The sequence below is a fragment of the Pseudomonas sp. DW-iso3 genome (assembly GCF_058725305.1).
On the sequence record NZ_JBZXDZ010000006.1, the window covers coordinates 1 to 115,343 of the forward strand.

At 60.0% G+C, this 115,343-nt stretch carries 91 protein-coding genes, 1 tRNA gene, 1 rRNA gene and 2 pseudogenes (1 of these 95 running past the window's edge); 65 read left to right on the forward strand and 30 right to left on the reverse strand.

Features of this window, described 5'->3' with window-relative positions:
• The first annotated feature begins 117 nt into the window (after positions 1-117).
• Both rrf and AC4PS7_RS18030 read left to right on the forward strand, forming a co-directional pair.
• A 5S ribosomal RNA gene (gene rrf, locus AC4PS7_RS18025) occupies positions 118-233 on the forward strand.
• Positions 234-517: 284 nt separating this feature from the next.
• Positions 518-2,398, forward strand: coding sequence for a methyl-accepting chemotaxis protein (locus AC4PS7_RS18030; protein ID WP_010214278.1), 1,881 nt, complete (start codon positions 518-520; stop codon positions 2,396-2,398).
• 45 nt (positions 2,399-2,443) lie between these two features.
• Here AC4PS7_RS18030 and AC4PS7_RS18035 read toward each other — a convergent pair whose 3' ends face one another.
• The 5 genes from AC4PS7_RS18035 to AC4PS7_RS18055 all read right to left on the reverse strand — a co-directional run bounded on the left by AC4PS7_RS18035 (position 2,444) and on the right by AC4PS7_RS18055 (position 9,038).
• A complete protein-coding gene (locus tag AC4PS7_RS18035; protein WP_010214276.1) occupies positions 2,444-2,902 on the reverse strand; it encodes an SRPBCC family protein in 459 nt (152 codons plus the stop codon).
• Positions 2,903-2,920: 18 nt separating this feature from the next.
• Positions 2,921-6,298: an amino acid adenylation domain-containing protein gene (locus AC4PS7_RS18040; RefSeq protein ID WP_154847803.1), complete on the reverse strand. Its 3,378-nt coding sequence runs from the start codon at positions 6,296-6,298 to the stop codon at positions 2,921-2,923.
• The gene (locus AC4PS7_RS18045; protein WP_010214273.1) at positions 6,295-7,242 is read right to left on the reverse strand and encodes a diiron oxygenase; all 948 of its coding nucleotides are present in this window, start codon (positions 7,240-7,242) and stop codon (positions 6,295-6,297) included. The genes AC4PS7_RS18040 and AC4PS7_RS18045 overlap by 4 nt, the downstream gene beginning before the upstream one ends.
• Entirely contained in the window at positions 7,239-7,997 is a 759-nt protein-coding gene (locus AC4PS7_RS18050) for a DUF3050 domain-containing protein (protein ID WP_029529282.1), read from the reverse strand. Before AC4PS7_RS18050 ends, AC4PS7_RS18045 begins: the two co-directional genes overlap by 4 nt.
• Before the next feature lie 330 nt (positions 7,998-8,327).
• Entirely contained in the window at positions 8,328-9,038 is a 711-nt protein-coding gene (locus AC4PS7_RS18055; RefSeq protein WP_010214271.1) for a GntR family transcriptional regulator, read from the reverse strand.
• A 366-nt stretch (positions 9,039-9,404) separates the two neighbouring features.
• On the opposite strand from AC4PS7_RS18055, the gene AC4PS7_RS18060 reads away from it, so the two are divergent.
• The 12 genes from AC4PS7_RS18060 to AC4PS7_RS18115 all read left to right on the forward strand — a co-directional run bounded on the left by AC4PS7_RS18060 (position 9,405) and on the right by AC4PS7_RS18115 (position 22,981).
• A complete protein-coding gene (locus AC4PS7_RS18060; RefSeq protein ID WP_010214270.1) occupies positions 9,405-10,298 on the forward strand; it encodes a TauD/TfdA dioxygenase family protein in 894 nt (297 codons plus the stop codon).
• A gap of 14 nt (positions 10,299-10,312) precedes the next feature.
• Positions 10,313-11,338 carry an ABC transporter substrate-binding protein gene (locus tag AC4PS7_RS18065; protein ID WP_010214269.1) on the forward strand — a complete coding sequence of 342 codons (1,026 nt, stop codon included), beginning with the start codon at positions 10,313-10,315 and terminating at the stop codon, positions 11,336-11,338.
• Position 11,339: 1 nt separating this feature from the next.
• A complete protein-coding gene (locus tag AC4PS7_RS18070) occupies positions 11,340-12,191 on the forward strand; it encodes an ABC transporter ATP-binding protein (protein ID WP_010214268.1) in 852 nt (283 codons plus the stop codon).
• 11 nt (positions 12,192-12,202) lie between these two features.
• Entirely contained in the window at positions 12,203-13,051 is an 849-nt protein-coding gene (locus AC4PS7_RS18075; RefSeq protein ID WP_010214267.1) for an ABC transporter permease, read from the forward strand.
• Between the two features lie 99 nt (positions 13,052-13,150).
• Positions 13,151-13,777 carry an energy transducer TonB gene (locus tag AC4PS7_RS18080; RefSeq protein ID WP_010214265.1) on the forward strand — a complete coding sequence of 209 codons (627 nt, stop codon included), beginning with the start codon at positions 13,151-13,153 and terminating at the stop codon, positions 13,775-13,777.
• A gap of 52 nt (positions 13,778-13,829) precedes the next feature.
• On the forward strand, positions 13,830-14,750 hold the full coding sequence (locus AC4PS7_RS18085) for a LysR family transcriptional regulator (RefSeq protein WP_010214263.1): 921 nt from the start codon (positions 13,830-13,832) through the stop codon (positions 14,748-14,750).
• Positions 14,751-14,852: 102 nt separating this feature from the next.
• Positions 14,853-16,388, forward strand: a complete 1,536-nt coding sequence (locus AC4PS7_RS18090; protein ID WP_010214262.1) for an MFS transporter — start codon at positions 14,853-14,855, stop codon at positions 16,386-16,388.
• 15 nt (positions 16,389-16,403) lie between these two features.
• Positions 16,404-17,462 (forward strand): HlyD family secretion protein, encoded by a 1,059-nt coding sequence (locus AC4PS7_RS18095; RefSeq protein WP_010214261.1) that lies wholly within the window; start codon positions 16,404-16,406, stop codon positions 17,460-17,462.
• The gene (locus tag AC4PS7_RS18100; protein ID WP_010214260.1) at positions 17,459-18,904 is read left to right on the forward strand and encodes an efflux transporter outer membrane subunit; all 1,446 of its coding nucleotides are present in this window, start codon (positions 17,459-17,461) and stop codon (positions 18,902-18,904) included. Before AC4PS7_RS18095 ends, AC4PS7_RS18100 begins: the two co-directional genes overlap by 4 nt.
• Positions 18,905-18,978: 74 nt before the next feature.
• Entirely contained in the window at positions 18,979-19,488 is a 510-nt protein-coding gene (locus tag AC4PS7_RS18105; RefSeq protein ID WP_010214259.1) for a sigma-70 family RNA polymerase sigma factor, read from the forward strand.
• On the forward strand, positions 19,485-20,435 hold the full coding sequence (locus AC4PS7_RS18110) for a FecR domain-containing protein (RefSeq protein WP_021491672.1): 951 nt from the start codon (positions 19,485-19,487) through the stop codon (positions 20,433-20,435). Before AC4PS7_RS18105 ends, AC4PS7_RS18110 begins: the two co-directional genes overlap by 4 nt.
• A 92-nt stretch (positions 20,436-20,527) precedes the next feature.
• The gene (locus AC4PS7_RS18115) at positions 20,528-22,981 is read left to right on the forward strand and encodes a TonB-dependent siderophore receptor (RefSeq protein ID WP_010214256.1); all 2,454 of its coding nucleotides are present in this window, start codon (positions 20,528-20,530) and stop codon (positions 22,979-22,981) included.
• A 130-nt stretch (positions 22,982-23,111) separates the two neighbouring features.
• Here the strand turns inward: AC4PS7_RS18115 and AC4PS7_RS18120 are convergent, their stop codons facing one another.
• Both AC4PS7_RS18120 and AC4PS7_RS18125 read right to left on the reverse strand, forming a co-directional pair.
• Positions 23,112-23,816 (reverse strand): DUF3142 domain-containing protein, encoded by a 705-nt coding sequence (locus tag AC4PS7_RS18120; RefSeq protein WP_021491671.1) that lies wholly within the window; start codon positions 23,814-23,816, stop codon positions 23,112-23,114.
• Positions 23,813-25,981: a PA5441 family protein gene (locus AC4PS7_RS18125; RefSeq protein WP_010214253.1), complete on the reverse strand. Its 2,169-nt coding sequence runs from the start codon at positions 25,979-25,981 to the stop codon at positions 23,813-23,815. Before AC4PS7_RS18125 ends, AC4PS7_RS18120 begins: the two co-directional genes overlap by 4 nt.
• 168 nt (positions 25,982-26,149) lie before the next feature.
• Between AC4PS7_RS18125 and AC4PS7_RS18130 the strand changes: the two genes are divergently transcribed.
• The 16 genes from AC4PS7_RS18130 to AC4PS7_RS18205 all read left to right on the forward strand — a co-directional run bounded on the left by AC4PS7_RS18130 (position 26,150) and on the right by AC4PS7_RS18205 (position 55,159).
• The gene (locus AC4PS7_RS18130) at positions 26,150-27,754 is read left to right on the forward strand and encodes a glycosyltransferase family 39 protein (RefSeq protein WP_021491670.1); all 1,605 of its coding nucleotides are present in this window, start codon (positions 26,150-26,152) and stop codon (positions 27,752-27,754) included.
• 33 nt (positions 27,755-27,787) lie between these two features.
• Positions 27,788-28,033, forward strand: a complete 246-nt coding sequence (locus AC4PS7_RS18135; protein ID WP_010214250.1) for a DUF2789 domain-containing protein — start codon at positions 27,788-27,790, stop codon at positions 28,031-28,033.
• A 237-nt stretch (positions 28,034-28,270) separates the two neighbouring features.
• Positions 28,271-28,681: a MarR family winged helix-turn-helix transcriptional regulator gene (locus tag AC4PS7_RS18140; protein ID WP_010214249.1), complete on the forward strand. Its 411-nt coding sequence runs from the start codon at positions 28,271-28,273 to the stop codon at positions 28,679-28,681.
• Entirely contained in the window at positions 28,678-30,756 is a 2,079-nt protein-coding gene (locus AC4PS7_RS18145; RefSeq protein WP_010214248.1) for an FUSC family protein, read from the forward strand. Before AC4PS7_RS18140 ends, AC4PS7_RS18145 begins: the two co-directional genes overlap by 4 nt.
• Positions 30,753-30,962 (forward strand): DUF1656 domain-containing protein, encoded by a 210-nt coding sequence (locus AC4PS7_RS18150; protein WP_010214247.1) that lies wholly within the window; start codon positions 30,753-30,755, stop codon positions 30,960-30,962. The genes AC4PS7_RS18145 and AC4PS7_RS18150 overlap by 4 nt, the downstream gene beginning before the upstream one ends.
• A complete protein-coding gene (locus AC4PS7_RS18155) occupies positions 30,959-31,849 on the forward strand; it encodes an efflux RND transporter periplasmic adaptor subunit (RefSeq protein ID WP_010214245.1) in 891 nt (296 codons plus the stop codon). The genes AC4PS7_RS18150 and AC4PS7_RS18155 overlap by 4 nt, the downstream gene beginning before the upstream one ends.
• Positions 31,846-33,288, forward strand: a complete 1,443-nt coding sequence (locus AC4PS7_RS18160; RefSeq protein WP_010214243.1) for an efflux transporter outer membrane subunit — start codon at positions 31,846-31,848, stop codon at positions 33,286-33,288. Before AC4PS7_RS18155 ends, AC4PS7_RS18160 begins: the two co-directional genes overlap by 4 nt.
• Positions 33,289-33,369: 81 nt before the next feature.
• The gene (locus AC4PS7_RS18165) at positions 33,370-34,002 is read left to right on the forward strand and encodes a hypothetical protein (RefSeq protein ID WP_010214242.1); all 633 of its coding nucleotides are present in this window, start codon (positions 33,370-33,372) and stop codon (positions 34,000-34,002) included.
• 148 nt (positions 34,003-34,150) lie between these two features.
• Complete coding sequence (locus AC4PS7_RS18170; RefSeq protein WP_010214241.1) at positions 34,151-35,647, forward strand: YdgA family protein; 1,497 nt, start codon at positions 34,151-34,153, stop codon at positions 35,645-35,647.
• A gap of 300 nt (positions 35,648-35,947) precedes the next feature.
• Positions 35,948-38,428 (forward strand): poly-beta-1,6 N-acetyl-D-glucosamine export porin PgaA, encoded by a 2,481-nt coding sequence (gene pgaA / locus AC4PS7_RS18175; RefSeq protein WP_010214240.1) that lies wholly within the window; start codon positions 35,948-35,950, stop codon positions 38,426-38,428.
• 12 nt (positions 38,429-38,440) lie between these two features.
• Complete coding sequence (gene pgaB, locus AC4PS7_RS18180) at positions 38,441-40,438, forward strand: poly-beta-1,6-N-acetyl-D-glucosamine N-deacetylase PgaB (protein WP_042571281.1); 1,998 nt, start codon at positions 38,441-38,443, stop codon at positions 40,436-40,438.
• 2 nt (positions 40,439-40,440) lie between these two features.
• The gene (gene pgaC / locus AC4PS7_RS18185; protein ID WP_010214237.1) at positions 40,441-41,781 is read left to right on the forward strand and encodes a poly-beta-1,6-N-acetyl-D-glucosamine synthase; all 1,341 of its coding nucleotides are present in this window, start codon (positions 40,441-40,443) and stop codon (positions 41,779-41,781) included.
• A 2-nt stretch (positions 41,782-41,783) separates the two neighbouring features.
• Positions 41,784-42,266, forward strand: coding sequence for a poly-beta-1,6-N-acetyl-D-glucosamine biosynthesis protein PgaD (gene pgaD / locus AC4PS7_RS18190; RefSeq protein WP_010214236.1), 483 nt, complete (start codon positions 41,784-41,786; stop codon positions 42,264-42,266).
• Positions 42,267-42,632: 366 nt separating this feature from the next.
• Positions 42,633-44,354, forward strand: a complete 1,722-nt coding sequence (locus AC4PS7_RS18195; protein ID WP_492179662.1) for a ShlB/FhaC/HecB family hemolysin secretion/activation protein — start codon at positions 42,633-42,635, stop codon at positions 44,352-44,354.
• Positions 44,355-44,385: 31 nt separating this feature from the next.
• Positions 44,386-51,654, forward strand: a complete 7,269-nt coding sequence (locus AC4PS7_RS18200) for a two-partner secretion domain-containing protein (RefSeq protein WP_492179663.1) — start codon at positions 44,386-44,388, stop codon at positions 51,652-51,654.
• Between the two features lie 916 nt (positions 51,655-52,570).
• Complete coding sequence (locus tag AC4PS7_RS18205; RefSeq protein WP_492179664.1) at positions 52,571-55,159, forward strand: autotransporter family protein; 2,589 nt, start codon at positions 52,571-52,573, stop codon at positions 55,157-55,159.
• A gap of 63 nt (positions 55,160-55,222) precedes the next feature.
• Here the strand turns inward: AC4PS7_RS18205 and AC4PS7_RS18210 are convergent, their stop codons facing one another.
• Complete coding sequence (locus AC4PS7_RS18210) at positions 55,223-55,810, reverse strand: hypothetical protein (RefSeq protein WP_010214232.1); 588 nt, start codon at positions 55,808-55,810, stop codon at positions 55,223-55,225.
• A gap of 15 nt (positions 55,811-55,825) precedes the next feature.
• Positions 55,826-56,437: a hypothetical protein gene (locus AC4PS7_RS18215; RefSeq protein WP_183703057.1), complete on the reverse strand. Its 612-nt coding sequence runs from the start codon at positions 56,435-56,437 to the stop codon at positions 55,826-55,828.
• Positions 56,438-56,709: 272 nt separating this feature from the next.
• On the opposite strand from AC4PS7_RS18215, the gene AC4PS7_RS18220 reads away from it, so the two are divergent.
• From AC4PS7_RS18220 to AC4PS7_RS18265, 10 genes are all read left to right on the forward strand, one after another.
• Positions 56,710-57,291: a hypothetical protein gene (locus tag AC4PS7_RS18220; RefSeq protein ID WP_183703054.1), complete on the forward strand. Its 582-nt coding sequence runs from the start codon at positions 56,710-56,712 to the stop codon at positions 57,289-57,291.
• Positions 57,292-57,331: 40 nt separating this feature from the next.
• Positions 57,332-58,012, forward strand: coding sequence for a CsgG/HfaB family protein (locus AC4PS7_RS18225; RefSeq protein WP_010214228.1), 681 nt, complete (start codon positions 57,332-57,334; stop codon positions 58,010-58,012).
• A 41-nt stretch (positions 58,013-58,053) separates the two neighbouring features.
• Positions 58,054-58,416, forward strand: a complete 363-nt coding sequence (locus AC4PS7_RS18230; protein WP_010214227.1) for a DUF4810 domain-containing protein — start codon at positions 58,054-58,056, stop codon at positions 58,414-58,416.
• Positions 58,413-59,063: a DUF799 domain-containing protein gene (locus AC4PS7_RS18235; RefSeq protein WP_010214226.1), complete on the forward strand. Its 651-nt coding sequence runs from the start codon at positions 58,413-58,415 to the stop codon at positions 59,061-59,063. The genes AC4PS7_RS18230 and AC4PS7_RS18235 overlap by 4 nt, the downstream gene beginning before the upstream one ends.
• Positions 59,064-59,175: 112 nt before the next feature.
• A complete protein-coding gene (locus AC4PS7_RS18240) occupies positions 59,176-60,816 on the forward strand; it encodes a VWA domain-containing protein (RefSeq protein WP_183703051.1) in 1,641 nt (546 codons plus the stop codon).
• A gap of 152 nt (positions 60,817-60,968) precedes the next feature.
• The gene (locus tag AC4PS7_RS18245) at positions 60,969-61,541 is read left to right on the forward strand and encodes an RNA polymerase sigma factor (protein WP_010214223.1); all 573 of its coding nucleotides are present in this window, start codon (positions 60,969-60,971) and stop codon (positions 61,539-61,541) included.
• The gene (locus AC4PS7_RS18250; protein WP_492179665.1) at positions 61,538-62,131 is read left to right on the forward strand and encodes a hypothetical protein; all 594 of its coding nucleotides are present in this window, start codon (positions 61,538-61,540) and stop codon (positions 62,129-62,131) included. Before AC4PS7_RS18245 ends, AC4PS7_RS18250 begins: the two co-directional genes overlap by 4 nt.
• A gap of 317 nt (positions 62,132-62,448) precedes the next feature.
• Positions 62,449-62,766 carry a hypothetical protein gene (locus AC4PS7_RS18255; RefSeq protein ID WP_457242612.1) on the forward strand — a complete coding sequence of 106 codons (318 nt, stop codon included), beginning with the start codon at positions 62,449-62,451 and terminating at the stop codon, positions 62,764-62,766.
• A gap of 1,269 nt (positions 62,767-64,035) precedes the next feature.
• Complete coding sequence (locus tag AC4PS7_RS18260) at positions 64,036-65,004, forward strand: DNA-processing protein DprA (RefSeq protein ID WP_492179666.1); 969 nt, start codon at positions 64,036-64,038, stop codon at positions 65,002-65,004.
• 15 nt (positions 65,005-65,019) lie between these two features.
• Complete coding sequence (locus AC4PS7_RS18265; RefSeq protein WP_492179667.1) at positions 65,020-66,249, forward strand: hypothetical protein; 1,230 nt, start codon at positions 65,020-65,022, stop codon at positions 66,247-66,249.
• Between the two features lie 45 nt (positions 66,250-66,294).
• Here AC4PS7_RS18265 and AC4PS7_RS18270 read toward each other — a convergent pair whose 3' ends face one another.
• A complete protein-coding gene (locus AC4PS7_RS18270) occupies positions 66,295-67,059 on the reverse strand; it encodes a hypothetical protein (protein ID WP_492179668.1) in 765 nt (254 codons plus the stop codon).
• A 343-nt stretch (positions 67,060-67,402) separates the two neighbouring features.
• Between AC4PS7_RS18270 and AC4PS7_RS18275 the strand changes: the two genes are divergently transcribed.
• Positions 67,403-70,039: an AAA family ATPase gene (locus AC4PS7_RS18275; RefSeq protein WP_492179669.1), complete on the forward strand. Its 2,637-nt coding sequence runs from the start codon at positions 67,403-67,405 to the stop codon at positions 70,037-70,039.
• A gap of 28 nt (positions 70,040-70,067) precedes the next feature.
• Positions 70,068-70,592 carry a gamma-glutamylcyclotransferase gene (locus tag AC4PS7_RS18280; RefSeq protein WP_492179670.1) on the forward strand — a complete coding sequence of 175 codons (525 nt, stop codon included), beginning with the start codon at positions 70,068-70,070 and terminating at the stop codon, positions 70,590-70,592.
• Between the two features lie 280 nt (positions 70,593-70,872).
• Here AC4PS7_RS18280 and AC4PS7_RS18285 read toward each other — a convergent pair whose 3' ends face one another.
• The 3 genes and pseudogenes from AC4PS7_RS18285 to AC4PS7_RS18295 all read right to left on the reverse strand — a co-directional run bounded on the left by AC4PS7_RS18285 (position 70,873) and on the right by AC4PS7_RS18295 (position 73,267).
• The gene (locus AC4PS7_RS18285) at positions 70,873-71,730 is read right to left on the reverse strand and encodes a hypothetical protein (protein WP_492179671.1); all 858 of its coding nucleotides are present in this window, start codon (positions 71,728-71,730) and stop codon (positions 70,873-70,875) included.
• A gap of 90 nt (positions 71,731-71,820) precedes the next feature.
• Positions 71,821-72,930, reverse strand: a pseudogene (locus AC4PS7_RS18290) (DUF927 domain-containing protein); the annotation flags it as partial.
• Positions 72,931-73,190: 260 nt separating this feature from the next.
• A tRNA-Arg gene (locus AC4PS7_RS18295) sits at positions 73,191-73,267 on the reverse strand.
• 371 nt (positions 73,268-73,638) lie between these two features.
• Here AC4PS7_RS18295 and gabD point away from each other — a divergent pair.
• The 3 genes from gabD to AC4PS7_RS18310 all read left to right on the forward strand — a co-directional run bounded on the left by gabD (position 73,639) and on the right by AC4PS7_RS18310 (position 77,887).
• Positions 73,639-75,081, forward strand: coding sequence for an NADP-dependent succinate-semialdehyde dehydrogenase (gabD, locus tag AC4PS7_RS18300; RefSeq protein WP_010214182.1), 1,443 nt, complete (start codon positions 73,639-73,641; stop codon positions 75,079-75,081).
• A gap of 180 nt (positions 75,082-75,261) precedes the next feature.
• Complete coding sequence (gabT, locus tag AC4PS7_RS18305) at positions 75,262-76,539, forward strand: 4-aminobutyrate--2-oxoglutarate transaminase (protein WP_021491636.1); 1,278 nt, start codon at positions 75,262-75,264, stop codon at positions 76,537-76,539.
• A 139-nt stretch (positions 76,540-76,678) separates the two neighbouring features.
• Positions 76,679-77,887, forward strand: coding sequence for an HDOD domain-containing protein (locus AC4PS7_RS18310; protein ID WP_305378092.1), 1,209 nt, complete (start codon positions 76,679-76,681; stop codon positions 77,885-77,887).
• 2 nt (positions 77,888-77,889) lie between these two features.
• On the opposite strand, the gene AC4PS7_RS18315 is transcribed toward AC4PS7_RS18310, so the two are convergent.
• Both AC4PS7_RS18315 and desA read right to left on the reverse strand, forming a co-directional pair.
• Entirely contained in the window at positions 77,890-78,891 is a 1,002-nt protein-coding gene (locus AC4PS7_RS18315; protein ID WP_010214174.1) for a GGDEF domain-containing protein, read from the reverse strand.
• Between the two features lie 188 nt (positions 78,892-79,079).
• The gene (gene desA / locus AC4PS7_RS18320) at positions 79,080-80,264 is read right to left on the reverse strand and encodes a delta-9 fatty acid desaturase DesA (RefSeq protein WP_010214171.1); all 1,185 of its coding nucleotides are present in this window, start codon (positions 80,262-80,264) and stop codon (positions 79,080-79,082) included.
• A gap of 166 nt (positions 80,265-80,430) precedes the next feature.
• Here desA and dibA point away from each other — a divergent pair, with 166 nt between their 5' ends.
• From dibA to AC4PS7_RS18350, 6 genes are all read left to right on the forward strand, one after another.
• Positions 80,431-82,344, forward strand: a complete 1,914-nt coding sequence (gene dibA, locus AC4PS7_RS18325) for a phosphodiesterase DibA (protein WP_047544226.1) — start codon at positions 80,431-80,433, stop codon at positions 82,342-82,344.
• Between the two features lie 211 nt (positions 82,345-82,555).
• Complete coding sequence (gene oscA, locus AC4PS7_RS18330) at positions 82,556-82,738, forward strand: sulfur starvation response protein OscA (protein ID WP_003170956.1); 183 nt, start codon at positions 82,556-82,558, stop codon at positions 82,736-82,738.
• A gap of 73 nt (positions 82,739-82,811) precedes the next feature.
• Positions 82,812-83,822, forward strand: coding sequence for a sulfate ABC transporter substrate-binding protein (locus AC4PS7_RS18335; RefSeq protein WP_021491633.1), 1,011 nt, complete (start codon positions 82,812-82,814; stop codon positions 83,820-83,822).
• 158 nt (positions 83,823-83,980) lie between these two features.
• Positions 83,981-84,799 carry a sulfate ABC transporter permease subunit CysT gene (cysT, locus tag AC4PS7_RS18340; RefSeq protein ID WP_010214167.1) on the forward strand — a complete coding sequence of 273 codons (819 nt, stop codon included), beginning with the start codon at positions 83,981-83,983 and terminating at the stop codon, positions 84,797-84,799.
• A gap of 13 nt (positions 84,800-84,812) precedes the next feature.
• On the forward strand, positions 84,813-85,685 hold the full coding sequence (gene cysW / locus AC4PS7_RS18345) for a sulfate ABC transporter permease subunit CysW (RefSeq protein ID WP_010214166.1): 873 nt from the start codon (positions 84,813-84,815) through the stop codon (positions 85,683-85,685).
• Between the two features lie 3 nt (positions 85,686-85,688).
• Positions 85,689-86,669, forward strand: a complete 981-nt coding sequence (locus AC4PS7_RS18350) for a sulfate/molybdate ABC transporter ATP-binding protein (RefSeq protein WP_010214165.1) — start codon at positions 85,689-85,691, stop codon at positions 86,667-86,669.
• A 70-nt stretch (positions 86,670-86,739) separates the two neighbouring features.
• Here AC4PS7_RS18350 and AC4PS7_RS18355 read toward each other — a convergent pair whose 3' ends face one another.
• Positions 86,740-87,264, reverse strand: a complete 525-nt coding sequence (locus AC4PS7_RS18355; protein ID WP_106119010.1) for an Mpo1 family 2-hydroxy fatty acid dioxygenase — start codon at positions 87,262-87,264, stop codon at positions 86,740-86,742.
• A gap of 83 nt (positions 87,265-87,347) precedes the next feature.
• Here AC4PS7_RS18355 and AC4PS7_RS18360 point away from each other — a divergent pair, with 83 nt between their 5' ends.
• Together AC4PS7_RS18360 and AC4PS7_RS18365 are read left to right on the forward strand one after the other, a co-directional pair.
• Positions 87,348-88,034 (forward strand): Crp/Fnr family transcriptional regulator, encoded by a 687-nt coding sequence (locus AC4PS7_RS18360; protein WP_010214163.1) that lies wholly within the window; start codon positions 87,348-87,350, stop codon positions 88,032-88,034.
• A gap of 37 nt (positions 88,035-88,071) precedes the next feature.
• Positions 88,072-88,437: a response regulator gene (locus tag AC4PS7_RS18365; RefSeq protein WP_492179672.1), complete on the forward strand. Its 366-nt coding sequence runs from the start codon at positions 88,072-88,074 to the stop codon at positions 88,435-88,437.
• A 127-nt stretch (positions 88,438-88,564) separates the two neighbouring features.
• Here AC4PS7_RS18365 and AC4PS7_RS18370 read toward each other — a convergent pair whose 3' ends face one another.
• Positions 88,565-89,569, reverse strand: a complete 1,005-nt coding sequence (locus AC4PS7_RS18370) for an AraC family transcriptional regulator (protein WP_198832201.1) — start codon at positions 89,567-89,569, stop codon at positions 88,565-88,567.
• Between the two features lie 100 nt (positions 89,570-89,669).
• On the opposite strand from AC4PS7_RS18370, the gene AC4PS7_RS18375 reads away from it, so the two are divergent.
• Entirely contained in the window at positions 89,670-90,764 is a 1,095-nt protein-coding gene (locus AC4PS7_RS18375; RefSeq protein ID WP_492179673.1) for a fatty acid desaturase, read from the forward strand.
• Positions 90,765-90,913: 149 nt separating this feature from the next.
• Here the strand turns inward: AC4PS7_RS18375 and AC4PS7_RS18380 are convergent, their stop codons facing one another.
• Positions 90,914-92,083, reverse strand: a complete 1,170-nt coding sequence (locus tag AC4PS7_RS18380) for a CynX/NimT family MFS transporter (protein WP_492179674.1) — start codon at positions 92,081-92,083, stop codon at positions 90,914-90,916.
• 176 nt (positions 92,084-92,259) lie between these two features.
• Here AC4PS7_RS18380 and AC4PS7_RS18385 point away from each other — a divergent pair, with 176 nt between their 5' ends.
• From AC4PS7_RS18385 to AC4PS7_RS18420, 8 genes are all read left to right on the forward strand, one after another.
• Entirely contained in the window at positions 92,260-93,111 is an 852-nt protein-coding gene (locus AC4PS7_RS18385) for a LysR family transcriptional regulator (RefSeq protein WP_431480244.1), read from the forward strand.
• 226 nt (positions 93,112-93,337) lie between these two features.
• Complete coding sequence (locus AC4PS7_RS18390) at positions 93,338-93,919, forward strand: alpha/beta hydrolase (RefSeq protein ID WP_010214150.1); 582 nt, start codon at positions 93,338-93,340, stop codon at positions 93,917-93,919.
• A gap of 50 nt (positions 93,920-93,969) precedes the next feature.
• Positions 93,970-94,896 carry a sigma 54-interacting transcriptional regulator gene (locus AC4PS7_RS18395; protein ID WP_492179675.1) on the forward strand — a complete coding sequence of 309 codons (927 nt, stop codon included), beginning with the start codon at positions 93,970-93,972 and terminating at the stop codon, positions 94,894-94,896.
• 126 nt (positions 94,897-95,022) lie between these two features.
• Positions 95,023-95,805 (forward strand): MetQ/NlpA family ABC transporter substrate-binding protein, encoded by a 783-nt coding sequence (locus tag AC4PS7_RS18400; RefSeq protein ID WP_010214145.1) that lies wholly within the window; start codon positions 95,023-95,025, stop codon positions 95,803-95,805.
• A 484-nt stretch (positions 95,806-96,289) separates the two neighbouring features.
• Entirely contained in the window at positions 96,290-96,955 is a 666-nt protein-coding gene (locus tag AC4PS7_RS18405; protein ID WP_492179676.1) for an amino acid ABC transporter permease, read from the forward strand.
• Positions 96,936-97,595 carry an amino acid ABC transporter permease gene (locus AC4PS7_RS18410; RefSeq protein WP_010214141.1) on the forward strand — a complete coding sequence of 220 codons (660 nt, stop codon included), beginning with the start codon at positions 96,936-96,938 and terminating at the stop codon, positions 97,593-97,595. Before AC4PS7_RS18405 ends, AC4PS7_RS18410 begins: the two co-directional genes overlap by 20 nt.
• Entirely contained in the window at positions 97,592-98,368 is a 777-nt protein-coding gene (locus tag AC4PS7_RS18415) for an amino acid ABC transporter ATP-binding protein (RefSeq protein ID WP_010214139.1), read from the forward strand. Before AC4PS7_RS18410 ends, AC4PS7_RS18415 begins: the two co-directional genes overlap by 4 nt.
• Positions 98,365-99,219, forward strand: a complete 855-nt coding sequence (locus AC4PS7_RS18420) for a transporter substrate-binding domain-containing protein (protein ID WP_010214137.1) — start codon at positions 98,365-98,367, stop codon at positions 99,217-99,219. Before AC4PS7_RS18415 ends, AC4PS7_RS18420 begins: the two co-directional genes overlap by 4 nt.
• A gap of 99 nt (positions 99,220-99,318) precedes the next feature.
• Here AC4PS7_RS18420 and AC4PS7_RS18425 read toward each other — a convergent pair.
• Positions 99,319-99,519, reverse strand: a pseudogene (locus tag AC4PS7_RS18425) (AAA family ATPase); the annotation flags it as partial.
• Positions 99,520-99,727: 208 nt separating this feature from the next.
• Here AC4PS7_RS18425 and AC4PS7_RS18430 point away from each other — a divergent pair.
• From AC4PS7_RS18430 to AC4PS7_RS18440, 3 genes are read left to right on the forward strand one after another with little or no spacing between them, the layout of a single operon-like run.
• The gene (locus AC4PS7_RS18430) at positions 99,728-100,810 is read left to right on the forward strand and encodes an efflux RND transporter periplasmic adaptor subunit (RefSeq protein ID WP_492179677.1); all 1,083 of its coding nucleotides are present in this window, start codon (positions 99,728-99,730) and stop codon (positions 100,808-100,810) included.
• The gene (locus AC4PS7_RS18435) at positions 100,807-101,877 is read left to right on the forward strand and encodes an efflux RND transporter periplasmic adaptor subunit (protein ID WP_010214131.1); all 1,071 of its coding nucleotides are present in this window, start codon (positions 100,807-100,809) and stop codon (positions 101,875-101,877) included. Before AC4PS7_RS18430 ends, AC4PS7_RS18435 begins: the two co-directional genes overlap by 4 nt.
• Positions 101,874-104,939: an efflux RND transporter permease subunit gene (locus AC4PS7_RS18440; protein ID WP_106119014.1), complete on the forward strand. Its 3,066-nt coding sequence runs from the start codon at positions 101,874-101,876 to the stop codon at positions 104,937-104,939. Before AC4PS7_RS18435 ends, AC4PS7_RS18440 begins: the two co-directional genes overlap by 4 nt.
• A gap of 117 nt (positions 104,940-105,056) precedes the next feature.
• Here AC4PS7_RS18440 and AC4PS7_RS18445 read toward each other — a convergent pair whose 3' ends face one another.
• From AC4PS7_RS18445 to tcyJ, 11 genes are all read right to left on the reverse strand, one after another.
• Positions 105,057-105,683: a class I SAM-dependent methyltransferase gene (locus AC4PS7_RS18445; protein ID WP_198729553.1), complete on the reverse strand. Its 627-nt coding sequence runs from the start codon at positions 105,681-105,683 to the stop codon at positions 105,057-105,059.
• 423 nt (positions 105,684-106,106) lie between these two features.
• Positions 106,107-106,751, reverse strand: a complete 645-nt coding sequence (locus AC4PS7_RS18450; protein ID WP_010214125.1) for a methionine ABC transporter permease — start codon at positions 106,749-106,751, stop codon at positions 106,107-106,109.
• Entirely contained in the window at positions 106,741-107,856 is a 1,116-nt protein-coding gene (locus tag AC4PS7_RS18455) for a methionine ABC transporter ATP-binding protein (RefSeq protein WP_010214124.1), read from the reverse strand. Before AC4PS7_RS18455 ends, AC4PS7_RS18450 begins: the two co-directional genes overlap by 11 nt.
• Complete coding sequence (locus AC4PS7_RS18460; RefSeq protein WP_010214122.1) at positions 107,853-108,668, reverse strand: MetQ/NlpA family ABC transporter substrate-binding protein; 816 nt, start codon at positions 108,666-108,668, stop codon at positions 107,853-107,855. The genes AC4PS7_RS18455 and AC4PS7_RS18460 overlap by 4 nt, the downstream gene beginning before the upstream one ends.
• 53 nt (positions 108,669-108,721) lie before the next feature.
• Positions 108,722-110,074, reverse strand: coding sequence for an LLM class flavin-dependent oxidoreductase (locus tag AC4PS7_RS18465; RefSeq protein ID WP_010214121.1), 1,353 nt, complete (start codon positions 110,072-110,074; stop codon positions 108,722-108,724).
• Positions 110,074-111,267: an SfnB family sulfur acquisition oxidoreductase gene (locus AC4PS7_RS18470; RefSeq protein ID WP_047544209.1), complete on the reverse strand. Its 1,194-nt coding sequence runs from the start codon at positions 111,265-111,267 to the stop codon at positions 110,074-110,076. Before AC4PS7_RS18470 ends, AC4PS7_RS18465 begins: the two co-directional genes overlap by 1 nt.
• 24 nt (positions 111,268-111,291) lie before the next feature.
• The gene (locus AC4PS7_RS18475; protein ID WP_010214117.1) at positions 111,292-112,533 is read right to left on the reverse strand and encodes an SfnB family sulfur acquisition oxidoreductase; all 1,242 of its coding nucleotides are present in this window, start codon (positions 112,531-112,533) and stop codon (positions 111,292-111,294) included.
• A gap of 186 nt (positions 112,534-112,719) precedes the next feature.
• Complete coding sequence (locus AC4PS7_RS18480) at positions 112,720-113,484, reverse strand: hypothetical protein (RefSeq protein WP_010214115.1); 765 nt, start codon at positions 113,482-113,484, stop codon at positions 112,720-112,722.
• A gap of 371 nt (positions 113,485-113,855) precedes the next feature.
• Entirely contained in the window at positions 113,856-114,602 is a 747-nt protein-coding gene (gene tcyN, locus AC4PS7_RS18485) for an L-cystine ABC transporter ATP-binding protein TcyN (RefSeq protein ID WP_010214113.1), read from the reverse strand.
• A gap of 3 nt (positions 114,603-114,605) precedes the next feature.
• Complete coding sequence (gene tcyL / locus AC4PS7_RS18490) at positions 114,606-115,271, reverse strand: cystine ABC transporter permease (protein ID WP_010214112.1); 666 nt, start codon at positions 115,269-115,271, stop codon at positions 114,606-114,608.
• Positions 115,271-115,343, reverse strand: partial view of a cystine ABC transporter substrate-binding protein gene (gene tcyJ, locus AC4PS7_RS18495; protein ID WP_010214111.1) — the 3' end only. The gene runs 722 nt beyond the window's last position; only the last 73 of its 795 coding nucleotides appear in the window; the start codon falls outside the window, past its right edge; the stop codon is at positions 115,271-115,273. Before tcyJ ends, tcyL begins: the two co-directional genes overlap by 1 nt.

A 115,343-nucleotide genomic window follows, 5' to 3' on the forward strand; every position in this document is an offset into this window, starting at 1 on the left:
CGTCAAGATTAAATTCCAGAACCCCTGTTTGCTAACGCAGACAGGGGTTTTGTTTATGTAGAAGTCCATGAATTTCATCGGCACGTTGCTAGCGCAACGGTCCGATACACAGAATTTCTTGACGACCATAGAGCATTGGAACCACCTGATCCCATCCCGAACTCAGCAGTGAAACGATGCATCGCCGATGGTAGTGTGGGGTTTCCCCATGTGAGAGTAGGTCATCGTCAAGATTGAATTCCGAAACCCCTGTCTGCTAACGCAGACAGGGGTTTTGTCGTTTAGGGCCTTAAATCACCACGTTTCGTAACCCCCATCGCCTAGGTGTACCGCTGGTCTGTTTCCCACATAAAAACAGGAAATACCTCACAAATTCCTAAGATTTGCCAAGCGTTGGCCGAAAGCCTGACGAGCCATGCGTGCACCGAAATAGAGCGGCCGGAGAAGCTGCCTATACCGCTACATGGAATGTTCCACTCGGCACGCTCACCCCCCTTTGGCAAAAGAAGTCGATGAAATGAATCTTAAGTTCAGTCATAAAATTCTGTTGGCCGCGTCAGGCGTCGTGGTTTTGGCCTTCGCGTTGTTCACCCTCTATAACGACTACCTGCAACGCAGCACCATCAAGCAGAACCTGGAATCGTCCATCCAGCAATCCGGTGAGCTCACCGCCAGCAGTGTGCAGAACTGGCTCAGTGGGCGAATACTGGTACTCGAAAGCCTCACGCAAAACGTAGCCCACCAGGGCAGTGGTGCTGACCTTCCAGGTCTGGTCGATCAACCGGCATTCACCTCGAACTTCCAGTTCACCTACGTTGGCCAAACCAACGGCGTTTTCACTCAGCGTCCGGACGCAAAAATGCCCGATGGTTATGACCCTCGTCAGCGTCCCTGGTACAAGCAGGCAGTAGCCGCGGACAAACCCATGCTTACCCCGCCCTACATGGCCGCAGTAGGCGGGCAGATCGTGACCATCGCCATGCCGGTGAAGAAGAATGGTGAATTGCTCGGTGTAGTCGGTGGCGACCTGAGCCTGCAGACCCTGGTGAAGATTATCAATTCGGTGGACTTCGGCGGTATCGGCCATGCGTTCCTGGTCAGTAGCGACGGGCAAGTCATCGTCAGTCCTGAACAGGACCAGGTGATGAAGAACCTCAAGGACATCTACCCTGGCACCCAGGTGCGTATCGAGAAGGTCAGCCAGGATGTCGTCCTCAACGGTCAGGACCGCATCCTGTCCTTTACCCCTATCAGTGGCTTACCCGGCGCAGATTGGTATATCGGTCTGTCGATTGATAAAGACAAAGCCTACGCACCGCTGGGCAAGTTCCGTACTTCCGCCTTGATTGCCATGTTGATCGCCGTAGTCGCGATTGCGGTGCTCCTGAGCCTGTTGATTCAGGTCTTGCTGCGACCCCTCACCACCATGGGCGTGGCGATGCAGGACATTGCCCAAGGCGAAGGTGACCTAACCCGCCGCCTCGTTGTGACCAGCAAGGACGAGTTCGGCGAAGTCGGTAGCGCGTTCAATCAGTTTGTAGAACGTATCCACGCCTCGATTTCGGAGGTGTCTTCGGCAACCCGACAGGTGCACGATCTCTCCCAGCGTGTAATGGCCTCGTCCAATGCCTCTATCATCGGTTCCGATGAGCAAAGCGCGCGTACCAACAGCGTGGCAGCAGCGATCAACGAACTGGGCGCTGCTACCCAGGAAATCGCACGTAACGCCGCCGATGCTTCACAGCACGCCAGCGGCGCCAGTGAACAAGCCGACGATGGGCGCAAGGTGGTGGAGCAAACCATCCTTGCAATGTCGGAACTGTCGCAGAAGATCAGCCTGTCCTGCACTCAGATCGAGACCCTCAACGCCAGCACCGACAACATCGGCCACATTCTCGATGTGATCAAAGGCATCTCCCAGCAAACCAATCTGCTGGCACTCAACGCCGCCATCGAAGCGGCACGTGCTGGTGAGGCCGGTCGAGGCTTTGCAGTGGTCGCCGATGAGGTGCGTAACCTGGCTCACCGCACTCAGGAGTCGGCCGAAGAGATCCACAAAATGATCACGTCTCTGCAAGTGGGCTCGCGTGAAGCGGTGACCACCATGAACGCCAGCCAAACCTCCAGCGAAGAAAGTGTTGAGGTCGCGAACCAGGCTGGTGAGCGCTTGGTCAGCGTAACGCAGCGGATTGTCGAGATCGACGGCATGAACCAGTCCGTCGCCGCAGCCACGGAAGAACAGACGGCGGTGGTGGAAACGCTCAACGTCGACATCAATCAGATCAACCTGCTGAACCAGCAAGGCGTGGCCAATCTCAACGAAACCCTGAAGGATTGCGACGCGCTGTCGCAGCAGGCCAATCGATTGAAACAACTGGTCGATAGTTTCAAGATCTGACCCGCTGATTGATCGGGCAGGAGCGAGTCCTCTCGCCCCTGCCGCTTAGCCGACTAGCCGACGAACATTTTCCAAGGCGCTATCGGCGAAGCTCTGCACAAATTGTTCAAATCCTGTGTTTGCACGGTCGATGGGCTCGGCAATGATCGTCCATGTTGCTTTGGAACAGTCTGCGCCAAGGGCCTCCACACGGATCGCCGCCCACAGCCTGGCTACACCGAGGGTGTTGTAGATTGTGGTCCAGGTCATGTGCATGGCCTGTTCGTCGCGGCTATTGAGTTGCTCCACCACACAATTACCATCGCGGAAGAATTTTGTTCGCAAGGCGCCCACGCCTGTGCCCGTCATTTCGATATGTGTCAGGTCAGGAATGAACGCATCGAAGCCTGCGAATTGCCCCACTATGTCCCACAGGCGAGTGGCATGGCAGTCGACCAAAACAGACGCAACTATCGGCCGGCCATTCGGGTTGCAAATCAATGTATCGGGTTGCAGCGGTTTCATAAGGTTATCCTGAGGCATTCAAAGAAAGCCGGTGGCCTTGAGGTAGTCGCAGCCTTTACTCAACAGCGCCGGGTCCTTTTCGGGGTACTGTGCGCCCATTTGCTGGACAGCCTGTCGCGCGTTGTCGTAGCGAATCATCGAGGTGTCGCCGATGTCTTCGTCGAGACGGCCGAGATAAAAACCCAGTACGCCAAACAGTGCATTGTCATGGCTGATCGTGTGTAGCGACTGTTGCCACTGCTCAACGCTGACCCGCTTGAAACGGTGACCCGCCTGGCTGAAGCCATCCAAGTAGTGGGCCCAGCTCAACGGCTGCGGATTGTGCAGGTTGAACACACTGCTACCGGCTTGAAAGCGGGTGCAGTGGAACGCGATGAAGCGCGCCAGGAAGTCCACCGGCATCAGGTCGAAGTTCAACGCCAACTTCGGGAGCAGGCCCATTTGCAGTGACCCCTTGAGCATCAGCATCAGACGATTCTTTTGCGGCTGGCAAACGCCCGTGAGGCTGTTGAAACTGATGTTGCCGGGTCGATGGATATTCACCCAGGCCCCACGTTCCACCGCACGCGCCAGTTGCCGTTCGGCGACCCACTTGGACAAGTTGTAGCCATTCTTGATGTACAGCGGCAGCGTGGCCGCGGCGGGCGCTTCTAGGACATAGCCTTGAGTATCGACACTGCTCGACGCGGAGAGCGTCGAGACAAAATTGAGGACCTTCTTGCAGTGCGTCTCACACAGGCGTAGGCATTCGAGTACGGGGTCAACGTTGTCCCTGGTCAGCGACGCATAGTCCAATACATGGTTGACCCTGGCAGCGTTATGTACCAGCACACCGAACTCTTTGGCGAGGGTCTCATAGGCATTGCTGGTCAAACCCAGTCGAGGCAGGCTGACATCTGCGGCGAATACCTGCACCCGGCTCAGGTCCAGATGCTCCAGGCGATACTCGCGCAGCGCTTGGGTAAATCGCGCCATCGCCGACTGCCCCGGCTTCTCGCGCACCAGGCATGCTACTGCTGTAGCACCCTTGGCCAGCAGTGCCTCGACAATATGGACCCCTACAAAGCTGTTGGCCCCTGTAACGATCACTTTGTGCGGATCGCCCACGCAGTTTTCGGGCAGCGTGTTATATATCCGCTCCCGATGCGCATCACGAACCGCTTGGCTGGCGGATGTATCGGGTCGTTCTCCTTGTTCCACCAATGTTGCGAGCGTACGAATCGTCGGCGCCTCGATGAAGTGGTTCAGCGAAAAACTACGGCCGAATTGTTCGCGAAAACGCAGCAAGAGGGTCGACAGCAAAATCGAATGGCCGCCGAGGTCGAAGAAGCTTTCATCGATAGACAACTCACCCGTGGGCAACGCTAGCAGTTCGATCCACAAGTGGGTCAATTGAGTCTGAAGCGGGGTTTGTGCCGCGCTGCAGGCTGTCGGCAACGTGGGCTGGATCGGCACTGCCAGCAACGCCGCACGGTCGATTTTGCCGTTGCTGGAACACGGTATGCGTGGCAGCTCATCCCAGACGCCGGGCTGCATGTAGTCCGGTAGCCACTGCCGTGCATGGTGTTGCAGCGCCGTCATGCTTGCTCCCGGTTCGGGTTGCGCGACAAAGCCACGGATCCTGCGATCACGGTCGATCACCACTGCCACCTGTCGATACAGCCGACTGCTGCGCAGGCACTGCTCAATCTCCAGGGGCTCTACCCGAAAACCACGGATCTTCACCTGATCATCTCGCCGTCCTCCCAGCACGATCCCGTCGGCAGTCCACTGCGCCAGGTCGCCAGTGCGATAGGCCCGCAACGGCAGTTCGCCTGGCACTGCCAGCTCCACGAAAGAACTGGAAGCCTGTGATAGTGCGTTCACGTACCCCAGGCTCACTCCGGGGCCGACGATATACACCTCACCCATCACCCCTTCATCCACCGGTTGCAGGTGTTCATCGAGGATCAGCACCTGGCTGTTGGCGATGGGGCGGCCGACGTTGCGATTGCTGTCATTGGGGCGCAGCATCCGATGGGTGACCAACACCGTGGCCTCCGTCGGCCCATAGAGGTTATGGAACTGGCACTGCGCTGAAAGGCGTTCGATCACATGGGGTTCGCACACATCTCCACCGGTCAGCAGATGCGTGAGGCCCAGCGGTTGATCGAGCGGCAGGATACTCAGCAGCGCAGGCGGAAGAAAGGCATGGGTGATGCGCTGCCGGTGAAGCAGGTCCAGCAGCTGTTGAGGGTCTTGTCGTTGCTCTGTGCTGGGGACGATCAACTGAGCACCCGCTACCAAGGCGGGGAAAATATCGATCAGCGATGAATCGAAGCTCAATGGCGAGAACTGCAAGACGCGGCTCTGTTCATCCAGGTTCACACAGGACCTGAACCAGGCCGTGAAATGCGCCAGGTTGGCTTGGCTGAGCAACACGCCTTTGGGTTGCCCGGTGGTGCCCGAGGTAAAGAGCATCAGGCAGGGCGCATCGGCATGACGGTGGAGGCGCGCCAACGGCTGTGTGAGGTCGACGTCGTGTAGAGCGTGGCCGCTGACATCCAGTGAGCTGAAACACGCTCTTAATGGATGCTGACCGGCGTCCAGCAATACCTGGGCTCCTGCGCTTTCGAGCATGGCCCGATGGCAGTGAGGCGGCTGGTCCGGATTCAACGGCAGGTACACCGCTCCACTGCCCAGCACGGCAAGGATACTGGCGTACAAGCCGATTGTTTTTTCCAGGCAGATCCCGACGACTGCGGGCGTTTGCCCCGTTACCAACAAGGGGTGCAAGCGCTGCTGGATTGCCAATGCTTGAGCATGCAGCTGACGATAGGTCACTTCGCTGGCACCGATATGCAATGCGGGCCGGTCGGCAAATGTATGAAAGCTTGCCTGCAACCGATTGATCAGTGGCACTCGGGCTGCCTCTATCACGTCAGGGTCGGCGGAGCGGTTGAACCGGTGGGTGAATGCCAGCGCCTCAAGCGCATCCAGGCAGTGTTCGGGCCAGCCATTGGCGACCGCCTTCAATTCGAAGTATCCAGGGTCTCGCGAGAAGCCGCTGATGTGCAGCGCGGTCCATTCCACCAATTCGCGGATGACTCGCCGGCGCAGTCGTTGACCGTTACCGCTGAGCTCGTCGGCGATGTCCAGTACGGCCAACAGCTTTCGGTCTGGCCTATAGGCGCGCAGTTGCAGCGCGGGCAACCCGTAGTCGGTGATGGGGCCGACGCCCAGGCGCAGGCTCAATTTTGGAATCGGGCGTGCGTTGCCCTGCACCGACTGATCGCCGTCATCGATGCACAGGTCGACGCCCTCGTTGCCTGTGATATGCCCATACTGTTCCAGCTCTTGCCTGACCGCCTCCAAGGCGCTGCTGGCGCCGGAAAATCCAATGCTCAGCCGCCTCATGTCACCCTCCCGGACACTGGCAGGTAATCGTTCAACGCATGCGCCACGCTCGGCGTTTGCAGCAAACCGCTGTGTTGCAGAAAGCCAAGGATATTGCCCATCAATGGATGTTGGCGGGTGATAGGGAAGGCCTGTGCCGCCACTTCAGCGCGTAACGCACCGCGTAGGCTGGCGCTGATGTCGAGGTGTTGGATCAAGTTCAAGTCGAAGTTTTTTTGCAGGTCGTTCGTCAGGTACTGAGCCAGGAAAACCGGCAGCACCTTGGCGATTTCATTGCGGTCCCCCTCGCTCGCGGTTTGCCAATACAGGCGTACGAGCCGTATCCAGAACTGGGCGTGGCGGCCCTCATCAAACAGGTGGTCGGCCATCAAGCCACGGATGGAAGCTTTCACGCTGGTGTCCTTGGAGAATGCCGCCACATCCTGGGTCACGGTGTTTTCAGCGATTGCCACGCCAATCAGTGCGACAGCATCGCGTAGATGAGCGGGCGCCAACGCCTGTGCCGTGGGCAGCGCACGGCTCAGCTCTATTTCTGTGGGCAGTTCCAGCGGTTGTATGCCGGTCATGGCCACGGTTTGCTGCAGGAAATCCAGCGCAACCAGTGCGTGGTAATCCTCGTCCACGACGACGGTCATCGCATCCACGCGGCAGGTCAGCGGGAAGGGCACAGCGAAGCGATTTTTGGCGATGCTGCGTGCAGTCTTGTCGACGATCTCGGTCTCGAATATCACCACGTCGTTGATGAACTTGTAAAAGCTCTGCACCAGTACAAAATCGCGCCACTGAGGGCAGTGCTCAAGAAATGCCGCGCAGAGCACCAGGGGCTGACGGCACAGCGGGTAGATCAGTTTGTCATCGCTCTCCAGCAAGCGCCGAGGCCGTGTGCGGATGGTTGCGCGGCGCTCCCAGTCATCGGCGATGGCTTGGTAGTCGCCGGCGTTCATGGGTGCACCTCTTGCAGCGAGGCCCGAAGCTCATCCCAGAACGCGACACGGCTGTGCATGGCCGCGAGTGCGGCGTCGTGGGCCTGTTGCGGATACGTAGGGTCTGCGCTGACCAGGCGATTGAGTAACTGCTCCGCCGCTGGCCCGTGTTCCTTGGCGTCCAATTCGATGTGGCGCTTGAGGTAAGCGCACAAGGTAGGCGCTTGACGATGAATGAACTCATCAGATTGCAGGATGCGTTCGAACATCCCCGGGATGACATGCTCGCGACCGTACAGGAATGTGGCCGCCACACAATGGGTAGGCGCATTCAATGCAAGGTGCAAGGTGGCGTTGACGAAGCGGCTCACGCCGGGAGGAGCCTCGACCTGGTGCAAGGCTGCCGTGGCTCCCAGGCCTTGGCGTAGCAGCGCAACAAAGTGGCTGATGGCCGAGGTGCTGGCGCCCACTTCCGCCATGGCTTCCAAATACAGTTCGAAATGGCTGCAATAGCCTTGCACGGGGTGTTCGTCTGACTCCTCACCCAGAATGATCTCATTGATCAGCCGCGCTGCCTGCGGGTCTTCAGCGGGTAGCCAGGGCAAGCGAGTGCAGGTCAGGTCCTGTTGCAGGCGCTTGGCGAGGGTCATGAAGTCCCAGACTGCAAACACATGACTTTCCATAAAAAGTTGTAACTTGCGCAGGGAAGTTATTTCTAAAAATAACGAATGGCTGCATAACTGCAGTTTTGCTGTTTCAAGTAAAGGTTGATGCATGGTTGATGCCTATAAGTTGTTGCGGCTGCTGTTGGGAAACAGCGATGAGTTTGTAATGGTCAGGGCGCGCGCAGGCATAAGCCGACTACCGGCGCGCAGAAATGCTCGACGATAGGCGCTGCAACGCCGAGCGGAGTGGTTTAGTAATAAAAGATGATAAGCGTATTAAATAGGTTGGCGCGCATACAAATATAATAGAAGTTTTTCTAAATAATATATGTTGTAAGTTGGTTGCTTGGGGCGTAGTGGGAAGTTTCTTTAGCGGGAGGCACTACACTGAGTGAGTGGCCCCCGTAATATTGGAAGGACGGGACAGGAGAACGCAATACTTTATGGCGTAACTTTCTTGCCGTGGGCATCCAAGCCATTCAGGTACGCCGTGATCACCTCCATGCCTCGCATCAAGTGATTGCGCAGCGTCAAGATGCTTTCCTGGGTTTTCTTCTGCGCTACCAAGTTCAACAGTTCGCGGTGGTCCTCCTGGGACGTTTCGCCCAGCCCCATGGCCTCAAGGTTGTAACGCAGGAATCGCTCTTCCTCGTTCAAACCGTGCTCCACCAGTTTAAGCAGCCGCTGGTTGGGGGCCTTGCCATAAAGCGCCATGTGGAACAGGCGATTGAGGCGTCCAATCTCGGTGTAGTCTTTTTCCTGTTCGAGGGCACAAATAAACGCCTCGGCTTCCTCGATATCGGCTTCGGTGAGCAAGGGAATCGACAGGCGCAGCGCTTCAGACTCCAGCAACATCCGCAGTTCATAGGTCTCGGCTGAATTGTCTTCGATCAACGGTGCAACCACGGCGCCCTTGTGGGTCACCACATGCAGCAGTGACTGGGCCTCCAGTTGGCGCAAGGCTTCACGCACCGGCATGCGACTGACCCCGAACAGGCTGGCCAACTCCTGTTGGCGCATGGCAGTACCGCAGGGCAACCGACCATCCAGGATGGCGTTGCGCAAGGTTTCTTCAATCACGGAGCGAGCGAGATGGGCGGGAATAGGTCCGCTGATCTTGATGCTGTTCAAAGGGGTCGGCTTCTGCGTCACGGTTACGCTATCCTCCTTATTAGAATGGGCGTGGCTAATTGGATCCAATGCACACTAGAGACTGCCCGTAAGCTTGTCAAACGGGCACAGTTTCGGCTTGTAAGCGTTTCAACATAGGGCTCCCAGCGCCCACAGCCAGCATTTATGGCGCCTTACACAGGCAGGTTCATCAAACCTGCTTCAAGCGCCGACAATGCAGCATCAGGTGTTATGGACTGAACACTTTACCGCTGTGGTTTATTGCCCTGGGCCAAGTGGCTTGGGGTTGAGCCGAAACATTCCCGCATATCGTTATTCATTAACGGTATTTAAATAGCCGTTCTTATATCTATAAAGTCAATCTCCTGTCTGACCGGGAGTGACCTCATGTCCGCCACCTCTACTGTTCCAACAGCGACCGCTACCGTCCAATCCTTCGAGATTCGTCCACTGCCCGGCAGCGTCGGCGCCGAGATCATTGGCCTGGACTTGTCGCGACCGGTCAACGACGAGGATTTTTCGCGCATTCACCGCGCGCACTTGGACCATCATGTCGTGGTGTTCCGTGACCAGCGCATCACCCCCGAGCAGCAGATCGCCTTCAGCCGTCGTTTCGGCGTGCTGCAGATCCATGTGCTCAAACAGTTCCTGCTGGCCAACCACCCGGAAATTCTGATCGTCTCCAACATCATTGAAAACGGCCAGTCCATCGGTCTGGGAGACGCGGGCAAATTCTGGCATTCGGACCTGTCCTATAAGGAACTGCCGAGCCTGGGTTCGATGCTGCACGCCCAGGAACTGCCCTCCGAAGGTGGCGACACCTTGTTCGCCGACATGCACAAAGCCTGGGACCAATTGCCCGAACACCTGCGCACGGCCGTTGACGGCCGCAGTGCCGCGCATTCCTACACCGCGCGCTACAGCGAGACCAAATTCGAAGGCAACTGGCGCCCCACACTGACCCCAGAGCAGCTTGCCCAGGTTGCGGAAGTCGTGCACCCCATCGTGCGTACCCATCCGGAAAACGGCCGCAAAGCGCTGTTCGTGAGCGAAGGCTTCACCACTCGAATCGTCGGGCTGCCCGAAGACGAAAGCCGCGACGTGCTGGCCCAACTCTACGCCCACAGCGTGTTGCCGCAAAACATCTACCGCCATCAATGGCAGCCCCACGACTTGGTGTTCTGGGACAACCGCTCGCTGATTCACCTGGCTGCCGGTTGCCCAAGCCATCTACGCCGCAAGCTGTTTCGTACCACCATTCAGGGCGACGCGCCTTTCTGATTCGGAGCACAAGCATGTCCAGCAAAACTCCATTCGCACGGCTGGCCGCGACTGTCGGCCTGGGTGTCAGCCTGCTGGCTGGCAGCCTTGTTGCGCCGACAGCCGCGCAGGCCGAAGGCGAGATCCGCATCGCCGAACAGTTCGGCATCGTGTACCTGTTGCTCAACGTGGTGCGCGAGCAGAACCTGATTGAAAAATACGGCAAGCAGCAAGGCATCGACATCAAGGTCGACTGGACACAATTGTCCGGCGGCGCCGCCGTCAACGACGCGCTGCTCTCCGGTTCCATCGACATCGCCGGCGCCGGTGTCGGCCCGCTGCTGACCATCTGGGACCGCACCCGCGGCAAGCAGAACGTCAAGGCCGTCGCGTCCCTGGGTAACTTCCCTTACTACCTGGTGAGCAACAATCCCAAGGTCAAGACCATCGCCGATTTCACCGAGCAGGACCGCATTGCCGTGCCGGCGGTGGGCGTGTCGGTGCAGTCGCGCTTCCTGCAATACGCCGCGGCCAAGCAATGGGGCGACAAGGAATTCAATCGCCTCGACAAGTACACCGTCGCCGTCCCGCACCCGGATGCCACTGCAGCACTGATCGCTGGCGGTACCGAGCTGACCGGGCATTTTTCCAACCCGCCGTTCCAGGACCAGGCCCTGGCCAATCCGAACGTGCATGTGGTGCTGAACACCTACGACCTGCTTGGCCCGAACTCGCCGACCGTGCTGTTTGCCACCGAAAAATTCCGCAACGACAATCCAAAAACCTACACGGCGTTCGTGGAAGCGTTGACCGAAGCCGCGCAGTTCGCCCAGCACGATAAAGGTGCTGCGGCTGACACCTACATCCGCGTGACCAAGGCCAAGATCGACCGTGCCGAGCTGCTGAAAATCATCGACAACCCGCAATTCGAATTCAGCGTTACGCCAAAAAACACCTACCCGCTGGCGGAATTCCTCTACCGCGTCGGCGCCATCAAGAACAAGCCTGAATCGTGGAAGGACTACTTCTTCCAGGACGCCAAGCCCCTGCAAGGAAGTTGAGATGAACGCGCCCTTGCAAGGCCACACGGCCAGCAACCTGCACACCACCGCGCCGTTGCTGGCGGTGGATCACGTCAGCCTGGAATACCGCACCCCGGAGCGCGTAGTGCGGGCAACCCATCAAGTCAGTTTCGAGATCGATCCTGCCGACCGCTACGTGTTGCTCGGCCCTTCCGGTTGCGGCAAATCAACGTTGCTCAAGTCTATCGCCGGGTTTATCAAACCGTGCGAAGGCGAGATCCGTCTGTTGGGGCAAAAGGTCGACCAACCGGGCCCGGACCGCATCGTGGTGTTCCAGGAATTCGACCAACTGCCACCGTGGAAAACCGTAAAACAGAACGTGATGTTCCCATTGCTGGCCTCTAAAACCTTGAAGCGCGCCGAAGCCGAAGAACGCGCGCTGCACTACCTCGACAAAGTCGGCCTCACGGCGTTTGCCGATGCCTATCCCCACACGCTTTCCGGCGGTATGAAAGCCCGTGTCGCCATCGCCCGCGCCTTGGCCATGCAGCCGAAAATCCTGCTGATGGACGAGCCCTTCGCTGCCCTCGATGCCCTGACCCGGCGCAAGATGCAGGAAGAATTGCTGCTGCTCTGGGAAGAGGTGCGTTTCACCCTGTTGTTCGTCACCCACTCCATCGAAGAAGCGCTGGTGGTGGGCAATCGCATTCTGTTGCTGTCGCCTCATCCGGGGCGCGTGCGCGCGGAAATCCACAGCCATCAATATGACCTGCACAGTCTCGGTGGCGTGGAGTTCCAGGCATCGGCGCGGCGTATCCATCGCTTGCTGTTCGATGAAGCGCCCGAGGCCGAACGTGAATTGGGTTTCGCTGATATCCGCATCGCGTATTAAGGGGAGCATCCATGCGCCAGGAATATGAAATCACCCTAGAACCGCTGATCAGCGTCCCCGTGGAGCGCGAACTGCCCCTGCGCCAACGCCTGTGGCAACAAGGTTGGCTGCGCAAGGGCCTGATCCTGGTGGTACTCGCGATCCTTTGGGAAGTCGTTGCGCGCTACCAGAATAATGACCTGTTGTTGCCGAGCTTCTTGCAGACCTTTCATGCGCTGTACGACGGCTTGCTCAGCGGCGAGTTGCTCAGCAAGGTCAGCATCTCGCTGGTGGTGCTGATCAAGGGTTACTTGATCGGCATCGTACTGGCGTTTGCCCTGACCACCTTGGCGGTATCGACCCAACTGGGCCGCGATCTGCTGAGCACCCTGACCTCGATGTTCAACCCGCTGCCGGCCATTGCATTGCTGCCGCTGGCGCTGCTGTGGTTTGGCTTGGGGCAGAACAGCCTGATCTTCGTGCTGGTGCATTCGGTGCTGTGGGCGCTGGCGCTCAACACGTATTCCGGGTTCCTCGGCGTGTCCGAAACCCTGCGTATGGCTGGGCGCAACTATGGCCTCAAGGGCATGCGTTTTGTGCTGTTCATCCTGATCCCGGCGGCGCTGCCGTCGATCCTCGCGGGCCTCAAGATCGGCTGGGCATTTGCCTGGCGCACCCTGATCGCCGCCGAGTTGGTGTTCGGTGCCACCAGCGGCAAGGGTGGCCTGGGGTGGTACATCTTCCAGAATCGTAACGAGCTGTACACCGACAAGGTGTTTGCCGGTCTGGCAGTCGTGATCCTGATCGGCCTGCTCGTGGAAAACCTGGTGTTTGACACCTTTGAGCGCCTGACCGTGAAGCGTTGGGGTATGCAGCGCTAAACACGAATGATTGCTCTTTGTCCGCCGTGAAGCCGATAATGCCGGCGGAATCTGGCGCCGCCCTGGCGTCAGGTGTGCCTCGTAAAAGGATTTACAACGATGCGGTTTTTTGTCTTGGCAGCGGCCTTGCTATTGTCGACCTCGGTTTTCGCGGAGTTCGTGCCCGAGCCGGTCAGCATGCCCAAGCCGCTTTACCCCAGCAACCTGACCTTCACCCAAGGGCATGCGCGTATCGGCCTGAATATTCACAACGACGGTACGGTCAGCGATGTCAAAGCGCTCAGCGCCACCAAGCCGGCGTTTGGTGCAGCCGCCGTCGCTGCGGCCACACTCTGGCGCTTCAAGCCTTGGACGGTAACTGCCGATCGGCCTGCGGTACTCGACGCGCAGAACGATATGATTTTCACGCCCGAAGCGCCAAGGAAGGAAACGACTCAACTGACCTTCACGCAAACCACTTACCAATCCTGCAGCGCACTGACCGAAGAAGTCAGCCAGTTCCGTCGCGACCATCCCACCCGCCCGTTGATCGCGATGAAGAGCTTTGCCATTACCCGGGTAGCGGTGATGTTCCCGGCGCTAAGCGGTAAAAGCGATTACAACGAAGGCCTGACCCGTGCCGACGAACTGGAAAACGCCCTGCCGGAAATCGTGCGTAAGTGCCAGGCTCATCCCAAAGCCACCTACGCGGACTACCTGCCCCGTAACCTGAAGCGCTACCTGTAAAGCCTGCTACGATTGCGCCCAGTTCACTCCCCATTGGTCACGAGTGCTTGGCATGCAATTACCGGACATGAACCTGCTGGTCGCCCTCGACGCCTTGCTCGACGAGGGCAGTGTGGTTGGCGCCGCGCGCCGCATGAACCTCAGCCCGGCGGCCATGAGCCGCACCCTCACGCGTATCCGCGAAGCCGTCGGCGACCCGATCCTGGTGCGCGCCGGTCGCGGCCTGGTGCCAACGCCCAAGGCTCTGCAGTTGCAAGGCCAGGTGCGCAACGTGGTGGAACAAGCGGCGCTGTTGTTCCGTTCCGCGGACCAAGTGGATTTGAGCACGTTGCGCCGTCGTTTCAGCGTGCGCGCCAACGACTTTTTCATCGGCGTGTACGGCGGTCGCCTGTTCGACACCATGGAACGCATGGCGCCGCTGTGCGAGCTGTGCTTCGTGCCCGAAGGCGATACCGACGACGAGGCCCTGCGTGAAGGTCGCCTGGATTTGCGCGTGAGCAACACCATGCCGGTCACTCCCGAAGTGAAGGTGCAGAACCTGTTCTCCACCACCTTCGTCGGCCTGGCACGGGAAGACCATCCGTTGTTCGACGAAGACATCACCGCCGCACGCTTTGCCAGTTACTCCCATATCAGCATCTCGCGGCGCGGCATTGCCCGTGGGCCGATCGACACCGCGCTGAGTGCTCAGGGCTTGGAACGTCGTGTGGCAATGATCGCCCCAGGCTTTCACGGCGCGATGTTCATGCTGCCCGATTCCGACTTGCTGCTGCCGGTGCCCAAGGAAGCGCTGTTGAGCGCCAATCGCCTGAAACTGCCCCTGCGCTCGTTCGCCCTGCCGATCTCGTTGCCGACGCTGGTGCTTGCCCAATCCTGGCACCCGCGATTCGATAAAGACCCTGCTCACAAATGGCTGCGTGAAACCATGCGCGAGAGTTGTCACGCCACTTGGCTTGAAGCACAGCCTGTTTGATCGTTGCGTTTGGTGCACTTATACCCTTCCAACAAGTAACTTTTTGTCATGTTTGTGCCTGATTAAACTGCTCAGGTATTCAACATCCCGAGTTACCTGTTCATGACCTCCCTCGCTGCCCCCACCCTTGCGGCCGCAGCCAAACCCACCGCGATGACCCCACCTGTATTCGGCCCGCGCATCATCATCGGGCTGGTCGGCGTGTTGCTGGCGGTGCTGGTCTCTGGCCTCAACGAGATGGTCACCAAAGTGGCCCTCGCGGACATTCGCGGTGCGCTGTACATAGGCTTTGACGAAGGCACCTGGCTGGTCGCGGCGTACACCGCGACTTCCGTGGCGGCCATGGCGTTTGCGCCCTGGTGTTCGGTGACCTTTTCCCTGCGCCGTTTCACCTTGTGCGCCATCGGCCTGTTCACTGCGCTGGGCATCCTGTGTCCGTTCGCGCCGAACTACGAAAGCCTGTTGGTGCTGCGCACTGTGCAAGGCCTGGCCGGTGGTGCGTTGCCGCCGATGCTGATGACCGTGGCTCTGCGGTTCTTGCCGGCCAACGTCAAGCTGTACGGCTTGGCCGGCTACGCACTCACCGCCACCTTCGGCCCGAGCCTGGGCACGCCGCTGGCGGCGCTATGGACCGAGTATGTTGGCTGGCAGTGGGCGTTCTGGCAGATCGTCGCGCCGTGCCTGCTGGCCATGATCGCCGTGGCCTACGGATTGCCGCAGGATCCGATTCGGTTGGAGCGTTTCAAGCAGTTCAACTGGCGCGGCTTGCTGCTGGGTTTCCCGGCGATCTGCATGCTGGTCATCGGCATTCTGCAAGGCAACCGCCTGGACTGGTTCGAGTCGGGTCTGATCACCTTCCTGTTAGGGGGCGGTGGCGTGTTGCTGGTGCTGTTCATGGTGAATGAATGGTCGCAGCCCATCCCCTTCTTCAAGCTGCAGATGCTCGGTCTGCGCAACCTGTCGTTCGCCCTGATTGTGCTGGCGGGCGTACTGATGGTGCTGACCTCGGTGATCATCATCCCGTCGAGTTTTCTCGCTCAGGTCCAGGGCTACCGTCCGCTGCAAACCGCGCCCGTGATGCTGCTGATGGCGATACCGCAGTTGATTGCGCTGCCGCTGGTGGCGGCGCTGTGCAACCTGCGTTGGGTCGATTGCCGATGGGTGCTGGGGATCGGCCTGGGCATGCTGGTGCTGTGCTGCGTGGGCAGCGCGCACCTGACTTCGGAATGGATTCGTGACGATTTCTACGGCCTCTACCTGCTGCAGATCTTCGGGCAACCGATGGCTGTGTTGCCGTTGCTGATGCTTTCCACCGGCAGTATCCAGCCAATGGATGGTCCGTTCGCCTCAGCCTGGTTCAACACCATCAAGGGGCTGGCCGCCGTGATCGCCACTGGCGTGCTCGATACCTTGACCACCCAGCGCCTGCATTTTCACTCGACCATGTTGGTCGACCGCCTGGGCAATTCCCCCCTGGCCGACGGCGATGCGCCGGGCCTGGCGCACCGCCTGCACGAGCAGGCCGTGGTGCTGACCTCTTCGGATCTCTATTACGTCATGGCCGCGGTCGCGGTGGCGTTGATCCTGCTGATTTTCTGGATGCCCACGCGGATCTTTCCGCCTCGCGCACCAACTTGATAGAAAGGACTGTTCATGAAACGCAAAGACAAAATTGCCGTCTCCGTCATCGCCGTGTTTGCCGTCGGCGTGCTGGTGTACCTGGTCGCGCCGGGTGTGCTGGGCAGCAAGCGCCAGACCACCAACGACGCGTTCGTCGCCGCTGACTTCACCCTGGTGGCGCCGCGCGTGGCCGGCTTTATCAAGGAAGTGCTGGTGGAAGACAACCAGCGTGTCAAAGCCGGGCAACTGCTGGCATTGATCGACGACCGCGACTTCCGCGCTGCCGCCCAGGCGGCTGATGCCGATACGTTGGTGGCGCAGGCCCAGCTGAAAAATGCCACCGCCACCTTGGAACGCCAAAGCTCGGTCATCGCCCAGGCCCAGGCCACCGTCGCGGCGGATCGCGCCGAAATGGCCTTCGCCGAACACGAACTCAATCGCTACAACCACCTTGCCGGTGTCGGCGCGGGCACTGTGCAGAACGCCCAGCAAGCCAAGACCCGTATCGACCAGGCCACCGCGCGGCTGGCGAATGCCACGGCGGTGCTGGCGGCCGAACGCAAGCAAGTGGAAATCCTCACCGCCCAGCGCGATGCCGCCGAGGGCGGGCTCAAACGCGCCCAAGCCGCGCTGGAACTGGCCAGCTTTCAACTCTCGTACACGCGCATCGTCGCGCCGGTGGATGGCATGGTCGGCGAGCGTGCGGTGCGCGTGGGCGCGTATGTCACGCCGGGCAGCAAGATCCTCGCGGTCGTGCCGCTGGAAGAGGCGTACGTGGTGGCCAACTTCCAGGAAACCCAACTCTCCCATATGCGTGCCGGCCAAGCCGTGCAGGTGCGTGTTGACAGCCTCGACGGCGAATTGCTCAACGGTCATCTGGAGAGCCTTGCACCCGCGACGGGCGTGACGTTTGCCTCGGTCAAACCGGATAACGCCACCGGCAACTTCACCAAGGTGGTGCAGCGCATTCCGGTGAAAATCGTCCTCGAACCCAACCAGGCACACACCGAGCGCCTGCGGGTCGGCATGTCGGTGGAAGCCAGCGTCGACACCCAGTCGGTCGCGCAGACGCGTGAGGTAGCCCAGCAATGAAGCGAGTTGCCTGGCTCACGTTGAGCCTTATCAGCCTGAGTGCCTGCACGGTCGGTCCAGACTTCCAGAGGCCGCAGGGCCCGCAAGTGACGCAATGGAGCGAGCCCCAGGGCCGCCAGGCGGCCAGCCGTGCGGTCAACGATCCGTTGCAGGAACGTTGGTGGGATGTGTTCCACGACGAGCAACTCTCGGCCCTTACACGCCGTGCGCTCACCGATAACCTCGACCTGAAGTTGGCCAGCAGTCGCCTGCAACAAAGCCGGGCCGTACGCCAGGTGACCACGGCCGAGCGTTATCCCAACGTCAACGCCAACGGTGATTACCAGCGCAAACGCAACAGTGGCAAAGGCTTGAGCGACCCGTCCGGCAACAACGGCCGTTCGGCATTCAACCAGTGGGACATGGGTTTCTCCGCGTCCTGGGAGCTGGACTTCTGGGGCCGCGTCAAACGCGAAACCGAAGCCGCCGACGCCACCTTGCAAGTCGCCGAAAACGACCGCCGTGCCGTGCTGTTGTCAGTGTTGGCCGAGACCGCTCAGAACTACATCCAACTGCGCGGTGTACAAAACACCCGCGCGGTCACCGAGCAGAACCTCGACGTCGCCCGTCACAGCCTCAAGCTCTCGCAGTTGCGCCTGGCTGACGGTGTGGCGACCGATCTGGACGTCGCCGAAGCCGCCGCCCAGGTCGCCGCCATTGAAGCGCGACTGCCGGATCTGCAACAGCGTCAGGACCAACTCATCAACGCCCTCAGCCTGTTGATGGGCGAACCGCCGCAGGCGCTGCATGCGCAACTGTCCAAGGACGCCGCCGTGCCCCAAACCCAGCGCCAGGTCGCGATTGGCCTGCCGTCGGAGCTGGCTGAGCGCCGCCCGGATATCCGCCAGGCCGAGGCGCGTTTGCATGCCGCCACCGCGAGCATCGGCGTGGCCAAGGGCGATTTCTACCCGCGCATCACCTTATCCGGCAGCCTCGGTTCCCAGGCCATGCAACTCTCGGATTTCGGTTCCTGGGGCTCCCGTGCCTTTGCCTTCGGCCCGCAGTTCAGCCTGCCGCTGTTCAATGGCGGGCGTTTGCAAGGCATGTTGAACCTGCGCGAAGCCCAGCAACAGGAAGCGGCGCTCGCGTACCAGCAAACCGTGCTGCGTGCCTGGCATGAGATCGACGACCAATTGACCCGCTACAACGCCAGCCAACTGCGCCGCGACAGCCTCGCCGAAGCCGTGCGTCAGAACCAGATTGCCCTGCGCACCGCGCAGCAGCAATACGTGGAAGGCGTGGTGGATTTCGTCAACGTGCTCACCGTGCAAAGCGCGCTGCTGGCCACGCAGGAGCAGTGGGTGGACAGTTCGACCGGGGTGTCGCTGGCGATGGTTGGCCTGTACAAAGCGTTGGGCGGGGGCTGGGAATCGGTCTACCCGCTGCAAACCGTTGGGCGCTGATCGACAAAGAGTTTTTGTCAGTCGAGAAATAAGGTGTAATGATAATTGCTCTCAATAGTACGCCTGAGCTTTTCATGGACACCGCGACTGACGGCCAGCAACAGCTTCATCTCCTGTACCGCGACCATCACGGCTGGCTGCAAGGCTGGCTGCGCAGGCGCCTGGGCGACCGCGAGCACGCGGCTGACGTGGCGCAGGACACCTTCCTGCGCCTACTGGTGTCCGGACGATTCCCGGGTGACAAGGAAAGCCGCAGCTACCTGGCGCAGATCGCACGCAACCTGGTGATCGACCAGTGGCGGCGTCTACGCATCGAGCGTGCCTATCTGGAAAGCATCGCGCACCTGCCCGAGCCGGAATCGCCGTCCCTGGAAACCCGCGCGCTGATCCTCGAAACCCTGATGCAGATCGACGCCATGCTCGACCGCATGCCCGACAACGTGCGCCAGGCGTTTTTGCTGTCGCAGTTCGAAGGCCTGAGTTACGCACAGATCGCCGAACGCTTGGGGGTGACTGTCAGCTCGGTACAGAAGTACATGACCCGCGCGATTGTTGCCTGCTACCAGGTGGCCTACGAAGAATGAGACACGACGCCCCCATCGCCCCGGCGGTTGTCGAGCAGGCCAGCGAATGGCTGATGCTGCAATGGGGCGGCGCCCTGCAAGGCGAACAACGCCAGGCCTTTGCCCGCTGGCAGGCCGCCGACCCTGAGCATCGCCGTGCCTGGCAGCGTTTGCAGCAGCTGCAGCAAACCCTCGGCAGCGTGCCCGCCGACAGCGCCCGCGCCGTGTTGCGCGACACACCCGACACCCAACGCCGCGCTGCACTCAAGCTGCTCGGCCTGCTGTTGATGGCCGGGGGTAGTGGCTACCTGGTGCAACGCAGCGAGCCCTGGCAAGCGGCCTTCGCCGAATACCGCACCCGCACCGGCGAGATTCGCCACGTCACCCTCAGTGACGGCACGCGGCTTGACCTCAACAGCGACAGCGCAGTCGACCTGCGTTTCAGCCCCCGCGAGCGGCGTATCCGCTTGATCCGCGGCGAGATCCTGCTGACCAGCGGCCACGACCCCATCCGCCCGTTGATCGTCGAGACCCCAGCCGGCGTCGTGCAGGCCCTGGGCACCCGTTTTGCCGTGCGCGAACTGGCCGATGGCAGCCGTGTCGACCTGTACGAAGGCCGCCTCCGCGTAACGCCGACCCATGGCGCAGCCGTGCAGATGAAGGCCGGTGACAGCCTGTGGTTCGACGCGCGTCACAGCGCGTCGCTGGCGGCGGTGAGCGCCAACGCCAGCGGTTGGACCGAACACCGCCTGATCGCCGAGCGCCAGCCGCTGGGCGAGTTTGTTGCGCAACTGAGTCGCTATCGTCCGGGGCTGTTGCGGTGTGACCAGGCGGTGGCGGGTTTGCTGCTCACTGGCGTGTTTCCGCTGAACGATACCGATGCAATCCTAGCGGCACTGGAACGCTCGCTACCGGTGCACGTACACGCGGTCACGCGCTACTGGGTGACGATCAAGGCACGGGTCTGAACATTTTTTCATCCGTGCTTGTCGGTTTTTGCTTCCCGCTCGGGATACCTCTTGAAAGCCAATCAAGAAGCGTTCTCACGGGGAGTCCTGCAATGCCGCACCACCCAATCCAACCCTTGGCCCGCGCCCTGCGCCGTGGCTTGTTTGTCAGCCTGTTGGCGACGGTGCCGATGGTGCCGACGCTGGGCTATGCCGAAGAAAGTGCCGAGGCGCAGCGCAGCTACAACATCCCGGCCGGCAACCTTGACCAGGCACTGAACCGCTTTGCCAGCGCCTCTGGCATTTTGCTGTCGGTCGATGCCACGCTCACCGAAGGCAAGCGTAGCGCGGGCTTGCAGGGGCGCTATGGGGTCGAGTCGGGCCTGGAGCGGCTGCTGATGGGCAGCGGCCTGATGGCGATGCAATCCCAGGGCGGGTGGTCGTTGCAGGCGGTGTCCAATGGCGGGCCTTTGCAACTGGGCGCCACCCAGATCAGCGGCCAGCAAACCCAGGAAAGTGCCTGGGGCCCGGTGGACGGCATTGTGGCGACGCGCAGTGCCTCCGGCAGCAAGACGGACTCATCGCTGGTGGAAATCCCCCAGACCATCAACGTGATCACCGCCGCCGAGATCAAGGCGCGCGGCGCGCAAAGCGTCACTCAGGCGTTGCTTTACACCCCCGGTATGACGGCGGGTGGTTTCGCCGACCGGGTCAAGTTGTTCGATGAGCCGACGTCCCGGGGCTTCTCGCCTACGCCCCTGTACCTCGACGGTCTGCACTTGCCTTACGGCGGCGGCAGCACTGGCGGTGCGTTGCAGATCGAGCCCTACTCCCTGGAGCGTATCGAAGTGCTCAAAGGCCCGGCCTCGGTGCTGTACGGGCAGAATCAGCCCGGCGGCATCGTCAACATGGTCAGCAAGCGCCCCAGCGAAACAGCGATCCACCAAGTGGTACTGGAAGCGGGCACCTACGAGCACAAAGGCGCGGCCATCGACCTGAGCGGCCCGCTGGATGAGCAAGGGCAATTTCTGTATCGCCTCACCGGCCTGGCCAATGACGGCCAGGACGAAATCAATTACGTCGAAAACAAACGCCAGTTCATCGCCCCCAGCCTGACCTGGCGGCCTAGCGATGAAACCAGCGTGACGGTATTTGCCCAATACCAGAAAGACAAAGGTGTACCCGAAGCCCAAGGCCTGCCGGCGTCCGGCACGCTGTGGGACAACCCGAACGGCAAGATCAAGCGTGACGTGTTTATCGGCGAACCGGGCGTCAACCAGTACAACCGCGAGCAATACGCACTGGGCTACGAGATTTCCCATCGCCTGAACGACACCTGGACCCTCAAGCAAAACGCGCGTTACGCCGAGGTCGACGACCGCTACACCGCGCCGCTGCACGGCTACCGTTTTGTCGCCAACCCGGTCTCCGGCGTGCAGGACCAACGCTACCTGCAACGCTTCGGCGTGGACTGGGCGCAGAACAACAAAGTGTTTGGCGTGGACAGCATCGCCCAGGCTGAATTCGACACGGGCGCGCTGTCTCACACGATGATCTTCGGCCTGGATTACTACCATTCCAACTCGCTGTTCCATGGCCTGTATGACCGCAACCCACCGATCATCGACCTGTTCAAGCCGGTCTACGGCCAGCGCCTGAACTTTGGCCAGCCGTACCGCTGGGACCGCACCATCACCCAGACCGGCCTGTACATGCAGGACCAGATCAAGCTGGATAAATGGGCGTTGGTACTGGGCGGCCGCTATGACTGGGCCAATGTGGTGAACAAAGAGCCCTTGACCGACACCCGCTTCGCCAGCAAAGACCAGGCATTCACGGGGCGTGCGGGCCTGGTGTATCTGTTCGACAATGGCGTGGCCCCCTTCGTCAGCTACACCGAATCCTTCCTGCCGCTGGCTGGCACTGACGCCAACCAAAAGCCATTCAAGCCGTCGACGGGCAATCAATATGAAGTCGGCGTGAAGTACCAGCCGCCTGGCCAGAAGAGTTTCGTGCAGGTCTCGGTCTACCAGCTGGACCAGGAAAATGTGCTCACCACCAACCCGGTGGACACCACCTTCAGTACTCAAAGCGGCGCCATGCGCTCACGCGGTGTGGAGCTGGAAGCCAAGGCCGTTCTCAGCGATGCCTGGGACATCGTCGCTTCGGCCTCGCGCAATGACATCAAATACACCAAGGACAACGATGGCCGCGAAGGCCGTCACCCTGCCGGCATCTCACCGCTCACCGCGTCAATGTGGGTCAACTACAGCGTGCTCGGCGACACCCCGCTGGCCGGCCTCGGCGCAGGCCTGGGCGTGCGCTATGCGCGCCAAAGCCTGGGCGACTACTACGAGGGCGCCTTCAGTGTGCCGTCCTACAGTGTCTACGACGCCAGCCTGAGCTACGACCTGAGCCGTTCGCCACTCAAACTCAAGGGCGTGAAACTGGCGATGAACGTGCAGAACCTCACCAACAAGACCTACGTCTCGCAGTGCACCAGTAACCTGGATTGCTATTACGGCGAAGGGCGCACGGTGGTGTCGAGCCTGACCTACGACTGGTAACTGCCCGCATACGGTAGGAGCGAGCGTGCTCGCGAAAAACGCATGGAGCACGCGCCGCTACCTGATAGCGCTGCGTTATCGTTGACGTCTTTCGCGAGCAAGCTCGCTCCTGCAGGTCGTGGTTGAAGCCTTAAGGGTTCTGCAAGAACACCACATAACCCCGAAACCAATCACTCCCCTGTAAATACCCCGGTTCCTCCCACGTCCCACCCTGGATCAAGCCAATCTTGAACGGCAGCCCCAGCCGGTTCATCCGCGGCAAGTACGCCGCGTAATCCGGGATGCTGTGCCGTCCCTGATAGGTCTGCACCACGACTTCATCCACCACGCCCTTGAGTTGGGCGATGGCGGCTGGGTCGGCGTTGCTGCTCCAGTCCATCAGGCCGGTGATGCTCAGGCGCAGGTCGGCGGGCAGCCGTTGACGCAGGTCGCGCAGGAAGCTGGCGTATTCATGCAGGTACTGGGTGCGGGCGTCGAAGTCGATCTGGATGCCGACCACCGGGTTGCCCGCGTCGCGCCAGCGTTGCACCTGACCGAACAGTTGGCGGTAGACCTGCTCGGGCCAGTGCAGGGTGTGGGCGCGGTAGACGATCCAGATGTCGCCCTGGGTAAGGCGCGGCACACTGACGCCTTGGGCGATCATCTGCACGCCGCGCTGGGGCGCGCGGCGCGTGGAGTTGATCTGGCCCTGGAGGACGTACAGGGTTTTCGCCTGCTTGAGCACCGGCTGTGGCGTGACGCCGCTCCACAGCCAGAAGGCGTCATAGTCGCGGGCGTCGACGGCGCCGAAGGCCGGGCTTGCCAACAACAGCAAGCCTAACCACAGCTGCTTCACCAGTAGTACTGCAGCGATTTGCCCCATTGGGTGTCGGCGAAGCTGCTTTTCAGCTGGCGGAACCAGGCTTTGCGCACGGCAGGTTCAACGTCTTGCCCGCCGCAGCTGTTGTAGCCCGACGGTGCGTAACAGTTGACCGCACGGAACAGTGCGTAGGCCTTGTCATTTTTCGGCGCCTTGGCGTTGCCGATCACCTGTTTGTAGCCATCCAGCCGCGAGAAGGTTTCCCCCTTGAAGTCCGATGCGGTGCTGCCCAGGCTGCCGGCGGCGCGGGCCTGCTCCAACGGCATGCCGTCCAGGCCGTTGCGCAGGATGAACTCACCCAGGCAGTTCAGGCCCTGCGGGTTTTTCGCATCGGCCTGCAAGGTCGCGGCGGTTTGCGCGATGCTCGGGCAGGCGTAGCCGGACTCGGCTTTGTCGCCGTTCCACTGGAACAGCTTCAAGGTCTGGCTGGCGCTGTAGACGTAGCCCAGGCTGGTGCCCAGTTTGTCGTCCGGGGCGGTGGTCGGCAGTTGCTTGAGGTCGTCGGCGAACGTTGCGTACTGGCCGCGCAGCAGGTCTTTGTAGAGCAGCACGAATTGCGCAGTCTGGCGCTCCAGCGGGTCGCTGGCCTGGTCGATCTGCTGGCGCAGCAACTCGGGACCGGCGACGTTGCGCAGCAGGATGTAGCGCACCTGTTTGGCGCTGATCGGCGAATCGGCGGCAAACACCTTGGCCAATTGGCCGCTGCGCTCGTAGTTCATGGCCAGGGCCAATTCCAACTGATCGCGTTGCAGCGGTAACTTCGCCAGCGGCAGCAATTGCAGCCAGAGCGCTTCGGCGCCTTTCCAGTCCTGCTTGGCTTCCAGGGCCAGGGCGCGCAGGGTCTGTTGGCTGAAGGCGAAGTAATTGAGGCTCGACGGCACACTCTGGGGCAATTGCTTCAACGCGGCGTCCGGTTGCTGCTCGATGTACAGCGCGCACACCGCCAGCAGGTAGTCGTACAGTTCCGGCGCGCTGGCGAACGCTGCTTTTTGCTTCTCCAGGTCCGCGCGGGAAAGGGCGGGTTGGTTGCCGCCGCGCATCACCATCAGGTCGCTGACGAGCTGGATCATCGGCGTGGTGACGGTCTCGCTATTGACCATCAACAGCTTGAGGTCGGCTTCCTCCACCAGTTCATCCACCGACACATTGCGCTGCGCGTCTGTCGCTTCGGTCATCGACCAGGCGTAGGCCTCGGCGAGTTTGGTGTTATCTCCTGCCAACCAATAAACACGGCGCAACAGGCCACGGGCGGAGGCCAGGTATTCGCCTTGTGGATAAGTTTTCAGGTAGCCGAGAAAGCCTTCTTCGGCATCCCCCAGGGCGGACTTATCCACATGCTTGAGTTGCGGGATGCCGTATTCGTCAAAGGCTTCAGCCTGGGCCTGGTTCAAGGATGTACGCGCGGTCATGTACAGCGCGGTTTCCTTCAGCCAAGGCACCTGGCTGGAGCTGGCAGCGGCAAAACCGCGCTCAGCGTCACCGAAGCGACCGCTGTAGAAGTCGGCGGCGGCTTGCAGGTATGTACGGAACAGTTGGCCGTCGCTGGACTGGATCTGCTGGGCGTCCACCACCTGGCCGTCCCACGAACAGGCCGTGAGCAGTTGCAAGCGCGCCTTTATCAGCAGCTCACGCTCGGTCGCTGGCATGTCGGCCTTGATCACCTGGCTGATGAACGCAGTGGCGCTGTCATCATCGTTGCTGCGGCAACGGCTGCCCTCGCCATTCAGAAACGCTTCGCCTGCGGTCTTGTACTCGTCACGTTTGATGCCCAGCGGCTGTAGCAGCGTGTCGAGTTCGGCGGTGCGCGAGTCGTCCGGTTTGGTGTCGGGCTCGTCGCTGGTGGCGGGGACAGGCACCAGGCGATAGACCGGGAAGGGCACTGGGCCGAAGCCTTGGGCCAAATCGTCTTCACTCAAGGCATTGGGCGTAAGCGGTGCGGCCTTTTTGTCCGCCAGCAGCAGGCGCAGGTTCACGCGACTGTCGTTACCGGGGCTCAGGAAGGGCAGGTTGCTGCATGAATCGAGGCTGTCATGCGAGACGCGCCAATCGGGATAACACGAGTCGTCAGAGCTTGCCTGAGCGTGCTGGGTCATAGCCGCCAGCAATGTTAGTGCGAGGGGTGACAAAAAACCGATGCGCATGACGTGTCCTTGATCCTGAGTCCTTGGAGGAGGGCAATAATAGCGTGTTCCTGCATTTACTTCGGAGAGGCCCTGCACAAATTGCTGATTTGTCCGATTCCAGCAGCCAGCCTGGATCTTTTGTCCTAGAGTGGCGGTGTTTGCGCTTGGGCAATCAGGGGAATCGAGGTGCGTCGGTCTGTGGTAGAGCAAAACGAAAAGGTCGGGACGTTACCCGCACTTAACCGCCTCAGTTGGGAAGGTGCCGGTTGGATCAACCGTCTCTGGTGGGTGCCGATCCTGGCGCTGGCCATGGCCCTGCGCTTTTACCACCTGACGTCGGCGGCGATTTGGGGCGACGAGGGCTCAAGCCTGTTGCTCAGCGAATATGCTCTGGGCGACCTGTGGTTCCACGCCGCGCACGACGTGCACCCCCCGCTGTATTTTTTCCTGTTGCGCGGTTGGATCGAATTGTTCGGCGACAGCATCTGGTCGATTCGCGCCATGAGCGCCATTCCCGGCGTGATCGTCGTGGGCCTGGGCATCTGGCTCACGCGGCAATTGTCCACTCGTCGTGCGGCATTGCTGGCGGGGATCCTGCTGGCATTGTTGCCGACAGCGGTGCGCTACAGCCAGGAAGTGCGCATGTATTCGCTGCTGGGCGTGTGGTTGCTGGGCGCCACGCTGGCGCTGGTGTACTGGGTGCGTCACCCCGAGCGCTCGCGGTATCTGGCGGCGTACGGGGTGTTGATGAGTGCCGGCTTCTACACCCATTACTTCACCGCGCTGTGCGTGCTGGTGCATTGGGCCTACCTGGGCGTGCTGAGTGGCGCGATGCCGCGAGACCAACGGCTGATCACGCGCCCGGCCTGGTGGGTGGCCAACGCTGCGATTGTGTTGATGTACCTGCCGTGGTTGCCGAATCTGCTGGACCTGGTGCAGCACGTCGACCAGCTCAAGGTGGGCGGCGACATTGGTTGGGAAGAACCGGTCAACCTGTTCTCCCTGCCGTCGATGATCTGGCAGTTCGTGCTGCAGGATGAAGGCGTCGGCTTCTGGGCGCCGCTGTTCTGGTTGTTCCCGTTGCTGCTGGTAGCGGTCGTGGTCATCACGGCCTGGCGTGACCGCGAGCGCCATCGACCCGCCAGCCTGTTGGCGCTGCTTTTCCTGTTGCCACTGCTGCTGGTCTACGGCGTGTCGTTTATTTCCCCGGTGTTTATCGAACGTTACCTGACCGTATACGCCTTGAGCTTGCCGATCCTGCTGGCGATGGCCATCGACCGCTTGCCGTCGCGGTTTTCGCTGTTGGGGGCGGCGTTGTTCGTGCTGTTTGTCGGCGTGGAACTGGTGGGCTTGAAGAACAACTTCACCGTGGACGAACACGACCAGTTCAACGTGCCGGTGGAGTTCGTCAACCGCAATTACCAGGAAGACGACCGCATCGTCCTCAGCGACATGATGTGGTACCTCAGCTACGTGTATTACGACCAGACCGACGCCCAACTGCAGCTCTACACCCCGCCCAAACCTGATGGCACGCCCACCCGGCCGAATGCCTATGGCTTCGGCACCCTGGTGGACCAGGACGGCGGGCGTATTTACCTGGACCATCTGTCTGCACTGCCCGCCGACACCCGCCGCGTTTGGCTGATCAGCAGCAACGAAGCACCGGACGATTTCGCCCCGCTGCCTGAAGGCTGGCGCGAACTCAGTCGCCAGGATGGCGGCGGCGCGAGGGCGCGATTGTTTGTGGTCTGCAACGCACCGTCGGCGCAACCCGAGGGCTGCCGCTAGACTGGGTTAATTCATTTCTTTCAGGAGCCCGCCATGGAATCGCCCGTGCATAGCTTGCCGTCACTGTTCAAACAGCTGGGCCTGCCGGATGACCCGGTGAGTATCGAGAAATTTGTGGCGGTGCATTCGCCGCTCAAGCCGGAGTTGAAACTGGCGGATGCGTTTTTCTGGACGGACAGCCAGAAGGCGTTTTTGCGCGAGGAGATTCTGGAGGATGCGGATTGGGCTGAGGTGGTGGATGAGCTGAATTTGATGTTGCGGGGTGGGCGAGGGGCGTAAAAAATTTGGCAGAAAGGGCAAAAGCACCGCTTGGACGGATCGGTCCATGATCGACCTGTGGGGGTGTTGGAATTCTGCAGCCGTTCCTAGACCCACTTTTACTCAGCCATACCGCCTCCCACCCATCCGCTAAATTGTTTCAAAACTTGACGCATTTCGATCCATCCACCATATTGATAGTTAGCAAACTAACTGTATGCGAACTATCCAGTGCCTCATTCTCCCGAACAACTCCAGATGAACCTCAGCAGCAGCATGGTGGTGGGCGCCCGTAACTGGCGCAAAATCTGCCAGACCACGCTGGTGAGCTATGGCATCTCCGAAGCCTGCGCCGTGCCGTTGTTGATGATCGGCCGCTTGGGCGATGGTGTGCACCAGGTCAAAGTTGCCCAGGCTTCAGGGATGGAAAGCCCGTCGCTGGTGCGCTTGCTCGACCGCCTGTGCACCGATGGTTACGTGTGCCGCACCGAAGACATCCATGACCGTCGCGCCAAGGCCCTGAGCCTGACCGAGCGCGGCCGCGAACTGGTGCAAGCGGTGGAAGGGCAGTTGGTGCGCCTGCGCAAGGAAGTGCTGGCAGACATTCCCCGGAGCGACATGGAAGCCGCGCTGCGTGTGCTGCGCGCCTTCGAGGCGGCTTCGCTTTGAACGGATTTTTTACCGGTTTCCCGCCCGCCCGTGATTGGTTCTACGGGGTGCGCACCTTTGCGGCCTCGATGATTGCCTTGTACATCGCCATGCTCATGCAAATGCCGCGTCCGTACTGGGCGATGGCCACGGTGTATATCGTTTCCAGCCCGTTTGTCGGCCCCACCAGTTCCAAGGCGTTGTACCGCGCCATCGGCACCTTCATGGGCGCGGCGGCGGCGGTGATTTTTGTGCCGATGTTCGTGCAATCGCCCTACATGCTGGTGGTGGTGATTGCCTTGTGGACGGGCACGTTGTTGTTTCTGTCCATGCACCTGCGCACCGCCAACAACTACGCGCTGATGCTGGCCGGCTATACCTTGCCGCTGATCGCGCTGCCGGTGGTGGATAACCCGTTGGCAGTGTGGGACGTGGCCGAGGCGCGTACCGAGGAAATCTTCCTTGGCATCGCGGTGGCAGCCGTGGTGGGCGCGATGTTCTGGCCGCGCCGGCTGATGCCGGTGTTTGATGGCTCGGTGGCCAAGTGGTTTGCCGATGCCCAGGTCTACAGCCAGCGCTTTCTGACGCGCAACGTTGAGCCTGACGAAATCAGCACGCTGCGCGGTGGCATGGTCGCCACCTTCAATACCCTTGAACTGATGATCGGCCAACTGCCCCACGAAGGCGCGCGCCCCCAGACGGTACGTAATACCAAGGAACTGCGCGGGCGTATGATTCACCTGTTGCCGGTGGTGGATGCGCTCGATGATGCGTTGTATGCCATCGAGCATCGCGCGCCGGAATTCCTCGATAAGATCACGCCGCTGCTGCAGGCGACCCGCCAATGGTTGGAAGGCACCCAAGACGCTGCGCCGATGGAAAGCTGGCGCGCCTTGCGCGATCAGGTCGATGCCTTGCAACCTCAAGGTGAAGCGCTGGACGATCGTCACACATTGCTGTTCTCCAACGCGCTGTACCGCCTGGGCGAATGGATCGACCTGTGGCAAGACTGCCGCAGCCTGCAAGCCGCCATCCAGTGCGAAAGCCAGGACACCTGGCGCGCCGTGTACCGCCATTGGCGCCTGGGCCGGCTCACGCCGTTCCTCGACCGTGGCCTGATGTTCTACTCGGCGTTTTCCACCGTCACCGCGATCATCGTTGCCTCGGTGCTGTGGATCCTGCTCGGTTGGACCGACGGCGGCAGCGCGGTGATCCTGGCCGCCGTCGCCTGCAGCTTTTTTGCCTCGATGGACGACCCGGCGCCACAGATCTACCGGTTCTTTTTCTGGACCGCCATGTCGGTGCTGTTCGCCAGTCTTTACCTGTTTTTGGTGCTGCCCAACCTGCATGACTTTCCGATGCTGGTGCTGGCGTTCGCCGTGCCGTTTATCTGCATCGGCACGCTCACGGTGCAGCCGCGTTTTTACCTGGGCATGCTGCTGACGCTGGTCAACACCTCGTCGTTTATCAGCATCCAGGGCGCCTATGACGCCGACTTCCTCAATTTCGCCAACGTCAACCTGGCGGGGCCGGTGGGCTTGCTGTTTGCCTTTGTGTGGACACTGATCGCGCGGCCCTTCGGTGCTGAACTGGCGGCCAAGCGCCTGACCCGTTTCAGTTGGCGCGACATCGTCAGCCTCACCGAGCCCGCGACCCTGGCCGAACACCGGCACATGGCCGCGCAGATGCTCGACCGCCTGATGCAGCACCTGCCGCGCCTGGCCCTGATCAACCAAGACACCGGCACCGCCCTGCGCGATTTGCGCGTGGCGCTGAATCTGCTCGATCTGCTGGCCTACTCGCCGCGCATCCTCGGTGTGCCACGGGTGTTGCTCAACCAAGTCGTCGAAGGCGTAGGCGGTTACTTCAAGGCGTGCCTCAAGGCCGGTGAACGCTTGCCTGCGCCGAGCGGTCTGCTGATGACCCTGGACCGCACCCGCCGCGCCCTCAACGGCCAGGGCCTGCAAGACGAAGACGACACTCGCCTGCACCTTTTGCACGCGCTGGCTGGCTTGCGCCTGTCACTGCTACCGGGCGTGGAATTTATTGGCGGCACCGAGATGGAAGCGCCGCTGCCTGATGGAGCGCCTTTATGATCGGTGATCTGGATATCAGCGGGGTCTTCCTGCCCACGCTGCTGGTGCTGATGGGCATTACGTACGTGTTGTTCCTGGTGGTGCACGGGTTGTTGACCCGGCTCCACTTCTATCGCCTGGTCTGGCACCGGGCATTGTTCAATGTGGGGCTCTACGCGCTGTTGCTGGGCGCGGTGGACTCACTCAGTCGATACCTGATGACATGAAAAAACCTTTTTTGACCATCGGCCGTGTCGTCCTGACCCTGTTGATCGTGACGTTTGCGGTCGTCGTGGTGTGGCGCATGGTCATGTACTACATGTTTGCCCCCTGGACCCGTGACGGCCACATCCGTGCCGACATCGTGCAGATCGCCCCGGACGTGTCCGGGCTGATCCAGCGCGTGGACGTGCGCGATAACCAGTTGGTGACCAAGGGCCAGGTGCTCTTTGCCGTCGACCAGGACCGCTTCAAACTGGCGTTGCGCCAAGCCCAGGCCGCCGTGGCCGACCGCCAGGAAACCCTGGCCCAGGCCCAGCGCGAGTACAAGCGTAACCGCGGCCTTGGCAACCTGGTGCCCAGCGAACAACTGGAAGAAAGTCAGTCCCGCGTGGCCCGTGCCCAGTCGGCCCTGGCCGAGGCTCAGGTGACGGTGGATTCTGCCCAGCTCAACCTCGATCGCTCGGTAATCCGCAGCCCCGTGGACGGTTACGTCAACGACCGTGCGCCGCGTACCCAGGAGTTTGTCACCGCCGGGCGCCCGGTGTTGTCGGTGGTGGACAGCAACTCTTTCCATATCGATGGTTATTTCGAAGAGACCAAACTCGACGGCATCCACGTCGGCATGGGTGTGGACATCCGTGTGATTGGTGACAACGCCCGTCTGCACGGCCATGTGCAGAGCATCGTCGCCGGTATCGAAGACCGCGACCGCAGCAGCGGCTCCAACCTGTTGCCCAACGTCAACCCGGCATTCAGCTGGGTGCGCCTGGCCCAGCGGATTCCGGTGCGCATCGCTTTTGATGATGTGCCGGCCGACTTCCGCATGATCGCCGGCCGTACAGCCACCGTCTCGATCATCGGCGATAAGGTTAAAGACGGAGACAAACCATGAAGCAGCTGTTGGCCACCGCTGCGTTGGGGTTGTTGCTGTCGGCCTGCCAAGTGGTGGGGCCGGATTACTCGCTGCCAGATAAAGCCGCCATCAACCGTGGCGACCTGCAAGGGCACATTGCGGGCGAGGGCAATAACGTAGTGTCGGCGCCGGTGCCGGCCGATTGGTGGAAGTTGTACAAAGACCCGCGCCTGGATGAGCTGGTGCGCCAGGCCATGGCCTCGAACACTGACTTGCGCGTGGCCGCCGCGAACTTGCAGCGTGCGCGCTATCAGACCCAGCAAGCTGAATCCGCAGGCGGCTGGAGCCTCGGCGCGAAGGCGGAGGCCCAGCGCCTGCAAGAGTCCGGCGAAGCGTTTTTGCTGGCCGACAAAGTCCCGGTGGGCAACATCGGCAGTGTGGGGATCACCACCTCGTATCAATTCGATCTGTTCGGCACCTTGCAGCGCGGCATCGAGAGCGCCCAGGCCAGCGCCGATGCGGCCCAGGCCGCTGCCGATATCGCCCGCATCACGCTGGTGGCCGATGTCGTGCGCTCCTACACCCAAGTGTGTGCGGCAAACGAAGAACTGGCGATTGCCAACGAGTCCCTCGACTTGCAAGCCCAGAGCACCCAACTGACCCAACGCCTGCGTGACGCCGGGCGTGGTGATGAAACCCAGGTGACCCGTTCGCAAACCCAATACAAATCCTTGCGCGCCGACATGCCGCGCTACGAAGCGCTGCGCCAAGCTGGTTTGTTCCGCTTGTCGATGCTGCTGGCCAAGCCGGTGGACCAACTGCCGGCGGGCACCGGCACCTGCGCTGAATTACCCCATATCGCCCAACTGTTGCCGGTCGGCGATGGTGCGACACTGCTCAAACGCCGTCCTGATGTTCGCCAGGCCGAACGTCAACTGGCCGCAGCCACCGCACGTATCGGTGTGGCCACTGGCGCGCTTTACCCGGATATCAGCATCGGCGCCACCGTGGGCACCGTTGGCCTGCTCGACAACCTTGGTCAGCCTGCAACCAACCGTTGGGGCTTTGGCCCGATGATCAGTTGGACTGTACCGACCAACGGCGCCCGCGCGCGCGTCCACGAGGCCGAAGCCGCAACCCAGGGCGCCCTGGCGCACTTTGACGGGGTGGTGCTCAATGCCATCCGCGAAACCCAGACCGGCCTTGCGCAATACACCGCGCAACTGCAACGCCGCGATGCCTTGGCCGAAGCCGGCGAGTCGGCCAAGGAAGCAGCAGGGCAGACTCACCGTTTCTTCCAGGCGGGACGCGCCTCATTCCTGGCCGACCTGCAAGCCACCCGCACGTACACCGATGTGCGCGCGCAACTGGCCGCGGCCAACACTCAGGTTGCCATGAGCCAGATCGATCTGTTCCTGGCCCTGGGCGGTGGTTGGGAAAGCGGACGAACGCAAGCGTCTCAGCCCAGCAAACCCTGAGCGAATGACTATGCTTTGACAGGTGGAGAGCCGTGACGCTCTGCCTGTCACTGTTCGCGTTTGCTCATGGGGATTCCAATAATGAAAAACCCTTATGCTCCCGCTTTTTGGTGCGTGTGTTTCGCACTGGTATTGTTGTCGGCTACCTACTTCTACGGCGTCATGCTGGCTCACCAACTCGACAAGGCGATGGTGTTTCTCGACAGCGCCTGCCTGGTGATCGGCACCCTGTCCATCGGCGTAGTGGCTTGGGCCTCTTACCAGAATCAACGGGTGAAGAAAAAACTCCTCGAACAAGGCAAGACCCGCGTGGCGATCTGGGACACCAAGGTCGCGCTGCGTCGGGTCGAGACCGTGTTCGACCGCTATTTCTGGGGCAGCTATTGGCAGCCGGGGCGGACCTTCCAGGAGGTCATGGGTGACCTCACTGGCACACCCCTGGAAAAAAGCCTCGAAGTCCTGAAGAAACAGTGCGTAGCCCTCGACCGGCAAGTGGCCGACGGAAGGCACTGGCTGAACAACGCGCGGGAATTGTCCGACGTGGCCACGCAAATGGCCCGCGAACGCTACCAACTGGACTTCTGCGACCCCAAGGCCGACACCCCCGGCAATGCCGTGATACACCGCGAGTTTGAGGTGCTGGTGTACACCTGGACGGCGCGCCTGAAGAGTTTCGACCACCAGTTGGATGAAATAGAGCTGGAGTATTCCTGAACCAGTCCTGAACTGAGGCCTCTGAAAAGCTGGGCCGTTCGCGGCCGCCAGTGCTAATCTTCCCCCGTTTTCGGCGGGCTTGAGCCAATCCCCCCTTGGGGTTCAAGGAAGACAGCCCACTTCTCACAGGATTTGATCAGGTCACTTCATGAATAAGCCAGCCGTAGTTCTCTTGGGTTTCGTTGTCGCCGTGGGCGTCGTCAGTGCAGGCGGTGCCTGGTACACCGGCAAGCAGTTGGAGCCGGTGCTGCAAACGGCCGTGCAGGATGCCAACAAGGAACTGCAACGTTCCATGGCCGGCGTCGACGGCACCGTTAACCTGGAGCTGGTGTCCCTGGAACGTGGCCTGTTCAGCAGCACCGCGCACTATCGCCTCAAGGGGCAAGGCTCGTTCTTCGGCGAGCAGAACCCGAACCCTGAGCTGCTGTTTGTCGACCATATCGAACACGGCCCGCTGCCGTTCTCGCGCCTGGTGTCGTTGAAATGGCTGCCGGTCATGGCCACCAGTCACTATGCGCTGGAAAAAAACCCCACCACTGAAAAATGGTTCGCCGCCGCCAAAGACGTGCCGCCGCTCAAAGGCGTGGCCAATATCGGCTACAGCCGTTCGGTCACCGGCAACCTCGAATTGCTGCCGCTGGAATTCAAGGACGAGACATCCTCGGTGAGCTTCTCCGGTGTGAACCTGGATTTCGACAGCACCGCGGAGGGCAAGAAGGTCAAGGTTGAAGGCTATATGAACAGCCTCAAGCTGGACGTAGTCGACGCCAATGGCGCGCCGTTCAACGTCGAACTCGCCGGTCTGACCGTGGCCAGCAACCTGGAGAAGTCCACCTTCGGCTTCTACACCGGGCAGAACACCGTAGAGCTGAGCGACACCAAGCTCACCTTCGGCCCGCAGAAAGCCGTGATGACCCTCAAGGGCTTCGAGCAGAAAGACACCAGCGAAATCAAGGACAACAACATGTCCGGCCGCGTCGACTACAAGATCGACGAGATTGGCTACCAGGGCAAGCCGGTCGGCTCTGCCGCCATGGCCCTGAGCTTGAAGAACATCGATGTGCCGTCCGGTCTGGTGCTGACCAAGCTGTATCAGGACAAGATGCAGCCGGTACAAGCCGCTGCCGCTGCCGGCCAACCAGTGCCTGAGCTGCAACTGACCGAAGCCGAGCAAACCCTTGCTGAAGCCAACGTCAACCAATTGCTGGCTGCCAAGCCGCACCTGGCGCTGGAAAACCTGTCCCTGAAAACCACCCACGGCGAAAGCAAGTTCAATCTGGTAGTGGACCTGGCCAAGCCGACCTCCATGGAGCTGCCTCCGGTTGAATTGGGCAAGCAAATGGTCTCGCTGCTGGACGCCAACCTGACCCTGTCCAAGCCGATGATCGCCGACGTTGCCGCCCTGCAGGCGCAGGTCGGTGGTGTGACCGACCCTAAAGCCATCGAGCAGCAATCCCAGATGGCGAGCGAAATGGTCAGTGGCATGGCCGTAGGCACGCAGCTGGCAACCCTGGTCGGCAGCGACGTAGTGTCCAAGCTGCATTACGCCAACAATGAAGTGACCTTCAACGGCCAGAAGATGACCGTCGAGCAATTCATTGGCTTCGTGATGTCCAAAATGGGGGCGGTGGGCGGCGCGCAGTAAATATTTCGCCATCGCCCAGAAATAAATAATGGGGGAGCGGGGTTGCCCGCGATAGGGGTCAAACGGTCGGCGCGTGTGTTGGCCGGTACCCCCTTATCGCCGGCAAGCCCGCTCCCCCATTGGTATTTCAGATTTGATGGGCAATTCTGAACAATTGTTATTGATTGCCCTTTTTCATCGGCGCGTCGGGGATAGTTCATACAGGAAAGCTAGGTCGGGTCACGAGACGCCGACACCCTGATGCAGATTGCTCAGGACCACCTATCGTTACAGCTTTCCGTGTGTAAGGAAGCTCACGATATGCTGCGACACATTCCACTCAGTGCCTCAGGCCGGTTACGGCTGCTCATCGGGGTAACCTTGTGCAGCCAGTTGCTGATGCCCACCTTCGCCATGGCCGACCCGGCCTATGACGCCCTGATCATCCAGGCGCGCAACGGCAACTTCACACCCGCCCTGACTCAACTTCGCCAATTGCCCGCCGAGCGCCAGACGCCGGGGCAGATCAGCGATCACCTGGTGATCGCCGGTTGGGCCGGCCAGGATGCCGAAGTGCTGAAGGTGTACGAGGCACAGGGTCAGAATCGCAACTTGACCGCCCAGGCGCTGGCGACGGTCGCGCGCACCTATCGCAACCAGAAGCAGTGGGCGCGGGCCGAGGCGGTCTATCGCAAAGCGCTGCTGCGTGAGCCGAACAATGTTGACCTGCAACTGGGCCTGGCACTGACCCAGGCTGACGGCGGCAAAACCAACGAAGCGGTGCAACGCGCTCGTGCGCTGGTGGCCGGCAAACCGGATGATCCCAATCGACGCATGGCCCTGGGTTATGCGCTGACCCGTGCGGGTTTGCAGTACGACGCACTGCACGAATTCGACCAGGCGTTTATCCGCGCCGGCGACAAACCGGAAGTGGCTCGCGAATACATCGTCGCCTTGCAAAAAGCGCGTCTGCCCGAGCCCGCACTGCGCCTGTCCGCCCAGCGTCCCGGTCTTGTCGACCCCGTGACCCAGCGTCGTCTCGAAGGCGACCTGGCCGCCGAGCGCGTGCGCATGGCCGAGTTCGCCACGCGTACCGAGAAAGAGCGTTATGTCATCGCTGATCGCGCTTTGCAGGGCTACGATCAACTCCTCGCCCGCTGGACCCCGGACCCCACGGCCAAAGACGATGTGGTGCGTTGGCGCATCGACCGCCTGGGTGCGCTCAAGGCGCGGGCGCGTACCGCCGAGGTGATCCGCGAGTACGAAACCCTCCAAGCCGAAGGTGTGCAGTTGCCCACCTATGCGGTGCGTTGGGTGGCCGCGTCCTACCTCGACCAGCGCCTGCCGGAAAAGGCTGCGCCCTTGTATCGCCAAGCGCTGAGCGCTCCCGATGCGGATGTGGGCGATCGTGTTGAAGACAGCACCGCACTGTTCTACGCCTTGCTCGAAAACGATCAGGTGGACGAAGCGCGGGCGGTCGCCAAGAACTTGGCCGACAGCCAGAAACCGCGTGTTGAACTGAAGGGGCTACCGATCGGCAACCCAAACGACGAGTGGATGGACGCCCAACAATTGGCCGCCCAGGCCGGCACCTATGGTTCCGACCTGCCGTCCAGCGAAAAAGCCCTGGAAGAACTGGTCGGCAAGGCGCCTGGCAGCATCGGCCTGCGCCTGGCGCAAGCCGAGATGTACCGAGCCCGCGACTGGCCACGGCGCGCCGAGCGCTCACTCAAGGAAACCGAAACGCAAAGCCCGCGTGACATCGGCCTGGAGATGTCCCAAGGCTTCACGGCCCTGGACCTGCAGGAATGGCGTCAACTCGACATCCTCACCGACGATGTAGTCGCCCGTAACCCGGACAACCGCCAGGTGCAGCGTCTCAAACGTCTGCGTGATGTGCATGATATGGCCGAGCTGCGCGTCGAGGCCTACACCGGTAAAAGCTTTGGCGGTGGTAACAACGGCGATGCCGGTGCCGTCTCGGGTAGCCGGGATTGGGGCATTGAAAGCCGCCTCTACACGCCGCCGATCGACGAAGACTGGCGCCTGTTCGCCGGTGCCGGTTATGCCACGGCCGACTTTGAAGAAGGCACCGGCCATCACCGTTGGCAAGTGGTCGGCGTGGAGCGGCGTACCCGTGACATGACCATTGAAGCCGAGGTCTCCAACCATTCCTACGGCGATGGCTCAAAACAAGGTGCCGCCGTGTCGATTGCGCGCGACATCAACGACAACTGGCAGTACGGCGGTAGCCTCGGCTACCTCCTGTCCACCACGCCATTGCGCGCGTTGAATGACGGGATCACCGCCAACGGCGGCAGCGGTTTCATCCGCTGGCGCGCCAATGAAAGCCGCGAGTGGAAACTGACCCTCAGCCCCTCCCATTTCAGCGACGGCAACGACCGATTCGAAGCTTTGCTCAGCGGCCGCGAAGGCCTCTACAGCTCGCCGAAAGTGCAAGTGGACCTGGGCCTGGAAGTCGGCGCCAGCCGTAACAGCAAGGAAGATACGGTCTACTTCAACCCGAAGTCGGACTTCACCGTGTTGCCTGTCCTCAACATCAACCATGTGCTCTATCACCGCTACGAGACCCAGTGGAGTCAGCAGTTCCAGGTCGGTGCGGGTACGTATAGCCAGCAGGATTATTCCACCGGTGGCATTGGTCTGGTCGGCTACGGCCAACGCTATCGCTGGAACGATGTCCTGGAAGCCGGCGCCAACCTGAGCCTGATCAGCCGACCTTACGACGGCGATCGCGAACGCGATCTGCGTCTGCTCGTCGACCTCACTTACCGTTTCTAGAAGAGCCTGACCATGACCGTCCTCAGCCGTTGCTTGTTGATCCTGGGCGTAATGCTGGCCAGTGCCTGTGCCCAGCAACCCGCGCCCTTCACTCCACCCGCCGAGCGGCCGACCCCGGCCAACGAAGCGCCGTGGCCGAAAAACCATTTCCTTGGCATTGCCTATCACGACGTCGAGGATCGCGATCCCGATCAGGCGGTGGTGGCGGTGCGTACCGAGCGTTTGATCGAGCAGTTGGCCTGGCTGCGCGAGAACGGCTACAAGGCGGTCAGCGTTGACCAGATCCTGGCGGCTCGCAACGGTGGGCCTGAGTTGCCGCCCAAAGCGATCATGCTCAGCTTCGATGATGGCTATTCCAGCTTTTACACGCGGGTGATGCCGATCCTGCGTGCCTATCACTGGCCGGCCTTGCTGGCGCCGGTGGGCTATTGGATCGATACGCCCATGAACCAGCCGGTGGACTTTGCCGGCCAGCCACGGCCGCGCGGCGAATTCCTGACCTGGCAGCAGATCCGCGAAGTGTCCCAGTCGGGCCTGGTGGAAATCGCCGCGCACACCGACAACAGCCACAAAGGCATCCTGGCCAACCCCCAGGGCAACCTGGAGCCGGCGGCGACCTCGCTGCGTTTTGATCCGGCCACCGGGCGCTATGAAACCCAGGCGCAGTTCGAGGCGCGCATGCGTGCTGACGTTGCAGCGATTTCCAACAAGATCCAAACGGTCACCGGCAAGAAACCACGCGTGTGGGTATGGCCTTACGGTGCAGCCAAAGGCACCTCGCTGGCGATCATTGGCGAGCAGGGCTACCAGATGGCCCTGACCCTGGAAGATGGCCTCGACAGTTCCAGTGACCTGATGAACAGCCCACGCTTCCTGGTGGCCTCCGATCCGGACGGCGAGCATTTCGCCAACAGCATGGTCGCGGTGCAAGCCAAGGCGCCGATGCGCGTACTGCACGTGGACCTGGATAACGTCTACGACCCCGACCCGGCCCAACAGGCCCGCAACCTCGACCAACTCGTGCAGCGGGTGGTGGACATGGGGGCAGGCACGGTATTCCTGCAAGCCTTCGCCGACCCCAAGGGTGACGGCCTGGTGCATGAACTGTACTTCCCCAACCGTCACTTGCCGGTGCGCGCCGACCTGTTCAACCGCGTCTCCTGGCAACTGCACACCCGTGCCCATGCCAGCGTGTATGCGTGGATGCCGGTACTCAGTTTCGCCCTCGACCCCAAGCTGCCGCGCGTCACACGGTGGGACCCGGAAACCGGCAAGGTCGGCCTCGACCCTGACCAGTACAAACGTCTGTCGCCGTTTGACCCGCAAGTGCGCAAGATCATCGGTGAGATCTACGAGGACCTGGCGCGCAACAATGCCATCGACGGCGTGCTGTACCACGACGATGCGGTGTTCAACGATTTTGAAGATGCTAGCCCCGCCGCGCTCAAGGCTTACGCCGCCGCCGGCCTGCCGGCTACGATCGAGGCCCTGCGTGCCGACCCCGCCGTGATGCAGCGCTGGACCCGCTTCAAGAGCCGCTACCTGATCGACTTCACCAAAGAGTTGACCGCCAAGGTCCGCGCCATCGGTGGGCCGCAGGTGCAGACGGCGCGCAATATCTTCGCCGAGCCCATGCTCAACCCAGGCAGCGAAGCCTGGTTCGCGCAAAACCTCGACGATTTCCTCCAGACCTACGACTGGACCGCGCCCATGGCCATGCCGTTGATGGAAGGCCAGGAGTACAGCAACTCCAATGCCTGGCTGGAGAAGCTGGTCGCCACGGTCAAGGCGCGTCCCGGCGCCATGGAGCGCACGGTATTCGAACTGCAAGCCAAAGACTGGCGCACCCAGGCCGCGCCGGATATCGACAGCGCGCAGATGGCTGAATGGATGGGTGTGCTCAAGCGCCAGGGTGTCACGAGTTTTGGCTACTACCCGGACAACTTCCTGGAAAACTCCCCGGACCTGAAAACGGTGCGTCCGGCCCTTTCCAACCAATGGAACCCTTGACCATGTTCGACAGACTCCTGGCTTTATTCGTACTGGCATTGGTATTGGGTGTGCCCCTGGGCCTGATCTTCCTGGTCACCGGGCAGTTCCTGATGGACTTTGTGTTTTTCTACCCGCTGTTCATGTCGGCGCTGTGGATCGCAGGCGGCCTGTATTTCTGGCTGCACTGGGAACGCCACTGGCCGTGGGAAGAGGACACTCCGGCGCCCACCTTGGCCGGCAACCCGCTGATCTCGATCATCATCCCTTGCTACAACGAAGGGGATAACGCCGCCGATACCATGCAGGCGGCGCTGGGTCAGTTGTATCCGAACATTGAGGTGATCGCGGTAAACGACGGCTCCACAGACAACACCGCCGCAGTGCTCGATGCGTTGGCACTGGAGCACCCGCGTCTGCGCGTGCTGCACCTGGCGCAGAACCAGGGCAAGGCGGTGGCCTTGCGCATGGGCGCCGTGGCGGCGCGCAGTGAGTACCTGGTGTGCATCGACGGCGACGCGTTGCTGGATAAAAACGCGGCGGCCTACATGGTCGCGCCGATGCTGGATAACCCGCGCCTGGGGGCGGTGACCGGCAACCCGCGCATCCGCACGCGTTCGACCCTGATCGGCCGCGTGCAGGTCGGCGAGTTCTCTTCGATCATCGGCTTGATCAAGCGCACGCAACGGGTATTTGGCCGGATCTTCACGGTGTCGGGGGTGGTGGTCGCGTTCCGTAAAAAGGCGCTGGACCGTATCGACTACTGGAGCACCGACATGATCACCGAGGACATCGATGTCAGTTGGAAGCTGCAACTCGATCACTGGAGCATTTTCTACGAGCCCCGCGCCCTGTGCTGGATCCTGATGCCCGAGACGGTCGGCGGCCTGTGGAAGCAGCGCCTGCGCTGGGCTCAGGGTGGCGCTGAGGTGCTGTTCAAGAATATCCGGGGCATCTGGCAATGGCGTCATCGCTACCTGTGGCCGCTGTTGTTCGAATACTGCCTGTCCACCGGTTGGGCGTTTACCTTCCTGCTGTCGGTGATTTTCTACGTGCTTGGCAAGTTCATGGTGTTGCCACCGGCGATCACGGTGGACTCCCTGGTTCCGCCCGCGTTTACCGGCCTGGTGTTGGCCATGGTGTGTCTGGTGCAGTTTGCAGTGAGCATCATGATCGACCGCCGCTACGAGAAGGACCTGTGGAAGACCCTGTTCTGGACCGTGTGGTACCCGATGGTGTTCTGGCTGGTCAGCCTGTTCACCACCCTGGTCAGTTTTCCCAAGGTGCTGTTCAACCAGCACCGGAAGCGGGCGCGCTGGGTCAGCCCGGATCGCGGCATCAAACCTACTGAAGAGGAGGCGTGATCATGAAACTGGTCAGAACCCGCCAACGTATGGTGATGTGGATCATTGATGTGCTGCTGACCCTGATGGCCTGGGCCGGCTTGATCTGGCTGCTGGCACGTGGGATCAACTCGATGCTGGAGACCCACGGTGGGCCTCGGATTGAGGCGCCGATCTTTGCAGCGCTCAACACCCTGCAGATCTACCTGTGGATCGCCCTGTTCAACGCCCTGATCCTGATCAGCTGGGCGCGCTACCAGCAGCGCCGGGGCCGCAAGTTCGCCCAGCGTCGCGCCGAGGCCAAGGCCTTGAGCGACCAGAACCTGAGCGAGAGCTTCAGCCTGGGCGAAGGGGATCTGGAGCAGTTGCGTCGGCCTGGGGTGCTGGTGATCCATAACGACGAGGAGGGTGGCGTGGCGGAAGTCAAATCCCATGTCTCCCGCGATGTGGAGAAGCCAGGGCTGACGCTGGTGCCTGGCAAGGATCAGAACAAAGACGCGAGCTAAGGAAGCGCTCCGCAAGATCGTTCCCATGCAACGTGGGGACGATCGGGCTTAATCCCGACAAATGGGATCCAATTCACAAAAATGCCGCGAACTTTTCTGCTATTTCCGATACTAAGTTATCTCGGTAAGAGATTGATGGCCAATTAATGGCTATCTGTAAGTTCTCCGATGAATCGCCATCAAGGGTGCTGCCGCTGGTCGGAATAAAAATTCCATGAGCAGAAGGCTTCTACCTATGATGATTTTTAGTTGTTATAAATCAATGTGTTGCGTGAAAAATTAATACTAAGTTCCAACTAGCTCGGCTTTTTGAGTTGTAGGAAGTTAGGTGTTAGTTTGCGCCACTTGATTTTCGATGGATCGAATATGTCTTTGTTATTGCCACGGACTCGGTTATTGCTGTGCACTTTCATGCTCGCTTATTTGGGCCTGAACAGTGCCACCGCCGCCCCTACGCCCGGGGATCAGGACCTGATCCGCGATCGGCAGAACCGCCTGCTTGAAGAGCAGCGCCGGCGCCTCGAAGAACTCAAGGACCTGCCCGGTAAAGAAGCCAGGCCCACGGCCCCGGCGACGCCTGCCGACACACGTTGCTTCCCGATCAAAGACATCGAACTCAAGGGCGCTGACAGTCTGTCTGCCGACGACCGCGCTGGCTTGCTCAAACCCTACACAGGCCAGTGCCTGGGCGTTTCACAGCTCAATGAACTGCTCAAGGTCATCACGGACTTCTACCTCTCCAAAGGCCGCGTCACCAGCCGTGCCTATCTGCCGCAGCAAGACCTTTCCAGCGGCCACCTGCAAGTGTTGGTGGTGGAAGGCAAGCTCGAAGCCTTGAAAAGCGCCCCAGGCAGTACCGTCACCGACCGTGAGTTGTCGATGGCCTTTCCCGGCAAGGTGGGCGAGGCACTCAACCTGCGTGAAGTCGAGCAACTGGTGGACCAGCTCAACCGTTTGCCCTCCAAGCAGGCGCAGATGGAACTGACCCCCGGTACGCAGATCGGCGGCAGTGAAGTGGTGGTCAAGAACACCCCGCAAAAACCCTGGCGCGCCAGCCTGTCGCGCAATAACGATGGGCAGAAAAGCACCGGCGAACAGCAGTGGGGGGCAGGCCTTGAGTGGGACAGCCCCCTGGGCCTGGCCGATCACCTGGTACTGCGCGGCGGCCACGACGCCGTGAGTGACCACCAGAAAACCTCGAAAAACAGCATGCTCTACTACAACGTGCCGTGGGGCTGGTGGAACTTCAGCTACACCTACAGCGAAAGCGACTACCGTACCTATGGCATGCTCAACGACTTCAAATTCAAACAGAACGGCGACAACCAGAACCACCAACTGCGCGCTGAGCGGGTGGTCCACCGTGACGACGTGAGCAAGACATCGGTGAACGTGGGCCTTGCGCACCTGCGCACCAATAACTACATCCTCGACACCCGTACAAGCACAAGCAGCAACCGCCTCAGCGAACTGCAACTGGGCATCAACCACGGGCGCCGTATCGGCAACGCATTCGTCAACGTCGACCTGGGCATGCAGAACGGCATCGGCATGTTCGACGCACAATCTCAAGAGGAGCGCGACCCGTTCGGTAATCGCCAACCCAATTCACGCTACCGCAAATACACCGCCACCGTCAGCTACCTGCAGCCGTTCGCCCTGTGGGGCGAGTCGTTCAGTTTCTCCAGCCTCGCCACCGGCCAAAGCAGTGAAGACATTCTGTTCAGCCCGCAGCGCATGAGCCTGGGTGGTTCTGCCTCGGTGCGTGGTTTCAAGGATCAGCAGTTGATCGGCGATAGCGGCGGCTACTGGCGCAACGAAGTGCGCTGGGCCCGTGCGGTGACCGTCGACTGGCTGCGCCCGGCTTTTGCTGAATACGGCGCCAGCGTCGGCTATGACCAAGGCGTGATCAGCAATGATCGCTATAACGACCGTGTGCACGGCCGGGTTTCGAGCAACTCCCTGGAGCTGTTCGCCCGCGGCAAGAACCTGAGCACCAGTGTGACCTTTGCGCATTCTTTGGAACGCCCGGCAGTGATGAGCGAGCGCGAAGCGCCGATCTACTTCCGTATGGATTTCTTCCTGTAATTAAACGCCCCGCAGCAACGAGAATCTGAAAATGGATGTTCGCCAATTTGCCTTTCTGGCCCGCCAACCTTCCGCGGCATTGATGCCGCGTAACTCGTTCCTCGGCCTGCCCAAGCGCGGGCTGGTGCTGATACTGGCCAACGCGTTGTTCTGGCAGCCGCTGCTGGCCCGGGCCGACGGCATCGTGGTCAGTGCGCCGGGGACCACCGTTGGCGCGGCGGGTAATGGCGTGCCCGTGGTGAACATCGCGACGCCTAACGGCAGTGGCCTGTCCCACAACCAGTTCAAGGACTACAACGTGGGTCCCAACGGCGTGATCCTCAACAATGCCAACGGTGCGGTGACCAACACCCAGTTGGGCGGCTATATCGTCGGCAACCCCAACCTCAAGGGCGGCGCAGCCAGCGTCATCCTCAACGAAGTCAACGGCGGCAGCCCCAGCCAGCTGCGCGGCTACACCGAAGTGGCGGGGCAATCGGCCAAGGTCATCGTGGCCAACCCCTACGGCGTCACTTGCAGCGGCTGTGGTTTCATCAACACGCCAAACGTCACCCTGACCACTGGTAAACCGGTGCTCGACGCGAACGGCCAGTTGCAGCGCTACCAGGTCGATGGCGGCGCCGTGACCATCGATGGCCAGGGCTTGAACGCGAGCAACGTCGACCGCTTCGAAATCATCACCCGCTCGGCCAAGATCAACGCGCAGATCAACGCGCGCGAACTGACGGTGATCGCCGGTCGCAATGACGTGGACGCGCGAACGCTGAACGCTACCCCACGCGCCGATGACGGCAGCACCAAGCCTGAGCTGGCCATTGATTCGTCGGCCTTGGGCGGTATGTATGCCGGCGCGATCAAGCTGGTGGGTACCGAAGCCGGTGTGGGCGTGAAACTCGACGGCACGCTCGCGGCCAGCGGCGGCGATATCCAGATCGATGCCAATGGACGCCTGAGCATGGCGCAAACGCAGGCCACCGGTAACGTCAAGGTCACGGCGCAGAACGTCGACCTTACCGACAAGGTCTACGCCGCCGGCAACGTACAAGTGACCAGCGCCCAGGCACTGGTCAACCAGAAGAGTGTGGCCGCCGGCCAACGCATCGAAATCAAGGCGACCACGGTCACCAACCCAGGCATCATCGAAGCGGGTGTCGCGCCCGATAACAGTCGAAACACCACCGGCGACCTGGTCGTCGATGCGCAAACCGTCAACACCACTGGCAACTTGCTGGCCAGCCGAGCCCTGGCGATCACCGCCGCGCAAGCGCTGACCAACCAGGGCGCAATCATCCAGGCCAAGAACGTCAGCGTCAGCAGCGCCAAACTGACCAACCAGGGCGCCACTGCACGTCTTTTCGGCGAGCAGGCCCTGACCGTCGACGCACCGGCCATTGTCAACCTCGGCGGTTTGATCCGCTTTGGTGACGGCCAGGCCGCCACGCTGACCAGTGCCTCCCTGGACAACCGCCAAGGCCGCATTGAAATGGCCGGCGGCAGCCTGGTGCTCGACAGCCGCGAGCTGAACAACAACGGCGGGCAGGTCGTCGCCAACCAACTGACGGTCAACGCGGGCAACCTGAACAACCAGAACGGCGTGCTGCTGGCTGGCGTGACGACAGTCAACGCCACCAACCTCGATAACAGCCTTAAAGGCTTGATCCAGGCCGACAATGGCGCGTTGAATCTCACCGTCGCCAACGCCTTCAACAACAACCAGGGTTTCGCCCAGGCCAGCACCGACCTCAGCCTCAACGCCGGCACCCTTAGCAGCAACGCCAATGGTGTGCTGAGCGCCAACACCGGCAAGCTCACTCTCGTGACTGCCCAACAGCTCAACAACGCTCAAGGCCGCTTGCAGGCCGGGCAGGGCAATGTCGAGCTGCACGCTGCAAACCTGGATAACCAGAGCGGCGTGATCGTCGGCAAGCAGCTGCTGCTCGACGTCAACGCAGGGGACATCGACAACCGCGCCGGCCGTGTGCTCGGCGACAAGCTCGACGTACGCGCCTCCGGCCTCGATAACCGCAACGCCGGCCTGCTGGCCGGTGGTGCCGAAGGCGTCAGCCTGCTGCTCAAAGGCCCGGGCCAGTTGCTCAATGCCCAAGGCCGCATCCAGAGCGAAGGCCTCTTGCAACTGCAAGGCGAGCGCCTGGACAACAGCGCCGGCATCCTGCTCGGCCAAACGGTCGACGTGACCGCCCAGCGCTTCACCAACAGCAACAAGGGCGCGCTGGTCAGCGATGGCGGCGACATCACCTTCAACGTCAGTGACCTGCTGACCAACGTCGATGGCGTGATCGACGCCGGCGAGCGCAACCTGCTGGTCAAGGCCCTCACCACCCTCAACAACGACGGCGGCACCCTGCGCGGCAAGCGTCTGGACATCGCCGCCCAGTATTTGAACAACGACAACGGCCAACTGCTGGCCGGCAACCTGGGCCTGGGCTACAGCGGCCAGAGTGTGACCAACCGCAAAGGCCTGATCCTCAGCGGCGGCGCGCACACCGAACTGGACACCGCAAGCCTGGATAACCAGGGCGGCACTGTGCAAGGCGATACCTTGACCGTCACCGCCGACAAGGCCGACAACGGCAGCGGTGGCCTGATGGCGAGCTTGCTGGGCGACCTGCAACTGACGGTCGAAGCCCTGACCAACCGTGGCGGCAAACTGTTCGGTAAAGAACAGGTCACCGTCAGCGGCGCGACCCTCGACAACAGCGCCAGCGGCCAGATCAGCGGCAATGTGCTCAACCTGACCTCACGCGCTACCCTCACCAACCAGGGGGGCCTGATCGAAGCCAACCAAGGCCTGACCCTCGTCGGCGGCAACCTCGACAACAGTGCCGGCGGCCAAGTGCGTGCATTGGGCGGCGCCAACAGCAGCCTCGACTTCAGCGACCAGCTAAACAACCAGAACGGTACGCTGGAGTTCGCCAGCCAGGCCTTGCGCCTCGACACCGCGAACCTCAACAACCAGGGCGGTATGTTGCAGCACGCCGGCAGTGGCCTGTTCCATATCAACACTGCCGGCCTTACTGGCAGCCAAGGCAATATCCAGGGCATGGGCACCGCTGACTGGGCATTCGGTAAAGTCGTCAGCCTCGGCCGTGTACAACTCAACGAAGTCCTTACCTACAAAAGCGCCCAGGGCCTGACCCTCAAGGCCGGCGACCGCATGGCCAGTGGCAAGGGGTTGATCCTCGACGTAGCCAGCCTCGACAACGGCGGCGAATTGCTCAGCGATGGTGATTTGAGCATCACCACCACCGGCGACATCACCAACAGTGGTCGTGTGTCGGCCTTGCAAAAACTCAGCGTGACGGCGAATAACCTCAGCCAGAACGGCGGACGCCTGGCGGGCAGCCACACTCAACTGAACCTGGGCGGTACGCTGGATAACCTTGGTTTTCTTACCGCACGTCAGCAACTGGACATTGCGGCGACCCAGATCAATAACCGAGGAACCCTGGGCGCCCAGGGTGCCGTGAACCTGCTGGCGTCGAACGGTTTCACCAATGCTGCCGATTCGCTGCTGTTCAGTGGCGGCAATATGATTTTGCGTGGCAACAACTTCAGCAATACCTACGGTGACGTGTACAGCCAGGGCAACCTCAGCTTTGCCGCCATTGATGGCGGGCCTGCCGCCGGTTTCAGCAACCTTTCCGGCACCGTCGAAAGTACCGGCAATATCAGCATCAATGCGGCGTTTGTGGAAAACGCCAAGGCCGAATTCGAACTCGGGCAAACCCTGCAGGGTGGGCGTGTGGAGTGGTTATGTGGCCAGCATTGCGACGGGCATGATTCGTTCAAACGTGGCCAAATCAACATCTACCAGACCTACCTCGAATCAGCGGTCAAGGACTCGGCACCCGCTCGCCTTGTAGCAGGCAAGGATCTGCTGATCCAGGCGAATATGGTGCAGAACCGCTACAGCCTGATGGCCGCCAATGGCAACCTGGGCATCGTCGCCAATGACCTGCTCAACCAGGGCGCGGGTACGCGCACCGGTCAAAACACCATCGTCATCGGTACGCCGTACAGGATCGACCTTGGCTATTGGGACCAGATGGAGTACGTCGATATCCCGGCGTTCAACGCTGCGGTCGCGGCCGGTAACTTTGACCTGGCGCGTTTCGAAGCACTCAAGGCGCGTTCTTCGGATGCCCGTTTCGCTGAGGTCAGTAACGTCACCACCTGGACCGACAACACCGGCCCAGGCTATGGCGCCACCCTGCAAGCCGGCGGCACCGTCAACCTCAACGTCGCCCGCACCCTGCAAAACGGCACGTTGCACGAAAACACCCTGGCGCAATTGACCGGCACCTTGGGCGATGACCAGACCGGCATCCCTGTCGGTGGCATCAACATCAACCTGAGCAAGCACGCCAACGACGTCAGCGCCCAGTCGCCCGGCACCGTGCTGCCAGTGGCCGGTGTCGCACCCGGCGGCGGATTCGTGCCTGTGGACTACACGGGCACGCCGTTCGCGCCGGTCGACCCCACCACCGCGCCCAACTTCCAGTTGCCCAAGGGCGAATACGGTCTGTTCGTTAAAAACGTCGACCCTACCAGCCATTACTTGATCGAAACCAACCCCGAGTTCACCTCGTTAGAGGGCTTCTTCAGCTCCGACTACATGCTCGGCAAACTCGGCTACAGCGCCGACGACGCCTGGCGTCGCCTCGGTGACGGCCAGTACGAAACCCGCCTGATCCGCGACGCGGTGCTCGCCCAGACCGGCCAACGCTTCCTCGCTGGCGGCCTGTACAGCGACGCCGACCAATTCCGCTACCTGATGGACAACGCCCTCGCGAGCAAAGACGCCCTGCGTCTGAGTGTCGGTGTCACGCTGACCAGCCAGCAGGTCGGCGCCTTGACCCACGACATTGTGTGGATGGAAAACCGCGTAGTCGACGGCCAGACAGTCCTCGTCCCGGTGCTGTACCTGGCCCAGGCCGAATCGCGCAACGTACGCGGCAACAGCCTGATTCAGGGGCGCGACCTGAACTTGGTCACCGGCGGCGACCTGGTCAACGTCGGCACCCTGCGCGCCAGCAACAATCTCTCTGCCGCCAGCACGGGCGGTAGCATTTACACCGGCGGCCTGATCGAAGCCGGCAACAACCTGAGCCTGCTGGCCGACGACAGCATCCGCAACGCCATGGCCGGCGAAATTCGCGGCAAGCAAGTCAGCCTCGCCACGCTCAAAGGCGACATCACCAACGACACCACCGCCATCCAGGTGCGTGACGGCGCCGGCATGCGCACCCTCAGGGACAGCGGCGCCGGCACCATCGTCGCCCGCGAAAACCTGGCCATGGACGCCCACCGCGACCTCACCAACCGCGGCGCCCTGGTCGCCGGTAACGACGCCAGCCTCGTCGCCGGCCGCGACCTCAACCTCGTTGCCGCCAGCGATACCAGCGTCAAGCATGAATTCAGCGACGGCGGCCATAAATCCAGCATCACCACCGACGTCAAAAACCTTGCCGCCTCCGTCACGGCGGGGGGCAACCTGAACATGAAGGCCGGGCAGGATGTAAACATCATCGGCAGCAACGCTACTGCTGGCAAAGACATGAACGTGCAGGCTGTACGCGATTTCAACGTTGTCTCCGTTGGTGATACGCACAACGTCGAGGGCCGGGAAAAGGATGGCAAGAAACGCATCAAGACCTCGGACGAGCAAACCACGCAAGTCGCGAGTGTGTTGACAGCTGGCAGGGACTTTACCAGCCAGGCCGGGCGTGACACGACGCTCGTCGCCAGCAAGATCAGTGCGGGGAATGAGGCGTACCTGTACAGCGATCGGCGCTTGGGCCTGCTGGCGGGGCAAAACAGCGCCTACACACTCTATGACATGAAGAAAAATAGTGGCTGGGGGAGTAAACAAACCCGTCGCGATGAAGTGACCCGCGTGACGCACGTCGGCAGTGAAATCAATGCAGGTGGCGATATCGGCTTGATCAGTGGCAGTGACCAACTCTACCAGCGCGCCAAATTGACGAGTGGCAAAGACGTCAACATCCTCAGTGGTGGATCGGTGACGTTCGAGGCGGTCAAAGACCTGCATCAAGAAAGCCATACCAAGAGCAAAAGCGATTTGGCCTGGACGAGCTCATCAGGGCGCGGCAACACCGATGAAACCCTTCGCCAGACTCAAATCGTTGCACAGGGCAAGTTCGCGATCCAGGCCGTCGATGGCTTGAAGGTTGATATCAACCATATCGACCAGAAAACGGTTGCCCAGACCATTGATGTGATGGTCAAGGCGGACCCGCAGTTGGCGTGGTTGAAGGATGCCGAGAAACGCGGCGATGTCGACTGGCGCCAGGTTCAAGAGGTGCATGACTCCTTTAAGTACAGCCATTCGAGTCTGGGCCAGGGCGCGATGCTGGCCATCATTATTGTCGTGACGGCACTGACCGCGGGAGCTGCAAGCGGCCCACTGGGTGCTGCGGCCGGGGCCAGTGCCGGGTCGGGTACGGCAATGGCGGCGGCGGGCAGTTCTGCGATGGTGACGGCGGGCACAGCGTCAGGTGTGGCGGCGGCAGGCTGGGGTAACGTGATGATTACAACGGCACTCTCTTCAATGGCAGGCACGGCGGCTGCAAGCACGATCAATAACAAGGGTAATCTTGGAAAGGTGTTTGACGATGTGACCAGCGCAGATGCCCTGAAAGGCTACGCCACGGGCGCGGCGATTGCCGGTTTTGGTGCGGCCTTCACCAACGGTTGGGGGCGTGAATTAACATCGGACGGTAACTACAAGACGGTGAGTTATGCCGAGCGGGTCAAGGCTTATACCGCGAATACCGCACTGAAAGGCGTGTTGAGTGGCAAAGATAAAAAGTCTTGGCTGACCATCGCGGGCACGGGGGCGCTGACCGAAGTGTATGAATACTCTGCTGGCCGTGGGCCGGATGTAAGACCAGGCGTGGACAGAGACGGAGGGGCAAAATATGACCCGCTTAGCGGCGGCTATGTCCCACAAGTTGATGAGGGTGGCGTGATAAGAGAGGGGAAAAATATTGGTCTTAACCGTACAACAGACTGTGGTAGCTTTTATTCTGTTTGTCACGGTACTCCAGTCAGCAATATATTAAATCAAGTTCCAGGGTTTAATGGGTTTGCTACATTGCACGATGGCTGGATGATTAATTTGGAAGCCTACAAAAAAGCGGATATGTCGCTTTTTGAAAATTTGGGCAGCATGCCGCCTGCTCTGATTGTGAATTATGGAGCCCTGTACGATAAGTACCGCCCAGCCATTGAATCGGAGAAAAAGCGTGAAAATTAATAAATGGCTTTTAATCGTATTATTGTCGGCCTTGGCGGGGTGCGCACCTTCCCATTCCAATTGGGAAAATGGAATGAATCTCTGGGTAGGTACTCATTTTGATTCCCATCTTTACAAGGACTGCACGCGAGGCTGTGGCGACTCATATTGGTCGCCTGTAAATGAGAACAAGACGTTTGATAAGGTTGTTGATGAAAGCGGAGGCAAACGCTATTACATAACTTGGATTAGAGATTGTCGATATTCGGTTTTTGTCGCTGCGGATCGGATAATAAAGTCATGGAGATACGAAACGTCTAACGTAAAAGGATGTTATGTCTTTTAACGGCTGTCTTGAGCGGAGAGAAAGCATACAGGTTTATTGAGTGATTACTGGCCGGTCAGCGCCAAGCCTAAATAAATCCGTCCCCATTTTCGCGTCCCCATTTTCGATATAGGCGGTTCGTCAGAAATTCTTGGAAGCAGTCTGCGCCTACGGTTCTGAAGTTATTAACGGCGTTATAACCAGTGGGTGCTCCAGCCAATAAAGCCAACTCCAGTTACTACCTGTTTTAGAAAAAGTCGGACACACGGGTGTGGTGTGATGGCGACGCGCGTAGATATTGATTTCTGTGCTCGACTACGCATCTTGCCGATACAGCCCCGAACCTTTTCGTGGATCCCAATGTCTTTACCCCGCCCAACCCCATCCGGTTGGGCTGCATGGACTGCAACGTTTTCAACAGCATTAAGGATTAATGTGAGCCTTCCCCCCTATTCCCTGCCTCGTCACTGCCTTTCGCGGTGCGAAGGGTTGCACCTGCGCATCCGGCACGCGCGACAAGGGTATGCACTCGGATCCTTTGATCCTTCGCTCAGTACACCTGCGGCCGCCGGGCCTATTGGCGGCTTTGATCTGTAGTTCATGGAGTTAGAAATGAAGCGCAAGCAGTTCCAGAAAAGCCTGTTGGCAGTCATGGTCGGCGCAATCAGCACCCAGGTGCTGGCGGTGGATGTCGACCTTGGCGCAGGCAAAACGATGTTCATCAGCGAAACCTACAATGAGTCGTTGGTGCTCACCGGGCAGACCACCCAGGTGGTCGATCAGAACAGCACGGCCGCTGCGGGGCTGGGGGTCGCCAATACCCACATCCAGGGCTCGTTGATCAACCGCGCGGACATTACGCTGAATGCCGATGGCCGTACCATCCGTGGCATTGCGCTGGACCCGATGTACTGGACCGGTCCTCAGAACCTGAGCCCCGGTTCTGTCACGGGTAACGTCGAGCAGGCCGGTATCATTTCGATGAACAATGGCGGCGACGAAGGCATGGAGATCGGCAAGACGGTCATTGGCGGCAGTGTGATCAACTCCGGCACGATCCGTTCGACACCCCCTTCGACACCGGCACCGTTTCCCTCCTTCATCGGTGGGGGCGAGGGTATTTACCTGCATGGCACCACCATCGCCGGGGATGTTTCCAACACTGGCCTGATCGACATGGCGGGTGAAGGCGCGATCGGCATCATTCTGGACCGTGACAACAATACCCCGACCACCATCGGCGGCAAGATCCTCAACTCCGGCACCGTCAAGGCGACGGGCGAAGGCGCCTGGGGCATCGAAGTTGAAACCGAGACCAGCCCGCTGCGTATCGAAAACAGTGGCCTGGTCTCGGCCAATGGTCTGGGCGCTCGTGGCATGTTGGTGTACCAGGGCACCTTCGATTACATCCTCAATACCGGCACCATCGAAGGCGTGGGCACCGATGCGGGGGCGTTCGAATTCTCCGGTGCCGACTTTGTGCAAAACAGCGCGGCGGGCTCACGCGGTATCGTCAACCGCGGGATCATCCGCGCTGACGGCACAGCCATCAGTGTCAACCCGGCCGACCAGGTCTCGACGTTTGAAATCAACCAGCAGGCCGGCGAGATTCGCAGCAATTCCGGTACCGCGATTGATGCAGCCAACCTCGCGACGTTGAATTGGACGGGTGGCAACATCATCGGTGATGTGCTGAACCTGAACGCGGTGAACATCGACGGCCAGGCGGGCTTCACGGGCCGCCGCATCATCGCGCCGGTGTCGATCAACTCAGGTTCACTGAACCTCTCCGCGCCAGGCACTGCAATTACCGGCAACCTCAACGTGGCCAGCGGCGCCGGCATTGATATGCACCTTTCCGACAGCGTGGTGCCGACCACGCCGTACCTGACCGTCAACGGTGCCGCCAACTTTGCCCAAGCCTCGAAGCTGACGGTAAGCGCCAACCCAGGTGATTTCGCCAGCACCAACAGCGGCACTCAATACACCCTGCTGCAAGCCACCAGCGTGCAAGATAACGGCCTGTCGGTGGCCAGTTCTTCGGCGCTGCTGAACGTGCTCAGCTACTCGGCCGACGCGCAGACAGTCAAGGCCGTGGTGGCGGTCAAAGATAATCAGCAAGTCCAGCAAGCGCTGGCCGGAGTGGGCGCCAGCGCGGCTTCAGCCACAGCGGTCAACACCTTCAAGAATGGCGTACTGAGCCAGCTCAGCCAAAACGATCAGGTGTTCCAGGCCCTGGCCAACGCCGGTACGGCGCAGCAACTGGCCCAGATCAGTGACCAGCTCAAGCCGGACGTCAACCGTGGCGCACTGGATGTGGCGTTGTCCGGGCAAACCGTGATCAACGGCGCGATCTTCAATCGCCTCACTGACCAACGCGAAAGCCGCCAGGCCGGTGGCGTGTGGGTGCAGGGTCTGAGCAGCAACATGGACCAGGACGGCCGTGGCGGTGACAACGGTTACTCGGCCAACAGCAGCGGCATGGCGGTGGGTGTGGACAGTCGTGTGAACGACACCACCACCTTGGGCGTGGCGTACAGCTACCTCAATTCCAACATCCATTCCGACCTCGGCAACAAGACCGATGTCGAGGGCCATGCGCTGTCGCTGTACGGCAATTGGTCGCTGCAGAACTGGTTTGTCGACGGCAGTCTCAGCTACGGCCATAACGACAACGACAGCAAGCGCCATATCGCAGGCACTACAGCCAAGGGCAGTTACGACAGCAACGTGTTGTCGGCCAGCGTGATCGGCGGCTACAGCTTCAAGCCGTCCCAGGCCGTCGTGATCGAGCCTCGTGTGGCTGCGCGTTACTCCAACGTGCGCATGGAGGGCTACGACGAGAAAGGGTCGTCGGCCGCCCTGAGCACAGGTTCGCAGCGTTATGAAGTGGGCGAGTTGGGCGCTGGCGTGCGTCTGGCTGGCAACCTGCCAATGGGCGCAGGCAGCCTGCAGCCGGAAGCGACGTTGATGGCGTATCACGACCTGATGGGCGATCGCGTGGCGCAAACTTCCAGCTACATGCTCGGCGGTTCGGCATTCACTGTGACCGGCGCGTCAGTGGCACGGGATAGCTATGAAGCCAGTGTGGGTGTGAACTACCAGGTTGCAGACTTCACCGTGGGCGCCAGTTACACCCGTCAGGCGCGCAGTGGGTTTGACGCCGATGGCGTGATGCTCAAGGCGCGCTATGCGTTTTAAGCACAGTTAAGGTCATACGCTTTGCCTGTGGCGAGGGAGCCCGCTCCGTCGCCACAGGTTTCATCAGAACAACTTGCGCTGCACCGCTTCATCCAGCGTACTGCGCGTCAGCGCCTCCACCACTTCCAGCGTGTCCGCCTGGAACGGGATGCCCACGATCAGCACCAGGTGCATCCAGGTGCGTACCGATTCGCTCTTCTTCACACGAGCCAACTCCTTGCCATCCTTGTCCTTGAATACCGTTTCCAGGGTGAAGGTGTTTTTTGCCGTGCTCGGAATGAGGAACAGCGTAAAGCCGGTGATGAACGCCGACACCGGGCTGTACTCTTCGTTGTTGTGCAGCGTGGCATCCACGTAGATGTCCGAGTCGACTTTGTCAGTGCTCACCCGTGAAAAACGATTGGACTGGCGCAACGAGTCAGCCACGGCTTTTTCCCACACCACCACCGGGGCACCGACGGCAGCATTGCCCGGACCGCCGTTGACGTGGTTTTGCGCGGTGGTATGCACATACGCCGTCGGTTTTTGCGCCGGCACGTTAGCCGTCGGAGGCCAGGTCTGCACCGCTGGCAGTTCGTGTTGTGAGTAGGACACGCAGCCGGTCAGCAAGACTGCCGCGAGTACCAGGCAGTGTTTGATCAATCCTTTCATGTGTTGCTCCTGAAACTAGGGTTTCGCCAGGTTGGCGGTAGCGGTGTCGAGCAGTTGCGTGACCAGTTTGGTCAGTTGCTGGCCGCCCATCGAAGGCGCCCAATATTGGCCGCTGTACAACCCGACGTTATGTTCGAACTTGATCGACTCCTTCGCCGACGCCAGCTCCTTGCCATCGCGATCGACGATGACCAGGTCGCCGGCGACGTCAAAGCTGTCCACGTAGATCGGTCCGTTGACCCAGATCCAAATGGTCAACGTCAGCAGCGCCCCCGGCACGTACGCCGGGTGCGGGGCGCGATGACCCTTGAGGGAAGTCATATTGAATTTGAGGGTGACGTCGTGCTCGCCCAGGCGTACCGGATACTCGGTCACCTGCTTGAAATAGCCCGCCGTGCGCACGTACTGGGTGATCTGGGCCGTGAGGGAGCTGCTGATCGCCGTTTTGTTGGCTTCATTGACGTCGGTGGCATTCACCGTCACATCGGCGACTTGCGCACTGCGCGGGCTGCTGGTGGAAGCCGGATGGAGCGGAGCGCCGATGGGGCCGGTGACGGTGTATGACACACAGCCGGTCATCGATAACGCGGCGACGAGCGTTGCCGCCCGGAGGAGGGTTTTCAACACGCAATATCCCTATAAATGAATGAACCAAGCCACTGTCTCGTCTTTCAGGGGCATAACTTGAGGGGAGGTTTTTTATCTGTCGGGTGAAGGCTATTAGCCATCACTCTTTTTGGTTGACTGACAACGCCTTAGCGCATGGCGACCGGATGGTTGCACGTAAGCGTCAGTAAAGCGACGCCACACGGGCTTCAAAACAACTTGAGAACGGCTTTCAACTCCGTAAAATGCCGCGACTGTTTAAAGCACGATACTTTTCAGGGACGAATTCAGACATGCGCGTGTTTGCCGTATTTCTCGCGGCCTGCCTTATGGCGGGCTGTGCCTCCAAGCCGGATTACTACATCTCCCCGGCGCCGGTAGCCATTCCCAAGACCGCTACCTACTGGCTCGACACCTTCGATGTTGAGGTGGTGGGCAAGAATGAACGCTTCCTGTCGGATGACAAAGTGCGCCAGCAGCTCGGTGTCGATTTGATCGACCGCCTGCTCAAGGCCAAGCGCTACGCCAGCAGCAAGGACAAGGCCGATTACCTGCTGGATGTGAACGTCATCTATACCCGGCGGATACAAGACACCCAAGGCGGTTTCATGACGGCCATCGTCGATGACAAGACCATCCTCGCCAGTGTCGACTTCAACTACCAGGTCAAGGTCAAGAAAGCCGGCGCCGAAGTGCTGCATTTCTCTCAGGCTCGCCAAGGGCTGATGCCAGGCGGCTACAAGGGCGACTGGCAGAACATTAAAACGATGGCCGGGGTGCTGACCAACTCTGGCAACTCCAGCGTCGAGACCTTCTACACCGGTTTATTGAGCCGATTCATCGTTGACGATTTGCGCGACATTCCGTCCCGCTAGCGTCAGCGGCCGCACCCGATTTCCCACTTAGGAGCACCCTGTGAAAACACTGTCCAAAATCCTGCTGTCCGGCCTCACCGCCGCAGCGCTGCTGACCGTGGCCGGTTGCGCCACGGAGAGCAATCGCGCCATGCCGGTGGAACAAGTCGCCAGCGCCAACGTCGCCTATTCCGGTGTGCGGGTACCGATTGCAGTCGGTAAGTTCGACAACCGCTCCAGCTACATGCGCGGCATCTTCTCCGACGGCGTTGACCGCCTCGGTGGCCAGGCCAAGACCATCCTGATCACCCACCTGCAGCAGACCAACCGCTTCAGCGTGCTGGACCGCGACAACATGGGCGAGATCTCCCAGGAAGCCGCGATCAAAGGCACTGTGCAGAAGCTCAAGGGCGCTGACTACGTCGTGACCGGCGACGTGACCGAGTTTGGCCGCAAAGAAACCGGCGACCGCCAGCTGTTCGGCATCCTCGGGCGTGGCAAGACCCAAGTGGCTTACGCCAAAGTCGCGTTGAACATCGTCAACATCAGCACCTCCGAAGTGGTGTATTCCACCCAGGGCGCCGGTGAATACGCGCTGTCCAACCGTGAAGTGATCGGTTTCGGCGGCACCGCCAGCTACGACTCCACCCTCAATGGCAAGGTCCTCGACCTGGCCATGCGTGAAGCCATCAACCGCCTTGTCGACGGCATCAACGCTGGCGCCTGGAACCCACGCAACTGATCAGCAGCACCTCAAGCAGCACTTCAAGGAGCAGTACAAGGATGAGCAAGGCAGTCAAGTTGGCGCTGATGCTGACAGCAGTGGCGACGGTCGCCGGGTGCCAGACGGCGCCCCAGCCGTTGTATCAATGGGAAAGTTATCAGCCGCAGGTTTACGAATACTTCAAGGGCGAGCCCAAGGAAGCGCAGGTCGAGGCGCTGGAGCGGGACCTGCAGAAGATCAACGCCAGTGGCCGTAAGGCCCCGCCGGGTTACCACGCCCACCTGGGCATGCTGTACCTGAGTCTGGGCAAGGATGACCAGATGGTGCAGGAATTCCGCACCGAGAAGGCGCTGTTCCCTGAGTCTGCCTCGTACATGGACTTTTTGCTGAAGAACGCCAAGACCGGAGTCGCCACTAAATGAGCCTGTTGAAACTCACGGGCGCCTTGCTGGCCCTGGCCCTGCTCGGCGGTTGCGCAGCCCCCAAGACCATTGATTACACGGCATACAAACAGGCACGACCAAAGTCGATCCTGGTCCTGCCGCCGATCAATGAGTCGCCGGAAGTGCAGGCGTCCTACAGCATGGTCTCGCAAGTGACCTACCCGCTGGCCGAAGCTGGCTACTACGTGTTGCCGATCGCCCTGGTGGACGAAACCTTCCGCCAGAACGGCCTGACCACCGCCAACGATATCCAGGCGGTGCCACCGGCCAAGCTGCATGACATCTTCGGCGCGGATTCGGCGTTGTACATCACCGTTACCAATTACGGCACCAAGTACATGCTGATCTCCAGCGACACCTCCGTGACGGCCTCGGCCAAACTGGTCGACCTGCGCACCGGCACCACCCTGTGGACCGGCTCGGCGCATGCGTCCAGCGAGGAAGGCAACAACAACGGCGGCGGCCTCATCGGCATGCTGATCACTGCGGCGGTCAAGCAAGTGATCAACAGCTCCACCGATGCGGCGCATCCGATTGCCGGTATCACCAGTGCGCGCCTGCTGTCGCCGGGTCAGCGTGCGGGGATCCTGTACGGTCCACGTAACCCGAAATACGGTACTGACTGATTGAGCGGTTCGGCGGGGCAGGTTTTCCTGTCCCGCCGAACGGTTTAACCCGAACAGCCAGCCTCTCGCGTCTGACCTTGTGAACGGATCATTCATTCACGAGGTTCAGCCCATGTCCCGTCCTCTGCTCTTCCTGCGTCCTGCTGCCCAGGGCTTTGCCGTTACCTTGCTGGTGACGCTGGCCGGTTGTGGCCTGTCCTCTTCCCATGATGCGGCCGAGCCTGCCGAAGCTGCGCCGGTCTCCGCGCTGCAAAGTATCCCCGTACAAGGCGCATTGGTTAAACGCATGCCCATGCCTGCGCCCATGAGCGCACAAAGGGTGATGCAGGATTCCATCGCGATGGAATACCGCAGCGAACCCCGCGAACAATACGAAAACCTGCCGGACAACCCGGTGCATCGCGTGGCTGAAACGCCGGTTTCAACCTTCAGCGTGGATGTCGACACCGGCAGCTACGCCAACGTAAGACGCTTCCTCAACCAAGGCAGCCTGCCGCCCGAAGGCGCTGTGCGTCTGGAGGAAATGGTCAACTATTTTCCCTACAGCTACGCACTGCCCACCGACGGCTCGCCCTTTGGCGTGACCACCGAAGTGGCCGCCACACCGTGGAACCCTCGCACCCAGTTGCTGCGCATCGGCATCAAGGCCTCCGACCGCGCCGTGGCAGAGTTGGCGCCGGCCAACCTGGTGTTCCTGGTGGACGTGTCCGGCTCCATGGACCGCCGCGAAGGCTTGCCGCTGGTCAAAAGCACGCTGAAATTGCTGGTGGACCAGTTGCGTGAACAGGACCGTGTTTCGTTGGTGGTGTATGCCGGTGAATCCCGGGTGGTGCTCAAGCCTACCTCGGGTCGTGACAAGCAGAAGATCCGCAACGCCATCGACCAACTCACTGCCGGCGGCTCCACGGCGGGCGCGTCCGGCATCGAACTCGCCTACCAGATGGCCCGCGAAGGCTTTATCGACAAGGGCATCAATCGCATCCTGCTGGCCACCGACGGTGACTTCAACGTGGGCATAAGCGACTTCGACAGCCTCAAGCAGATGGCCGCAGAGCAGCGTAAAAGTGGCGTGTCTCTCACCACCCTGGGCTTCGGTGTGGATAACTACAACGAACACCTGATGGAACAACTGGCCGACGCGGGCGACGGTAACTACGCCTACATCGACACCCTGCGTGAAGCGCGCAAAGTGTTGGTGGACCAACTCAGTTCGACCCTGGCGGTCGTGGCTCGGGATGTGAAACTGCAGGTGGAATTCAACCCCGCACGCGTCAGCGAATATCGCCTGCTCGGCTATGAAAACCGCGCCTTGAAGCGTGAGGATTTCAACAACGACAAGGTCGACGCGGGTGAGATCGGTGCAGGGCATACGGTAACGGCGTTGTACGAAATTGTGCCGAAGGGCGAGAAAGGGTGGTTGGAGCCTTTGCGTTACGCGGCCGTGCCGGCGCCTGAGGAAAAATCCGCTGAGCTCGCGATGCTGCGTGTGCGCTACAAGCCTGCTGCGGGAGGTGACAGCCAGTTGATCGAGCGGCCCATCAGCACTGTTTCGGGCAAGGCCAGTGAAGACCTGCGTTTCGCCGCCGCCGTCGCTGCCTTCGCCCAACAGCTCAAGGGCGATGGCCGCTACACTGGTAGCATGAGCCTGCAGGACACCGCTGCACTGGCCCGCTCGGCCCGAGGCAATGACCCGTTCGGCCTGCGCAATGAGTTCGTACAACTGGTGGAACTGGCCCAAAGCCTCAAACACTGATTGCCCATGCAACGACGATCCAATGTGGGAGCTGGCTTGCCTGCGATAGCATCATTGCGGTGTGACTGAAACACCGAAGCCTCTGCATCGCGGGCAAGCCCGGCTCCCACAGGTCATCTGCATTGATCCATCGAAAGGAGTTCGCCACCTACATGGCCGTACCCGATGATTCACCCAGCGACGAAGCGCTACTGGCCCGCTACCGAACCGGCGACAGTGCCGCGTTCGAAGCCCTGTATGCGCGGCACCGCCAGGGCCTGTACCGATTCCTCGTATCCCTGAGCAACAAGGCCGAACTGGCCGAGGAAATCTACCAGGAAACCTGGCTCAGCCTGATCCGCAGCGCCACCCAGCCACAAGGCCGGGCGAGTTTTCGCACATGGCTGTTCCAGATCGCCCGCAACCGCCTGATCGACCATTGGCGCAAGCACGGCATCCACAACCCGCTGCACGACAGCTACGACGAGCAATTGCACGCCCAGGCCGACGACAGCGCCGGCCCCGAGCAGCAACTGAGCCTGAGCCGCGACCAGGCCCGCCTCGATGCAGCGCTGCAAGGCCTGCCCGAAGACCAGCGCGAAGTCTTCCTGCTGCGCCTGCACGGCGACCTCGAAGTGCCGCAAATCGCCGCCCTCACCGGCACCCCGCTGGAAACCGTCAAAAGCCGCCTGCGTTACGCCCAGCAGAAACTGCGCCGCCTGCTGGCCGAGGAGATACCCGCATGACCGACTCCCGACACACCCCGGACCCCGACGACGTGCTGCTCCAGCATTTCCGTCAACACAGCACCGGCGAACCGCCCGCGTCCCTCGACGCCTTCATCCTCAACGCCGCCCGCCGCGAAGCCCCTGCGCCGCAGCCGAACCTGTGGCAACACTGGCTGCAAGCCTGCCAACGGCCACGCTGGCAAATGGCATTCGCCACCGTCGCAGGCGTGGCACTGATGATCGGCGTAGTGATGCGCTCGCCCGTGCCGCAACCCGAAATCTCCACCGCGACCTTCTCCGCACCTCAAGAGCAAGCCGCACGTCCAGCCCCGCCATCGATGTCCGCCCCTGCCCCCGTGGCCCGACTGGCCATCGCGCCCAAGGCCGAGAGTGCGCAAGTCATGGGCTCAATGGCGGACGAGTCGAGCACCAAACTCAGCAAGCGCGCGCCGCTGGCGTTACCTTCGTTGGAGGAGGGGTTGCAGGAGATTGTGAACCTGCGTGCGGCAGGGCAAAGCAAGGCAGCGGATGAGAAGCTGCTGGCGTTGCATCAGCGTTTTCCTGAGGAAGACTTGCCGGCGTTGTTGGAGGCGTTGCGGAAACGTTAAGCCGTCGACTGAAAGAAAGGCCCAGGTGTTTTGAGCTGGGGCTTTCTTGTTATATCTGGTGGCCCGGCGTCGTTTGAACTGGACAGTAAGAGGCCAGTATTCATTGGGTCTGCTTGGTGGTGCTTCGGTTAGGCATACACGTGGGCATACACGGCGCTTCCTTCTGGCCACTTTTTCGTGGCATCCCCGTGGGGCAAAGCAACACCAAATCGTTGATGCATTGATAGTCTGTATACGCGCTCAGCCGGCTAGGACTTTTCTCTTAAGCTAATCAGGCTCAACACCCAAAACCGAACGCATGACACAAGGATATCCCGATGACCCTAGCTGACTTGCAACGGCTATCAGTATCTCAAAGCGAACTGGTTCTTCCTTATCCTCACGCGATTACAGCTTTGCAACTCCTGGAGGCAACCGGCGCCATCCTGATGGGGTGGGAGGGATGGTTACTCTACCCAGACGACAGGTTGGGACATTCAGACATGCACCAAGGCACCACTGACACGTCAGCGCTTTCTTCATCAGAGGCGTATAGCTGGGCCAAAGCCTCCATGACCCTGTCGCAAAATGAACACGAACTCCAAAACGAAACTACCGATATCAAGCTGCTTTTTTGCATCGTTGTGAATGCTTGAAAATGCCCCGCTGAACGATTCAGCCAATCTGTTGCGCCGACCGGTTGAATCCGGCCAGAGGCCAACAATGTGGTGTAGGGCCAATTTGGAAAGGCAGTATGAGAGCACATATCCAGCCCCCCTCCAAAACTGGTGTAACCGGTGTTACGAGTGTAACGCCCTTCACCAAACGCCCGGCTTCATTGGCCTTCAGGCCTGTTACACAGTTGAGCGACATAGCGTACCCCCGATGTAACGCTGCCCCTGCGTGTAACGCTAAAGTCAGCATCCGGGCGTTGTGGGCAGGCGCGTTGCGCTCGAGCCTACCAAGCGAAATTCGCGGGCTCCGCCTTTCGATGAGAGGAAATCACGCTGGGGACCCTGAGAGCTTCAGCTTCACACGGGGCATGAAACCCGCGGGACTGAGTTAGTGGGAGGTGCTGGAAGTTACTGAAATTTCAATCGTTGAAATTGAAAGGATCTTGAAGAAAAAAGGAGATCCTTACCGGAACGGTAACGGTCCTCGGTTTTGTTCAGGATTATGAACGGATGGCTTGGTCAACTCAGTCAACCGGTCAACTAACTTTGGAGCCCAGCCACTAACGAGATCCGGCGGGTTCTATGCCCCGTGTCTATCCGAAATGCCCAGGGTCCCCAGCGGCTTTACGATTCATAGGGCAAATGCACTGGTGAACAGCAGTTCACCTGTTCACTAAGCTGGGCACCTTTCCGCTGACACGATCACGCGGGTTTCCTTCCCCGTACTGGAAGAAAAGCCACAGGGGCCCCGGACTATTTGAATTAGAGATGCATTGTCGTAACCAGCATCGCTGAAGGTTTATCAACGCATGGGGCCAGGGGCTAAAAGGTGTGACAGGTGTTACTCATGTTGAGTTATCGAGTATCTTATTGATTAATATGCTTTTTTTTTGTGGTTTTACCTCAGGGCGCGAGGACCACAAGGAAGTGTTACAAGCTGCAAAGGTGTTACATCTGACGGCGATGCTTGAACAGGCAGGTTCCAGTATTGGTGCTTATCTGCGCGGGGCACGCTTCCGACCAATACCGGTCCGTTGTCGCAGTCCGTAATCGATCCGAGGCTGACCTTTCCGCACTTGGTAATCTGCTTGCCCATTTGGGCGTCATGGGCAGAGGCAGCGCAGCTAGAGGACTGCTAGTATCAAACACCTACCCGTCCCCCTTAGAAGCCTTTAAGAGCCCCTCTTCTAGCCTTTGGCCATGATAAGGTAGGCTCAAGGAAGAACGTCACCATCCAACAGGGCGCCAAACGTGGCATTAGACCAACGCATTTTTTGGAAAAACGAGAGAATAGCTTTCCTCGCCTTAACCACGCTGAAGGGTGTCGGCTTTTGGACGCTGCACCAACTTGCTACGTCTAAAGTGGGTTTCAAAAGCACGTTCAAATCCAATCTTGAAAAATATGTAAAGTTAGAAGAAGGATCGGTTACTCCCCTGGCAGAAATCAAGAAAAAGCTATGGCAGCGCGGCATAAAAATAATCGAGGAACTTGCGAAAGATAATATCGTTCTGATATTTAAAGATGAAGACCGTTTCCCTGCGAAGCTAAAGAATATTCATGACGCACCACAATGGCTCTTCGTGCAGGGTAATTTAGCCATACTTGATACACAGTCTATTGCAATTGTGGGGACAAGGAAGCCTACCGAAGAAGGTATGTTTCTTACAAGGCTAATTCTTGCCGCTTTGCACAGGTCTAGCTTTTCTACGGTTAGCGGTTTAGCACTTGGGATAGATCAACTAGCTCATCTCGAATCCATAAAATATGAGCTACCAACGATAGCTGTCTTAGGCACAGGGATAAAAGAAAGCTACCCGAAAGGCTCTGAGCCGATTAGGAAGCTGATTCTTGAAGGCGGTGGTGCAGTGGTAACGGAATACTTGCCTACTCAAAGTTACAGTGGCGAAAATTTTGTGAGGCGTAATCGAATACAAGCCGCACTTTCTGATATTCTAATTCCTGTGGAGTGGAAGATTAAAAGTGGGACGGCACATACTGTAGGGTTTGCCGCAAAATATAATAAGAAAATAATTAATATATATTTGCCGAAAACCTTAGAATCGCGCCCTGAAATAGAATTTTCCAGAAATAGCTATGCAGCAAGCGATTACGAAATGCCTTTAGAAATTCCAGAGTTTTTGAGCAGTATTTCGTCGCTGCCTGAAAAATGCACAAAACTAGCTATTGAGCCCAACGGTCAGTTAGGTCTTGAACTTTAAGCAGGGATGCAGTTTATGCCTAAACTAAAAGGTGTGATTCTAAGTGTTGAAGATGTACTTGTTCGGCAGGGGGTTGGAGATGCCTTGGTTTTTTCGGAAGTAACAAGGCTTATAAAGTATTTAAAAATTACCGGTACGCAGTTCGTTGTCATGACAAATCGGCGCTGGACGGTAGGCGATGGCTCTCGGCTGCTAGTAGACGCACTCAAGGAGGTTTGGGGTGAGTTTACTTATTTGTGCCGTTCGGCTGACAGCAGAATACCTGCAAAGCCTCGTGCTGAAGCAACTGAATATGTTCTAAATTTGATGGGCTGGAAGAGTAACGAGGTCTTGTATATTGGTGCGTCTGAAAGCGATATGCAGACCGCAGTAAATGGAGGTCTGTTGTTTCTGAGGGCTACGTGGTATGCCAACAAGACCGACTATGGATTTGAGTTTGACGCGCCTAAAGATATTGCTAGATTTATTGATACCTTTTGTTTTAGAGACCATTTATGGTGTCATGAAATACATGATGGTAATTTTGAATACTATGCGCTCGCCCCTTTCAGTACTATGAAGGCGGAGTATACTCTATATTCCGAAGATGCTAGGAAAGCCGCCAAGCAAGGTCTTGGTCATCCTGATTTCTGGGTCGGAGCGATAGTATCAAGCCTTTATTTTAGCGGGATTCACAACCGCATCAATTACATCACGGTATACCCAGGTCATAAAGCAGGCTCGGGGAATGAGGTGATGAACGATGCGATGGCCATTTTTGGTAAATGCTTTAGAAAGAACTATCTCCCAGATCTTATAGTGCGTCACACTACAGCGCAGAAGTCTCAGACTGCCCGTAATCGGGGTATGCCTCTTGATCACCTTAATCAGCTCAATACCATTGTGCTTAATAAAGCTCCGCTGAGAACACCTAATGTCAGATATAAAAGTCCACCACTTGGCAAAGGTAAGTCGGTTCTTATTATTGATGATATTTGCACGAGGGGATATTCGCTCGAAGCTGCTCGAACGTTTGTAGAGCAAACGGGGGCTAAAGCCATACTTGTATCATGGCTCAAAACTATAAACACGGATATAGTAGAACTGGCCCCATTTGGAAAGTTTGATCCTTACAGTCCTGCAGTTTTCAGCACGCAGCGTGCCCATAAAATTCACTCGTATCATGAAAATATAGTGGACCACTTAGCTCCCGGTGAGCTGTCGGAGGTTTTTGCGCATTATAAAAACTGGGAATGGCCTGCGTAGTATAATTCTTCTAAGATACGAGGCCGTAATTTATTCTGATCTTGCCTATAGGTCCTCGGTGGATCCAAAGCTAGGTTCTGCTGCGGTATTAGAGAGTTGTTCCTCTATTGTCTTTACAAATGCCTTTAGGGTGGTGATTAAGGACTTAACTTCTTCTTGCTCTATTGAAGTTATATCTCCTGACTTGTCTTTACCTCCTCTGTGCACAATGTCGTGTCGGGTTTTGACAGCTTTAAATAGCGGTTTCATATCTCCCGGGAACTCTATGCTAAGTACGCTTTTATACATTAGACGGACTTTCGCAAGGTTGTGAAATAGTACTCCGGCCAGGTATTCTTGAACTTCGCCCTGCAGGGTTTCTTTTCTCTTAAAGATGTCAGTTAAATCAAGTTTTCTATTCCTGAACTCTAAATCCGTTTCCACGCAACGCCGTAGATAAACTCCGTTATTTACAACGCGATTGATAAAGGTGTCCGAAAGATACGTTTCCATTGCTGTAATGGCTGTTGCATATAAGATCCTTGCCATTGTCAAGCTGAGTTTTTTGTCGGGTAGTCGAATGTCGAGCATCGCATTTAATTCATAAATGCTTTCTAGAAAGTTTTTGTATGGTTCTTTGTTCTTTGATATGGCATATGTTTTATATTCTAGATATTGATGCTCTGCTTCTAATTGGCTGCACTCTCTGCACACCTTGATCCATCCGCTAGGATTTTTGGGGTCAAGGAATCGAGGTCTGACATGCTCACGCAATATTGAGTCTTTTGTTACTAGCTTTCTACACTTGCGACACTCAATTTCGATATTCATAAAGCCGTGATTCCATATCGTTACGTTTTAGGTAGCAGGCTGGAGTTAAGTCGCTGCCTATCTACCTCGGTTGGTGATTTTCGTCTTTGTAAAAAGTTACAGCAAATCTAGAAAAATCTGCACGCACCGATTTTCCGTATTGTGAGCGCTTTTCCGGAACCTAGCTGTATGGCGACGTTTTTTGAAAAGTACTAAAAAAATTTACTCCACCTTTTCTGATTTTTAGGCCACCACAATATTTTTGCTCAACTATGCTGTGAGCGATTGAGCTGCCGCGCGTGAGTACCCATAAGGCTAGTTCCTTGCGGCATTTATCCTCTGTTTCGCTATCGAGAGACACCCTATGACGCAGCCCGTATTCAATATCTTCGATGCGCTGTCTGATTGGGGGAAAACACTTTCTCCTTGGCAGGCCTTTTTGTTAAGCCAGTTGGTGGCATCAGATGAGCTCAGCGATGAGTCACTAGATGCCGTCTTTTCCGAGTACCTAATCGACCAAGGTCTTAGTGTGCCAGCCGCTGTTCGTGCCACTTGGGACATGACGCTACCGCAGCTCGAGGTCGCCACGTCGAAGGCGGTCAGCACCTTGAACTCCATCGGGACGGTAACAGGCGTCAATGCCCTAGCTGTTGGTGAAACATTGAGCTTCGGACCAAAGCTCACTGTGATCTATGGTCCCAATGGCGCCGGGAAGTCTGGTTATGCTCGTGTATTGAAGTCTGCATGCTTCACTCGATCCAAAGAAACAGGGATCCTGGGCGACGTAAGGCTAGCGAAGGGAACACATCCGAAACCTACAGCTACCTTCCATTTTGATGATGGTTCAAACGTCAACTTTGTACATCAAGAGGCATGTCCTCGATTGCGTGATGGTTTTTCCGTTTTCGATTCGACCTGTATTCGTGTACACCTTGATGATCGTAACGTATTTCAAGTCATGCCGTACCTGTTCGACGTTTTCCCTCGAATGGTTACAGCGTTTGGCAAATTACAAACAAAACTTCGCGACGAAATCACCAATCGGACGCCGGTGCTGGATAAATTCGCCATCCAGGACAGCACGTCAGATGTAGCCAATGCCTTGGCGACGCTTACCGCGCAAACTGATTTGATCCAGCTGAAAACGTTTGCGGTGTTTGGCGATGTCGAAGCCGCTAGATTACTGGCTATCGAGCCGCAATTGACTGAGCTTAGAACAACGGATCCTAAGGAAATCGTCAAAAAAAACGAGCAACGTATTGTTGATCTGGATACTGTCAATGCGAGTATTGCTGCGCTGTCTGTCGGTGTAAAACCGGCCACGTTGACCAAAATTGGCGAAACAGCTAAGCGGATTGGTGAACTCACCGAAAAGGGAGCGGCATTGTCCGCAGCTCAGTTCGCCGAAGAGCCTATACAGCCCATAGGGACTAAGGTGTGGCGAGATCTTTTATCCGCTGCGATCGCATACAACGTCGAAGCCTATCCAGGCGATGCGTTCCCTCCCCAAGCTGAGGGCGCGCGCTGTGTGTTGTGTCAGCAGGTGCTTGATGTGGCGAGCGCAGATCGTTTGGGGCGATTCTATAAAATGGTCACTAGCGACTTAGAAATGCAGCTTACCAGCGCCCGAGACGAAATGAAGGCTCATGGCTCGGATGTAAGCACGGTTAGTACTACGTTCTTCGCTCAGGACAGCGCTGCGCGGCGTGCGCTGCTGGAGCTCGACGTGGTGTTGGAAGCTGATATCGCGGCCCATGTGGAAGGCTACCGGCATCTCATTGAGTCTTTGGACCGGTCTGTAACAAACTTCTGCGACCCGATGTGTTCCCTGCTGGAGTATGACTCTGTTTCAGAGCGAATCAGCACTTTAGTCGAACGCTTGAAACGGGACAACGAACAACTGCGCGAAAGTGACCCCAAGGCTTTGATTGATGCTCTTTTGTTAGAGCAACAACTTCTGAATGACCGTCATCGACTTTCTGGCCAATACGATGAGGTTGCGGCAGCGGTCGAGAGCCTCCAATGGCTGAGTAAGGCAACGCCATGCATACGAGGCTTCTCAGCCATTCAGCGTGATGTAACAAGTAAGCAAAAAGCCCTTGCTACGACGTTGGTTGCGCAAGGTTTTATCGCTCGGTTTACGGAGAACTGTAATGCGTTAAAGCTGGAGTTGCCCGTGCAGTTCCGCTTTGCCGGAGATGCAGGCACCACAGATCGAAAGATCGAGATCAGCAACGCAGGTACGGCTGGTGTTGACCCTTCCCGTGTGCTGAGTGAGGGGGAGCAGACCGCCGCGGCATTGGCAGATTTTCTGACGGAAATCGAGCTCAATGGCACGTGTGCCGGCGTCATCTTCGATGATCCGGTTACATCCATGGACCATGTACGTAAGGAACTCATCGCCCAACGCCTAGTGGATGAGGCCACACGCCGTCAGGTCATTGTGTTCACTCATGACATTCTATTTACGAATTACCTCGCAACTGCTGCGGAGGATAAAGGTGTTTCATTTGCCGGGCGCACAGTTTGGCGTGATGACAACGATGCTCCAGGCGCGATAGATCGATTGGCTTTTCCACACGAGCATTACGAAGGCGCTGCGTATGACCGAGCGAAAAAACACTACGATGCCGCGCGCGCGCTGACTGGCGCCCCGCAGCGCGATGCTTTGGAAAAAGCCTGTGGAAGCCTGAGAACCGGCTATGAGGATTTCATCCAGAAGAAGCTGTTTAATAACGTCGTACGTCGGTGGCGAGAGAATATTACGTTCACGTTGAATCAAGTTTTCTTTGATGAGGCGATAGCCCTCCGTGTGCACGAGAGAATGGTCACACTGTCCCGTTACATTGACGCGCATTCACACTCTGAAGATTTCCATGAAGTGCCACTCACGGCTGAAGTCTTGGCTAATGAATTTTCTCAGTTCGACAGCATTAAGTCGGACTACAGCAAGGCTCGCAAGGACTGGGAAAAGGCCAAGCCAAAGGCTGTGTTCAGTTAAGCGAAAAAACCAAAAAAATGGAGCTGCCATGTGGGTTTTCGGGTTCGGATCGCTAATGACAGATGCTTGGGAGAGAGAATTTGACTGCATACAACGCGTTACAGCTGAATTAAAGGGATATCGTCGCGCATTCAATAAAGCTTCTGTCGCCAACTGGGGCACACGTGATTGCCCGTGTCCAACCCTCAACCTGGTGTCTGAAGCAAATGCGCACTGTCGTGGGATTGCGTTCGAGTTTTCCGAGGCAAGGAGAGATGATGTAGAGGCCTACCTTGCCCGACGTGAAGGTAGGGGTTTCAAGCTCTCCAATCTGGAGGTTATTGCCGAGGGTGCAGGAGTGGTACAGGCGCTGGTCCCCTTGTATACGGGTAAAAACATAGTCCAGACCACCGATACGCAAGCATCTATCCAATTGGCCCTCCGTGCCAAGGGCTCTAGTGGCCGGTGCTCTGACTATGTATTTGGTGTTTATGAGCAACTGAGGAGGCTCGGCATAAACGATCCTGCGGTAACTGAAATGCGGGACCTATTACGTGGAGTTCATCCGGATTAGAGGCGAAATCAATGGAACAGACACTGAGGAAAACGGACAAGTAAAAATATTTGTCGAGTCAAACTTGGTGTTTGTACGTTCGCAATGGGTCGTTCCAGGCTTCCTAACGACCGCTTTTGGCCGATTGCGGTGAGTTGTTTTTTGCGTATTGAGGAGCGTTCTATCGGGTTTGAGTCCGTTCAGCTTTTAATTTTAATGTTAGTTCTCGTTCTACATCCGCGTCGAGTGGTATGGAAGGCTTGCTAGGGTAATCAGCCCGCTAAGGCGGGCTGATTCGGGGCTACGCGGCGAGTAGTTCTTCCAGAGAGAGGTTACGAGCCACCGATGCCAAATCGGAACGCTCCAGTCTCGAATGGAACGGGCCAAAGCGCGGTACTACCAGGCCGGACAACGCATCGCCCATTCCGCCCTTGAGGTAGCTGACGGCAAGGATGCGAGAGCCTACAGCGAGCAGTTGCTCGGTCGCAGCGTTCCATTCCTCGTTCAAGGTAAATCCGACCGCGCTCAATGCGGCTGTCTTGGACTCATCTCCACGTTGGCGTGCATTCGTGATTTGAGCTTCAAGAGCATCAAGCTCGACTTGCAGAGCACCGAGGATCAGGTCTTGCCTCCTTACCTGCTCGTCCGTTGTTGCCAGTTGCTTAGCTGCCTTTTGCATTTCGCCGCTTGCTGATTTTTCCCCTTCGGCATCACCGCTTGCGAGGCATTTGGCGTAGGACGTTGCAGCGTCGCGCTCGGCTTGTTGCGCCTTTTCCAGGGCTTGATCGGCTTCTGATTGAATTGTCTGAAACCGGTCGTTTAGGTGCGATTTTTTCCGTTCCAGCGTTTCGACTTCAGCGGTTGCATCGGTCATCGCTTGAATAGCGTCAGCTTTGATCTGACCAATTTTTTCCATCTTCTCCAAGTGTTGAAGCTTGCGATCAATTGATGCTAGCTCACCGGGAATCACATCTATGCGAGCTTTGACGCTTGATAATTTTTCCATAGCGTCGCGGCTTTCAGGGCTTCCAATTACGTTGCCATTCGCACTGAATCCGCTGGGTGCATTGCGCCATTCGGCCTCCAGTTGTGGCAGGCTTTCTTCCAATGTTTCCAGTTCTTGAATCAAAGCTGCTTGTTGCTGTTTTAGCTGGTTCATGTTGCGTTCCTAAAGGCGAAAGGTTGGTTGGTTTTTTTCGCTGGCGGGCCAAGCCAAGGTGAGCCTGCATACCTCAAGGCGCGGCCTTTGTTAGGCCGCCTGGGCGCCGTGATCACCTTGTTCTGGCACTGCGACAACCACATAGCAACGCTGTAAGCCCAGTCCCGGTAGTCGTACTGCGGTTGAGGCTTTGCCATCCTTTCCAGGCTCTAGAACACCTCGTCGCAGAAGCTCTTTGTTAACCGCACTCAGATTCATGCCCCGGAAGATTTCGGAGCGCCATGCTTCCGGCAGCACGTAGTAGGTGTTGGTGGTGTGCAGGGCATCGCCCATGCCGTGTTCCATCGTCTTGCGAAAGCCCAGCCGATCAATCGTGCGTGGGCCGTGCTCATCGATTTTGGCGGCGGCAGATTCCCAGCGGGTAAAACGGCTTTCTCCAAAGCGCTCGATGACCTGTCTCAGCCGCGCCAAAATCGCATCGCCTTCGAAATTTCCGGTGCCGCCACGCTCGGCTAGCCATGCATGCAGACACACACGTGCGGCGGTCGTGGCTGTGCCGTCCGGCCAGCTGGTGACGCCGAATGCGGTGGCCAACTCACCGGCCGCTGCTGCGAGCCCGAAGCGAAGGGCGGCACGTTGGGCTTGCCCACTGGCTGACGAGGGCAGGTTTTGGGTGATGAACTGTTCTACCGTGCGGCGAACGATCACCGACCACCTGAGCATTTCTCCAGGCGCGCAAAGCGCGTGCAGGAAGGCGGTGAGGGGTGTGCCGTAGTATTTGGCTACACGGGCCTTGAGCGCATCGGAGAGGGCAGCAGCATCCTCAAAACCGTTCAGCACATCGAACATGCCTAGGCCTTTGCTGGCATCCGCAGGCACGGCGAGCATGCGCACCTCCATACCGGCTTTCAGTTCCTTGTTTGCGTCTGCCATGTGCTGCGCCAACGTCTTCTCGCCGGTCGAGAGAAACAGCAGGCGCCACTCTTGCACCTGTCGGCCCGCTTGTCCTCGGTCATTCGCCCGGGCCTTGCCGGTGCCGTTACCGAGCATGTAAACCGTCTCGCCAAAAATGCACGGGTCACACATGCCGATTTCATCCAGCACCAGGAGGCCGTCTGAGTGTGCAGCGGCGATGGACTCCAAGGCGTTATCTGTCGAGCGCCATGAGCGCACCAGGCGCGGCCCGCCATAAGCTGCTGCCCCTGCTCCAGAGAGCCTCCCTTGATGATCATGGCAACTTGTACAGGCTTCAAAAAATGCACGTGGCCGTCGCGTGCGCTGATCTGTTGTCCAAGCAATTACAACGCATTGAATTGCCAGCCTAAACGCCTCGCCATACGGGTACACGGAAGGAGTTTTGAGGGGGAGACGGGACGAATAGCCAGAAACAAGAAAGCCCGCACGGGGCGGGCTTCTTGGGATGTTTCGTAGACTGTCTGAGACAGCCCGAGACTGCTATATGGTGCACCCGGCGGGATTCGAACCCACGACCCCTGCCTTCGGAGGGCAGTACTCTATCCAGCTGAGCTACGGATGCTTGTGCGGGCGACATCATACCCATGTCGACCTTGGGCGTCCATGCTGGTCTTTGGGCGTTCATGTGTAGGCATTTGCCGTACAGAGGCCCTAAGCCGGGCGCTACCGATCAGGGCGGGGGAACCCGGCTCGGCGACGCTGATCAGATAAATCTGCTAAATGCGCCGTTTTCGTTCTTTTTTTCGAACAGACTATTGCCCTGTACCCCCATTGATCCTAGGATTCGTTTGAGATTTCAAACGCTCTGTCTCCCGTGCGCTCCTTCACTTTTCTTGCGCGCTGGGGCTGATTTCCCTGACGGCAGCCCACAAGGCGCCTTTCAACAACTCTAATTCGCTCCGCGTGCGCGCGGTGCTGTTAAGGAAAGCCGACATGCAGCTTAAAGATGCCCAGTTGTTCCGCCAGCAAGCCTTTATCGATGGCGCTTGGGTCGATGCGGACAACGGTCAGACCCTCAAGGTCAATAACCCTGCCACGGGCGAGATTCTCGGTACTGTGCCAAAGATGGGCGCCGCTGAAACCCGCCGCGCTATCGAAGCCGCTGACAAGGCGCTGCCGGCCTGGCGTGCACTGACCGCCAAGGAGCGCGCCAACAAGCTGCGCCGCTGGTTCGAACTGCTGATCGAGAACCAGGACGACCTCGGCCGCCTGATGACGCTCGAACAAGGCAAGCCGCTGGCCGAAGCCAAGGGCGAGATCGTTTACGCCGCTTCCTTTATCGAATGGTTTGCCGAAGAAGCCAAGCGCATCTACGGCGACGTGATCCCTGGCCACCAGCCTGACAAGCGCCTGATCGTGATCAAGCAGCCGATCGGCGTGACCGCTGCGATCACCCCGTGGAACTTCCCGGCGGCGATGATCACCCGTAAAGCCGGCCCGGCCCTGGCCGCCGGTTGCACCATGGTGATCAAGCCTGCTTCGCAAACGCCGTTCTCGGCACTGGCCCTGGTTGAATTGGCGCACCGTGCCGGTATCCCGAAAGGCGTGCTGAGTGTGGTCACTGGCAGTGCCGGCGACATCGGCGGCGAGCTGACCAGCAACCCGATCGTGCGCAAATTGTCCTTCACCGGCTCGACCGAAATCGGTCGCCAGCTGATGGCCGAATGCGCCAAGGACATCAAGAAAGTCTCCCTGGAACTGGGCGGCAACGCGCCGTTCATCGTGTTCGACGACGCGGACCTGGATAAGGCCGTCGAAGGCGCGATCATCTCCAAGTACCGCAACAACGGCCAGACGTGCGTCTGTGCCAACCGCCTGTACATCCAGGATTCGGTGTACGACGCCTTTGCCGAAAAACTCAAAGTGGCCGTGGCCAAGTTGAAGATCGGCAACGGTCTGGAAGAAGGCACCACCACCGGCCCGCTGATCGACGAAAAAGCCGTGGCCAAGGTGCAGGAACACATCGCCGACGCCCTGAAAAAAGGCGCCACGTTGCTGGCCGGTGGCAAGGTGATGGAAGGCAATTTCTTCGAGCCGACCATCCTCACCAACGTGCCGAAAGACGCTGCCGTCGCCAAGGAAGAAACCTTTGGTCCGCTGGCACCGCTGTTCCGCTTCAAGGACGAAGCCGAAGTGATCGCGATGTCCAACGACACCGAGTTCGGCCTGGCCTCTTATTTCTATGCCCGCGACCTGGGCCGTGTGTTCCGTGTGGCTGAAGCCCTGGAATACGGCATGGTCGGCGTCAACACCGGGTTGATCTCCAACGAAGTGGCGCCGTTCGGCGGTATCAAGGCTTCGGGCCTGGGCCGTGAAGGTTCCAAATACGGGATCGAGGATTACCTGGAAATCAAATACCTCTGCCTGGGCATCTGACCAGCACGAGTTTGCCGCAAACGCAGAGGGCACGAGAGCGCTGTCCCTTTGCGTGTTTCACCGCGTAATTCGTAGTGGCCGGGAAAGCTGTGGCAGTCGATCATCGCATGCTGCCATAGTTGCCTCCCCGCCACGTATTCCTTGGACCACGCCACCCGATGAGTGGCGAATGAGGACTTTATGAGCAAGACCAACGCATCCCTGATGAAGCGCCGCGAAGCCGCTGTACCACGCGGTGTTGGCCAGATTCACCCGATCTTCGCCGAATCCGCGAAGAACGCCACCGTGACCGACGTTGAAGGTCGCGAGTTCATCGACTTCGCCGGCGGTATCGCCGTGCTGAACACCGGCCACGTGCACCCGAAAATCATCGCGGCCGTGACCGAGCAACTGAACAAGCTGACTCACACCTGCTTCCAGGTCCTGGCCTACGAGCCTTACGTGGAGCTGTGCGAGAAAATCAACGCCAAGGTCCCAGGTGATTTCGCCAAGAAAACCCTGCTGGTCACCACCGGTTCCGAAGCTGTCGAAAACGCCGTGAAAATCGCCCGTGCTGCCACCGGCCGTGCTGGCGTGATCGCCTTCACCGGGGCCTACCACGGCCGCACCATGATGACCCTGGGCCTCACCGGTAAAGTTGTGCCTTACTCGGCAGGCATGGGCCTGATGCCAGGTGGCGTGTTCCGCGCGCTGTTCCCGAACGAACTGCACGGTGTGAGCGACGACGACGCCATCGCCAGCATCGAACGCATCTTCAAGAACGATGCCGAGCCGCGTGACATCGCCGCCATCATCATCGAACCGGTGCAGGGTGAAGGCGGTTTCTACGTCGCGCCCAAATCCTTCATGAAGCGCCTGCGCGAACTGTGCGACAAGCACGGCATCCTGCTGATCGCCGACGAAGTGCAAACCGGTGCCGGCCGTACCGGCACCTTTTTCGCCATGGAGCAGATGGGCGTTGCTGCCGACCTGACCACCTTCGCCAAATCCATCGCTGGCGGTTTCCCGCTGGCCGGTGTGTGCGGCAAGGCCGAATACATGGACGCCATCGCGCCAGGCGGCCTGGGCGGCACCTACGCGGGTAGCCCGATCGCCTGCGCTGCGGCCCTAGCCGTGATGGAAGTGTTCGAAGAAGAGCACCTGCTGGACCGCTGCAAGGCTGTCGGCGAGCGTCTGGTGACCGGTCTGAAAGCGATCCAGGCCAAGTACCCGGTGATCGGCGAAGTGCGCGCTCTGGGCGCAATGATCGCGGTTGAGCTGTTTGACGACGGCGACACCCATAAGCCAAACGCCGCTGCCGTTGCCTCCGTGGTGGCCAAGGCGCGTGAAAAGGGCCTGATCCTGTTGAGCTGCGGCACCTACGGCAACGTGTTGCGCGTACTGGTCCCGCTGACCTCGCCGGACGAGCAGTTGGACAAAGGCTTGGCGATCATCGAAGAGTGCTTCTCCGAGCTGTAAGCGGAAATTGACCTGATCGACAGAAAAAACCCGCTTCGGCGGGTTTTTTTATGCCCATTGCCGCACATTCAGGCCGTGTTCATTGTACCTGGGCGTCTGCATTGTCTAAGGTTGCAGCATTGCCGATGGAGCGTGCTGGATGACTGCTGTTGATTTACCCGCTGTACCCCGCGTGTTGATTGCCGAGGCGGACCCCTGGTCGCGGGACCTGCTCAAGCAGGTGTTGTTGAATGTGCGCTGCGACGCGCGGCTGGATGTGTGTGCCGATGGGCAGCACGCGGTGACGTTGCTGCGAGAAAAAAACTACGATCTGATCCTGGCCGATTGGGAGCTTCCGGGCGTCGATGGTCTGAGCCTGCTGCGCAACGTGCGCCAGCAGCGCCGCTCGCCGGCGTTGCCGTTCATTCTGCTGAGCAGCCGCAATGACAGCGCCAGCGTGCGCGAAGCCTTGCCCCTGGCGCCTACGGCGTACCTGACCAAACCGCTGAACATGGAAGGCCTGACCCAGCGCCTGCAAGACCTGCTGCTCAACGAAGGCGAAACAGTGTACTGCGAGGTTCCGCCGCTGGCGCCCGGCATGACCTTGCCTGTGTTCCTGGAGTGCCGCCGCGAAGCGTCCGATGGCGCACCCTTGCGAGTCGATGTGAAGGCCGCCGTGCAACACAGCCTCGGCCCCGATGGCCTGGATCTCAAGCGCCTGGAGGACCAGGTGCGCATGGACCCGCAAATCACCGCCGTGCTGATCGCCGCCGCCAACAGCGCCGGCCATCACGGCACACCCGTGCAAACCTTGCCCGCTGCCCTGCATAAGCTGGTGCCGGGGCAAAGCATGAACCTGATCCTCGGCCTGGCGCTCAAACACAACGTGGTGCTGGGGGACCCGGCTTTGGTGGCCTATGCCGAGCGCCACTGGCAATTGTCCCTGGACACCGCCGACTACGCTCGGCGGCTGGCGCGCATGTTGGAGCTGGACCACGAACGCTGTTACAGCGCCGGCATCCTCCATCGGCTCGGCGACCTGGCGCTATTGCGCTGCTTGGAAAACTGGCGCCAGGGCGGTGGTGCGCTGGATGACGAAGCGATTGGTGAGTCTCTCTACACCTTTGGCGCGGCCTATGGTTCAGCGCTGCGCACACGTTGGCGTTTGCCACTGGAACTGCGCCAGTTGATCGCGGCGATTTATGCGTTGGAGGGCGGCGTGTATGCCCGGGAAGCGCTGGTAGTGAACCTGGCGGCGCAGATGGCGCGTTTGACTGAGCATGAAGGCTTGGAGGAGCTGGCCAGAAGCAAGACTGCGCGATTGCTCAGGGTCGGGTTGGCGGAATTGACGCGGATCCGCAAGGCTTAGCGTCAGCCGGCCACCACGCGGTTCTTGCCCAAGCGTTTGGCCTCGTACATGGCGGCATCGGCGCGGGCGAACAGGCTGTCCAGGGTCGAATCTGCCTCGGTGAGGCTGGCCAGGCCCTGACTGATGGTCACGCTGAACGCCTGGCCCTCATAGCTGAAGCTCAGTTCCTGAATCTCCCGGCCCAACCGCTCAGCCACTTGCAAGGCCATCTCCGGCGCACAGCCGGGCAGGACGGCGGCGAACTCTTCGCCGCCAATGCGTCCGAACAGATCACCACGGCGCAATACCCCGCGACCGCTCTCGGCGATACGCCGCAACACTTGATCACCCTCCAGGTGGCCGTAGCTGTCGTTGACGTCTTTGAAGTCATCGATGTCCAGCAGCAGGAAGGCCAGCGGTTCTCCTTTGGCACAGGCCGTGTCGAAGGCCAGGTTGGCGCACTCGAAGAAGTGCCGGCGGTTACTGCTCTGGGTCAGCACATCGGTGGTGGCCAGGCGATGCAGCTCCAGCTCCATCTGTTTCTTTTCGGTGATGTCTTCGGCCATGCCCACCACGATCAACGGTTCTCCGGGCTCGACCCGCTGGTTGATGTAGCATTTGTCGCTCAACCAGCGGATCTGCCCGTCAGCGGTGATGATGCGGTACTCACGGTCCTCCACGGCGCCCCGTTCCAGCACGCGGGCGAGGCTGTGTTCAGCATAGTCGAGGTCTTCGGGGTGAATGCTGTTGCGCCATTCCCGATGATCGGCCAGCAGCAGGCCGGCAGAGCGTCCGAACACGCGCTCGTAGGCCGGGCTTACGTAGAGCACCCGGCGCGTTTCCCAATCCATGGCCCAGAGCACGGCGTTGACACTCACCAACATCGAACTCAGCAGTTGTTCCCGCTCGCTCAACCGCTCGACTTCACCCTGGGCATGCACCAACGCCAACAGGGTCGCAGCCGCAGCCGGACGCGGATGTTCAGCGGTGGGAGGATCGGGCAAATAAGGATTTTCGTGAACCATCGGCACAACTCTCTCTGGGCGCGCCGCAGGCTGGAGCAGCGGACGCTACAAGGGGCCACCATGATGGCGAAGTGTTCATTGAGAGAGGGTAATTGCGGTGAAGTTCCGTCAATAGTGCCGATTGCCGGTGCCCGGTAAATGACGCCAAAAAGCTGGTAGGTGGGAGAGCAAGCCCTCCCACCGCACCATCAGACTGCCGCAGGACGCAGCGAATAAGTCTTCAATTGGTGAGCGAAATCCCGCAGGGACTGGATGCCGCTGGCCTCGGCTTCATGCACCCATTCCTTGATGGCCGCCAGCATATCGTGGCCATTGGAACTGGTCTTGAGCCAGATCTGCTGCAGCGCCAGGCGCTTTTCGTAGATCACTTTCAGCGCGTGGCTGTGTTCCAGCATGTTCTGGATACGCAGGTGATGGCGGTCATCGAGCAAGCTGGTTTCCCGCGACAGCAAGCGCTTGGCACGATGGAACTGGTGACGCACCGAGTGATCGACCTTTTCCAGCTCCTGCTTGACCAACGGGCCAATCACCAGCTTGCGGTACTGGGCCATGATCTGGAAGCGGTTGTTGAGGATCGCCATGGCGGTGTCCATGTCCAGGTGGCCCTTGCCTTCCACGCGGTGGGCGATGGGCGCGACACGCTGCACCTTGGCCAGGCGCAGGAAGCTGAACACCTTGATCCAGGCCCAGCCCAGGTCGAACTCCCACTTCTTCACCGACAGCTTGGCCGAGTTGGGGTAGGTGTGGTGGTTGTTATGCAGCTCTTCGCCGCCAACGATGATGCCCCACGGCACCAGGTTGGTCGCCGCGTCACGGCATTCGAAGTTGCGATAGCCCACGGCATGCCCCAGGCCATTGATCACGCCAGCGGCCCAGAACGGAATCCACATCATCTGGATGGCCCAGATGGTAATGCCGATGGTACCGAACAGCAGCAGGTCGATCACACCCATGATCGCCACGCCCAGCAGCGGATAGGGGGTGTAGATTTTGCGTTCGATCCAGTCATCCGGGCAGTTCTTGCCGTAGATGCGCAGGGTCTCGGGGTTTTCGGCCTCGGCGCGGTACAGCTCGGCGCCTTTGCGCATCACGGTGGACAAGCCTTTGATGACGGGGCTGTGCGGGTCGTCGACCGTTTCGCACTTGGCGTGGTGCTTGCGGTGGATGGCGGTCCACTCGCGGGTGTTCTGCGCCGTGGTCAGCCACAGCCAGAAGCGGAAGAAGTGTTTAAGACCGGCATTGAGCTCCAGGGAGCGATGGGCGGAATAGCGATGCAGATAGACTGTGACCGCAACGATGGTCACGTGGGTCATCAACAGAGTGACCGCCACCAGTTGCCAGGCTGACAGGTCAAGAAAACCGTTGTACCACATAGGCTGTATGGCCCTCAGATAAAGAAAAGAACAGCTCACGCATTATCACTCAGCCTACAGAGAAAACCAGCCGCGCTTTCAGATAGGAGTGACTGGATGTTTCTTATTCTATAATCCGCAGTCTTTGTAGGGCGACTCTGTCTTTTTGGTAAGGATTACTGACCATATGCCGTTTTCATACCGGGGTGCCCTACGTGCGGGGCTGGTATACCTGTTGATTTCCGTTCTGTGGATTGGCGTCACTCAGCGCGTATTGATCGAGTTTCTCGATAACCAGAGTGAGTTGAACCACTGGCTGCAGGTGCGCGGCTACGTGTGGGTGACACTGAGCGCCTTGGCGATCTACCTGATCTGCGCCCGATTTGCCCGGGCCAACCAACTGCAACAGCCTTTGAAAGAAAACCGCGAACGCTTGCGCCAGGCTGCCGCTGTGTTCGATTGCACTCGTGAAGGGGTGTTGGTCACTGACACAAAGGGGCTGATCGTGCACGTCAACCGGGCCTTCATGGAAATCACCGGCTACAGCCGCGAAGACGTCATGGGCCAACAGCCCAGCCTGTTCAAGTCCGGTCGCCATTCGTCGAATTTCTATCAGCAGATGTTCCAGAGCCTGGAGCGCACCGGCGAATGGAGCGGTGAGATCTGGAACCGACGCAAAAGCGGTGAAATTTATCCCCAGTGGCAGACCATTCGCGTGATTCACGATGATCAGGGTCAGGTCAGCCATTACGTCGCAGTGTTTTCCGATATCAGCGCCATCAAGGACTCCGAGCACGAACTGGCTCACCTGGCCCATCATGACCCGCTGACCGACCTGCCCAACCGCCTGTTGTTCACCGACCGCGCCGAACAGGCGCTGGCCTCGGCGCAAACCCACAAGCGTGGCTGCGCCTTGTTGTTGCTGGACCTGGACCACTTCAAGATCATCAACGACAGCCTCGGCCATAACGTCGGCGATCAGTTGCTCAAGCTCGTCGGCGAACGGCTCAAGGCGCTGTTCGGCCCTGGCGTGACCTTGGCGCGCCTGGGGGGGGATGAGTTCGCGGTGCTGGCGGAAAGTTGTCCACAGGTGGCTCAGGCCGCGGGCCTGGCGCAGCGCATGCTGGACGCGATGAAGCAGCCCTTCATCTTTGACGGCCACCAGCTGTTTATCAGCGCCAGTATTGGTATCAGCCTGTTCCCCAGCGACGCCCTGAGCGCGGAGCAATTGCTGCGTAATGCCGACTCAGCGCTGTTCAAGGCCAAGAGCGCTGGCCGTGAAGGCTACGCCCTGTACACCGAAGAGCTGACCGCCCATGCGCAGAACCGCGTGGAAATCGCCAGTGAGCTGCGCCGTGCCCTTGAGCAGCAAGAGCTGTGCGTCTACTACCAACCGGTGCATGACCTCAACGACAGCCGCCTGATCGGCGTCGAAGCGCTGGTGCGCTGGCAACACCCGGAGCGTGGCCTGGTGCCGCCTGGGGAATTTATCCCGATTGCCGAACGCACCGGGTTGATTGCCGATATCGACGCCTGGGTGATGAACCAGGCCTGCCGACAGATGTGTGATTGGCTGGCGCAGGGTACGCCGCTGAGTTTTATCGCCATCAACGTCTCCAGCCGCCTGTTTGCCCGGCGCGAGTTGTACGAGCAGGTGGCCCAGGTGCTGCACGACACCGGCCTGGATCCGGCTTTCCTGGAGTTGGAAGTCACCGAAAGCGCCGTGATGGAGGACCCGGAGGTGGCGCTGGAGCAACTGCACCGCCTGCGCGAGCTGGGCCTGCGCCTGGCCATCGATGATTTTGGTACCGGTTACTCGTCGCTGTTGCGCCTCAAGCGCCTGCCGGTGCAGAAGCTCAAGATCGACCAAGGCTTCGTCGCCGGGTTGCCGTGGGATGAAGACGACGCGGCGATCGTGCGCGTGGTGATCGCCCTGGCAAAAAGCATGGGCATGCAGGTGCACGCCGAAGGGATCGAGCAACGGGAGCAGGCGCGTTTCCTGCTCGACCAGCAGTGCGACCTGGGGCAGGGGTATTGGTTTGGTCGACCAGTGCCAGCGGGCGAGATCGATTGGTCGAAAGCACCCGCCATTCGAGAGTGAAAGGCGGCCAAAATGGATCCTCTCAAGGCTTTATTTTCTGTGCTCGGGCACCGAACCCGCGCGCAACCCCACGTCACACCAGAAAATTCTTTCTGGTTATATAAACATTCTTAAATAGTATTTTTAAGAATATCTGCGCTTATCTACTATCGCTCTCACGCCGCAAGCAGTGCCGCCACTGCAAGGCACTATTCATTTAAGGAGCGAGACCATGAGCGCCTCTCTACGTAGCGTCGACGGCCAGGACGAAGCAGCCATTTTGCGTGAGATCCAGAGCGCGTTGCGCGATCTGCGGTTTGGTGCGGTGGAAATCACCGTGCATAACGCGCAAGTGGTACAGATTGAACGCAAGGAAAAATTCCGACTGCAGAACCCGGGCAACAAGCCGAGCTAGGCAAGAACGGCGATTCGCATGCTAGACCCGCAACTATAAGAAAAAGCCAACACCCAGAATTTCAGGAGCTTCTATGTCGTCGATTCGCCGTTATGCCCTGGCCGCACTGGCCAGCGCCGTGTTTGCAGGTTCCGCCGTTGCCAAGGACTACGAGTTGCTCAACGTCTCGTACGACCCGACCCGTGAGCTGTACCAGGACTACAACGCGGAGTTCACCCAGTTCTGGAAACAGTCCCACCCAGGTGACAACGTCAAGATCCAGCAATCCCACGGTGGTTCGGGCAAGCAAGGCCGTGCCGTGATCGACGGCCTGCGCGCCGACGTGGTCACCTTGGCCCTGGCCGGTGACATCGACGAAATCGCCAAGCTGGGCAAGACCCTGCCGGAGAACTGGCAGACCCGCCTGCCGGACGCCAGCACCCCGTACACCTCGACCATCGTGTTCCTGGTGCGCAAGGGCAACCCTAAAGGCATCAAGGATTGGGGCGACCTGATCAAGAAAGACGTGTCCGTGATCACCCCGAACCCGAAAACCTCCGGCGGCGCCCGCTGGAACTTCCTCGCCGCTTGGGCCTATGGCCTGAAAACCGGCGGCAGCGAAGCCAAGGCCCAGGAATACGTGAAAGAGCTGTTCAAACACGTCCCCGTACTGGACACCGGCGCTCGCGGTTCGACCATCACCTTCGTCAACAACGGTCAGGGTGATGTGTTGCTGGCTTGGGAAAACGAAGCCTTCCTGGCCCTGAAAGAAGATGGCGGTGCTGATAAGTTCGATATCGTCGTGCCTTCCCTGTCGATCCTCGCGGAGCCGCCGGTGGCCGTGGTCGACAAGAACGCCGAGAAAAAGGGCAACACCGAAATCGCCACTGAATACCTGAAGCACCTGTACAGCCCGGCTGGCCAGGAGATTGCGGCCAAGAACTTCTACCGCCCACGCGATGCAAAAGTGGCCGCCAAATACGCCCAGCAGTTCCCGAAACTGGACCTGGTGACTATCGACAAAGACTTCGGCGGCTGGAAAACTGCCCAACCGAAATTCTTTAATGACGGTGGCGTGTTCGACCAGATTTACACCGCGCAATAACGCAATCTGGCGGCGCACGCTTTGCCCTGTGGGAGCTGGCTTGCCTGCGATAGCATCACCGCGGTGTGACTGACATACCGAGGCGCTTGCATCGCAGGCAAGCCAGCTCCCACAGGACGTGTGTGCCTTCAGTGGTTTTCCCTTAACCAAGGACTCTTATGTCGCGTCGTATCTCCCCCGTCATACCCGGCTTCGGGCTGACGCTGGGCTACACCGTGGTGTACCTCAGCCTGATCGTACTCATCCCCCTCGCGGCGATGTTTGTACACGCCGCTCAACTCACCTGGGATCAGTTCTGGAACATCATCTCCGCACCGCGCGTGTTGGCGGCGTTGCAACTGAGCTTCAGCACCGCGCTGTACGCCGCGCTGATCAACGGCGTGATCGGTACGCTGCTCGCCTGGGTGCTGGTGCGTTACACCTTCCCCGGCCGCAAGATCATCGATGCGATGATCGACCTGCCGTTCGCTTTGCCCACCGCCGTCGCCGGTATCGCGCTGACCGCGCTGTACACGCCTAACGGCCTGGTCGGCCAGTTCGCCGCCGACCTGGGCTTCAAGATCGCCTATACCCCCTTGGGCATCACCCTGGCGCTGACCTTCGTCACCCTGCCGTTCGTGGTGCGCACGGTGCAGCCGGTACTCGCCGATATCCCTCGGGAAGTCGAAGAAGCCGCCGCCTGCCTGGGTGCCAAGCCGTTGCAGGTGTTCCGGCACATCCTCGTACCCGCGTTGCTGCCAGCGTGGTTGACCGGTTTCGCCCTGGCATTTGCCCGTGGCGTCGGTGAATACGGCTCGGTGATTTTCATCGCCGGCAACATGCCGATGAAAACCGAGATCCTGCCCTTGCTGATCATGGTCAAGCTCGACCAATACGACTACCGCGGCGCCACGTCCATCGGCGTGCTGATGCTGGTGGTTTCCTTTGTCCTGCTGCTGCTGATCAACTTGTTGCAGCGGCGCATCGAACGTCCATAAGGAGGCGCGGAACATGTCCCAATCGTCTATTTCCGCCGCGTCCTCGGCCAACGCCGCCCGCCGTGGCAGCGCTGCGTCCCGACGTATCCTGATCGGCCTCGGCTGGCTGGTGTTCGCGCTGTTCCTGCTGTTGCCGCTGTTTATCGTGGTCACCCAAGGCCTGAAGAACGGCCTCGGTGCGTTCTTCACCGCGATCCTCGAACCCGATGCGTTGTCGGCGCTGAAACTCACGGTGATCGCCGTGGTGATTTCGGTGCCGCTCAACCTGGTGTTCGGCGTCAGCGCCGCGTGGTGCGTGAGCAAGTATTCGTTCCGTGGCAAAAGCATCCTGGTGACGCTCATCGATTTGCCGTTCTCGGTGTCGCCGGTCATCGCCGGCCTGGTCTATGTGCTGATGTTCGGGGCCCAGGGTTTCTTTGGCCCGTGGTTGCAGGACCATGACATCCAGATCGTGTTCGCCTTGCCCGGCATCGTGCTGGCGACCATCTTCGTCACCGTGCCCTTTGTGGCCCGTGAACTGATCCCGCTGATGCAGGAGCAGGGCACCCAGGAAGAAGAGGCTGCGCGTCTGCTCGGCGCCAATGGCTGGCAGATGTTCTGGCATGTGACCGTGCCGAATATCAAATGGGGTCTGATCTACGGCGTGGTGCTGTGTACCGCACGGGCCATGGGTGAGTTCGGCGCGGTGTCGGTGGTGTCTGGCCACATTCGCGGCGTGACCAACACCCTGCCGCTGCACGTCGAGATTCTCTACAACGAATACAACCACGTTGCCGCGTTTGCGGTGGCGAGTCTGTTGCTGATCCTGGCGCTCTTTATCCTGCTGCTCAAGCAGTGGAGCGAGAACCGTATTAACCGCCTGCGCGCCGGTGCGGCTGAGGAATAAGTCATGTCGATCGAAGTCCGTAATGTCAGCAAGAACTTCAACGCCTTCAAGGCCCTGAACAGCATCAACCTGGACATCCAGAGTGGCGAGCTGGTGGCGTTGCTTGGCCCGTCCGGTTGCGGCAAGACCACCTTGCTGCGCATCATCGCCGGCCTGGAAACCCCGGATGACGGCAGCATCGTGTTCCACGGTGAAGACGTGTCCGGCCATGACGTGCGTGATCGCAACGTGGGCTTCGTATTCCAGCACTATGCGTTGTTCCGCCACATGACCGTGTTCGACAACGTCGCCTTCGGCCTGCGCATGAAGCCGAAAAACCAGCGTCCGAGCGAGAGCCAGATCGCGGTCAAGGTGCATGAGCTGCTGAATATGGTGCAGCTGGATTGGTTGTCGGATCGCTACCCGGAGCAGCTGTCCGGTGGCCAGCGCCAACGTATCGCCCTGGCCCGCGCCCTGGCGGTGGAACCCAAAGTGCTGCTGCTTGACGAGCCCTTCGGCGCCCTCGACGCCAAGGTGCGAAAAGAATTGCGCCGCTGGCTGGCGCGCCTGCACGAAGACATCAACCTGACCTCGGTGTTCGTGACCCACGACCAGGAAGAGGCCATGGAAGTCGCCGACCGCATCGTGGTGATGAACAAGGGGGTGATCGAGCAGATCGGCTCACCGGGTGACGTCTACGAAAACCCGGCCAGCGACTTCGTCTACCACTTCCTGGGTGATTCGAACCGCCTGCACGTGGGTGAAGACAAACACGTGCTGTTCCGTCCCCATGAAGTGTCGCTGTCGCGCCATGAGCTGGAAGACCATCACGCCGCCGAAGTGCGGGATATTCGCCCGCTGGGCGCGACCACGCGTGTGACGTTGAAAGTTGAAGGCCAGAGCGAACTTATCGAAGCCGAAGTGGTGAAAGACCACGATAGCCTGACCGGTTTGGCGCGCGGCGAGACCCTGTTCTTCAAGCCCAAGGTCTGGCAAAAAGCCTAAGCCTCCAGACAGCGCAAAACCCTGTGGGAGCCGGGCAGGCCCGGCTCCCACATTTGATCTCTAGGGTCTGTCAGACCGTGGCGTTTTTCGCGCGCACCGCCACAGGCCCCGACCGCGCTTCGATCTGTTGCTTGAGCCCCTGCCGCAACCCCAGCAGAAACGCCAGCTCCGCCACCACAAACAACGGCCCTACAATCAGCCCCGACACGTCATCCACAAACGCCGGCTTCCTGCCTTCGTAATAGTGGCCGACAAACTGAATCACCCAACCCACCACAAACATCCCCACGCCGCTGCTGAGCCACACCATTGTGCTCTGCGCCGCCAGCACATGCCCGGCCCACACCGACAAGCCGATCAGCACCGTCATCAGCACACCCAGCGCCAGCTCCAGGCGCAAGTAAAACCACGCGCAAAACAGCGCGAGCAGAACGGCCGGTGAGATCCACAACCCACTGACATCCCATTCCGGACGTGACAGCAGCACGGCGACCGCGACGACAATCAGCGGGATGCCGATAAAGTGGCTGGCGATGTTGCGCGGGTCTCGGTGGTAGGCGGCGTATTGACTGAGATGGTCGACGAGGCTTTTCATTGTTATTCCTCCTGTAGGATGTTTGATCATGCCCTGTCAGCCTGTGGCGTACTGTCAACTGGGCGACAATCTTCGGAGTTCACATGGATGCAGACCAATGGCGCTCCCGGTTGGCCACCGGTCACTGGTTCAGTCACCTGCCCTTGCCTTTTCAGCATAGCTTGCTGGCTCAGGCCCGATTGAGGCCGCTCACGGCGGGACAGTACTTGTTCAAGCGCGGCGACCCACCCTGTGGTTTGTATGCGGTACTCGACGGCACCCTGCGGGTCAGTGCGGTGAACGAGCAGGGCAAGGAAGCGATTCTCAGCCTGGTGGAGTCACCCTTTTGGTTCGGCGAGATCTGCCTGTTCGATGGCTTGCCACGTACCCACGATGCCTGCGCTGTCGGGCCTTGCACGTTGCTGCAGGTCCCACAACAGGCGCTGCTGAACATACTCGATGACAGCCCCAGGTACTGGCGCGACCTGGCGCTGCTGATGAGCCAGAAGCTGCGCCTGAGTTTTATCGGCCTTGAACAGCTCAGCCTGATGCCGGCCTCGGTTCGGTTGGCTCATCGTTTGTTGATGATTGTTGAAGGTTATGGCGATACCGAGCATTCAAAGCGTGTACTGCATCTACCCCAGGAAGACCTGGCAGCGATGTTGAGCCTGTCGCGCCAGACCACCAACGCGCTGCTCAAGGATCTGCAAGCCCAGGGCCTTGTGCGTCTGGGCTATGGCGAGATTGAAATCCTCGACGTACCGCGGCTACGGCAGGCGGCGCACACCTGAGGGTGTTAGCCTGCAGGCCTATCAAACGAGGTGTGTTATGCGTGTGCTGTTAGTGGAACATGAATCCGAAGAAGCACAGCGGATGGCCCAGGGCCTGAACGAGGCCGGCTACAGCGTGGAAGTCGCGGTCAATGGCATGGCGGCGCAGCGGTTTGTCGAGGGCGTCGAGTACGACCTGGTGATCCTGGATGTGATGCTGCCGGGGCTCAATGCCTGGAAACTGCAGCAGGCGATCCGGCAGAAGGGCGAGACGCCGCTGCTGTTCCTGACCACGCCGGGCGGGATTGAAGATCGCCTGCGCGGGTTGGAGTTGCATGAGGATGACTATTTGCTCAAGCCGTTTGAGGCCAAGACGCTGGTGGCGCGGGTGAAGAAGGTGTTGCGGCGCGATCGCGGGCGTTGATTGAGCTGAAATGCCCAGTGCTTGAACCTGCGCTTTCGCGAGCACGCCCGTTCCCACACATGGAATACGTTCCCCTGTGGGAGCGGGCTTGCTCGCGAAGAGGCCTCCCTATCCAGCACCAATCTGCCTACCGCAATCCATCCCGAAACTGCCCCGGTGTCATCCCCGTCCAACGCTTGAACGCACGGTTGAAGCTGCTGGTATCGGCAAAGCCGAGCAAATGGCTGATCTCGGCCAATGAACAGTGCGGATCGCGCAAGTGCAGCAACGCCAGGTTTTCCCGGCACTCGCTGAGCAACGCATCGAACCGACAGCCCTCATCCGCCAAGTGCCGCTGCAAACTGCGCAGGCTCAGGTGCAGGGCCTGGGCGATGCGCTCGGCACTCGGCTCGCCATCCGGCAATTGCGCCTCGATGGCCGCGCGCACCTTGCGCTCCCAGGTCAGCGGTTGCAGTTGGGCGAGGGTGCGCTTGAGCACGGTTTCGTTGTGCTCGGCCAGTTCGGGATTGGCGTCGTCCAGGTGGCTGTCGAAATCCTCGGCGGCGAACTCCAGACGGTCCTCCTCGGCATCGAAAAATACCGGCGCGCGAAACACCGTGTGCCAAGGCTTCGGGTCAACAGGTTCCGGCCTTCGCAGGTACACCGCCAGCGGCGCGTACTCGCGGCCCAGACGGTTGCGACAGGTACGCACATAGATCGCCGCAAATGCATCGATGGCCTCGAACGCCGGCGCCGGGCTGCCCGGTAGTTGCAGCAGGCGGAACCGATAACGTTCGCCATCGCCGCTCAGCTCCAGGCTCAAGGCATCGCTGACCACCTGGTGATATCGCACGATGCGCTCGAACACTTCGCGCAAGCTCCCACTGGCCACCAGCGCATACCCCAATGCATGAAAAGTGGTGGCGCTGACAAACCGCGACACTCGCAAGCCAATCGCCGGATCACCACTGGCCTGTACCGCCAATTCCCACAGACGCGTGGTGGCCGACAGCGGGTAGCGCGCATTGGGATCGTCCATCTTCTGCGGGTCGAGCCCGGCTTGCAGGCACAGGGCGCCGCTGTCGAGGCCCAGGGCGTCGAGCTGCTTGCGCAGGGCGCGGGTCCAGCTGGCGAGGGAAGTGGGTTCGGTCATGGCGATTGGCGCTTGCGGTCAACAGGTTGGCGTGTGGAGCTGATGCCCTGGCGGACCGCTTGGGCCAGGATGCAGCTATCAATCACCAGAGGATGGAAGCATGGACGGTACTTCTGCAAGTCCCCAGCAGATGAACGCACAACAGCGCTCGGCGCATATCCGTGAAGTGGTGCTGGCCGAAGGCGTGCGCCTGCGCCGGCAGCACCCCTGGCTGCTGCATCAGGACGCGCTGGGCGCGAGCATTCTGGCGTTTGCGCTGCTCGGCATGGTGGGCTCGGCGGCGCTCTACATCACAGGTCACATGGCGTGGTGGGTGTGCTTGCTGCTGAACGCGTTCCTGGCCTCGCTGACCCACGAGCTGGAACACGACCTGATCCACAGCATGTACTTTCGCAAGCAGCGCCTGCCCCATAACCTGATGATGGGCCTGGTGTGGCTGGCGCGGCCGAGCACCATCAACCCGTGGGTGCGCCGGCACCTGCACCTCAACCATCACAAGGTCTCCGGCACCGAAACCGATATGGAAGAGCGCGCCATCACCAACGGAGAACCCTGGGGGTTTGCGCGGTTGCTGATGGTCGGCGATAACGTCATGTCGGCCTTCATCCGCATCCTGCGGGCCAAGACCTGGACGCACAAACTGGCCATCCTCAAGCGCTCGCTGCTGGTGTATGCACCGCTGGCGCTGCTGCATTGGGGCGCGTGGTACGTGTTCCTCGGCTTTCATGCCGCCAATGGCATTGCCAGTCTGCTCGGCGCTCCCATCGCGTGGTCCGCCGACACTGTGCAGGTGATGCAGGTGATCGATATCGCTGCCGTGGTGATCATCGGCCCTAACGTGTTGCGCACCTTTTGCCTGCACTTTGTCAGCTCCAACATGCACTACTACGGCGATGTGGAGCTGGGCAATGTGATCCAGCAGACCCAGGTATTGAACCCCTGGTGGATGTGGCCGTTGCAGGCGTTCTGTTTCAACTTCGGCAGCACCCACGGCATTCACCATTTTGTGGTGAAGGAACCGTTTTACATCCGTCAGATGACCGCCAAAGTGGCCCACAAGGTGATGGCTGAGATGGGGGTGCGCTTCAATGATTTCGGGACGTTTGCGCGGGCTAATCGGCTTGGCTTTCCACCGTCAGCAGGGTTTCGATCAGCACCTTCGCCGCAGGCGACAAACGCACCCCAGCGCGGCTGATCATCCCGCAACGGTTGCTGAGGCGCTCCACTGCATGAGGCAGATTGCGTCCGTGCAACCCCTGCAATTGGCCATTGGCGAAGGCATTTTCGGCAGCCAGGTCGATGGCGCCGGACTGCCGATCTTGAATGCCTATGTATAGAGCGGGGTTATAGAGCGGGGGCCGTGCGGTAGGTCGCGGGACTGAACACCCGCGTCACCACCAGCATCGCCACCGCCGTTACGGTCAGCACCACCCAGGCACTGACAAAGCTGCCGGTGAGTTCGCGCAGCCATCCGGTCAACCATGGCGAAATTGCATTGATCAAAAAGCCCACGCCTTGCACGAACGCCGCCAGTTGCCCGGCCTGGCGCGGGTCGCGGTGGTGATCGAGGGTCAGCAACAGGCTCAGGGCAAAACACGCGCCCAGGCCGAAGCCACACAGCGCCACCCACAGATGAGGAAACTGCAGCGGCGCCATTAACAGGCCGAGATAGCCGAGGGTCTGGGCCAGCAGGCTGATCCACAGCAGTGGCCGACGATCGATCCCGCGTTGCGCCAGCACCGGCATCAACAGCGCGGCGATCACCTGGAAGATGGTCATAAAGGCCAGCAGCGAGCCACTGGGCAGCACGTCCCAGCCCAGTTGCTGATAGTAGGCCGGCAGCCACGCCACCATGCTCATGTAACCGCAGTTCACCAAGCCGAAATACAGCGCCAGCAGCCAGGCACGGCGGTTGCGCAGGCCCTTGAAGGCGGGGATGACCTCTGCGCTTTTTGCCGCGCCCAGCGGCAACCAGGCCCACAACAGCAGCGCGGCCAGTGCCGGCAACAGCCACACGCCGAGCCCGGCCTGCCATTGCTGGAAATGCGTGGCCACCACCGGACTGAGCAGCGCCGCCAGCCCGCCACCGGCCATCAGCGACGCTGAATAAACGCCCATCGCCACCGGCACGCGGTGATGAAACTCGCGCTTGATCATCGCCGGCACCAACGCCTGGATCAACGCGACACCGGCACCGCCGAGCAACGCGGTCACCAGCAACGTCGAGCCCTGGCCCATCAACCAGCGGGCCAGGCAGGCCAGCAGGATCATCATCAGGCCCAGGGCGATGCCACGCCGCTCTCCAAGTTGCGCTTCAACGCGCACGCCTACCAGTGCCACCAGGCCCATGCACACCACGGGCAGGCTGGTGAGCAGGGCGCTGCTCTGGAAGCTCAAACCGGTGGCCAGGCGAATCTCGCCGAGCAACGGGCTGATGGAGCTGAGAATCGGCCGCAGATTAAGGCCCAGGACCACCAGCAGCCCCCAGCCGGCGAGGGATTTATTCAGGGTCATGCAGGTTTTTCCACGGGTGATACAGCGTGGTCATGGCCGCGTCGGGCAGGTGCTGTTGAGCGTCGCTCATGGAGACCCCTCTGGGCAGGATGGAGGGTGAAGTATGGGCAGTGGGCGAGGTATTCTGAAATTAAATATAACCATGCCAATCAGTGGCAAACGCAATGGTGACTGCCATGTTCGATCCCGTGTTGTTGCGTAGCTTTGTCACCGTGGTGGATTGCGGCAATTTCACCCGCGCCGCCGAGCGCCTGCACCTGACCCAATCCACGGTCAGCCAGCAGATCCGCCGCCTGGAAGAGGCGGTGGCGTGCCAGCTACTGAACCGCGACCAGCGCCGCGTGGTGGCGACAGCAGAAGGCGAGCGCCTGCTGGCCTATGCGCGACGCATCCTCGCGCTGCATGAAGAAGCCGCCGACGTGTTGATCAGCCAGCAAAGCGACGGCGTGCTGCGCCTCGGTGTACCTGAGGACTTTGCGTCGGAACGGCTCATGCCGCTGCTGTCGGCCTTTGTGCTGGCCTTTCCCAGGGTGCGCCTGGAAGTCACCAGCGGCCTTGGCCCCGAGCTGCAGCGCCAATACCGTAGCGGCGAGTTCGATGTGTTGCTGGTCAAGCAGATGGGCGAGAGTGATGACTGCCTGGCTTCGTGGCCGGAGCCTTTGTGTTGGGTGGACAGCCGCAACACGCCATCCTTGGGACGTGACCCTTTGCCGTTGGTGGCCTTTCCCGTGGGGGGGCTGTACCGCAATGAAATGCTGCAACACCTGGAGGTGGGGGGGTGGCGCTGGCGCATCGGGTATTCCAGCGCGAGCCTGGCGAGTGTGTGTTCAGCGGTGGCGGCGGGGTTGGGTATTAGTTTGCTGCCCCGTCGGGTCGTACAGGCTGGGCATAGCGTACTGGGCCCGGACAGCGGTTTGCCCAGGGTGCAAGGCGTGCGGCTGGCGCTGTATGGCCGTAGTGGCTTGGGTGCGGCGGGGCAGAGCCTGCAACGCCAGCTGCTTGATTTGTGTGCGAACAGCCCTGTCTGAGCGATGGCTTTTTCTGAATTTTTTACGCCGGAAAGGCATTCAAAAACGGCCTCCCATGCAGGCGTGTCGGTTGTGTTGTTTCCGCCCTGGCAACGGTGAAGCGTTGGAGCGGGCTTTAGTGTTTATGAGATTTTGGTTATTAATAAATAGCTTCTTATTCCTTAAGGAATGTAACACTCGTCCCTATACTGTTCAGCAACGTTAAACGCTGCAGGAGGGCACACCCATGCACAGCGAGTCGATTCGTTATCTGATCGTGCCGGGCTGGCAAGGATCGCCAGAAGATCATTGGCAAAGTCATTGGCAGAACAGCCTGCCCAACAGCTCCCGCGTGGAGCAGGCCGACTGGCTGACCCCACGCCGTGAAGACTGGGTCGCCGCGCTGGCCGAGGCCATCGCCGCCGACAGCACGCCAGTGATCCTGATCGCCCATAGCCTGGGCTGCATCACCGTGGCGCATTGGGCGGCCACCGCGCCGGTGCACTTCCTGCGCCAGGTACGCGGCGCTTTGCTGGTGGCCCCGGCCGATGTCGAACGCCCGGCGTGTGCCCCCGCCTTGCGTAATTTTGCGCCCATCCCTACCGACCTGTTGCCGTTCCCGAGCCAGGTGGTCAGTTCCGACAACGACAGTGCCGTCAGCGCGCCTCGGGCTCTGGAGCTGGCACGCCATTGGGGGGCCGAAGCCGGGATTCTGTCCGGTGCCGGGCATATCAATGTGAAGTCCGGCCACCGGCGTTGGGAGCAGGGTTTCGCCTACCTCTATCGTCTGCAAAGCCGCCTTGAGCATCACGCCCGGCGCACTGCCTGAACATTTTTCAACGCCCCGTCCCTTAAGTGGATTGGGGGCGGGAGCCTGCCATGAGTCTGCATGAAACCTACGGCCAGCCGTTGCTGACCTTTCCCGACGCGGAAAAAAGCCCGCTGAGCATCCGCGCCAAGGCGCTGGTATTTTTCGATCCCCGTTCGCGGCAACTGCGCGAAGAGCTCGAAAGCCTCGCGCCGCGCGCCTTGCCCGTGTTGATTCGCGGCGAGACCGGCAGCGGTAAGGAACTGCTGGCGCGGCACATCCACCGCGGCAGCGACCGCACCGGCTTGTTTGTTTCGGTCAATTGCGGTGCCATCAGCCCGACCTACGCCGATGCCGAATTGTTCGGCTACGCAGCCGGTAGCCACAGTGGCACGGCCAGCAGCCGGGCCGGTTGGTTCGGTTCGGCGAATGGCGGCACCTTGTACCTGGACGAGATCGGCGACTTGCCATTGCCGATCCAGGTCAAACTGCTGGCCGCCCTGGAAAACCACGAAGTCACCCGCGTCGGCGCCCATCAGCCCAGCCCGGTGGATGTGCGCCTTGTCGCCGCCACCAGCATCGACCTTGCCCTGGCGGTGGCGGCCGGCAAGTTCCATGAGCGCTTGTTCCATTACTTGAGCGAAGGGCGGCTGGACTTGCCCGCACTGCGCGAGCGCGTGGGGGATATCCTGTCACTGGCCGAGTACTTCCTGGGTATCTACAGCCAGCGCCTGGACCTGCCGGTGCCGCTGATCAGCGACGCCGCCCAGCGGGTGCTTGAACACCACAGTTGGCCGGGTAATACCCGTGAGCTGGAAAACGTCATTCACTTTGCGTTGCTGGTGAGCAGCGGCGATGAAATCTTGCCCGAGCATTTGAACTTGCCGGTCGCGGGTTCGCCGTTGGAACAGGTGCAGCGGATTTTCCAAAGTGCCAGCCCCGCCGAGCAGGAAACACTGCGTAAATTCCTGCATGAACAAAATGGAATATCAACGTGAATAAAAGATATTGTTCGGGAATAAAAAATCTAGGTATTGTCCCGTTCACGCCGCGATAGCACTTCGCTGGTACCGCTCATAAAAACGGTCGTCAGAGACGCCCCGGAATTCCGATAAGGACACTGCATGAAAAAGGTTCTGTTGTTTACCGCACTGGCGGCTGCCCTGACTGCAAGCTTCGCCCAAGCCAACGAGAAACTGGTGGTTGCCGCGACCCCGATCCCGCACGCCGAGATTCTGGAGCTGATCAAGCCGACCCTCGCCAAAGAAGGCGTGGACCTGCAGATCAAAGTCTTCACCGACTACGTGCAACCCAACACGCAGGTTGCCGAGAAGCGCCTGGACGCCAACTACTTCCAGACCCTGCCGTACCTGGAAAACTTCAATAAGGGCAAGGGCACCAACCTGGTGACAGTGGTCGGTGTGCACGTTGAACCCATCGGTGGTTACTCGAAAAAGATCAAGAACATTTCCGAACTCAAAGATGGCGCCACCGTGGCCATCCCGAACGAAGGCTCCAACAGTGGCCGTGCGCTCTTGCTGCTGCAAAAGAATGGTCTGATCACGCTCAAAGACCCGAACAATGCCCTGTCCACGCCGAAAGACATTGCCAGCAACCCGAAAAACCTCAAATTCAAAGAGCTGGAATCGGCGCTGCTGCCACGCGTGCTGGATCAGGTTGACCTTGACGTGATCAACACCAACTACGCCCTGGAAGCGGGTCTCAACCCCGCCAAAGACGCGCTGATCATCGAAGATGCCAAGTCGCCGTACGTGAACTTCCTGGTGGCTCGCCCGGACAACAAGGACAGCGACGCTATCCAGAAACTGTCCAAGGCCCTGACCAGCCCGGAAGTCAAAGCGTTCATCGAGAAGAAGTACAACGGCGCGGTAGTGCCTGCGTTCTGATGTAACCCAACCCCCCTTCAAGGTTTGACGCCGACGGCTTATTTAGCGTCGGCGTTTTTTATGGTTGGAACACCATCAAAACGGTGGGAGCGGGCTTGCTCGCGAAAGCGGTCTGTCAGTAACGGATGGGTTGACTGATCCACCGCCTTCGCGAGCAAGCCCGCTCCCACATTTGGATCTCCATTGGATTACAGAGCGCGGCTATTGAGCGCCCTGCGCAACGCCACCAACCACTTCATCAACTCCTGCGGATCCATCGGTTTCACTTCCTTCATGGTTCAATCCCTCGAATCTCAGACCCCCCAACCATAGCTGCCACCCGCCAAACCCGCGAATTCGGGGGTTATCTTTTTGGGTGATATCAATATGCTATTTGGGTATTTAAATTTTCTTTTTTATACCTTTAAAGTTCGCGCTACCCGGCGTTACCCACGCCGGATCGGATTGCGCTTGCTGCATTACCCGTGCGGCTCATGGACTGGAAATGACCTTCGATTTCGCATTTATCCTCAGCACCCTGCCGGCCTTTCTCAAAGCGGTGGGCGTGACGCTGCAAGTGGGCTTGATCGCCATTGCCACCTCGTTGTTGGTGGCGCTGATCAACGCGGCGCTGCTGGTGTTTCGAACGCCCTACCTGTCGCGCCTGGTGGCGCTCTATGTGGAGCTGGCGCGAAACACGCCGCTGCTGATCCAACTGTTCTTCGTGTACTTCGCGCTGCCGGCCCTGGGCTTCAATATCTCCGGGTTCTGGGCGGCGATCATCACCCTGACTTTCCTCGGCGGCGCCTACCTCACCGAAGTGCTGCGCGCGGGGGTGGAAGCGGTGCCGTTGGCGCAGGTCGAGTCGGGCAAGTCCATCGGCCTGTCGGACTGGCAGCTGCTGCGTCATGTGATCCTGCCCCAGGCCGGCATCCTCAGCCTGCCGGCGCTGTTCGCCAATTTCATCTTCCTGCTCAAGGAGACCACCGTGGTCTCCGCCGTGGCGGTGCCGGAGATCCTCTACACCACCAAGAGCTACATCGCCCTCTACTACAAGACCTATGAAATGCTCGCCGCGCTGACACTGATCTGCGTGCTGCTGTTCTTGCCGCTGTCGCTGCTGCTCAGCCGCCTGGAAAGGAGGCTCCAGCATGGCCAGTTCGGGTCTTGAGTTGTTGTGGGTGTCGTTGCCGCAACTGGGCAAGGGCGCTGCGCAAACCCTGTCTATTTCATTCTTGAGCATCGCTTTCAGCACCGTCGGCGGCGTGCTGTACGGCGTGCTTCGCACCTTGAACAACCGGCTGATCAACGCGGTGCTGCGGGTGTACCTGGAGCTGTTCCGTGCGATCCCGGTGCTGGTGTGGCTGTACCTGCTGTTTTTCGGCCTGCCGATTTTCTTCGGTCTGAGCCTTCCGAGCTTCTGGTGCGCGGTGCTGGTGCTGTCGCTGTGGGGCGCCAGCGAAGTGGGCGAGGTGGTGCGCGGCGCCTTGCATTCGCTGCCCCGTGGCCAGCGCGAAGCGGGGTTGTCGATTGGCCTTTCCGACCCGCAACTCTACGGCTATGTGCTGCTGCCTCAAGCCCTGAAACGCATGACCCCGCCGACCCTCAACGTCTACACGCGCATCATCAAGACCAGCTCCCTGGCGGTGCTGATCGGTGTCGTGGATGTGATCAAGGTCGGCCAGCAAATCATCGAGCGCACCTATGAGTCGGTGTTGATCTACGGCGTGCTGTTCCTGTTTTTCTTCTTTATCTGCTACCCGTTGTCGGCCGCCTCCAAGGTGCTGGAACGGCGCTGGACGCAAGCATGAGCGCATTGATCGAGTTTCAGGGTTTCAACAAATTCTTCGGCGAAGCGCAGGTGCTCAAGGGCATCGACCTGAGCGTGCAACGCGGCGAAGTGGTGGTGATCCTCGGCCCCAGTGGCTGTGGAAAAAGCACCTTGCTGCGTTGCCTCAACGGCCTGGAAGTGGCCCACAGCGGCAGCCTGCGGTTTGCCGGCAATGAGCTGTTGGACAAGCAAACCGACTGGCGCCAGGTGCGCCAGGACATCGGCATGGTGTTCCAGAGTTATCACCTGTTCCCGCACATGAGCGTGCTCGACAACATCCTGCTCGGCCCGCTGAAAGTACAGCAACGCGATCCGCGCGAAGCCCGTGAGCAAGCGGAGAAACTGCTGGAGCGCGTAGGCCTGGCCGAGAAACGCGACGCCTTCCCGCGCCAGCTCTCCGGTGGGCAGCAGCAACGCATCGCCATCGTCCGCTCGTTGTGCATGAACCCCCAGGTCATGCTGTTTGATGAAGTCACCGCCGCCCTCGACCCGGAAATGGTCAAGGAAGTGCTGGAAGTGATCCAGGGCCTGGCCCGCGATGGCATGACCCTGCTGATCGTCACCCACGAAATGGCCTTCGCCCGTGCCGTCGCCGACCGCGTGGTGTTTATGGAGGCCGGTCGCATCCTCGAACAGAACACCCCCGAGGCATTCTTTACGAACCCGCAAACCGCACGCGCGCAGCAGTTCCTGGAGAAGTTCTCCTTTGTTTCAACACTGCCCAAAAAAACCAAGGAACTGGAGCTGATATGAAAAAGTTACTGCTGCCACTGTTTGCTGTTGCGTTACTGGCCGGCTGCGATAAGAAGGCCGAAGAGCCCACCAAACCTGCGGCTGCCGCCGTCAGCGCTATCGATAGGATCAAGGCGCGGGACAAGTTGATCGTTGGCGTCTTCACCGACAAACCGCCGTTCGGTTTCGTCAACGAAGCGGGGCGCTATGTCGGTTTCGATACCGACATCGGCCGCCAATTCGCCAAAGACCTGCTGGGCGATGAAAACAAGGTCGAGTTCGTGGCTGTCGAACCGGCCAGCCGCATTCCATTCCTGCAAAGCGACAAGGTCGACCTGATCCTCGCCAACATGACCGTGACGCCTGAGCGCAAGGAAGCAGTCGACTTTACCAACCCCAACCTGAAGGTCGCGGTGCAAGCCCTGGTGCCAAACGACAGCGCGGTAAAAAGCCTGAATGACCTGGCCACCCGCACCACCATCGTCACCACCGGCACCACCGCTGATATCTGGCTGACCAAGAACCACCCGGACTGGAAGCTGCTCAAGTTCGAGAAAAACTCCGAATCGCTGCAGGCGCTGTCCGCCGGCCGTGGCGATGCCTATGCCCAGGACAACCTGGTGCTGTTCAGCTGGGCCAAGCAGAACCCGGGCTACCGTGTGCTGGAAGAAAAACTCGGTGATGAAGCGCCGATCGCACCAGCCGTGAAGAAGGGCAACATCGAACTGCGCGACTGGGTGAACGCCGAATTGGCGAAGTTGGGTGAGGAGAAGTTCCTGCTCAAGCTGTACGACCAATATGTGCGTAAAGAGCTGAGCGACGACACCAAGCCTGAGAGCGTGATTGTTGAAGGCGGGAAGTGGCAGGGCTGATAGAGCTATCGCAGGCAAGCCAGCTCCCACATTTGAATGTATTCACAGGTCAAAATGTGGGAGGGGGCTTGCCCCCGATGAGGCCGGTACAGTCACCACCTACTCCGGCCAATGCCAGGCCGGCCCATCCAGAATCCCTTGCCCCACGATCCGCGTTTCCCCCAACACCTTCTCCAACACAATCGAATTACACCCTTCATCCTGCTGCAACGCCGCAATCAAGCGGCTGGCATGGGACACCACCCACACCTGGCACTGCTGCGACGCCTGGATGATCAAGCGCGCCAATGCCGGCAGCAGGGCAAAACAGGACAGGGTCTTTTCCGGCAGCCCCAGGTAGATGGCGTAGCCAGCAAAGCCCAGGTCCCTCGCGAGGGGCTTGAGCATGGGCATTCAGTCGGCGTGGGAACCATTGGAGTATGGGAGCCTCCATGCAGATAAGGAACCCTGAACTAAGCTCACAGTCGCATACACACTGGCACGTCGGCATCACGCACAAGGAGCCTGCATGGGCGGTCGCATTTTCACCTGTATTTTCGGACTTGGCCTGCTGACGCTACTGAGTGGCTGTGGCGAGGAGAAGGCTGAACCCAAACAGCATTCGCGGGTATTTGTGCAAACCGTGCAGTCAGCGGACTTTGCTGCGGCGGTCACGCTCACCGGCGATATTCAGGCCCGGGTGCAAACCGATCTGTCCTTTCGCGTGGGTGGCAAGATCATCCAGCGCATGGTGGACGTGGGCGACCGTGTGACCGCCAAGCAAGTGCTGGCCAAGCTCGATCCCAAGGACCTGCAGACCAACGTCGACTCCGCTCAGGCCCAGGTCGTGGCCGAGCAGGCACGGGTCAAGCAAACCGCCGCCGCCTTCGTACGCCAGGAAAAACTCCTGCCCAAGGGCTACACCAGTCGCAGCGAATACGATTCCGCCCAGGCCGCGCTGCGCAGCAGTCAAAGCTCACTGGCCGCCGCCCAGGCCCAACTGGCCAATGCCCGCGAGCAACTCGGCTACACCTCGCTGATCGCCGACGCACCTGGTGTGATCACCGCACGCCAGGCCGAGGTGGGCCAGGTGGTACAGGCTACCGTGCCGATTTTCAGCCTGGCCCGCGATGGCGAGCGCGACGCGGTGTTCAATGTGTATGAATCCCTGCTGGTGGAACCGCCACCGGATGCGCCGATCACCGTCAGCCTGTTGGATAACCCGAGCATCAAGGCTGTGGGCAAAGTGCGTGAGGTCACGCCTGCCGTGGCCGCCAATACCGGCACCGTGCAGGTGAAAATCGCCCTGCAAGCGTTGCCCAAAGGGATGGAGCTGGGCTCGGTGGTGAGCGCCACTGCCAATGGCCCGGCCAAGGCCAGTATCGAATTGCCTTGGGCTGCGCTGACGAAAGACCTCAGTGAGCCCGCCGTGTGGCTGATCGACGGCGACGGCAAGGCGCAACTGCACAAGGTCACCGTGGCGCGTTACCTCACCGGCAAAGTCATCATTGGCGACGGCCTCAAGGGCGGCGAAAAAGTCGTGGTGGCCGGCGGGCAATTGCTGCACCCCGGCATGCGGGTCGAGATCGCCCAGCAAGGAGCCCAGCCATGAAGCGCCTGACGGGGATACTCGCCGCCAGCCTGTTGCTGGTGGCCTGCTCCAAGGAAGACGCGCCGCCGGAGCCCGTGCGGCCGGTGCTGTCCATGGAAGTGAAAGCCGAGGATCAGGAAAACCTCGGCCGCTTCGCCGGCACCATCCAGGCGCGCTATGAAAGTAACCTGGGCTTCCGCGTGCCCGGTCGCATTGCCCGCCGCGTCGTGGATGTGGGCGCCGAGGTGGAGAAGGGCGCCTTGCTTGCTGTCCTGGATCCCACTGACCAGCAGAACCAATTGCGTTCGGCCCAGGGCGACCTGGCCCGCGTGCAGGCGCAATACATCAACGCCCAGGCCAACGCCCGCCGCCAGCAGGAGCTGTTCAACCGTGGCGTTGGCGCCCAGGCCCAACTGGATATTGCACAGACTGACCTGAAAACCACCCAGGCCACACTCGACCAGGCGAAAGCCTCAGTCAATCAGGCCAACGATCAACTCCGCTATGCCGAATTGCGCACCGACCACGCCGGTATCGTCACCGCCTGGAATGCCGAGGCCGGCCAGGTGGTCAGTGCCGGCCAGCAAGTGGTGACCCTGGCGCGCCCGGATATCAAGGAAGCGGTGATCGATCTGCCGGCCGGCCTTGCCGAGCGTTTGCCGCCGGATGTGGTGTTTCTGGTCGCGGGGCAACTCGATCCGAGCGTGAACACCACCGCCATCGTGCGCGAGATCGAACCCCAGGCCCAAAGCGCCACGCGCACCCGTCGCGCACGCCTGACCTTGACGGAAACGCCGCCCGCTTTCCGCCTCGGCACGGCGATCAGTGTGACCTTGAGCACGGCCATCGCGCCACGCATCGAAGTCCCCCTGAGTGCTTTGCAGGAGGTCGACGGCAAGACCCGCATCTGGCTGCTCGACACTCACAGCCAGACCGTGCAAACGCGCGACATCAGCGTGATCAGCCGTGACGCCGACAGCGCCTTGCTCAATGACGGCGTCAAACCTGGCGAGCGCATTGTTATCGCCGGCGTGAACAGCCTGAAGCCTGGGCAAAAAGTCAAAATCGACGAGGACAGCCCGCGATGAAAAGGAGTTTCAACTTATCCGACTGGGCCCTCAAGCATCAGTCCTTCGTCTGGTACCTGATGTTCGTCGCGCTGCTGATGGGCGTGTTTTCCTACATGAACCTGGGCCGTGAGGAAGACCCTTCGTTCACCATCAAGACCATGGTGATCCAGACCCGGTGGCCGGGCGCGACCCAGGAAGAAACCCTCAAGCAGGTCACCGACCGCATCGAGAAAAAACTCGAAGAACTCGACGCCCTCGACTACGTGAAAAGCTACACCCGGCCAGGCGAGTCCACGGTGTTCGTGTTCCTTAAGGACACCACCAGCGCCAAGGCCATCCCGGAGATCTGGTATCAGGTCCGCAAGAAGATCGACGACATCCGTGGCACCTTCCCACAAGGCTTGCAGGGGCCATCGTTCAACGATGAGTTCGGTGACGTATTCGGCTCGGTGTACGCCTTTACCGGCGACGGCCTGTCGATGCGTCAGCTGCGCGATTATGTCGAGCAGGTGCGCGCCGAGATCCGCTCGGTGCCGGGGTTGGGCAAGGTCGAGATGATCGGCCAGCAGGACGAAGTGATTTACCTGAATTTCTCCACGCGCAAATTGGCAGCCCTGGGGATTGACCAGCGCCAAGTGGTGCAAAGCCTGCAATCGCAGAACGCGGTGACGCCGGCCGGGGTGATCGAGGCAGGTCCCGAGCGGATTTCGGTGCGCACCTCGGGGCAGTTCGCCTCAGAGAAGGACCTGGCCAACGTCAACCTGCGGCTCAATGATCGCTTTTATCGTCTGGCGGACATTGCCGACATCAGCCGAGGCTATGTCGACCCAGCGCGGCCCATGTTCCGTTTCAACGGCAAGCCGGCGATCGGGTTGGCGATCGCCATGCAGAAGGGCGGCAATATCCAGTCCTTCGGCAAAGCCCTGCATGAGCGCATGGACGAGTTGACCGCCGACCTGCCGGTGGGCGTGGGTGTACACAAAGTGTCCGACCAGGCAGAAGTGGTGGAAGAGGCCGTCGGCGGCTTTACCAGCGCGCTGTTCGAAGCGGTGATCATCGTGCTGGTGGTGAGCTTTATCAGCCTGGGCATGCGCGCCGGGTTGGTGGTGGCGTGCTCGATTCCGTTGGTGCTGGCGCTGGTGTTTGTGTTCATGGAATACAGCGGCATTACCATGCAACGGGTGTCGCTGGGCGCGCTGATCATCGCCCTTGGCCTGTTGGTGGACGATGCGATGATCACCGTCGAGATGATGATCACGCGCCTGGAAAAAGGCGAAACCAAGGAGCAGGCGGCGACTTACGCCTACACCTCCACGGCATTCCCGATGCTCACCGGTACGCTGGTGACCGTGGCGGGTTTTGTGCCGATCGGCCTCAACGCCAGTTCGGCGGGCGAGTACACCTTCACCCTGTTTGCGGTGATTGCCGTGGCGATGCTGGTGTCGTGGGTGGTGGCGGTGCTGTTTGCGCCGGTGATCGGCGTACATATCCTCAGTGCCAACGTGAAGCCCCACAATGCCGAGCCGGGGCGGATTGGCCGTGCGTTCAACGGCGGCATGCTGTGGGCCATGCGTAATCGCTGGTGGGCGATCGGCATTACCGTGGCGCTGTTCGTGGCGTCGGTGTTCTCCATGCAGTTTGTGCAGAACCAGTTCTTCCCATCGTCGGACCGCCCGGAGCTCCTGGTTGACCTGAACCTGCCGCAAAACGCCTCGATCAACGAGACGCGCAAGGCCGTCGATCGCCTGGAAGCGATCATCAAGGACGACCCGGACATTGCGCGCTGGAGCACCTATATCGGCCAGGGCGCGATCCGTTTCTACCTGCCCCTCGACCAGCAACTGGAAAACCCCTACTACGCGCAGTTGGTCATCGTGAGCAAGGGCCTGGAAGAGCGCGGTGAATTGATCGCCCGCCTGCAGAAGCGCCTGCGCGATGATTTCGTCGGCATCGGCAGCTACGTGCAGCCGCTGGAAATGGGCCCGCCGGTGGGTAGGCCGATTCAGTATCGCGTGTCGGGCAAAGACACTGACCAGGTGCGCAAACACGCCATCGAACTGGCAACCCTGCTGGACAAGAACAGCCACCTGGGCGAGATCATCTACGACTGGAACGAGCCGGGCAAAGTGCTGCGCATCGACATCGCCCAGGACAAGGCGCGGCAATTGGGGCTGTCGTCGGAAGACGTGGCGCAGTTGATGAACAGTGTGGTCAGCGGCGCCTCGGTGACCCAGGTGCATGACGATATCTACCTGATCAACGTGGTCGGCCGCGCCGAGGACGCCGAACGCGGTACGCCGGAGACCTTACAGAACCTGCAGATCGTCACGCCCAACGGCACCTCGATTCCGCTGTTGGCCTTCGCCACCGTGCGCTACGAGTTGGAGCAGCCGTTGGTGTGGCGCCGCGACCGCAACCCGACGATCACCATCAAGGCGTCGGTGCGTGATGAGATGCAACCTACGGACTTGGTGAAACAGCTCAAGCCTGAGATCGACAAGTTCAGCGCCGGTTTGCCGGTGGGCTACAAGGTCGCCACCGGCGGCACCGTGGAAGAAAGCGGCAAGGCCCAGGGACCGATTGCCAAGGTGGTGCCGCTGATGCTGTTCCTGATGGCGACCTTCCTGATGATCCAGCTGCACAGCGTGCAGAAGATGTTCCTGGTGGCGAGTGTCGCGCCGTTGGGGCTGATCGGTGTGGTGCTGGCGTTGATCCCCACGGGCACGCCCATGGGCTTTGTGGCGATCCTCGGCATTCTCGCGTTGATCGGCATCATCATCCGCAACTCGGTGATCCTGGTGACGCAGATTCATGAATATGAAGTGGCTGGCTATACGCCGTGGGATGCCGTGGTGGAAGCCACCGAGCACCGGCGTCGGCCGATCCTGCTCACGGCCGCAGCGGCGAGCCTGGGCATGATCCCGATCGCGCGTGAAGTGTTCTGGGGCCCGATGGCCTACGCAATGATTGGTGGGATTATCATCGCCACCTTGTTGACGCTGTTGTTCCTGCCGGCGCTCTACGTGGCCTGGTACAAAATCCGCGAGCCCAAGCAAGAGCAGCAGGAAAAACGCGGTTAAAAAGTGGAAGCGGGCTTGCTCGCAAAAGCGGTGGTTCAGCCACTATATCTGGCGACGGACACACCGCATTCGCGAGCAAGCCCGCTCCCACATTTGGAATGTATTGCCAGGTCGGCTCTACGGTTTACGCCAGACGCTGGCTAGCCAAGGCTGCTGCTCCAAAGGCAGCCCAGCCGGGCGGTAGTAATGCTCCAGCTCCACAAAACCCGCCGCCGTCAGCAGTGTTTGCCACGCCGCCAAGTCGTGATAAGACCCATACCGCGGCCCATTCCAGCCTTCCTGGTTTTCTCCGCGTGGATTGGAACTGAACAACACGCCGCCAGGTTTCAGCGTTCCATGCAGTTGCTTGAGCACACGCGGCAACTCCTGTTTGGGAATATGAAACAGCACCGCATTGGCAAACACCCCGTCGAAGCGCTCGGCAGGCAAATCCAGCTTCAGAAAATCTTGCTGCAACACTTCACAGCCACTGTCTTCCCGCGCCATCTGCGCAAATCGCTCGGAGCCGTCGAGCCCCACGGCGATATGCCCCCTGCGCGTAAAGGTCTGCAAATCCCGGCCCGGCCCGCAGCCGAAATCCAGCACGGTAAACGGCGCTGTACCCTGGATATGCCGCAGCAGCGCGTCGATGTTCTGGCTCACGTCGTGGTCGCGGGTGCCTTCACGGAAGTCCTCGGCCACGCTGTTGTAGTGGCCGAGGGTGGTGGCGGTGATCTGGTTGAGGTCGTCGGGGGCGAGTTTCATGGGGGATGCTTTGAGGGCCAAATGCTGACTATATCCCATGTCCAGTCGATTGCGCCTGACGGTGAGCCCGTGAGGGCTCCTTCATCTGTTTGTGTTTGAATCAATCTATGAAATTTATCGGGTGATACGCCCATGGGATAGGAACTGTATGTTATTTCCACCCCATACTGGGTGCGTATAACTGTAGAAGGTGGTGAGAGAACCGTTAAAGATAATGGTTGAATTTGAGGAGTGGAGCGGCATTGCCGCTGCATCGCCAAGCGTGGCCGCAGCCAACCCCCCCACCAGCATCGCGCACCTGCCACAACGCGTGATATTGAACATGGTATTCGCTCCCTGATCCGTCGCAGACGGTGTCAAACCGATTAAATACGCGAAAACGTCACCCAACAACTGTCAGCCTTAACAGGTACAAACGAGTGCTCAGCGCTTGTTCAGCCCCCGCGCCAAGCGGTCCCCGCCCAGCTGAATCACCGCCACCAGCAGCACCAGCAGCACAATCACCGTGAGCATGATCTGCGTATCAAAGCGCTGATAGCCATAGCGGTAAGCGATATCCCCCAACCCACCCGCGCCAATCGCCCCGGCCATGGCCGAGGAGTTGATCATGGTCACCAGGGTGATGGTGAAGCCGCCGACGATCCCCGGCAGCGCTTCGGGCAGCAGCACATGCCAGATGATGTGCCAGCGCCGGCAGCCCATGGCTTGTGCGGCTTCGATCAAGCCGTGGTCGACTTCGCGCAGGCTCACTTCGGCGATACGCGCAAAGAACGGCGTCGCGGCGATGGTCAGCGGCACCACCGCCGCCCACACGCCGTAAGTGGTGCCGACGATCAGCCGGGTGAACGGTATGAGCGCCACCATCAGGATCAGAAACGGAATCGAGCGGAACAGATTGACGAACGCCCCCAGCACCCGGTTCAGCGCCGGAGCCTGATAGATGCCGCCCTTGTCGCTGGTGACCAGGAACACCGCCAGCGGAATCCCCACCAGCAACGCGATCAGCGACGACACACCGACCATCAACAAGGTGTCGATGGCGCCCTGCACTAAACGATCAAACCACATGGCCCAGCACCTCCACCTGTTGCGCCCAATTCCCAGCGCGGTTGCGCAGTTCTTCAGCCGTGTGCGGCGAGCCGTTCACCGCCAGCAGCAGTTGCCCGAGGGCATGCCCCTGGATACGTTCCACACCGCCTTGCAGCAAGCGCACGCGCCCGCCGAGGGCGCTGAACAACGCGGCCAGGTCCGGCTCGTCGGTATCACTGCCGGTGAATTGCAGGCGCAGCACCACTGCGGCATCGGCGGTCGCCGGTCTGGCCTGCAAACGGCTTTGCAACTCCTCCGGCAGCCCATGTTGCAGCGGTGCCAGCAGGGTTTTGCTGACCGCGTGCTGCGGATCGCCAAACACCTGCCACACCGGGCCTTGCTCGACGATGCGCCCGTGTTCGAGCACCACCACGCGGTCGCAGATTTCGCGAATCACCGCCATCTCATGGGTGATCAACACGATGGTCAGGCCCAGGCGTTGGTTGATCTCGCGCAGCAGGCCGAGGATCGATTGGGTGGTCTCCGGGTCGAGGGCCGAGGTGGCCTCGTCGCACAGCAGAATCTCCGGGTCATGGACCAGCGAACGGGCAATGCCCACGCGCTGTTTCTGCCCGCCGGAGAGTTGCGCCGGGTAGGCCTTGTGCTTGTCCTTGAGGCCCACCAGTTCCAGCAGTTCACGCACCTTCTGCTCGCGCTGCAGCTTGGGGATGCCGGCGACTTTGAGCGGCAATTCGACGTTCTGCCACACGGTCTTGGCCGACATCAGGTTGAAGTGCTGGAAGATCATGCCGATGCGCCGCCGCAGCGCCACCAGGCGGTCTTCGTCGAACGCGCCGATGTCGACCTGATCGATCAGCACGCGCCCGCTGCTGGGTTGTTCCAGGCGGTTGATGGTGCGGATCAGCGACGACTTGCCGGCGCCGCTGCGGCCGATAATGCCGAACACTTCACCGCGCTGGATCGCCAGGTCGATGCCTTGCAGGGCATGCACGGTGCCGTCGTAGGTCTTGCCCAGGTTGATAAAGCGCACATGGGCACGGTTCAAGTCAGGGTGCAGTTCTGTCTGCTCGGCGTCCCTGGGCGGCAAGCCCAGGTCGCGCACTTGGGCGTTGGCGGCGGTCATTTTTTATCTTCCCAGCCGACCTGGTAGAGCTTGCCCAGTGACTTGTCCAACGCCGCACGGACGGCGGGCGAATGCTGGTAGATGTCGACGAACTTGATCACGCGCGGGTCGGTCTTGCTCTTGGGCTGGATCACAAACTGGATCACGTACTCCGGGTGGTCAAGGCCATCGAACAGCAGTGCCGACTCGGCATCGAAGGTCTTGGACAGGCGGATATACGCCGGGTAGCCCTGCACCAGGTCGGCATCGTCATAGGCGCGTACCAGTTGCACGGCCTCGACTTGCAGGATCTTGATCTTCTTCGGGTTGGAAACGATGTCCTCTTCGGTGGCCTTGTAGCCTACGCCCGGTTTAAGGGTGATCAGCCCGGCCTTGGCCAGCAGTTGCAGGCCGCGGCCGCTGTTGATCGGGTCATTGGCAATCGCCACGCTGGCGCCCTGGGGCAGGTCGTTGATGCTCTTGTACTGCTTCGAATACAGGCCGACGTTGTTGATGATGCCCGGCGCGTACGGCACCAGGTCAAAGCCGGCGGCGGCCTTGGCGTTTTCCAGGAACGGGATGTGCTGGAAGTAGTTCACGTCGATATCCCCCGCCGCCAGGCTGACGTTGGGGGCAATCCAGTCGGTGAACTCCACCAGTTCAACCTTAAGGCCTTGCTTGCCGGCTTCGGCAACGGCGGCCTCAAGGGGAATGGCGAAGGCTGCTGTGGTGCCGATCTTCAACGGTGCCTCGGCGGCGAACACCACCGAGCTGAACAAACCCAAGGCCAGTGCCAGTGCTTTGACTGGGTGGGTAAGCAGTGTCTTTTTCATAGTCGATTTCCAGTCATAAGGTGTAGGTACGAGCAATGAGGATCTATTTTTGATTAGTGTCTGTAGGTGGAGCCGGTGTGCTGTTCGGGTAAGCGGGCGCTGCCATGGAAGACCTTTTCGCGCAGCGTGCCGTGCTCATAGGCGGTCTTGTACGACCCGCGCTTTTGCAACTCCGGCACCACCAGGTCGATGAAGTCCACGTAGCTTTCCGGCGTGACGATGCGCGTGAGGTTGAAGCCATCCAGGCCGGTTTCGCTGATCCAGGATTCCAGCTCATCGGCGACCTGTTCCGGTGAGCCGACCAAGGTGATGTAGCGTCCGCCCAAGGCGTGCTGTTCCAGTAACTTGCGCCGGGTCCAGTCGTTGTTTTGCAGGTTCTTGGTGGCCGACTGGATCGCGTTGCTCTTTACGTACTGGATCGGCTCGTCCAGCTCGTACTGGGCGAAATCAATCGCGGTGGACGCCGAAAAATGTGCCACGCCGGCTTCCGCGCTGGCGTAGCTCAGGTATTCGGCGTGCTTTTCCCAGGCCAGCGCTTCAGTGGCGCCCACGATTACGTTGAGGCCCATGAACACCTTGATGTCATCCGGGTTGCGCCCGGCCTCCACGGCGCTGGCGCGTACCTTGTCCACCTGGACCTTGGTCGCGGCCTTGTTCTGCCCGCTGATAAACACACATTCGGCATGCCGGCCGGCGAACAGCAAACCACGGTCCGAACTGCCGGCCTGGAACAGTACCGGCGTACGTTGTGGCGACGGTTCGCACAGGTGATAACCCTCCACCTGGTAGAACTCGCCGTGATGCTCGATTTTGTGCACCTTGCCCGGCTGCGCATACACCCGCGTCTGCGGATCATTGAGCACCGCGCCGTCTTCCCAGCTGCCTTCCCAGAGTTTGTACAGCACCTCTAGGTATTCATCGGCCTGGTCGTAACGGCGGTCATGCTCGACCTGCTCGGTCAGGCCCATGGCCTTGGCGGCACTGTCGAGGTAGCCGGTGACGATGTTCCAGCCGACTCGGCCACGGCTCAGGTGATCCAGCGTCGACATGCGGCGGGCGAACAGATAAGGCGGCTCGTAGGTGAGGTTGGCCGTAAGGCCAAAGCCGAGGTTTCGGGTGACGGCCGCCATGGCCGAGACCAGCAGCAGCGGGTCATTCACCGGAAGCTGGATCGACTCTTTGAGCGGCACGTCGATGGAATTCTGATAGACGTCGTACACGCCGACGATATCGGCGATGAACAAGCCATCGAACAGCCCCCTTTCCAGCGTCTTGGCCAGTTCGGTCCAGTACTCGATCGTCTTGTATTCGGTGGACGTGTCCCGTGGATGGGTCCACAGGCCATGATTGATATGCCCGATGCAGTTCATGTTGAACGCATTGAGCAGGATCTTCTTTTTGCTCATCAGATGGTCCCCCGCAGTGGTGGGTTCTCATCGTTGAGGTAATAGTTGCCCACCGCGTGATACTTCCAGCGCACCGGGTCGTGCAGGGTGTGCACGCGGGCGTTGCGCCAGTGGCGGTCCAGGCCATGTTCGGCCAGGGTCGCCTGGCTGCCTGCGAGTTCGAACAAGGTGCTGCCGGCGGCCAGGGAGATTTCGGTGCTCAAGGCGCGTACTTCGGCGACGGCGATGGAGGCGGCTGCAACAGTCTCGGCGTTGCTGTCGGCCTGGGCGCGGTCGAGGAATTCGCCCGAACGCTCCAGCAGTGCCTCGGCGGCATGCAGGCGGATGCTCAGGTGCCCGAAGCTTTTCAGGGTCAGTGGGTCGTCAGTGGCTTTGTCGGTGCCGGAATCGATCCACGGGCGGGTCTTGGTGCGCACAAAGTGCAGTGCGTCTTCAAAGGCCGCGCGGGCGATACCGGTGTCGATTGCGGCGTGGAGGATCTGCGCCAGCGGGCCGACGGTTGTAGGGCGCTCGAAGGCGCTCTGGAATGGGATCACGTCCTGTGCGGCGACCCACACGTTATCGAACACCACCGAGCCGCTGCCGGTGGTGCGCTGGCCGAAGCCGCTCCAGTCGTCGATCACGCTCAACCCTTCACTGTCACGCGGGACAAAAGCCAGTTGCTGCACGCCCTGTTCATCCACCACCGAGGTGGGGATGCGCTGGGCGTAAATCGCGCCGGTGGCGTAGAACTTGCGGCCGCTGATACGGAAACCGTCACCGTCGCGGGTGATCTTGGTGACGCGGTCGTGAGCAGTCTTGGTGCCCAGTTCCGCCAGGGCGTTGCCGAAGCGTTGGCCAGCGAGGACTTCGGCGTACAGACGCTTTTGCTGCGCCGGGCTGCCGTTCACGCGCAGCACTTCCAGTGCATAAAAATGGTTCTGCGGGATCTGGCCCAGGGACGCATCCGCCTGGGCGATCAGGGCAATGACCTTGGCCAGGGTGACGTTGGAAACGCCCGCCCCGCCGAATGCCTTGGGTACGCTGATACCCCACAGGCCGGAGCGCGAAAACACCTCCAGTTCGGGCAGGGGAAGGCGGCGCTCGCGGTCACGCTGGGCACTGTCGCGGCGCAAATCTTCGGCTAGGTCGCTGGCGACAATAAGGGCTTGTTCGTCGCTGGTGATGACCGCGACGGGGTGAGAGAAAGTCATGGTGTTCTCCAGATGTCTGGTCGGTCAGATCCAGGAATGACGAGCCGGCAAGGTGCCGTTCAGGCGATAAGCGCCCACCGCGTGATACTTCCAGCGCACCGGGTCGTGCAGGGTGTGTACGCGGGCGTTGCGCCAATGACGGTCGAGGTTGAACTCCGCGAGCGTTGCGCGGCTGCCGGCCAGCTCGAAGAGTTTTTCGCTGACCAGCAGCGACACTTCGGTGGTCAGCACCTTGGCCTCGGCCACGGCAATCGAGGCACGGGCGGCGGACTGCGCAGTGATCGGCGCGGCGCTGACCTGGTCAAGCACCTGGCCGGCCTTGCGCAGCAGGGCCTCGGCGGCGTGCAATTCAATCTTCAATTTGCCGACGTCGGCGATCACATACAGGTCATCGCTGGCGCGTTCGACTTTGGCATCGATCCACGGGCGCGAGTGTTCACGTACGAACGCGATGGTGTCGTCGAGCGCGCCGCGTGCGATGCCGGCGTCGATGGCCGCCTGGATCAATTGGGAGACGGCGCCCTGGATATTCGGTGTCTCGCCGATACGCCAGTTTTCCACGACCTGTTCGGCGTCCACTGGCACCTGGTCCAGTAACACGGTGCCGCTGGCGGTGGTGCGCTGACCGAAGCCTGACCAGTCGTCAACGATGCGCAGCCCTTCGGTGCCACGACGCACAAACGCCATGACCTGCTTGCCGTCATCGTTTAATGCTTTGACGGCCACCCAGTGCGCAAACAGCGCTCCGGTTGAGTAGAACTTCTGACCGCTGAGCACATAACCATCACCCTCGGCGGTGATGCGCGCCTTGAGTTCCAGGGTGTTTTTGGTGCCGCGTTCCGGGCCGCCATTGCCGATGCGCCAGCCGTCGAGGACGCTCTGGAACAGCAGCTTTTTCTGGCGTTCGGTGGCGGCACCCTGCAGCAGGTGCAGGATGCCGAAGTGGTTCTGCGGGATCTGCCCGAGGGCCGGGTCTGCCGCGCTGATGATTGCGAACACGTCGGCCAGGGTCACGAAAGACACCTGCGGGCCGCCGTACTCACGGGGAATGGAAATACTGCCGAGCCCACTGCGGGTGAACTGTTCGATCTGTGCCCATGGCAGCTTGCGTTGCTGGTCGCGCTTAGAGGCTTGCAGGCGCGCAGCCTGGGCCAGTTCATGGGCAGCTTTCAGCGCCTCAGCATCGTTGCGCAGCACGGTGGCCGGCAACAGCAGGGGAGCAACATCCTGATCGCTCTGGGGGGGTGTTTGAGCCAAGTTAGACATCAGCGCCGCTCCTTGGCTGCACGTAATGCCCTGGCGTTGTGCACCGGGGTGATCCTGACCATACCGACCTCGCATTCAATGAAATAAAAAAGAAAAATCAGCGATGTCCGGTGGTCCGGTGCATATACCCTAAGCTTGTTAAATATATAAATAAACTAACTTTTGGGAATATGCATAGAAGGTCTGTTACCCCGGCTCGCAGGGCGATCCCGGTGTCCGCGGTTGATAGATCAGCACCGTCCCGGCCACGGCGGGCGGCACCCCGGCGGCAATGCGTAGGGTGCGCGAGGGCGCCCAGCGAGAATTGTTGCCGACGCGATCCAGAACGCAGTACGTCACCTCCAGTCGGCAGTCGTCGCCGGCTTCGGTGATCACTGATGAAGGCACCCATACCTGCACCGCCAGACCGACTTCAACGGCCTGGATCTTCGGCAGGTCCAGGCGCACATCGCCCCAGCGCAGGGTGATCGCATCGCCAGTGTCCATGTTCAGGTAGGGCGCGATGGTCAGGGGAATACCGCGCCGTACCTGACTGGCGTTGACGCCAAAGCGGCGGATGGTGTCGGGCAAGCCCACGGGGGCGAGGTTCTGGTTTTCGTCGAGGTACTGTGGCGACGGTTGGCCGCCCGGACAACAGGTCTTCACACGTACTCGCCTGACGGCAGAGCGGGCCGGGCACTGGCCGACTTGCATCACTTGGTAATGCACCCGGGCCGGGCCATCCAGCACGAAACTCTCCGGCACCCGCAGGTGAGTGAACGCGCCGACCTTGCAGGCGGTTATCCGACGTGAAGCGGCGAAACAGTTATTCCAGAACAGCTCGATCAAGTCGCCTTCGTCCATGCCGGGATAGGGTGCGATGTCGACCTGCAGGTGGGTGGCAGCCAGGGCATTGATGCCATTGCCGATGGCCTGAGGCAGTGTCGGCGCGGTGAGCAGGGGGTGCGTCATAAGTAATCTCCTTGATGCAGCCAGCAGCATTCGCTCCGGACCTTTGGCGCAGGTAAGCGCAGTGGGCCGAACAGAACGATTCAGTGAATAGCCGGGATAGGATCCAATCCTCTGGGCGCTAGATAAGAGGGTTGGGCAAGGAGCGTCAATGGCGGCAAAGGGCTAAACGGCGGGTTGGAGCAGATTCAGAAGGGTCTGACTGGGAGCGGGCGTTTCAGATGGATACGACGGGGTGTTTTACAACGTGCAATGAGGCGTTTCTGTAGGAACACGCTTGTGTGGGAGCTGGCTTGCCTGCGATGCAGATACCTCGGTTTATCCGTCATACCGAGGTCTCTGCATCGCAGGCAAGCCAGCTCCCACAGGGTCGGTCAGTGAGCCAGGAATTTGCTCAGGAACTGCTTGGTGCGCTCTTCCTTGGGGTTGGCGAACAATGCCTTGGCTTCGCCTTGTTCCACGATCACACCCTTGTCGAAGAAGATCACCCGGTTGGCCACATCCCGGGCAAAGCTCATCTCGTGGGTGACGATGACCATGGTGCGGTTTTCTTCGGCGAGGCTGCGGATGGTTGCCAGCACTTCACCCACCAGTTCCGGGTCGAGGGCCGAGGTGGGTTCGTCGAACAGAATCACCTCCGGCTCCATCGCCAGCGCACGGGCAATCGCCACGCGCTGTTGCTGGCCGCCCGACAGGCGCCGTGGGTAGGCGTCTTCCTTGCCCGCCAGGCCCACCCTCGCCAGCAACTTGCGCCCCAAGGCGTCAGCGGCTTCACGCGGCATCTTCTTGACCACGGTGGGGCCTTCGATGACGTTTTCCAGCGCGGTGCGGTGGGGGAACAGGTTGAAGCTCTGGAACACAAAACCCACGTGCTGGCGCAGGCGCCGCACCAGGCTTGCCTGCTGGTTGACCGGCTTGCTGCTGTCGATCTCGATGTCGCCCACCTTGATACGCCCGCTGGTGGGTTGTTCGAGGAAGTTCAGGCAGCGCAGAAAGGTGGTCTTGCCAGAACCGCTGGGGCCGATGATGGCGACGACTTCGCCTTCCTTGACCTCCAGGTCGATGCCGTTGAGCACCACCTGGCCCTTGAATTGTTTGGTCAGTTTTTCAACCACGATCATGCTTCAGGACTCCAGGTCATGCCGGTTGACCCGGTCTTCCAGGCGATTCTGCAAATGCGCCAGGATGCTCGCCAAAATCCAGTAGATCAGCGCTGCGGAGAGATACATGGTGAAGATTTCGAAGGTCCGTGCCGACACCAATTGCGCCTGGCGGAACAGCTCGGGCACCTGGATAGTGGCCGCCAGCGCCGTGTCCTTGACCAGCGAAATGAAGCTGTTGCCCAGCGGCGGTAAGGCCGTGCGCATGGCCTGCGGCAGGATGGCCCGGCGCAGGGTCTGCGCGCGGGTCATGCCGATACTGGCCGCAGCTTCCCATTGGCCGCGCTCGATGGAGCCGATGGCGGCGCGCAGGATTTCACAGGCGTAGGCGGCCATGTTCAGCGAAAAGCCGATCATGGCGGCGGGGATCGGATCCAGCTCGATGCCCACTTGCGGCAAGCCGTAGTAGATCAAGAACAGCTGCACCAGCAAGGGCGTGCCGCGAAAGAACGACACGTAGACTCGGGCGAGCCAGCTCACCAGCTTGAAGCGCGACAGGCGCATCAAGGCCAGGCCGAAGCCCAGCAGCAAACCGAAAAACATCCCGCCGAGGCTGAGGATCACCGTGTAATACGCGCCCTTGAGCAGAAAGGGCGCGGAGTCCAGCGCGAGTTGGAAACCTGCTTCCATTATTGAGTGACGTCAGCGTTGAAGTACTTCTCGGACAGCTTCTTCAAGGTCCCGTCGGCGCGCAGTTTGTCG

Bases quoted from the DNA above. Each gene is read 5' to 3' on its own strand.
- AC4PS7_RS18030 (WP_010214278.1), top strand. From the start codon at position 518: ATGAATCTTAAGTTCAGTCATAAAATTCTGTTGGCCGCGTCAGGCGTC.
- AC4PS7_RS18035 (WP_010214276.1), bottom strand. From the start codon at position 2,902: ATGAAACCGCTGCAACCCGATACATTGATTTGCAACCCGAATGGCCGG.
- AC4PS7_RS18040 (WP_154847803.1), bottom strand. From the start codon at position 6,298: ATGAGGCGGCTGAGCATTGGATTTTCCGGCGCCAGCAGCGCCTTGGAG.
- AC4PS7_RS18045 (WP_010214273.1), bottom strand. From the start codon at position 7,242: ATGAACGCCGGCGACTACCAAGCCATCGCCGATGACTGGGAGCGCCGC.
- AC4PS7_RS18050 (WP_029529282.1), bottom strand. From the start codon at position 7,997: ATGCATCAACCTTTACTTGAAACAGCAAAACTGCAGTTATGCAGCCAT.
- AC4PS7_RS18060 (WP_010214270.1), top strand. From the start codon at position 9,405: ATGTCCGCCACCTCTACTGTTCCAACAGCGACCGCTACCGTCCAATCC.
- AC4PS7_RS18065 (WP_010214269.1), top strand. From the start codon at position 10,313: ATGTCCAGCAAAACTCCATTCGCACGGCTGGCCGCGACTGTCGGCCTG.
- AC4PS7_RS18070 (WP_010214268.1), top strand. From the start codon at position 11,340: ATGAACGCGCCCTTGCAAGGCCACACGGCCAGCAACCTGCACACCACC.
- AC4PS7_RS18075 (WP_010214267.1), top strand. From the start codon at position 12,203: ATGCGCCAGGAATATGAAATCACCCTAGAACCGCTGATCAGCGTCCCC.
- AC4PS7_RS18080 (WP_010214265.1), top strand. From the start codon at position 13,151: ATGCGGTTTTTTGTCTTGGCAGCGGCCTTGCTATTGTCGACCTCGGTT.
- AC4PS7_RS18085 (WP_010214263.1), top strand. From the start codon at position 13,830: ATGCAATTACCGGACATGAACCTGCTGGTCGCCCTCGACGCCTTGCTC.
- AC4PS7_RS18090 (WP_010214262.1), top strand. From the start codon at position 14,853: ATGACCTCCCTCGCTGCCCCCACCCTTGCGGCCGCAGCCAAACCCACC.
- AC4PS7_RS18095 (WP_010214261.1), top strand. From the start codon at position 16,404: ATGAAACGCAAAGACAAAATTGCCGTCTCCGTCATCGCCGTGTTTGCC.
- AC4PS7_RS18100 (WP_010214260.1), top strand. From the start codon at position 17,459: ATGAAGCGAGTTGCCTGGCTCACGTTGAGCCTTATCAGCCTGAGTGCC.
- AC4PS7_RS18105 (WP_010214259.1), top strand. From the start codon at position 18,979: ATGGACACCGCGACTGACGGCCAGCAACAGCTTCATCTCCTGTACCGC.
- AC4PS7_RS18110 (WP_021491672.1), top strand. From the start codon at position 19,485: ATGAGACACGACGCCCCCATCGCCCCGGCGGTTGTCGAGCAGGCCAGC.
- AC4PS7_RS18115 (WP_010214256.1), top strand. From the start codon at position 20,528: ATGCCGCACCACCCAATCCAACCCTTGGCCCGCGCCCTGCGCCGTGGC.
- AC4PS7_RS18125 (WP_010214253.1), bottom strand. From the start codon at position 25,981: ATGCGCATCGGTTTTTTGTCACCCCTCGCACTAACATTGCTGGCGGCT.
- AC4PS7_RS18135 (WP_010214250.1), top strand. From the start codon at position 27,788: ATGGAATCGCCCGTGCATAGCTTGCCGTCACTGTTCAAACAGCTGGGC.
- AC4PS7_RS18140 (WP_010214249.1), top strand. From the start codon at position 28,271: ATGAACCTCAGCAGCAGCATGGTGGTGGGCGCCCGTAACTGGCGCAAA.
- AC4PS7_RS18150 (WP_010214247.1), top strand. From the start codon at position 30,753: ATGATCGGTGATCTGGATATCAGCGGGGTCTTCCTGCCCACGCTGCTG.
- AC4PS7_RS18155 (WP_010214245.1), top strand. From the start codon at position 30,959: ATGAAAAAACCTTTTTTGACCATCGGCCGTGTCGTCCTGACCCTGTTG.
- AC4PS7_RS18160 (WP_010214243.1), top strand. From the start codon at position 31,846: ATGAAGCAGCTGTTGGCCACCGCTGCGTTGGGGTTGTTGCTGTCGGCC.
- AC4PS7_RS18165 (WP_010214242.1), top strand. From the start codon at position 33,370: ATGAAAAACCCTTATGCTCCCGCTTTTTGGTGCGTGTGTTTCGCACTG.
- AC4PS7_RS18170 (WP_010214241.1), top strand. From the start codon at position 34,151: ATGAATAAGCCAGCCGTAGTTCTCTTGGGTTTCGTTGTCGCCGTGGGC.
- pgaA (WP_010214240.1), top strand. From the start codon at position 35,948: ATGCTGCGACACATTCCACTCAGTGCCTCAGGCCGGTTACGGCTGCTC.
- pgaB (WP_042571281.1), top strand. From the start codon at position 38,441: ATGACCGTCCTCAGCCGTTGCTTGTTGATCCTGGGCGTAATGCTGGCC.
- pgaC (WP_010214237.1), top strand. From the start codon at position 40,441: ATGTTCGACAGACTCCTGGCTTTATTCGTACTGGCATTGGTATTGGGT.
- pgaD (WP_010214236.1), top strand. From the start codon at position 41,784: ATGAAACTGGTCAGAACCCGCCAACGTATGGTGATGTGGATCATTGAT.
- AC4PS7_RS18195 (WP_492179662.1), top strand. From the start codon at position 42,633: ATGTCTTTGTTATTGCCACGGACTCGGTTATTGCTGTGCACTTTCATG.
- AC4PS7_RS18200 (WP_492179663.1), top strand. From the start codon at position 44,386: ATGGATGTTCGCCAATTTGCCTTTCTGGCCCGCCAACCTTCCGCGGCA.
- AC4PS7_RS18205 (WP_492179664.1), top strand. From the start codon at position 52,571: ATGAAGCGCAAGCAGTTCCAGAAAAGCCTGTTGGCAGTCATGGTCGGC.
- AC4PS7_RS18210 (WP_010214232.1), bottom strand. From the start codon at position 55,810: ATGAAAGGATTGATCAAACACTGCCTGGTACTCGCGGCAGTCTTGCTG.
- AC4PS7_RS18220 (WP_183703054.1), top strand. From the start codon at position 56,710: ATGCGCGTGTTTGCCGTATTTCTCGCGGCCTGCCTTATGGCGGGCTGT.
- AC4PS7_RS18230 (WP_010214227.1), top strand. From the start codon at position 58,054: ATGAGCAAGGCAGTCAAGTTGGCGCTGATGCTGACAGCAGTGGCGACG.
- AC4PS7_RS18235 (WP_010214226.1), top strand. From the start codon at position 58,413: ATGAGCCTGTTGAAACTCACGGGCGCCTTGCTGGCCCTGGCCCTGCTC.
- AC4PS7_RS18240 (WP_183703051.1), top strand. From the start codon at position 59,176: ATGTCCCGTCCTCTGCTCTTCCTGCGTCCTGCTGCCCAGGGCTTTGCC.
- AC4PS7_RS18245 (WP_010214223.1), top strand. From the start codon at position 60,969: ATGGCCGTACCCGATGATTCACCCAGCGACGAAGCGCTACTGGCCCGC.
- AC4PS7_RS18250 (WP_492179665.1), top strand. From the start codon at position 61,538: ATGACCGACTCCCGACACACCCCGGACCCCGACGACGTGCTGCTCCAG.
- AC4PS7_RS18255 (WP_457242612.1), top strand. From the start codon at position 62,449: ATGACCCTAGCTGACTTGCAACGGCTATCAGTATCTCAAAGCGAACTG.
- AC4PS7_RS18265 (WP_492179667.1), top strand. From the start codon at position 65,020: ATGCCTAAACTAAAAGGTGTGATTCTAAGTGTTGAAGATGTACTTGTT.
- AC4PS7_RS18270 (WP_492179668.1), bottom strand. From the start codon at position 67,059: ATGAATATCGAAATTGAGTGTCGCAAGTGTAGAAAGCTAGTAACAAAA.
- AC4PS7_RS18275 (WP_492179669.1), top strand. From the start codon at position 67,403: ATGACGCAGCCCGTATTCAATATCTTCGATGCGCTGTCTGATTGGGGG.
- AC4PS7_RS18280 (WP_492179670.1), top strand. From the start codon at position 70,068: ATGTGGGTTTTCGGGTTCGGATCGCTAATGACAGATGCTTGGGAGAGA.
- AC4PS7_RS18285 (WP_492179671.1), bottom strand. From the start codon at position 71,730: ATGAACCAGCTAAAACAGCAACAAGCAGCTTTGATTCAAGAACTGGAA.
- gabD (WP_010214182.1), top strand. From the start codon at position 73,639: ATGCAGCTTAAAGATGCCCAGTTGTTCCGCCAGCAAGCCTTTATCGAT.
- gabT (WP_021491636.1), top strand. From the start codon at position 75,262: ATGAGCAAGACCAACGCATCCCTGATGAAGCGCCGCGAAGCCGCTGTA.
- AC4PS7_RS18310 (WP_305378092.1), top strand. From the start codon at position 76,679: ATGACTGCTGTTGATTTACCCGCTGTACCCCGCGTGTTGATTGCCGAG.
- AC4PS7_RS18315 (WP_010214174.1), bottom strand. From the start codon at position 78,891: ATGGTTCACGAAAATCCTTATTTGCCCGATCCTCCCACCGCTGAACAT.
- desA (WP_010214171.1), bottom strand. From the start codon at position 80,264: ATGTGGTACAACGGTTTTCTTGACCTGTCAGCCTGGCAACTGGTGGCG.
- dibA (WP_047544226.1), top strand. From the start codon at position 80,431: ATGCCGTTTTCATACCGGGGTGCCCTACGTGCGGGGCTGGTATACCTG.
- oscA (WP_003170956.1), top strand. From the start codon at position 82,556: ATGAGCGCCTCTCTACGTAGCGTCGACGGCCAGGACGAAGCAGCCATT.
- AC4PS7_RS18335 (WP_021491633.1), top strand. From the start codon at position 82,812: ATGTCGTCGATTCGCCGTTATGCCCTGGCCGCACTGGCCAGCGCCGTG.
- cysT (WP_010214167.1), top strand. From the start codon at position 83,981: ATGTCGCGTCGTATCTCCCCCGTCATACCCGGCTTCGGGCTGACGCTG.
- cysW (WP_010214166.1), top strand. From the start codon at position 84,813: ATGTCCCAATCGTCTATTTCCGCCGCGTCCTCGGCCAACGCCGCCCGC.
- AC4PS7_RS18350 (WP_010214165.1), top strand. From the start codon at position 85,689: ATGTCGATCGAAGTCCGTAATGTCAGCAAGAACTTCAACGCCTTCAAG.
- AC4PS7_RS18355 (WP_106119010.1), bottom strand. From the start codon at position 87,264: ATGAAAAGCCTCGTCGACCATCTCAGTCAATACGCCGCCTACCACCGA.
- AC4PS7_RS18360 (WP_010214163.1), top strand. From the start codon at position 87,348: ATGGATGCAGACCAATGGCGCTCCCGGTTGGCCACCGGTCACTGGTTC.
- AC4PS7_RS18365 (WP_492179672.1), top strand. From the start codon at position 88,072: ATGCGTGTGCTGTTAGTGGAACATGAATCCGAAGAAGCACAGCGGATG.
- AC4PS7_RS18370 (WP_198832201.1), bottom strand. From the start codon at position 89,569: ATGACCGAACCCACTTCCCTCGCCAGCTGGACCCGCGCCCTGCGCAAG.
- AC4PS7_RS18375 (WP_492179673.1), top strand. From the start codon at position 89,670: ATGGACGGTACTTCTGCAAGTCCCCAGCAGATGAACGCACAACAGCGC.
- AC4PS7_RS18380 (WP_492179674.1), bottom strand. From the start codon at position 92,083: ATGACCCTGAATAAATCCCTCGCCGGCTGGGGGCTGCTGGTGGTCCTG.
- AC4PS7_RS18385 (WP_431480244.1), top strand. From the start codon at position 92,260: ATGTTCGATCCCGTGTTGTTGCGTAGCTTTGTCACCGTGGTGGATTGC.
- AC4PS7_RS18390 (WP_010214150.1), top strand. From the start codon at position 93,338: ATGCACAGCGAGTCGATTCGTTATCTGATCGTGCCGGGCTGGCAAGGA.
- AC4PS7_RS18395 (WP_492179675.1), top strand. From the start codon at position 93,970: ATGAGTCTGCATGAAACCTACGGCCAGCCGTTGCTGACCTTTCCCGAC.
- AC4PS7_RS18400 (WP_010214145.1), top strand. From the start codon at position 95,023: ATGAAAAAGGTTCTGTTGTTTACCGCACTGGCGGCTGCCCTGACTGCA.
- AC4PS7_RS18405 (WP_492179676.1), top strand. From the start codon at position 96,290: ATGACCTTCGATTTCGCATTTATCCTCAGCACCCTGCCGGCCTTTCTC.
- AC4PS7_RS18410 (WP_010214141.1), top strand. From the start codon at position 96,936: ATGGCCAGTTCGGGTCTTGAGTTGTTGTGGGTGTCGTTGCCGCAACTG.
- AC4PS7_RS18415 (WP_010214139.1), top strand. From the start codon at position 97,592: ATGAGCGCATTGATCGAGTTTCAGGGTTTCAACAAATTCTTCGGCGAA.
- AC4PS7_RS18420 (WP_010214137.1), top strand. From the start codon at position 98,365: ATGAAAAAGTTACTGCTGCCACTGTTTGCTGTTGCGTTACTGGCCGGC.
- AC4PS7_RS18430 (WP_492179677.1), top strand. From the start codon at position 99,728: ATGGGCGGTCGCATTTTCACCTGTATTTTCGGACTTGGCCTGCTGACG.
- AC4PS7_RS18435 (WP_010214131.1), top strand. From the start codon at position 100,807: ATGAAGCGCCTGACGGGGATACTCGCCGCCAGCCTGTTGCTGGTGGCC.
- AC4PS7_RS18440 (WP_106119014.1), top strand. From the start codon at position 101,874: ATGAAAAGGAGTTTCAACTTATCCGACTGGGCCCTCAAGCATCAGTCC.
- AC4PS7_RS18445 (WP_198729553.1), bottom strand. From the start codon at position 105,683: ATGAAACTCGCCCCCGACGACCTCAACCAGATCACCGCCACCACCCTC.
- AC4PS7_RS18450 (WP_010214125.1), bottom strand. From the start codon at position 106,751: ATGTGGTTTGATCGTTTAGTGCAGGGCGCCATCGACACCTTGTTGATG.
- AC4PS7_RS18455 (WP_010214124.1), bottom strand. From the start codon at position 107,856: ATGACCGCCGCCAACGCCCAAGTGCGCGACCTGGGCTTGCCGCCCAGG.
- AC4PS7_RS18460 (WP_010214122.1), bottom strand. From the start codon at position 108,668: ATGAAAAAGACACTGCTTACCCACCCAGTCAAAGCACTGGCACTGGCC.
- AC4PS7_RS18465 (WP_010214121.1), bottom strand. From the start codon at position 110,074: ATGAGCAAAAAGAAGATCCTGCTCAATGCGTTCAACATGAACTGCATC.
- AC4PS7_RS18470 (WP_047544209.1), bottom strand. From the start codon at position 111,267: ATGACTTTCTCTCACCCCGTCGCGGTCATCACCAGCGACGAACAAGCC.
- AC4PS7_RS18475 (WP_010214117.1), bottom strand. From the start codon at position 112,533: ATGTCTAACTTGGCTCAAACACCCCCCCAGAGCGATCAGGATGTTGCT.
- AC4PS7_RS18480 (WP_010214115.1), bottom strand. From the start codon at position 113,484: ATGACGCACCCCCTGCTCACCGCGCCGACACTGCCTCAGGCCATCGGC.
- tcyN (WP_010214113.1), bottom strand. From the start codon at position 114,602: ATGATCGTGGTTGAAAAACTGACCAAACAATTCAAGGGCCAGGTGGTG.
- tcyL (WP_010214112.1), bottom strand. From the start codon at position 115,271: ATGGAAGCAGGTTTCCAACTCGCGCTGGACTCCGCGCCCTTTCTGCTC.